This is a genomic window from Citrobacter sp. Marseille-Q5395 (assembly GCF_947057495.1).
GTDB lineage: Bacteria > Pseudomonadota > Gammaproteobacteria > Enterobacterales > Enterobacteriaceae > Citrobacter > Citrobacter murliniae.
On sequence record NZ_CAMSEL010000017.1, the window covers coordinates 1 to 115343 of the forward strand.

The 115343-nt window shown below is 50.3% G+C and carries 118 protein-coding genes, 3 tRNA genes and 3 pseudogenes (1 of these 124 running past the window's edge); 67 read left to right on the forward strand and 57 right to left on the reverse strand.

All coding sequences use genetic code 11. From position 1 onward, the window contains the following. Window positions 1-3 precede the first annotated feature (3 nt). Window positions 4-91: transfer RNA gene (locus tag OH663_RS18170), tRNA-Ser, on the reverse strand. 236 nt (window positions 92-327) lie between these two features. On the opposite strand from OH663_RS18170, the gene ghrA reads away from it, so the two are divergent. The 4 genes from ghrA to OH663_RS18190 all read left to right on the forward strand — a co-directional run bounded on the left by ghrA (window position 328) and on the right by OH663_RS18190 (window position 3446). Beyond that, window positions 328-1266, forward strand: coding sequence for a glyoxylate/hydroxypyruvate reductase GhrA (ghrA, locus tag OH663_RS18175; RefSeq protein WP_200011911.1), 939 nt, complete (start codon window positions 328-330; stop codon window positions 1264-1266). 281 nt (window positions 1267-1547) lie between these two features. Then, window positions 1548-2285, forward strand: a complete 738-nt coding sequence (locus OH663_RS18180; RefSeq protein ID WP_045441550.1) for a phosphatase — start codon at window positions 1548-1550, stop codon at window positions 2283-2285. 22 nt (window positions 2286-2307) lie between these two features. Continuing rightward, window positions 2308-2862 (forward strand): TorD/DmsD family molecular chaperone, encoded by a 555-nt coding sequence (locus OH663_RS18185; RefSeq protein WP_045441562.1) that lies wholly within the window; start codon window positions 2308-2310, stop codon window positions 2860-2862. A gap of 101 nt (window positions 2863-2963) precedes the next feature. Beyond that, window positions 2964-3446 (forward strand): DUF1097 domain-containing protein, encoded by a 483-nt coding sequence (locus tag OH663_RS18190; RefSeq protein WP_045441564.1) that lies wholly within the window; start codon window positions 2964-2966, stop codon window positions 3444-3446. Between the two features lie 45 nt (window positions 3447-3491). Here the strand turns inward: OH663_RS18190 and csgG are convergent, their stop codons facing one another. The 4 genes from csgG to csgD are packed head-to-tail and all read right to left on the reverse strand — an operon-like array spanning window position 3492 to window position 5837. Continuing rightward, window positions 3492-4325 carry a curli production assembly/transport protein CsgG gene (gene csgG, locus OH663_RS18195; RefSeq protein ID WP_045441566.1) on the reverse strand — a complete coding sequence of 278 codons (834 nt, stop codon included), beginning with the start codon at window positions 4323-4325 and terminating at the stop codon, window positions 3492-3494. Between the two features lie 25 nt (window positions 4326-4350). After that, entirely contained in the window at window positions 4351-4764 is a 414-nt protein-coding gene (csgF, locus tag OH663_RS18200) for a curli production assembly/transport protein CsgF (RefSeq protein WP_048221671.1), read from the reverse strand. A 25-nt stretch (window positions 4765-4789) separates the two neighbouring features. Further along, window positions 4790-5182 (reverse strand): curli production assembly/transport protein CsgE, encoded by a 393-nt coding sequence (csgE, locus tag OH663_RS18205; protein WP_045441570.1) that lies wholly within the window; start codon window positions 5180-5182, stop codon window positions 4790-4792. Window positions 5183-5186: 4 nt separating this feature from the next. Then, a complete protein-coding gene (gene csgD / locus OH663_RS18210) occupies window positions 5187-5837 on the reverse strand; it encodes a biofilm master transcriptional regulator CsgD (protein ID WP_045441572.1) in 651 nt (216 codons plus the stop codon). A gap of 761 nt (window positions 5838-6598) precedes the next feature. Here csgD and csgB point away from each other — a divergent pair. The 6 genes from csgB (at window position 6599) to OH663_RS18240 (ending at window position 10477) form a co-directional block, all read left to right on the forward strand. Next, window positions 6599-7054, forward strand: a complete 456-nt coding sequence (csgB, locus tag OH663_RS18215) for a curli minor subunit CsgB (protein ID WP_045441574.1) — start codon at window positions 6599-6601, stop codon at window positions 7052-7054. 40 nt (window positions 7055-7094) lie between these two features. Beyond that, a complete protein-coding gene (csgA, locus tag OH663_RS18220) occupies window positions 7095-7547 on the forward strand; it encodes a curli major subunit CsgA (protein ID WP_045441577.1) in 453 nt (150 codons plus the stop codon). Between the two features lie 60 nt (window positions 7548-7607). Then, a complete protein-coding gene (gene csgC / locus OH663_RS18225; RefSeq protein ID WP_075261783.1) occupies window positions 7608-7940 on the forward strand; it encodes a curli assembly chaperone CsgC in 333 nt (110 codons plus the stop codon). Window positions 7941-8090: 150 nt separating this feature from the next. Beyond that, a complete protein-coding gene (locus OH663_RS18230) occupies window positions 8091-8411 on the forward strand; it encodes a fimbrial protein (RefSeq protein WP_045441579.1) in 321 nt (106 codons plus the stop codon). A gap of 100 nt (window positions 8412-8511) precedes the next feature. Continuing rightward, window positions 8512-9054: an O-acetyl-ADP-ribose deacetylase gene (gene ymdB / locus OH663_RS18235; RefSeq protein WP_200011908.1), complete on the forward strand. Its 543-nt coding sequence runs from the start codon at window positions 8512-8514 to the stop codon at window positions 9052-9054. Next, entirely contained in the window at window positions 8987-10477 is a 1491-nt protein-coding gene (locus OH663_RS18240) for a phospholipase D family protein (RefSeq protein WP_413814566.1), read from the forward strand. The genes ymdB and OH663_RS18240 overlap by 68 nt, the downstream gene beginning before the upstream one ends. 15 nt (window positions 10478-10492) lie before the next feature. Here the strand turns inward: OH663_RS18240 and mdoC are convergent, their stop codons facing one another. Beyond that, window positions 10493-11653 carry a glucans biosynthesis protein MdoC gene (mdoC, locus tag OH663_RS18245; protein ID WP_200011903.1) on the reverse strand — a complete coding sequence of 387 codons (1161 nt, stop codon included), beginning with the start codon at window positions 11651-11653 and terminating at the stop codon, window positions 10493-10495. A gap of 271 nt (window positions 11654-11924) precedes the next feature. Between mdoC and mdoG the strand changes: the two genes are divergently transcribed. The 3 genes from mdoG (at window position 11925) to OH663_RS18260 (ending at window position 16283) form a co-directional block, all read left to right on the forward strand. Continuing rightward, complete coding sequence (gene mdoG / locus OH663_RS18250; protein ID WP_136345533.1) at window positions 11925-13460, forward strand: glucans biosynthesis protein MdoG; 1536 nt, start codon at window positions 11925-11927, stop codon at window positions 13458-13460. Beyond that, window positions 13453-15981, forward strand: a complete 2529-nt coding sequence (mdoH, locus tag OH663_RS18255) for a glucans biosynthesis glucosyltransferase MdoH (protein ID WP_045441593.1) — start codon at window positions 13453-13455, stop codon at window positions 15979-15981. The genes mdoG and mdoH overlap by 8 nt, the downstream gene beginning before the upstream one ends. 74 nt (window positions 15982-16055) lie before the next feature. Next, on the forward strand, window positions 16056-16283 hold the full coding sequence (locus tag OH663_RS18260) for a YceK/YidQ family lipoprotein (protein WP_045449561.1): 228 nt from the start codon (window positions 16056-16058) through the stop codon (window positions 16281-16283). Here OH663_RS18260 and OH663_RS18265 read toward each other — a convergent pair whose 3' ends face one another. From OH663_RS18265 to OH663_RS18275, 3 genes are all read right to left on the reverse strand, one after another. After that, window positions 16284-16661 carry a MysB family protein gene (locus OH663_RS18265; RefSeq protein WP_048221668.1) on the reverse strand — a complete coding sequence of 126 codons (378 nt, stop codon included), beginning with the start codon at window positions 16659-16661 and terminating at the stop codon, window positions 16284-16286. Window positions 16662-16742: 81 nt separating this feature from the next. After that, entirely contained in the window at window positions 16743-17963 is a 1221-nt protein-coding gene (gene mdtG, locus OH663_RS18270) for a multidrug efflux MFS transporter MdtG (protein ID WP_045441598.1), read from the reverse strand. Between the two features lie 155 nt (window positions 17964-18118). After that, complete coding sequence (locus OH663_RS18275; protein ID WP_045441601.1) at window positions 18119-19039, reverse strand: Kdo(2)-lipid IV(A) acyltransferase; 921 nt, start codon at window positions 19037-19039, stop codon at window positions 18119-18121. Window positions 19040-19259: 220 nt separating this feature from the next. Here OH663_RS18275 and trhO point away from each other — a divergent pair, with 220 nt between their 5' ends. After that, a complete protein-coding gene (gene trhO / locus OH663_RS18280; RefSeq protein WP_045441604.1) occupies window positions 19260-20312 on the forward strand; it encodes an oxygen-dependent tRNA uridine(34) hydroxylase TrhO in 1053 nt (350 codons plus the stop codon). Window positions 20313-20389: 77 nt separating this feature from the next. Here the strand turns inward: trhO and OH663_RS18285 are convergent, their stop codons facing one another. The 9 genes from OH663_RS18285 to mdtH all read right to left on the reverse strand — a co-directional run bounded on the left by OH663_RS18285 (window position 20390) and on the right by mdtH (window position 27144). Beyond that, window positions 20390-20965, reverse strand: coding sequence for a YceI family protein (locus tag OH663_RS18285; RefSeq protein ID WP_045441607.1), 576 nt, complete (start codon window positions 20963-20965; stop codon window positions 20390-20392). A 1-nt stretch (window position 20966) separates the two neighbouring features. Further along, window positions 20967-21533 (reverse strand): cytochrome b, encoded by a 567-nt coding sequence (locus tag OH663_RS18290; RefSeq protein ID WP_048221666.1) that lies wholly within the window; start codon window positions 21531-21533, stop codon window positions 20967-20969. Between the two features lie 262 nt (window positions 21534-21795). Next, window positions 21796-21909 (reverse strand): YceO family protein, encoded by a 114-nt coding sequence (locus tag OH663_RS18295; RefSeq protein WP_003846814.1) that lies wholly within the window; start codon window positions 21907-21909, stop codon window positions 21796-21798. Between the two features lie 50 nt (window positions 21910-21959). Continuing rightward, complete coding sequence (gene solA, locus OH663_RS18300; protein WP_200011901.1) at window positions 21960-23078, reverse strand: N-methyl-L-tryptophan oxidase; 1119 nt, start codon at window positions 23076-23078, stop codon at window positions 21960-21962. 114 nt (window positions 23079-23192) lie between these two features. Further along, window positions 23193-23447 carry a biofilm formation regulator BssS gene (gene bssS / locus OH663_RS18305; protein WP_003036154.1) on the reverse strand — a complete coding sequence of 85 codons (255 nt, stop codon included), beginning with the start codon at window positions 23445-23447 and terminating at the stop codon, window positions 23193-23195. Between the two features lie 340 nt (window positions 23448-23787). Continuing rightward, the gene (gene dinI / locus OH663_RS18310) at window positions 23788-24033 is read right to left on the reverse strand and encodes a DNA damage-inducible protein I (RefSeq protein WP_045441628.1); all 246 of its coding nucleotides are present in this window, start codon (window positions 24031-24033) and stop codon (window positions 23788-23790) included. 75 nt (window positions 24034-24108) lie between these two features. Beyond that, the gene (pyrC, locus tag OH663_RS18315) at window positions 24109-25155 is read right to left on the reverse strand and encodes a dihydroorotase (protein ID WP_200011899.1); all 1047 of its coding nucleotides are present in this window, start codon (window positions 25153-25155) and stop codon (window positions 24109-24111) included. 104 nt (window positions 25156-25259) lie between these two features. After that, window positions 25260-25820 (reverse strand): lipoprotein, encoded by a 561-nt coding sequence (locus tag OH663_RS18320; RefSeq protein ID WP_263525787.1) that lies wholly within the window; start codon window positions 25818-25820, stop codon window positions 25260-25262. A gap of 115 nt (window positions 25821-25935) precedes the next feature. Then, window positions 25936-27144, reverse strand: a complete 1209-nt coding sequence (gene mdtH / locus OH663_RS18325) for a multidrug efflux MFS transporter MdtH (protein WP_045441637.1) — start codon at window positions 27142-27144, stop codon at window positions 25936-25938. 259 nt (window positions 27145-27403) lie between these two features. Here mdtH and rimJ point away from each other — a divergent pair, with 259 nt between their 5' ends. From rimJ to murJ, 4 genes are all read left to right on the forward strand, one after another. Continuing rightward, a complete protein-coding gene (gene rimJ / locus OH663_RS18330) occupies window positions 27404-27988 on the forward strand; it encodes a ribosomal protein S5-alanine N-acetyltransferase (protein ID WP_045441640.1) in 585 nt (194 codons plus the stop codon). A gap of 35 nt (window positions 27989-28023) precedes the next feature. Then, window positions 28024-28671 (forward strand): YceH family protein, encoded by a 648-nt coding sequence (locus OH663_RS18335; protein WP_200011897.1) that lies wholly within the window; start codon window positions 28024-28026, stop codon window positions 28669-28671. A 1-nt stretch (window position 28672) separates the two neighbouring features. Further along, entirely contained in the window at window positions 28673-29596 is a 924-nt protein-coding gene (locus tag OH663_RS18340; RefSeq protein ID WP_200011895.1) for a Gfo/Idh/MocA family protein, read from the forward strand. 239 nt (window positions 29597-29835) lie between these two features. Then, entirely contained in the window at window positions 29836-31371 is a 1536-nt protein-coding gene (murJ, locus tag OH663_RS18345; RefSeq protein WP_048221661.1) for a murein biosynthesis integral membrane protein MurJ, read from the forward strand. Window positions 31372-31415: 44 nt separating this feature from the next. Here murJ and flgN read toward each other — a convergent pair whose 3' ends face one another. From flgN to flgA, 3 genes are all read right to left on the reverse strand, one after another. After that, on the reverse strand, window positions 31416-31838 hold the full coding sequence (gene flgN, locus OH663_RS18350; RefSeq protein WP_045441649.1) for a flagella biosynthesis chaperone FlgN: 423 nt from the start codon (window positions 31836-31838) through the stop codon (window positions 31416-31418). A gap of 3 nt (window positions 31839-31841) precedes the next feature. Continuing rightward, window positions 31842-32135: a flagellar biosynthesis anti-sigma factor FlgM gene (gene flgM / locus OH663_RS18355; RefSeq protein WP_045441651.1), complete on the reverse strand. Its 294-nt coding sequence runs from the start codon at window positions 32133-32135 to the stop codon at window positions 31842-31844. Window positions 32136-32227: 92 nt separating this feature from the next. Next, window positions 32228-32887 (reverse strand): flagellar basal body P-ring formation chaperone FlgA, encoded by a 660-nt coding sequence (gene flgA / locus OH663_RS18360; protein WP_045449563.1) that lies wholly within the window; start codon window positions 32885-32887, stop codon window positions 32228-32230. A 157-nt stretch (window positions 32888-33044) separates the two neighbouring features. On the opposite strand from flgA, the gene flgB reads away from it, so the two are divergent. From flgB to flgL, 11 genes are all read left to right on the forward strand, one after another. Next, window positions 33045-33461: a flagellar basal body rod protein FlgB gene (gene flgB / locus OH663_RS18365; protein ID WP_048221659.1), complete on the forward strand. Its 417-nt coding sequence runs from the start codon at window positions 33045-33047 to the stop codon at window positions 33459-33461. Window positions 33462-33464: 3 nt separating this feature from the next. Further along, entirely contained in the window at window positions 33465-33869 is a 405-nt protein-coding gene (gene flgC / locus OH663_RS18370; RefSeq protein WP_045441655.1) for a flagellar basal body rod protein FlgC, read from the forward strand. A gap of 11 nt (window positions 33870-33880) precedes the next feature. Further along, entirely contained in the window at window positions 33881-34579 is a 699-nt protein-coding gene (gene flgD, locus OH663_RS18375) for a flagellar hook assembly protein FlgD (RefSeq protein WP_045441657.1), read from the forward strand. Window positions 34580-34605: 26 nt separating this feature from the next. Then, complete coding sequence (gene flgE / locus OH663_RS18380) at window positions 34606-35892, forward strand: flagellar hook protein FlgE (RefSeq protein WP_045441659.1); 1287 nt, start codon at window positions 34606-34608, stop codon at window positions 35890-35892. 20 nt (window positions 35893-35912) lie between these two features. Beyond that, window positions 35913-36668: a flagellar basal body rod protein FlgF gene (locus tag OH663_RS18385; RefSeq protein WP_048211227.1), complete on the forward strand. Its 756-nt coding sequence runs from the start codon at window positions 35913-35915 to the stop codon at window positions 36666-36668. A 13-nt stretch (window positions 36669-36681) separates the two neighbouring features. Further along, complete coding sequence (flgG, locus tag OH663_RS18390) at window positions 36682-37464, forward strand: flagellar basal-body rod protein FlgG (RefSeq protein WP_045441663.1); 783 nt, start codon at window positions 36682-36684, stop codon at window positions 37462-37464. A 57-nt stretch (window positions 37465-37521) separates the two neighbouring features. Continuing rightward, the gene (gene flgH, locus OH663_RS18395; protein ID WP_032939885.1) at window positions 37522-38220 is read left to right on the forward strand and encodes a flagellar basal body L-ring protein FlgH; all 699 of its coding nucleotides are present in this window, start codon (window positions 37522-37524) and stop codon (window positions 38218-38220) included. Between the two features lie 33 nt (window positions 38221-38253). After that, window positions 38254-39330 carry a flagellar basal body P-ring protein FlgI gene (locus OH663_RS18400; RefSeq protein ID WP_233617170.1) on the forward strand — a complete coding sequence of 359 codons (1077 nt, stop codon included), beginning with the start codon at window positions 38254-38256 and terminating at the stop codon, window positions 39328-39330. Then, on the forward strand, window positions 39330-40280 hold the full coding sequence (gene flgJ / locus OH663_RS18405) for a flagellar assembly peptidoglycan hydrolase FlgJ (RefSeq protein ID WP_263525788.1): 951 nt from the start codon (window positions 39330-39332) through the stop codon (window positions 40278-40280). The genes OH663_RS18400 and flgJ overlap by 1 nt, the downstream gene beginning before the upstream one ends. 64 nt (window positions 40281-40344) lie before the next feature. After that, window positions 40345-42003 carry a flagellar hook-associated protein FlgK gene (flgK, locus tag OH663_RS18410; protein WP_048221657.1) on the forward strand — a complete coding sequence of 553 codons (1659 nt, stop codon included), beginning with the start codon at window positions 40345-40347 and terminating at the stop codon, window positions 42001-42003. Window positions 42004-42017: 14 nt separating this feature from the next. Next, window positions 42018-42971 carry a flagellar hook-associated protein FlgL gene (flgL, locus tag OH663_RS18415; RefSeq protein WP_200011892.1) on the forward strand — a complete coding sequence of 318 codons (954 nt, stop codon included), beginning with the start codon at window positions 42018-42020 and terminating at the stop codon, window positions 42969-42971. Window positions 42972-43049: 78 nt separating this feature from the next. Here flgL and OH663_RS18420 read toward each other — a convergent pair whose 3' ends face one another. Further along, entirely contained in the window at window positions 43050-44249 is a 1200-nt protein-coding gene (locus OH663_RS18420) for an MFS transporter (RefSeq protein WP_200011887.1), read from the reverse strand. 21 nt (window positions 44250-44270) lie between these two features. Between OH663_RS18420 and OH663_RS18425 the strand changes: the two genes are divergently transcribed. Further along, the gene (locus OH663_RS18425) at window positions 44271-45296 is read left to right on the forward strand and encodes a LysR family transcriptional regulator (RefSeq protein WP_200011885.1); all 1026 of its coding nucleotides are present in this window, start codon (window positions 44271-44273) and stop codon (window positions 45294-45296) included. A gap of 40 nt (window positions 45297-45336) precedes the next feature. On the opposite strand, the gene rne is transcribed toward OH663_RS18425, so the two are convergent. Beyond that, window positions 45337-48585, reverse strand: a complete 3249-nt coding sequence (gene rne, locus OH663_RS18430) for a ribonuclease E (RefSeq protein ID WP_200011882.1) — start codon at window positions 48583-48585, stop codon at window positions 45337-45339. Between the two features lie 572 nt (window positions 48586-49157). Between rne and rluC the strand changes: the two genes are divergently transcribed. Then, window positions 49158-50111 (forward strand): 23S rRNA pseudouridine(955/2504/2580) synthase RluC, encoded by a 954-nt coding sequence (rluC, locus tag OH663_RS18435; protein ID WP_167493963.1) that lies wholly within the window; start codon window positions 49158-49160, stop codon window positions 50109-50111. 80 nt (window positions 50112-50191) lie between these two features. Here rluC and OH663_RS18440 read toward each other — a convergent pair whose 3' ends face one another. After that, window positions 50192-50776, reverse strand: coding sequence for a Maf family protein (locus OH663_RS18440; RefSeq protein WP_200011879.1), 585 nt, complete (start codon window positions 50774-50776; stop codon window positions 50192-50194). A gap of 197 nt (window positions 50777-50973) precedes the next feature. Between OH663_RS18440 and yceD the strand changes: the two genes are divergently transcribed. From yceD to ptsG, 14 genes are all read left to right on the forward strand, one after another. Beyond that, a complete protein-coding gene (gene yceD, locus OH663_RS18445; RefSeq protein WP_003036239.1) occupies window positions 50974-51495 on the forward strand; it encodes a 23S rRNA accumulation protein YceD in 522 nt (173 codons plus the stop codon). Between the two features lie 16 nt (window positions 51496-51511). Next, a complete protein-coding gene (gene rpmF / locus OH663_RS18450; RefSeq protein WP_003036242.1) occupies window positions 51512-51685 on the forward strand; it encodes a 50S ribosomal protein L32 in 174 nt (57 codons plus the stop codon). 123 nt (window positions 51686-51808) lie between these two features. Continuing rightward, on the forward strand, window positions 51809-52888 hold the full coding sequence (gene plsX / locus OH663_RS18455) for a phosphate acyltransferase PlsX (protein WP_071828916.1): 1080 nt from the start codon (window positions 51809-51811) through the stop codon (window positions 52886-52888). Window positions 52889-52965: 77 nt separating this feature from the next. Then, on the forward strand, window positions 52966-53919 hold the full coding sequence (gene fabH / locus OH663_RS18460; RefSeq protein ID WP_045441710.1) for a beta-ketoacyl-ACP synthase III: 954 nt from the start codon (window positions 52966-52968) through the stop codon (window positions 53917-53919). A gap of 15 nt (window positions 53920-53934) precedes the next feature. Beyond that, window positions 53935-54864, forward strand: a complete 930-nt coding sequence (gene fabD / locus OH663_RS18465; RefSeq protein WP_200011877.1) for an ACP S-malonyltransferase — start codon at window positions 53935-53937, stop codon at window positions 54862-54864. Between the two features lie 12 nt (window positions 54865-54876). Then, window positions 54877-55611, forward strand: a complete 735-nt coding sequence (gene fabG / locus OH663_RS18470) for a 3-oxoacyl-ACP reductase FabG (RefSeq protein WP_005129017.1) — start codon at window positions 54877-54879, stop codon at window positions 55609-55611. A gap of 154 nt (window positions 55612-55765) precedes the next feature. Continuing rightward, window positions 55766-56002, forward strand: coding sequence for an acyl carrier protein (gene acpP / locus OH663_RS18475; RefSeq protein WP_000103754.1), 237 nt, complete (start codon window positions 55766-55768; stop codon window positions 56000-56002). A gap of 86 nt (window positions 56003-56088) precedes the next feature. Continuing rightward, on the forward strand, window positions 56089-57330 hold the full coding sequence (gene fabF, locus OH663_RS18480) for a beta-ketoacyl-ACP synthase II (protein WP_045441718.1): 1242 nt from the start codon (window positions 56089-56091) through the stop codon (window positions 57328-57330). Between the two features lie 138 nt (window positions 57331-57468). Beyond that, window positions 57469-58278, forward strand: coding sequence for an aminodeoxychorismate lyase (pabC, locus tag OH663_RS18485; RefSeq protein WP_048221653.1), 810 nt, complete (start codon window positions 57469-57471; stop codon window positions 58276-58278). Window positions 58279-58280: 2 nt separating this feature from the next. After that, window positions 58281-59303 (forward strand): cell division protein YceG, encoded by a 1023-nt coding sequence (yceG, locus tag OH663_RS18490; protein WP_048221652.1) that lies wholly within the window; start codon window positions 58281-58283, stop codon window positions 59301-59303. Further along, window positions 59293-59934, forward strand: a complete 642-nt coding sequence (gene tmk / locus OH663_RS18495; protein ID WP_045441726.1) for a dTMP kinase — start codon at window positions 59293-59295, stop codon at window positions 59932-59934. Before yceG ends, tmk begins: the two co-directional genes overlap by 11 nt. Then, window positions 59931-60935 (forward strand): DNA polymerase III subunit delta', encoded by a 1005-nt coding sequence (gene holB, locus OH663_RS18500; RefSeq protein WP_045441728.1) that lies wholly within the window; start codon window positions 59931-59933, stop codon window positions 60933-60935. Before tmk ends, holB begins: the two co-directional genes overlap by 4 nt. A 10-nt stretch (window positions 60936-60945) precedes the next feature. Then, a complete protein-coding gene (locus OH663_RS18505; RefSeq protein ID WP_045441730.1) occupies window positions 60946-61743 on the forward strand; it encodes a metal-dependent hydrolase in 798 nt (265 codons plus the stop codon). Window positions 61744-62036: 293 nt separating this feature from the next. Then, window positions 62037-63470, forward strand: coding sequence for a PTS glucose transporter subunit IIBC (gene ptsG / locus OH663_RS18510; RefSeq protein WP_045441733.1), 1434 nt, complete (start codon window positions 62037-62039; stop codon window positions 63468-63470). Window positions 63471-63522: 52 nt separating this feature from the next. Here the strand turns inward: ptsG and OH663_RS18515 are convergent, their stop codons facing one another. The 5 genes from OH663_RS18515 to OH663_RS18535 all read right to left on the reverse strand — a co-directional run bounded on the left by OH663_RS18515 (window position 63523) and on the right by OH663_RS18535 (window position 70086). Then, window positions 63523-65301, reverse strand: coding sequence for an aminopeptidase P family protein (locus OH663_RS18515; RefSeq protein ID WP_263525789.1), 1779 nt, complete (start codon window positions 65299-65301; stop codon window positions 63523-63525). Between the two features lie 15 nt (window positions 65302-65316). Next, the gene (locus OH663_RS18520; RefSeq protein WP_045441737.1) at window positions 65317-66771 is read right to left on the reverse strand and encodes an AMP nucleosidase; all 1455 of its coding nucleotides are present in this window, start codon (window positions 66769-66771) and stop codon (window positions 65317-65319) included. Between the two features lie 118 nt (window positions 66772-66889). Beyond that, window positions 66890-68206 (reverse strand): shikimate transporter, encoded by a 1317-nt coding sequence (gene shiA, locus OH663_RS18525; protein WP_200011873.1) that lies wholly within the window; start codon window positions 68204-68206, stop codon window positions 66890-66892. Window positions 68207-68423: 217 nt separating this feature from the next. Further along, window positions 68424-68499, reverse strand: a tRNA-Asn gene (locus OH663_RS18530). 141 nt (window positions 68500-68640) lie between these two features. Next, a complete protein-coding gene (locus OH663_RS18535; protein ID WP_320338207.1) occupies window positions 68641-70086 on the reverse strand; it encodes an EmmdR/YeeO family multidrug/toxin efflux MATE transporter in 1446 nt (481 codons plus the stop codon). A gap of 160 nt (window positions 70087-70246) precedes the next feature. Between OH663_RS18535 and OH663_RS18540 the strand changes: the two genes are divergently transcribed. From OH663_RS18540 to OH663_RS18585, 10 genes are all read left to right on the forward strand, one after another. Further along, window positions 70247-70322: transfer RNA gene (locus tag OH663_RS18540), tRNA-Asn, on the forward strand. Window positions 70323-70676: 354 nt separating this feature from the next. Continuing rightward, window positions 70677-71036, forward strand: a complete 360-nt coding sequence (gene hinT / locus OH663_RS18545) for a purine nucleoside phosphoramidase (protein WP_045449566.1) — start codon at window positions 70677-70679, stop codon at window positions 71034-71036. 2 nt (window positions 71037-71038) lie between these two features. After that, window positions 71039-71413: a YcfL family putative periplasmic lipoprotein gene (locus OH663_RS18550; RefSeq protein ID WP_045441772.1), complete on the forward strand. Its 375-nt coding sequence runs from the start codon at window positions 71039-71041 to the stop codon at window positions 71411-71413. Window positions 71414-71426: 13 nt separating this feature from the next. After that, on the forward strand, window positions 71427-72068 hold the full coding sequence (gene lpoB / locus OH663_RS18555; protein ID WP_045441778.1) for a penicillin-binding protein activator LpoB: 642 nt from the start codon (window positions 71427-71429) through the stop codon (window positions 72066-72068). After that, window positions 72049-72873: a thiamine kinase gene (gene thiK / locus OH663_RS18560; protein ID WP_200011871.1), complete on the forward strand. Its 825-nt coding sequence runs from the start codon at window positions 72049-72051 to the stop codon at window positions 72871-72873. Before lpoB ends, thiK begins: the two co-directional genes overlap by 20 nt. A 10-nt stretch (window positions 72874-72883) precedes the next feature. Next, complete coding sequence (gene nagZ / locus OH663_RS18565) at window positions 72884-73909, forward strand: beta-N-acetylhexosaminidase (protein WP_045441780.1); 1026 nt, start codon at window positions 72884-72886, stop codon at window positions 73907-73909. Between the two features lie 21 nt (window positions 73910-73930). Further along, entirely contained in the window at window positions 73931-74473 is a 543-nt protein-coding gene (ycfP, locus tag OH663_RS18570) for an alpha/beta hydrolase YcfP (protein WP_003030817.1), read from the forward strand. Between the two features lie 237 nt (window positions 74474-74710). Beyond that, a complete protein-coding gene (gene ndh / locus OH663_RS18575) occupies window positions 74711-76015 on the forward strand; it encodes an NADH-quinone dehydrogenase (RefSeq protein WP_045441784.1) in 1305 nt (434 codons plus the stop codon). A 96-nt stretch (window positions 76016-76111) separates the two neighbouring features. Next, a complete protein-coding gene (locus OH663_RS18580; protein WP_190284556.1) occupies window positions 76112-76267 on the forward strand; it encodes a hypothetical protein in 156 nt (51 codons plus the stop codon). A gap of 140 nt (window positions 76268-76407) precedes the next feature. Further along, complete coding sequence (locus OH663_RS18585; protein WP_045441787.1) at window positions 76408-76947, forward strand: glycine zipper 2TM domain-containing protein; 540 nt, start codon at window positions 76408-76410, stop codon at window positions 76945-76947. A gap of 61 nt (window positions 76948-77008) precedes the next feature. On the opposite strand, the gene OH663_RS18590 is transcribed toward OH663_RS18585, so the two are convergent. After that, window positions 77009-79201 (reverse strand): TonB-dependent siderophore receptor, encoded by a 2193-nt coding sequence (locus OH663_RS18590; protein ID WP_200011867.1) that lies wholly within the window; start codon window positions 79199-79201, stop codon window positions 77009-77011. A gap of 249 nt (window positions 79202-79450) precedes the next feature. Then, window positions 79451-80086, reverse strand: a complete 636-nt coding sequence (gene comR / locus OH663_RS18595) for a TetR family copper-responsive transcriptional repressor ComR (protein WP_200012086.1) — start codon at window positions 80084-80086, stop codon at window positions 79451-79453. Window positions 80087-80328: 242 nt separating this feature from the next. On the opposite strand from comR, the gene bhsA reads away from it, so the two are divergent. Continuing rightward, a complete protein-coding gene (bhsA, locus tag OH663_RS18600; RefSeq protein ID WP_045449568.1) occupies window positions 80329-80586 on the forward strand; it encodes a multiple stress resistance protein BhsA in 258 nt (85 codons plus the stop codon). Between the two features lie 85 nt (window positions 80587-80671). Here bhsA and ldtC read toward each other — a convergent pair whose 3' ends face one another. The 3 genes from ldtC to OH663_RS18615 all read right to left on the reverse strand — a co-directional run bounded on the left by ldtC (window position 80672) and on the right by OH663_RS18615 (window position 86413). Further along, complete coding sequence (gene ldtC / locus OH663_RS18605; protein WP_200011863.1) at window positions 80672-81637, reverse strand: L,D-transpeptidase LdtC; 966 nt, start codon at window positions 81635-81637, stop codon at window positions 80672-80674. 147 nt (window positions 81638-81784) lie between these two features. After that, window positions 81785-85231 carry a transcription-repair coupling factor gene (mfd, locus tag OH663_RS18610; RefSeq protein WP_200011842.1) on the reverse strand — a complete coding sequence of 1149 codons (3447 nt, stop codon included), beginning with the start codon at window positions 85229-85231 and terminating at the stop codon, window positions 81785-81787. A gap of 117 nt (window positions 85232-85348) precedes the next feature. Beyond that, window positions 85349-86413 carry an acyltransferase family protein gene (locus tag OH663_RS18615; protein WP_200011840.1) on the reverse strand — a complete coding sequence of 355 codons (1065 nt, stop codon included), beginning with the start codon at window positions 86411-86413 and terminating at the stop codon, window positions 85349-85351. A gap of 260 nt (window positions 86414-86673) precedes the next feature. Between OH663_RS18615 and lolC the strand changes: the two genes are divergently transcribed. From lolC to cobB, 5 genes are read left to right on the forward strand one after another with little or no spacing between them, the layout of a single operon-like run. Continuing rightward, window positions 86674-87873, forward strand: a complete 1200-nt coding sequence (gene lolC, locus OH663_RS18620; protein WP_200011838.1) for a lipoprotein-releasing ABC transporter permease subunit LolC — start codon at window positions 86674-86676, stop codon at window positions 87871-87873. Further along, window positions 87866-88567: a lipoprotein-releasing ABC transporter ATP-binding protein LolD gene (lolD, locus tag OH663_RS18625; RefSeq protein WP_045441805.1), complete on the forward strand. Its 702-nt coding sequence runs from the start codon at window positions 87866-87868 to the stop codon at window positions 88565-88567. Before lolC ends, lolD begins: the two co-directional genes overlap by 8 nt. Further along, the gene (lolE, locus tag OH663_RS18630; RefSeq protein WP_045441808.1) at window positions 88567-89811 is read left to right on the forward strand and encodes a lipoprotein-releasing ABC transporter permease subunit LolE; all 1245 of its coding nucleotides are present in this window, start codon (window positions 88567-88569) and stop codon (window positions 89809-89811) included. Before lolD ends, lolE begins: the two co-directional genes overlap by 1 nt. A gap of 18 nt (window positions 89812-89829) precedes the next feature. Beyond that, the gene (nagK, locus tag OH663_RS18635) at window positions 89830-90741 is read left to right on the forward strand and encodes an N-acetylglucosamine kinase (RefSeq protein ID WP_045441811.1); all 912 of its coding nucleotides are present in this window, start codon (window positions 89830-89832) and stop codon (window positions 90739-90741) included. A gap of 15 nt (window positions 90742-90756) precedes the next feature. Beyond that, window positions 90757-91578, forward strand: a complete 822-nt coding sequence (cobB, locus tag OH663_RS18640; protein ID WP_045441822.1) for a Sir2 family NAD+-dependent deacetylase — start codon at window positions 90757-90759, stop codon at window positions 91576-91578. 37 nt (window positions 91579-91615) lie between these two features. Here cobB and OH663_RS18645 read toward each other — a convergent pair whose 3' ends face one another. The 5 genes from OH663_RS18645 to potA all read right to left on the reverse strand — a co-directional run bounded on the left by OH663_RS18645 (window position 91616) and on the right by potA (window position 96085). Continuing rightward, the gene (locus OH663_RS18645) at window positions 91616-92122 is read right to left on the reverse strand and encodes a methyltransferase (RefSeq protein ID WP_200011837.1); all 507 of its coding nucleotides are present in this window, start codon (window positions 92120-92122) and stop codon (window positions 91616-91618) included. A 139-nt stretch (window positions 92123-92261) separates the two neighbouring features. Further along, a complete protein-coding gene (potD, locus tag OH663_RS18650; protein ID WP_045441827.1) occupies window positions 92262-93308 on the reverse strand; it encodes a spermidine/putrescine ABC transporter substrate-binding protein PotD in 1047 nt (348 codons plus the stop codon). A 23-nt stretch (window positions 93309-93331) separates the two neighbouring features. Then, entirely contained in the window at window positions 93332-94111 is a 780-nt protein-coding gene (gene potC, locus OH663_RS18655) for a spermidine/putrescine ABC transporter permease PotC (protein WP_003030794.1), read from the reverse strand. Then, a complete protein-coding gene (gene potB, locus OH663_RS18660; RefSeq protein ID WP_045441829.1) occupies window positions 94108-94965 on the reverse strand; it encodes a spermidine/putrescine ABC transporter permease PotB in 858 nt (285 codons plus the stop codon). The genes potC and potB overlap by 4 nt, the downstream gene beginning before the upstream one ends. Beyond that, window positions 94949-96085, reverse strand: coding sequence for a spermidine/putrescine ABC transporter ATP-binding protein PotA (gene potA / locus OH663_RS18665; RefSeq protein ID WP_045441837.1), 1137 nt, complete (start codon window positions 96083-96085; stop codon window positions 94949-94951). Before potA ends, potB begins: the two co-directional genes overlap by 17 nt. A 249-nt stretch (window positions 96086-96334) precedes the next feature. Here potA and pepT point away from each other — a divergent pair, with 249 nt between their 5' ends. Further along, window positions 96335-97561: a peptidase T gene (gene pepT / locus OH663_RS18670; RefSeq protein WP_045441840.1), complete on the forward strand. Its 1227-nt coding sequence runs from the start codon at window positions 96335-96337 to the stop codon at window positions 97559-97561. 56 nt (window positions 97562-97617) lie between these two features. Here pepT and roxA read toward each other — a convergent pair whose 3' ends face one another. The 9 genes from roxA to rluE form a co-directional block, all read right to left on the reverse strand. Continuing rightward, complete coding sequence (gene roxA / locus OH663_RS18675; protein ID WP_045441843.1) at window positions 97618-98739, reverse strand: [50S ribosomal protein L16]-arginine 3-hydroxylase; 1122 nt, start codon at window positions 98737-98739, stop codon at window positions 97618-97620. Window positions 98740-98826: 87 nt separating this feature from the next. Then, the gene (gene phoQ, locus OH663_RS18680; protein WP_045441845.1) at window positions 98827-100290 is read right to left on the reverse strand and encodes a two-component system sensor histidine kinase PhoQ; all 1464 of its coding nucleotides are present in this window, start codon (window positions 100288-100290) and stop codon (window positions 98827-98829) included. Further along, window positions 100290-100961, reverse strand: coding sequence for a two-component system response regulator PhoP (gene phoP / locus OH663_RS18685; protein ID WP_045449570.1), 672 nt, complete (start codon window positions 100959-100961; stop codon window positions 100290-100292). The genes phoQ and phoP overlap by 1 nt, the downstream gene beginning before the upstream one ends. A gap of 181 nt (window positions 100962-101142) precedes the next feature. Then, window positions 101143-102513, reverse strand: coding sequence for an adenylosuccinate lyase (purB, locus tag OH663_RS18690; RefSeq protein WP_200011836.1), 1371 nt, complete (start codon window positions 102511-102513; stop codon window positions 101143-101145). Between the two features lie 3 nt (window positions 102514-102516). Then, window positions 102517-103158 (reverse strand): high frequency lysogenization protein HflD, encoded by a 642-nt coding sequence (hflD, locus tag OH663_RS18695; RefSeq protein ID WP_045449571.1) that lies wholly within the window; start codon window positions 103156-103158, stop codon window positions 102517-102519. A gap of 35 nt (window positions 103159-103193) precedes the next feature. After that, a complete protein-coding gene (gene mnmA / locus OH663_RS18700) occupies window positions 103194-104300 on the reverse strand; it encodes a tRNA 2-thiouridine(34) synthase MnmA (RefSeq protein WP_200011835.1) in 1107 nt (368 codons plus the stop codon). Between the two features lie 53 nt (window positions 104301-104353). Continuing rightward, on the reverse strand, window positions 104354-104815 hold the full coding sequence (locus OH663_RS18705; RefSeq protein ID WP_045441852.1) for an NUDIX hydrolase: 462 nt from the start codon (window positions 104813-104815) through the stop codon (window positions 104354-104356). A gap of 10 nt (window positions 104816-104825) precedes the next feature. Next, complete coding sequence (locus tag OH663_RS18710) at window positions 104826-105755, reverse strand: lysozyme family protein (RefSeq protein WP_200011834.1); 930 nt, start codon at window positions 105753-105755, stop codon at window positions 104826-104828. A 43-nt stretch (window positions 105756-105798) separates the two neighbouring features. Then, a complete protein-coding gene (gene rluE / locus OH663_RS18715; protein ID WP_045441858.1) occupies window positions 105799-106422 on the reverse strand; it encodes a 23S rRNA pseudouridine(2457) synthase RluE in 624 nt (207 codons plus the stop codon). A gap of 201 nt (window positions 106423-106623) precedes the next feature. Between rluE and icd the strand changes: the two genes are divergently transcribed. Then, window positions 106624-107874, forward strand: a complete 1251-nt coding sequence (gene icd, locus OH663_RS18720) for an NADP-dependent isocitrate dehydrogenase (RefSeq protein ID WP_198904455.1) — start codon at window positions 106624-106626, stop codon at window positions 107872-107874. Between the two features lie 101 nt (window positions 107875-107975). Here the strand turns inward: icd and OH663_RS18725 are convergent. The 9 genes and pseudogenes from OH663_RS18725 to OH663_RS18765 all read right to left on the reverse strand — a co-directional run bounded on the left by OH663_RS18725 (window position 107976) and on the right by OH663_RS18765 (window position 113838). Beyond that, window positions 107976-109118: pseudogene (locus OH663_RS18725) on the reverse strand (phage integrase Arm DNA-binding domain-containing protein). After that, window positions 109108-109344, reverse strand: a complete 237-nt coding sequence (locus OH663_RS18730; protein WP_087878718.1) for an excisionase — start codon at window positions 109342-109344, stop codon at window positions 109108-109110. The pseudogene OH663_RS18725 and the gene OH663_RS18730 overlap by 11 nt, the downstream one beginning before the upstream one ends. A 41-nt stretch (window positions 109345-109385) precedes the next feature. After that, window positions 109386-109688 carry a hypothetical protein gene (locus OH663_RS18735; RefSeq protein WP_200011832.1) on the reverse strand — a complete coding sequence of 101 codons (303 nt, stop codon included), beginning with the start codon at window positions 109686-109688 and terminating at the stop codon, window positions 109386-109388. Window positions 109689-109698: 10 nt separating this feature from the next. After that, window positions 109699-110454, reverse strand: coding sequence for a hypothetical protein (locus OH663_RS18740; protein ID WP_200011830.1), 756 nt, complete (start codon window positions 110452-110454; stop codon window positions 109699-109701). A gap of 1 nt (window position 110455) precedes the next feature. Further along, a pseudogene (locus OH663_RS26120) lies at window positions 110456-110620 on the reverse strand (ead/Ea22-like family protein); the annotation flags it as partial. Between the two features lie 146 nt (window positions 110621-110766). Further along, complete coding sequence (locus OH663_RS18750) at window positions 110767-110943, reverse strand: hypothetical protein (protein WP_200011826.1); 177 nt, start codon at window positions 110941-110943, stop codon at window positions 110767-110769. Then, window positions 110931-111468: pseudogene (locus tag OH663_RS18755) on the reverse strand (HD family hydrolase). The gene OH663_RS18750 and the pseudogene OH663_RS18755 overlap by 13 nt, the downstream one beginning before the upstream one ends. Window positions 111469-111886: 418 nt before the next feature. Beyond that, a complete protein-coding gene (locus tag OH663_RS18760) occupies window positions 111887-112489 on the reverse strand; it encodes a hypothetical protein (protein WP_233617151.1) in 603 nt (200 codons plus the stop codon). A 656-nt stretch (window positions 112490-113145) separates the two neighbouring features. Then, a complete protein-coding gene (locus OH663_RS18765; RefSeq protein ID WP_060854491.1) occupies window positions 113146-113838 on the reverse strand; it encodes an XRE family transcriptional regulator in 693 nt (230 codons plus the stop codon). Window positions 113839-113935: 97 nt separating this feature from the next. Here OH663_RS18765 and OH663_RS18770 point away from each other — a divergent pair, with 97 nt between their 5' ends. The 4 genes from OH663_RS18770 to OH663_RS18785 form a co-directional block, all read left to right on the forward strand. Further along, on the forward strand, window positions 113936-114181 hold the full coding sequence (locus OH663_RS18770; RefSeq protein WP_061381731.1) for a helix-turn-helix domain-containing protein: 246 nt from the start codon (window positions 113936-113938) through the stop codon (window positions 114179-114181). A 10-nt stretch (window positions 114182-114191) separates the two neighbouring features. Next, window positions 114192-114743: a YmfL family putative regulatory protein gene (locus tag OH663_RS18775; protein ID WP_079905865.1), complete on the forward strand. Its 552-nt coding sequence runs from the start codon at window positions 114192-114194 to the stop codon at window positions 114741-114743. A gap of 172 nt (window positions 114744-114915) precedes the next feature. Further along, on the forward strand, window positions 114916-115143 hold the full coding sequence (locus OH663_RS18780; protein WP_223306644.1) for a DUF4222 domain-containing protein: 228 nt from the start codon (window positions 114916-114918) through the stop codon (window positions 115141-115143). Next, a protein-coding gene (locus tag OH663_RS18785; RefSeq protein WP_047411977.1) for a hypothetical protein crosses the window boundary here: on the forward strand, window positions 115136-115343 show its 5' portion. Its footprint extends 89 nt past the window's final position; the window shows 208 of its 297 coding nt (coding positions 1-208); its start codon is at window positions 115136-115138; the stop codon falls past the right edge of the window. Before OH663_RS18780 ends, OH663_RS18785 begins: the two co-directional genes overlap by 8 nt.

A 115343-nucleotide genomic window follows, 5' to 3' on the forward strand; every position in this document is an offset into this window, starting at 1 on the left:
ATATGGCGGTGAGGCGGGGATTCGAACCCCGGATACGTTGCCGTATACACACTTTCCAGGCGTGCTCCTTCAGCCACTCGGACACCTCACCATATTGTTGTTCCTGCGTTACCGGAACGGGCGCTAATGTAGGGGAAATGCCTCCCCGACGTCAATCTTCTTTTTGAAAAAAACGTTCATTTACACAAACTTCAATCAACATGAAGCTTAAGTGAGCGGGAATTGCTTTTTTTGCCAGCACACTAAAATTTGTTATTCTGATGTTTCCTTAAGAAATGATGATAATAAGTGCGAGAAAGTTCCGCACAACAATATTCAGGAGGCAATATGGAAATAATTTTCTATCACCCGACATTTGATACAGCCTGGTGGCTGAACGCGCTGGCTAAGGCTATCCCTGGCGCTAATGTCCGTGAGTGGAAATCGGGTGATCATGCGCATGCAGACTATGCGCTTGTCTGGCATCCACCGGTTGAAATGTTAGCCGGAAGAAAGTTAAAAGCCGTATTTGCGTTGGGTGCGGGGGTGGATTCCATTCTAAGCAAGTTGAAAGCCCATCCGGAAATGCTGGACGAGTCGATCCCGTTGTTCCGTCTGGAAGATACCGGCATGGGGCTGCAAATGCAGGAATACGCCGTTAGCCAGGTGTTGCACTGGTTTCGCCGCTTTGATGATTATCAGGCTCTCAAAACTCAGGCAAAATGGCAGCCGTTGCAGGAATATACCCGTGAGGAGTTTTCGATCGGGATTATGGGAGCAGGGGTGCTAGGGGCGAAAGTCGCTGAGAGTCTGCAATCATGGGGGTTCCCACTGCGTTGCTGGAGTCGTACCCGTAAATCCTGGCCTGGCGTGGAAAGCTTCGCCGGCACTGAAGAGTTAGGCGCATTTTTAAGTCAAACGCGGGTGCTGATTAACCTACTGCCTAATACGGCTGAAACGGTGGGAATTATTAACGCCGGGCTGCTGGATCAATTGCAGGATGGCGCGTATGTACTGAACCTGGCGCGCGGAGTTCATCTTAATGAAGACGATCTTCTGGCGTCGCTGAATAGCGGAAAACTCAAGGGCGCCATGCTTGATGTCTATAGCCGCGAACCACTGCCGGAGAATAGCCCATTGTGGAAACATCCACGTGTGGCGATGACGCCGCATATTGCTGCGGTAACACGTCCGGCAGAAGCGGTGGATTATATTTCCCGCACGATTTTGAATCTGGAGAACGGTGAAGCCGTAACAGGTCAGGTCGATCGCGTTCGGGGGTACTGATAACAACCCGGCGCTGGCCGGGTTTCGATTTAAATACCCGTCATACTCCAGGCTGGATGTGCGTTAGCTACGGTTGCTCGCCCGAATTACTGACCACAGTATGTTTATTGGGATTAAAAGGGACATCTCTGTCCCTTACCGTAGGCCAGTCTCCGGCTGGCCAAATTCATTCCTGACGAATTTGTCACACCCTTGCCGCCTGCCTACAACTCGAATTATTTAGGGTATTAATGGCGTCGATTCCTGCTATCCTTGACCAAAAATGACTACAGGAGAGAGTTATGTATCCCGTTGACCTGCATATGCATACCGTCGCCAGTACCCACGCCTACAGCACCTTGAGTGACTACATCGCTGAAGCCAAACGCAAAGGCGTTAAGTTGTTTGCAATCACCGATCATGGGCCGGATATGGCAGATGCTCCACACCACTGGCACTTTATTAATATGCGTATCTGGCCGCGTATGGTGGACGGGGTGGGAATTCTCCGCGGTATTGAAGCGAACATTAAGAATATTGAGGGGGAGATCGACTGCTCCGGTCCGATGTTCGACTCCCTGGATCTGATTATTGCTGGTTTTCATGAGCCGGTTTTTGCCCCGCATGATAAAGACACCAATACTCAGGCCATGATTGCCGCGATGGCGAGCGGACATGTTCACATGATCAGCCATCCCGGAAACCCGAAATACCCGATTGATTTTACCGCAGTTGCGCAGGCAGCAGCGAAGTACCATGTTGCGCTGGAAATCAATAACTCCTCATTTCTGCATTCGCGTAAAGGCAGTGAAGCCAATTGTCGCTTGGTTGCTGCGGCTGTGCGTGATGCCGGGGGTTGGGTTGCATTAGGTTCGGATTCTCACACCGCTTTCACCCTTGGGGAGTTCGGCGAGTGTCGCAAGATTCTGGATGACGTAAACTTCCCCGAAGACCGAATCTTGAACGTATCGCCAAAACGCTTACTGGCGTTTCTGGAATCGCGAGGCATGGAGCCAATCGCGGAATTTGCTGATCTTTAATGTTACTAACTGGAATATATCGATGAACGAGTTTTCTATCCTGTGTCGTGTCCTGGGCTCGCTGTTTTACCGCCAACCGCAGGACCCTTTACTGGTTCCCCTGTATACCATGATCGGTGAAGGTAAACTGTCAGCAAACTGGCCGCTGGAGCAAGACGAGCTGCTGGCTCGTCTACAGAAAAGCTGCGACATGTCACAAGTGGCCGCAGATTATAACGCGTTGTTTGTTGGTGAAGAGTGTGCGGTACCACCTTATCGCAGCGCCTGGGTAGAAGGTGCAACTGAATCTGAGGTGCGCACATTCCTATCTGCGCGTGGTATGCCGCTGGCCGATACGCCAGCCGATCATATTGGCACACTGTTGCTGGCTGCTTCCTGGCTGGAAGACCAGTCTGCTGAAGATGAAAGTGAAGCGCTGGAAACACTGTTTGTTGAGTATCTGCTTCCGTGGTGCGGCACTTTCCTTGGTAAGGTTGAAGCACACGCGAGCTCGCCATTCTGGCGTACCATGGCACCTCTGACGCGCGATGCAATTGGCGCAATGTGGGATGAGTTGCAGGAAGATACAGAAGAATAAATGTGATTTAGATCACTATGCTATGCAACTTGATTTATCATCTTGCATAAATTGTGTGCACGATCTCATTAATATGCCGTTTTTCTGCTAAGATGCGCGGCATGAATATACTTATCTCTATTGCAATCACGACGGGCATTCTCTCCGGGATCTGGGGATGGGTGGCCGTTTCTCTTGGTTTACTCAGTTGGGCTGGCTTCCTCGGCTGCACGGCCTATTTCGCCTGTCCGCAGGGCGGGCTGAAAGGACTGGGGATTTCAGCGTGCACGCTACTAAGTGGTGTGGTGTGGGCGTTGGTGATTATTAATGGTAGTGCGCTTGCTCCGCATATGGACATCATCGGCTATGTCATTACCGGCATTGTCGCGTTTTTGATGTGCATTCAGGCAAAACAATGGTTGCTTTCATTTGTGCCAGGTACTTTTATCGGCGCATGTGCAACATTTGCAGGGCAGGGGAACTGGCAACTGGTTTTGCCTTCTCTGGCGTTAGGACTTGTATTCGGTTATGCAATGAAAAACAGTGGTCTGTGGCTGGCGTCACGTCGTGAAAATCGGATATCACAATCGCTGACCAGTAAATAATAGAAGCGTGAGGTTTCCCTCACGCTTCCTGTGTTATATCGATAATCAGGATTCCGGCGGTACGGACATATGGCGGTATTTAACCAGGATATCGTTATCAACTTGTTTCTTATCCTGCAAATCCCACAACCCGCGATCAATCCCGTCATTAATCAGGAAGATTACACCAGTTTCAATGGCTGACATCAGACAAAGCATAACCGGCTCGTTAGAGGTATAACCAATTTCTCCTTCCAGAAGACGCTGGTAGTCAATAAAGCGGAATACCCCAGCCTGAACTTCATAAGACAGAATAGTTTTGCTGGTATTGACCGAAGAAAGGATCTCACCAGTACTGACGTTAACTACACGCAGGTTTACCGCTATCTGATCGAGTTGATACTGAGTATCTGCACCAATACCGAAATAGCGCGCACCTACACCACCCGATTTAACGTTACTTTCATAACCGATAATTGACCCTTCTACCATAATATTCGCAGCGGTCAGCGACTGGAGTGGAATGCGGTTATTAATGGCAACAGTGCCATTCTCTTGTGCCGCACGTATGATTTTCCGTTCATTCAGTAAGTTCTGCAATCCCTGGCGTTCCAGCGGAATAAACCAGCGCGAATCTTTCAGTGCAGTAACCAACATTGCCGTGGCGCTTTGCGGGACGGCGGTTGAGAAGTTACTTGCCGGGTAAGGTTTAAACTGACCCGTCTCATCCTGAATATTGTAAACTGAGACAAAGATCTTACCTGTCGGCATTGGCAGATGCGTTAAATCTTTATAGCTTTGGGCCCGAGGCATTAATGTTGGTTTAGCGGCTTCCTGGGGTGGGGATGTTAAGCAACCGCTGAGTAAAAACATGGCAACCAAAATAAGTAAGCGCTGCATGATTTTTTCCTTTCGTGGCTAAGTCTTAGAAATCGGTTGACTGTGTTTGCAAACCCGACACTTCGATAGTCGAAGTTTTCCCCGTTTTTCTGTCCGTGACATTCAATTGCAGTTGTCCATCCCGGTTGGCGATATCGATGATAAAATCATTGGTTACCATCCTCCCCGGCTGACCAGTATTAATATTGGTCAGCAAGCCGCCGAGTATTTGTGACTGGATAGCCTGGGTAAAGTTATCCAGTGCTGAAGGGGTTTCAAACCCAAAATCATCACCACTCGGATCTTTATAAGAGTTTTGTGCCTGGGCGCTATTCAATAAAAAAGCACCGTTGTTAGGGTTGCCACCAAAGTTCGGGTTGCGGAACTGGAAAGTCATGTTTCCGGCCCAACTTAATGGTGAAATCAGCATGAGCAAAACGACTGCATGTTTGACACGCATGAAAGCCTCCGGACAAAATCATGTTTTAGAATTCATCGCGCGCTAAATCGCTCGTGCTTAATAGGGTCTGATCTATTTGCCGGCGACTTAATGCTTCCTCAGTTTGTGCCAATGCGAAGACCACTGTTTTTTCGAAGTCTCTTTTCGTTGGGAATAAAAAAGTCTGGAAGATAACGTCCTGATTAACCGTTATTGTGATCCAACTTCCCCAACGTGCACTGGGCCTTTCATTGATGGTTAAATTTCCTGTGTACTCGCTTTCCCACTTGTCACTAAATGCACGATAAAAATCATGCCCAATTGAGGAGACAGTGTGGTCAGTTAACAGTCCGGGTACCTCCACTTCTACAGCCGCGTGTAGATTCCCGGCAGCCAGGAATAAATTTGCTGCCACAATCCAGGTCAAATAGCGTTTCATGGCTTTATCGCCTGAGGTTATCATTGGCCCATGAGACCGCCTGCGTACGATTTTTGACAGCTATCTTTTTGAAAAGATTATAAAGATGCGTTTTTACCGTATTCTCACTGATAAACAGTGAGCGTGCGATCTCAATATTTGAGGCGCCGATACGCAGTTTATTAAGGATCTCTTTTTCACGATGAGTGAGTAGTGCCGACTCCGTGCTGTTATAACGGTAGTTTCCAGAATGAGTGATTAAGTAACTGGCCAATTTCTGCGAAAAGTAGCATTCGCCTCGCAAGACACCTTGCAACCCGCTAACGACACGCTGTTCATCTTCTGCTGCGTAAAACACACCATTGATATGCGGCCAGTTTTCGATATCCCGGTAAGGATAATCATCGGGTGTATTCAACAATAACGTCTTTATATTGTTGTTTTTACGGCTTAAATTATCTTGCCAGTAATGGATCAGTTTTTTATCTGCCTCCATCATATCCAGTAAAACAATGCAGCTAGCGGATATATCATCCAGAGAACGTTGAATATTATGTAGTTTTCCAGATAACGCCAACGATTGTTTTAAATGCTGTAATAATGCAGTTGCCTGCAGAGAGGGTTTAGTGATCAACAATAATGTATGACCATGAATACTATGGACTTCATTAAACATGATGAAACTCCACTTTTTAGTCGCACACCCGACAGCTGTCTCTACTAAAATAGAGGCACCAGAAGTACTGACAGATGTTGCACTGCTGTGTAGAAATAAAATATCGACCCACAGGGGTGAAAATATTAAAACAAATGGACTTCAACTGATTTCAATCTAGCTATTACAAATCTTAAAGCAAGTGTTAAACTTGTTACAGAATGTAAAATTATATATTAAAATGTGATTTTATGGTTTTTATTGAGTTTAGATTTGATAGTAAAGTTGTACATTTCACTGTTATTGCACAGATTTAAAAAATCATACAAATTATATTAATTGATTGATTTATATGGTTTTAATTTATACTTAGTAAGTTTTATCATTCTAATGAATTTCGATTATTTTGCCTCGCTTTACGTTGAACAATTTTAGATAGAAAAAAATGATGTTTGTCACGACTTGTACCAGCAGCTATCGCGAGGCCGCGCTGCGAGGCCCTGAAATCGTTGAATGCAGCGTTTTTCTACCATTGCATAGAAATGCATAATCAGCGATTGTCCAAAAATAAAATCGATACATATAACAGCGTTGTTGGCTCTTAATTAGTACTTTGGTGTGAATCTAAATATAAAAATACCACTCGCGGGTGAGTTATTTAAAATGTTTCAACGGACATACTCTTCATCGTAACGTGGCGTTAACAAAACAAAGTCATGTTAACAACAAAATTGAGTGGTAAATAATTTAACTTCATGTACGACCAGGTCCAGGGTGACAACATGAAAAACAAGTTGTTATTTATGATGTTTACAATGCTGGGTGTGCCTGGGATTGCATCCGCAACAAGTTATGATCTGGCTAATTCAGAATATAACTTTGCGGTAAATGAATTAAGCAAGTCTTCATTTAATCAGGCAGCCATTATTGGTCAAGTTGGCACTGCGAACAGTGCAAATACTCGACAGGGGGGCTCAAAGTTATTGTCGGTCATTTCTCAAGACGGTTCAGGTAACCGGGCTAAAATAGACCAGACAGGATCATATAATCTTTCTTATATTGATCAGGCGGGTAGTTCTAATGATGCGAGTATAAAACAAGGTTCTTACGGTAATACGGCTGTTATTATCCAGAAAGGTTCTGGTAATAAAGCAAATATTACCCAGTACGGTACACAAAAAACAGCAGTTGTGGTGCAGAGACAGTCGCAAATGGCCATTCGCGTGACTCAACGCTAATCCATTAACGACGTTTAAATCAATCCGATGGGGGTTTACCATGAAATTTTTAAAAGTGGCAGCATTCGCAGCAATCGTTGTTTCTGGTAGTGCTCTGGCTGGTGTTGTTCCGCAATGGGGCGGTAGTGGTCATCATAACGGTGGTAATAACAATGGTCCGGACTCATCAATGAGTATTTACCAGTATGGTTCTGGCAACATTGCGAATGCGCTGCAAAGTGATGCACGTAAGTCCGATGTGACCATCACCCAGCATGGTCGTGGTAACGGGGCAACCGTTGGACAAGGTGCTGATGACAGTACCATTAGTCTGAAACAAACAGGCTTCAGTAACAGCGCTGACATCAATCAGTGGAATGCTAAGCATGCTGATATCAGCGTGACCCAATACGGTGGCCGCAACGGTGCAGTGGTTAATCAGACAGCGTCTGACTCCAATGTTCTGGTTCGCCAGGTTGGTTACGGCAACAACGCCACCGCAAACCAACATTAATTCAGTCTTCTGACTGAGAATAAACAGGGCGAAAGCCCTGTTTTTTTTCGGGAGAATATTATGCATACGCTATTACTTATTGCCGCGCTCTCAAATCAAATTACGTTCAATACAACCCAGCAAGGCGAAATGTACACCATCGTTCCTCAGGTAACGCTATCGCAGCCGTGTGTGTGCCAGGTACAAGTTCTCGCTTTACGGGAAGGGAAAAGTGGACAAAGTCAAACTCAGCAGAAAACAACCCTTTCTATACCCGCTAATCAACCGATCGATTTAACAAAACTTAGTTTAAATATATCAACTGAGGATTCGGTTAAAATCGTTGTTACCGTTTCGGACGGACAATCTCTGCATCTCTCGCAACAGTGGCCTGACTCAACCAGTCACTCATGATTTTTGATGTATTTGCATAATGGGTGTGGCTGGTAATGCGCTGCTGTTCTATGAATATAGAAACGTTAATACGTTTTTATTTGTCCGTTAACCGCAGCGGTGAAGGACCACACCGATACCTCAAGGATGGTTAATCATTGAGGAACCCATATGCATACATTAGCAAAAAGTATTTTAGGTACCAGCTTGTGTGTTTTTTCTCTTTATACGGTCTCCGCAATCGCCCAGCAAATCACATCTGGCGGGGTTATTCACTTCCGTGGTGAAATAGTTGAACCGCCTTGTGAGGTAAACACCCATCAACAGCAGATTGAATTGTCATGCATACGTGACGGCGAAATGTACAATAGTCGCTTTAGCGGACAGCAGGTGACGATGGCTCCTCAGAGTTTTAAGCAACTAGCCTCGGTGAAAATGCATTACCTCAATACGCAGAAAAGTCTGGCTATTCTTAGCATTGAATATAAATGAACCGTTCTGGCGTAGATATGCAGCCGTTTTGTTAAAAAGTAAGATTTCATGGAAAACCCTGCTGTACACTTAGTAGAGAGTGTTTTGTCAGGGGAATCTTATGCAATCGCGTGTTCATGTGTTACATGGCGACATTACGACTATAGCTGTTGATGTGATCGTCAATGCCGCCAACTCTTCTCTGCTGGGTGGTGGAGGCGTGGATGGGGCAATTCATCGCGCAGCCGGGCCTGCATTGTTGGAAGCCTGCAAACAAGTAATACAGCAACAGGGAGAATGTCCAACCGGACATGCAGTGATTACCCTGGCCGGATCTCTGCCCGCAAAGGCGGTGATCCATACTGTGGGACCTGTCTGGCAAGGGGGCGGTCATCACGAAGCCGAACGCCTTGAAGAGGCCTATTTAAATACCCTTCAACTGGCATTGGCCAATGGGTATCAGTCCATTGCTTTTCCGGCAATCAGCACGGGAGCGTATGGTTATCCGCGCGCAGCAGCGGCGGAGATAGCGGTGAATACGATACTGAAATTTATCACTCGTCGGGCGTTACCTGAGCAAATTTACTTTGTTTGCTTTGACGATGAAAACACCCGGCTTTATAACAGATTACTCACCCAACAAGGCGATGATCACACGGCCTGATATGACGCGACTAGAGCGTGCCATTACCCCTCTTTGTGCAAACCATCCTGAACGATGCGGTATTCTTACGCTGGATGATAGCCTGGATGCTTTCGCGGCTCGCTATCGGTTAACTGAAATGGCGGAACGCTCACTGGATGTACAGTATTACATCTGGGAAAACGACATGTCCGGGCTATTGCTGTTTTCGGTTCTGTTAGCTGCGGCGAAAAGAGGTGTGCGCGTTCGTTTGCTGCTGGATGACAACAACACGCCGGGTCTGGATGATACGCTGCGCCTGCTTGATAACCATCCTAATATTGAAGTTCGCCTGTTTAATCCCTTTTCGTTTCGGATACTGCGCGCTCTGGGGTATTTAACCGACTTTGCCCGACTTAATCGCCGCATGCACAATAAAAGCTATACCGCTGACGGCGTCGTGACTCTCGTCGGGGGGCGCAATATTGGTGATGCTTATTTTGGCGCAGGCGAACAACCGCTGTTTTCCGATCTCGACGTGATGGCCATCGGCCCCGTAGTTAAAGAGGTCGCGGATGATTTTGAGCGTTACTGGCAGTGCCGTTCTGTTTCAACGTTACAGAAAGTACTGGAGCTGTCTGAACCTGAGCCGACCCAGCGTATTGAATTGCCTGAATCCTGGTACAATGATGATATTACTCGTCGCTACCTGCATAAGCTGGAAACCAGCCAGTTTATGACCAGTCTGGACCAGGGGGCCTTGCCGCTGATTTGGGCAAAAACGCGCCTGCTCAGTGATGACCCGGTAAAAGGTGAAGGGAAGGCGCCGCGTCATTCGTTGTTGCCCCAGCGTTTATTTGATGTCATGGGATCGCCTACTGAGCGCATTGATATTATTTCCGCCTATTTTGTGCCGACCCGGGCTGGCGTGGCGCAGCTTCTGCGTCTGGTCAGGAAAGGGGTCAGGATTGCTATTTTAACGAATTCACTGGCGGCGAATGATGTTGCTGTCGTCCATGCTGGTTATGCGCGCTGGCGAAAGAAACTGTTGCGCTATGGTGTGGAGTTGTACGAACTTAAACCAACCCGCGATCGGGCCACTGTGTTACACGATCGCGGGTTAACTGGTAACTCAGGCTCAAGCCTGCATGCGAAAACCTTCAGTATTGATGGTCGAAAAGTCTTTATCGGCTCGCTAAATTTTGATCCACGTTCAACGTTACTCAATACCGAAATGGGGTTTGTCATTGAGAGCGAAGTGCTGGCCGCACTGATTCATAAGCGTTTTATGCAAAGCCAGCGTGATGTCGCCTGGCAATTGCGCCTTGATCGCTGGGGCCGGATTAACTGGGTCGATCGCCAGCACGACACGGAAGTGGTGCTAAAAAAAGAACCCGCCACAGGATTCTGGAAGCGGGTTCTGGTGAGACTTGCGTCACTGCTACCTATTGAGTGGTTACTTTGAACCACGCAATGTCAGCTAACCGGCAACGGCTTTGCTTTTATCCTGCTTAACAGGCGGTTTACCCGAGAAGAGAAATTTCAGAACCGGAATACGTAAATGGATTTCGTACAGTATCAGCGCAATTCCGACCACAAATAGTAGCCCACACAAAAAGCCCAGAATATTCGATGAGATATGCGGCGTGATATAGGCGCCGAAAAACAGCGTTAACGGATGGTGTACCAGGTAGATAAACAACGACGCGTTTACGAAATAGGTGACGCGGGCTGACTGGAAATTCAACAAACGGTAGCCGAGTGAAAAGACAACGTTAACCATCCACAGGCCCATGACCATGGTTATCACATATTCGGTTTCATACATCCAGGCATCGCCGTTTCCGTAACGCTGATTAAGCAGATAGGCGACGAACGCGGATCCTGCGGCTAACGTGCAGCCACGCGATGGCGTAGTAAACAGCGCCTTTAACCTGGGATTGATAAACGCCAGGGCGCCAAGCATAAAGAAAGGCACATAAAACAGCGTTTGCATGATGATGAAATTAAACATGCCGTCACTGAGAATAGAAGGATAGAGGATAAAAATTGTCCGTCTGATAACGGCATATCCCACGCCAAGCAACAAAAAAACTAGTGTTAGCTTAGTCATTGAAGCAGGTGCTGAGCTCGAGTCATCTGCGCTTGTCAGCCGTTTTTTCATTTGGCTGAATACCCACATGCTTACGGTCGTTAAAACGACAAGGACCAGTAAAAACCACAGATGTGAAATAAGCTCCCACGCAAGCGCGTTGTATTTATCGTACCCGCTGAGAGTATGCCAGCTGTCTGCTTTTCCCTTCACAAATTGCAGCATGATAAATTGCGGCAGCGTAAGCAACGGAATCGCGGTTAACATAGGGATCCCCACACGTTCAACACGTACTTTCCACCAGCGTTTTAATGGGTAACGCAAAAAAAGCATGTATGAAAAATAACCCGAAATAACGAAGAAAACCTGCATGCGAAACGCATGGATGAAGTCGTTAAAAAGGGTTAGCCACCACGATGGCTCTGCACTGTTCACATGCCAGGTATGTGTGGAGTAGATCAATGAGATATGGAAGGGGATACCCAACAACATCAGCCAGGCGCGGATGGAGTCAAGAAAGTATTCACGCGGTGGAGATACAGAGCTCATAGACAGTTACGTATTCTCAGACTTTTCGTCTTATCCCTAAGGCGAATAATGGTTACATTCGAGGCCAACCCTACACGAAGTCTTACAACCTGTCTCCAGGATAAGCACGCAAAGTGAAAACAGGCATACGAACCTGATTAAACCATGAGCCAGCGCGCGAACAATACAGGGATTCAGTTGTCGGATTACCCGATTATCCATTAAAATGGATCGGATCAATATAAGCACACAAAGGGGGAAGTGCTTACTAATTATGAAACATAAACTACAAATGATGAAAATGCGTTGGTTGGGTGCAGCAGTCATGTTAACGCTGTACACATCATCGAGCTGGGCATTCAGCATTGATGATGTTGCTAAACAAGCTCAATCCTTAGCCGATAAAGGCTATGAGGCGCCAAAAAGTAACTTGCCCTCCGTTTTCCGCGATATGAAATATGCGGATTATCAGCAGATCCAGTTTAATCGCGATAAAGCCTACTGGAGTAACCTTAAGACCCCATTTAAGCTCGAATTCTACCACCAGGGTATGTATTTCGACACGCCGGTCAGAATCAATGAAGTTACCGCCACAGCGGTAAAAAAAATCAAATACAGCCCGGATTATTTTAATTTTGGCGATGTCCAGCATGATAAAGACACGGTAAAAGATCTCGGTTTCGCCGGGTTCAAAGTGCTGTATCCGATCAACAGCAAAGATAAAAACGATGAAATCGTCAGCATGCTCGGTGCCAGCTATTTCCGCGTCCTGGGTGCAGGTCAGGTTTATGGCCTGTCTGCGCGAGGTCTCGCTATTGATACCGCTCTGCCTTCGGGCGAAGAGTTTCCCCGCTTTCGTGAGTTTTGGATCGAACGTCCAAAACCAACTGATAAACGTTTAACCATTTATGCCTTGCTGGACTCCCCGCGTGCGACCGGAGCGTATCGCTTTGTGATTATTCCTGGGCGTGACACGGTTGTGGATGTTCAGTCCAAAGTTTACCTGCGCGATAAAGTGGGCAAGCTGGGCGTAGCACCGCTAACCAGTATGTTCCTGTTCGGGCCGAACCAGCCGTCTCCGACGACTAACTATCGTCCGGAACTGCATGACTCTAACGGTTTGTCTATCCATGCTGGCAATGGCGAGTGGATTTGGCGTCCGCTGAATAACCCGAAACACCTCGCAGTGAGTAGCTTTGCGATGGAAAATCCGCAAGGATTCGGTCTGCTGCAGCGTGGTCGTCAGTTCTCCCGTTTTGAAGATATCGACGACCGCTACGACTTGCGTCCGAGCGCCTGGATCACGCCAAAAGGCGACTGGGGTAAGGGTAAAATTGAGTTAGTTGAAATTCCAACCAACGATGAAACGAACGATAACATCGTTGCCTACTGGACGCCGGATCAACTGCCTGAAGCAGGCAAAGAGATGAACTTCAAGTACACCCTGACGTTCACTCGCGATGAAGATAAGCTTCATGCCCCGGAAAGTGCCTGGGTACAGCAGACTCGCCGCTCAACAGGTGATGTCAAACAGTCAAATCTTATTCGCCAGCCTGACGGCACCATTGCATTTGTGGTGGATTTCGCCGGTGCAGATATGAAAAAACTGCCGCAGGACACCCCTGTCACCGCGCAAACCAGCATTGGCGACAACGGTGAGATCGTTGAAAGCACAGTGCGTTATAACCCGGTCACTAAGGGTTGGCGTTTGATGCTGCGCGTGAAAGTGAAAGATGCGAAGAAACCCACTGAAATGCGTGCTGCGTTGGCCAATGCCGATCAGACGTTGAGTGAAACCTGGAGCTACCAGTTACCTGCCAATGAATAAGACAACTGAGTATATTGACGCAATGCCGCTTTCGGATACCGAGAAAGCGGCACTGCCGAAAACTGACATCCGCGCCGTTCATCAGGCGCTGGATGCCGAGCACCGTACTTACGCGCGCGAAGATGATTCACCGCAGGGGTCTGTTAAAGCTCGCCTTGAGCAAGCCTGGCCGGACTCTCTGGCCAAAGAGCAGTTGATTAAGGACGATGAAGGGCGTGACCAGTTGCAGGCCATGCCAAAGGCAACACGCACTTCGATGTTTCCCGACCCCTGGCGTACTAACCCGGTAGGCCGTTTTTGGGATCGTCTGCGTGGACGGGATGTGACACCGCGTTATCTTTCACGTCTGACGAAAGAAGAACAAGAGAATGAACAGAAATGGCGTACCGTTGGGACGATCCGCCGTTACATTCTGCTGATCTTAACATTGGCGCAAACGGTCGTTGCGACCTGGTATATGAAGACAATTCTTCCGTATCAGGGCTGGGCGTTCATTAATCCTGCAGACATGATGGGGCAGAATCTGTGGGTTTCCTTTATGCAGTTGCTGCCCTATGTGCTCCAGAGCGGGATACTTATTCTGTTTGCCGTCCTTTTCTGCTGGGTATCTGCGGGGTTCTGGACTGCTTTGATGGGCTTCCTGCAACTGTTGATTGGGCGTGATAAGTACAGTATTTCAGCCTCAACGGTAGGGGATGAACCTCTTAATCCTGAGCATCGTACTGCGCTGATTATGCCTATCTGTAACGAGGACGTTGACCGTGTATTTGCGGGTCTGCGTGCCACGTGGGAGTCGGTTAAAGCCACGGGCAATGCCGAGCATTTCGATGTCTACATTCTGAGTGACAGCTATAACCCTGATATCTGCGTAGCGGAACAAAAAGCGTGGATGGAGTTGATTGCTGAAGTGCAGGGTGAAGGGCAGATTTTCTATCGCCGTCGTCGGCGTCGTGTGAAGCGTAAAAGCGGTAACATTGATGACTTCTGTCGTCGTTGGGGGAATCAGTACAGTTACATGGTGGTGCTGGATGCGGACTCAGTGATGAGTGGCGACTGCCTGACCGGCCTGGTGCGTCTGATGGAGGCGAATCCAAACGCCGGGATTATCCAGTCTTCACCAAAAGCATCCGGGATGGATACGCTGTATGCGCGCTGCCAACAGTTTGCTACTCGCGTGTATGGCCCGCTGTTTACCGCCGGACTTCACTTCTGGCAGTTGGGTGAGTCGCACTACTGGGGTCACAACGCGATTATTCGCGTGAAGCCGTTTATCGAGCACTGTGCGCTTGCACCGTTACCGGGTGAAGGCTCGTTTGCAGGATCGATCCTCTCCCATGACTTCGTGGAAGCTGCATTGATGCGTCGTGCAGGGTGGGGCGTGTGGATTGCTTACGATCTGCCGGGTTCTTATGAAGAGCTGCCACCGAACCTGCTGGATGAACTCAAGCGTGACCGACGCTGGTGTCACGGTAACCTGATGAACTTCCGTTTGTTCCTGGTTAAAGGGATGCACCCGGTTCACCGTGCGGTATTCCTGACCGGCGTCATGTCCTATCTGTCGGCTCCGCTGTGGTTTATGTTCCTCGCGCTCTCAACTGCACTGCAGGTGGTTCATGCGCTGACGGAACCACAATACTTCCTGCAACCGCGCCAACTGTTCCCGGTCTGGCCGCAGTGGCGTCCGGAGCTGGCGATCGCGCTGTTTGCCTCAACGATGGTGCTGTTATTCCTGCCGAAGCTGCTGAGTATTTTACTCATCTGGTGTAAAGGGACGAAAGAGTACGGCGGATTTATCCGTGTAACACTGTCATTGCTGCTGGAGGTTCTGTTCTCCGTGCTGCTGGCGCCGGTGCGTATGCTGTTCCACACGGTCTTCGTAGTGAGCGCATTTCTTGGCTGGGAAGTGGTCTGGAACTCACCGCAGCGCGATGACGACTCCACCCCGTGGGGCGAAGCGTTTATGCGTCACGGATCTCAATTGTTGCTGGGTCTGGTATGGGCTGTGGGTATGGCGTGGCTGGATCTGCGCTTCCTGTTCTGGCTGGCACCGATTGTCTTTTCGCTGATCCTGTCGCCGTTTGTTTCCGTAATATCCAGCCGTTCAACGGTGGGGTTACGAACTAAACGCTGGAAGCTTTTCCTGATCCCGGAAGAGTATTCTCCGCCTAAAGTGCTGGTGGATACTGACAATTATCTGGTGATGAATCGTAATCGTTCGCTGGATGACGGCTTTATGCATGCAGTGTTTAACCCGTCATTTAACGCGCTGGCAACGGCGATGGCCACCGCACGCCATCGTGCCAGTAATGTGCTTGAAATTGCACGAGACCGTCACGTGGAGCAAGCGCTGAACGAAACGCCAGAGAAACTGAATCGCGATCGCCGCCTTGTGCTGTTGAGCGATCCGGTGACCATGGCACGTTTGCATTATCGTGTCTGGAACTCACCGGACAGGTATTCTTCGTGGGTCAATTATTACCAGGGGATCACCCTGAACCCGCTGGCGCTCAGGAAAAAATAAACGTTCTGACGTGAAAATACCGGCCCCGGGCCGGTATTTTTTTATACTGAATACAAAAGGTCATGAGGTATCAGGTGCGAATACTGGTTGTTGGAATAATGGTCTTACTCCTGAGCGGATGTGGCAGCATTATTAGCCGGACGATCCCGGGGCAGGGGCACGGCAATCAATACTATCCTGGCGTCCAGTGGGATGTCCGGGACTCGGCGTGGCGTTACGTCACCATCCTCGACCTGCCATTTTCGCTGGTGTTTGATACGCTGCTGCTGCCACTCGATATCCACCATGGGCCTTATGAGTAATTATCGCTCATCCCATTCATCTGCTGCTGTCTGACCTTCTTCTGTATCAAGGGGCGGTTCAAGCTGGAATTCCCCCTCATCCCATTCGTGGAGGGTGTTTTCTTCCTGCCATTCCTGGCGAATTTCAATCTCATCATAATCGCCATCAAAAACGCTTTGCGCCGCTTCGCCGCTCAGCATTGGCAGACATTCGCCACCTTCGTCATCTTCGTCAGCGAAAAATTCGGCCTGCCACATGATGTCGCCATCCTGTAGTACGTATTTTTGTACGTTCAGTTGCTGAACACTGGCTTCGTCAGGTTCAAGATCGGGGTTATCAGCCAGAAACTCTTCACGGGCTGCATCAATGGCTTCTTCCAGCGTGGCATACATAGTCATCAGAGTCTCCCTTTGATTTAATGAGGTATTCAGGGAAATAATAGTTGATTCTCTGATATAGCAAGTATTAATGCGTAAAAATCATCCTGGGACCTGAGCATCTCGGCGGCGGCGCAGACTGTTCCACGAATAGATAGCGTTGAATAATACGATGCCCGCAGTCACACAGAAAACGGCACGGAAACCATAGTTTGCCGATATGGCGGCCCCCATCAGTGGCCCTGTCACGTTGCCAATATCCCGAAATGACTGGTTATAGCTGAATATTCGCCCGGCTATCTGGTTAGTTGAGTTATAGACCAGCAGGGTTTGTACGGCAGGTAGCAGAGCACCGTCGGCAGCGCCGAGTAAAAAGCGCAGAACGCCAAGCTGCCACGGCGTCTGTACTAATGACATTGGGATCAGTAGCAGCACTGAAATAACCAATGCGACAATCAGGATTTTCTCCGGGCCAATTCTGTCGCCTAACTTGCCGAGCCTGGGTGCACTAAGCAGGGCCGCCACGCCAGGAACTGAGGCAATCATCCCGCTGATAAAGGCGATGTTGCTGACGTTACCGGCAAGTTCGCGTACATACAACGTCAGAATAGGTGCAATAGAGCCAGTCGCTACCTGAATGATCAACGTCGTGACAAACAGGCTCAATACCAGCTTAGGATTCTTTAATGAAGCGACGACCTCCCGCATATGCAGCATTTCTTTCTTACTCACCGGCCGGAAATTCTCACGGATAAAAAATAACGTCAGAATAAAACAAAGCAGTAGTACGCTGGCGGTAATGAAGAAAACTGGACGCAGCCCAAAATGGTCGGCGAGTAACCCGCCAGCCAGTGGGCCAAGCAGGGCGCCACTGACGCCCCCGGTGGAAAGTGTACCCAGCGCCCAGCCGCTTTTATTGCGCGGAACCTGCGTGGCGATCAGGGCATTGGCGTTGGGAATGAATCCCCCCAGAAGTCCGAGCAGGGCGCGCAGGACCAGGAACTGCCAGATATTTTGCGCCAGCCCCATTAACAGCATCACGATCGCCATGCCCAGCGCTGAACGCAATAGCATTATTTTTCTGCCCTTTCTGTCAGCAAGCCCCCCCCAGAAAGGTGAGGCGATAGCAGAAAAGAGAAAAGTAATGCTAAAGACCAGGCCTGACCACATATTTAAGGCGCTATGACCCGTCACGCCCAGATTTTCGACATAGAGCGGTAAGAAGGGCATGACCAGGCTAAATGCCGCGCCGGTCAGGAAACAACCCAGCCAGGCAACAGTGAGATTGCGTTTCCAGTTTATGGGGACATCAGAGGGTGACATAGCGATCCGCAGTGTGGCGCGCTGTTTGCGCTATTGTTTGAATATTAAGTAAGCAGGCTAATTATGCGCCTGGTTTATAGGCGCTGCAATGCGGATAGCAGTTAAACCTAAAGAGGTTATCTGAGGTGTTGCAGCCCGGCGGGCTGCAAGGCGTTTCAGTAAAGGGAAGGGGCACCTTCAGGACGTGTTTTAAAGCGACGGTGTAGCCACATATATTGCTCCGGTGCCATCATGATGCACTTCTCAACAATTGTATTCATCCAGGCAGCAGTGGTCTCTGCGTCGTCCAGAGGTGGGGAACATTCCGGAGGCAGCATAATCAGTTGGTACCCTTTGCCGTCGGGTTTACGGCGGGGAACAAACGGTACCAGACATGCATTGGACAGACGTGAAAGCATCCAGGTCCCGGAGGTCGTTGCGGCTTGTTCAACGGCAAACAGGGGAACAAATACGCTGGATCGCGGACCGTAGTCATGATCCGGCGCATACCAGACCACTTCACCTTTTTTCAGCGCTTTGATCATCCCTTTCAGGTCTTTGCGATCGAGCATTGATTTATTGGAGCGCATACGCCCCCAGGTTTGTAGCCAGTCGAGAAGCGGGTTGTCATTGGGGCGATAAACGCCGATCCCTGGTTCCTGTAAGCCAAACTGACGAGCACCCAGCTCAAGCGTCAGAAAGTGCAGTCCGACAAGCAGGATCCCTCGCTTCTGCGCCTGAACGTCACGGATATGTTCCATTCCGATAACTTCAGTCCAGCGTGAAATTCGGCGATCGGACCAAAACCAGGCCATTCCGGTTTCTATCACGCCCATACCTACAGATTCGAAGTTTTTTACCACCATCTGCTGGCGTTCCTGTTCACTCATCTGCGGGAAGCACAGCTCGAGATTCCGGGAAACAATCTTTGCCCGACGCTTCATTACACGTAATGCCAGGTGACCTAATGCACAGCCTAACTTATAGAGGAGCGGATAGGGTAACTGCACGATCAACCAAAGGATGCCAATACCTGCCCAGGTTAACCAATAACGTGGATGCAATAATGCAGTCGAGAACTTGGGTAAATTCGTCATGTCTATCCTGTCTTTAAACGACCAATTCCCTGTATTGTCGCATTTTTTCGCGCGTATCAAAAATTTGTGACGCAGGAACGGTCATTAAATCATCATTTGTTGTTGTGTTTTTATCGTGAAGTATGAAATGTAGCGTAAAATGTGTGGATGTAAATTGGCGATGTTTGCTTTATGATGCCGGCCGATTTTCAATTTTTACTTCCTGCAGGATACGTACACCATGCCAGTGTTACACAACCGCATTTCGAATGACGCGCTCAAAGCCAGGATGCTGGCAGAGTCTGAGCCGCGAACGACAATCTCGTTCTATAAATACTTCAACATCGTCGAGCCTCAGCACACGCGTGATGCGCTGTACCAGATGTTCACCGCGTTAAATGTCTTCGGACGGGTTTATCTTGCGCATGAAGGGATTAACGCACAAATCAGCGTGCCGCAAAGTAATGTTGAGAGATTCCGCGATCAACTTTACGCTTTTGATCCTGCATTTGCCGGACTTCGTCTGAATATTGCACTGGATGATGACGGAAAATCATTCTGGGTACTGCGCATGAAGGTCCGTGATCGAATTGTGGCTGATGGTATCGATGATCCTGGCTTTGACGCCAGCAATGTTGGTGATTACCTGAAAGCTGCAGAAGTGAACGCCATGCTCGACGATCCAGACGCGGTATTTATTGATATGCGCAACCACTATGAATACGAGGTTGGCCACTTCGATAATGCGCTGGAAATTCCTGCAGACACTTTCCGCGATCAACTGCCGAAAGCCGTCGAAATGATGCAGGAACATAAAGATAAAAAAATAGTGATGTACTGCACAGGTGGAATTCGTTGTGAGAAGGCCAGTGCCTGGATGAAACACAACGGATTCAGCAAAGTATGGCACATTGAGGGGGGCATTATTGAATATGCGCGTAAAGCGCGTGAGCAGGGGCTACCCGTGCGTTTTATCGGCAAAAATTTTGTATTTGATGAACGTATGGGAGAGCGAATCTCTGAAGATGTGATCGCGCATTGTCATCAATGTGGTGTGGCATGCGACAGCCATACTAATTGTAAAAATGATGGCTGCCATTTGCTGTTTATTCAGTGCCCGGCATGTGCAGGCAAGTATAAAGGCTGCTGCAGCGAACTGTGCTGTGAAGAAAGTGAATTGCCAGAAGAAGAACAACGCCGCCGTCGTGCTGGTCGCGAAAATGGCAATAAAATCTTCAATAAATCTCGTGGTCGCCTGAATACGAAACTGGGTATTCCGGATCCAGCGTCATAACATTGTGCCGCATGGGACATAAAGTCTTATCCGGCATGCAAAACTCACTTTGCAGGCCGGATAAGACGCGCGAACAATTACTTCTGCTGTACGCCTTCCACCGAAATGATTAAATCGACTTCCTGCGAAGCAGGGCCGAGATCGGTGGTGATGTTGAAATCTTTCAGCTTAATTTTTCCTTGTGCTTCAAAGCCTGCGCGCGTACCCCCCCACGGATCGCCACCTTGTCCTATCAGCTTCGCATCCAGCGTTACCGGTTTGGTCACGCCGTTAAGGGTCAGATTCCCGGTGATATCAAGCTCGTTACCCTCTTTCTTCACGCTGGTAGAGGTGAAGGTCGCCTGTGGAAATTTAGCGACATTGAGGAAATCTGCGCTTCGCAGGTGTTTATCACGTTCAGCGTGATTGGTGTCAACGCTGTTGGTGTTAATGGTGACATTTACTTTATCGGCGGCAGGATTTTTCTCGTCGAAGGTAAACGAGCCATCGAAGTCTTTAAATGTGCCGTACAGCCAGCTGTATCCCAGATGCTGAATACGGAAATTAACAAAGGCATGTTGTCCCTCTTTGTCGATTTTGTAATCTGCCGCGATTGCAGAACCGGTGGTGAATAACAGAGAGGTGAGGGCGAGCCCCAGCAGGCTTTTCTTCATTTTATGCTCCAGAGTCAGATGACGATCTTCCCAACATGCGATTAAGGGTATCGTCGTTATCGATAAAGTGATGTTTCAGGGCCATCAGGCCATGCAGAAGGGATAAAACCACTACGCTCCAGGCCAGCCAAAGATGCAGACTACCGGCAAGATCGGCCTGTGCTCCCGCGTTAGCGAGCGTGGCGGGAATTTCAAACCAGCCAAAAACACTGATAGCTTTACCGTCAGCGGTAGAAATCAGATAACCGCTGATCACAATAGAAAACAGCAGGATATATAACGCGAGGTGGCCCAGTGCCGCAGCGAGGCGAGTTAAACGGGAATAGCTTTTCAGCGCCGGGGGCGGAGGGGAGAAAATCCGCCAGGCAATGCGGATGACCAACCCCATCATGAGCAGTACTCCGATGCTTTTATGCAGTTCCGGGGCCTGGTGGTACCAGCCATCGTAATAGCTGAGTGTTACCATCCATAAACCCAAACCAAACATGCCATACACGGCAATAGCAATCACCCAGTGTAATGTCGCAGATACGACGCCATAGCGCTGTGGACTATTATTGAATTGCATAAACACACCGATAGATATTACAGGAGTGAATGAAAATGGCGTGAAAAAGACATTAATGCAACTAATAAATAACAATGGTGATGATATTTATTTTTAATTCAATAAATTTGATTTATTTACAAGGTAAACATCAGCGGATTAGTGTGAGTGGGCAGATTATGGCTTAATTTAAGGGTGTTTGTTGGTTTGTTTGTTATTCAGTTTATTGCAATGAAAATTAAGAAATTCTAAATTTTTGTCAATTACTGTCAGTATTCTTTGGTCAGAAAAACATAATATATATAACGTCCATAATGGCCAGCAGTGACCATAAAATAATGTAGAGCATAAAATGCTCGCGAATATTATTAACCAGGTAATGAAAGATGCGACGCATCAAAAGTATTCCTTAAATAGAAATGGCCTCACAGAGAGGCCATTTAGTGATTATTGTTTAAAACGGGTAAGTTTGAACGGGGACAGGTCAAAGGCTGACGGTTTGTCCTGGGCGAAATCCGCAGCGATCTCCCCCAACACGGAGGCAAATTTGAAGCCATGACCGCTCAACCCGGTAATGATTAGCGTATCGTCATGCTCTGGCAGCGTATCGATAATAAAGTCTTCGTCCGGAGAGTTATCGTAAGTGCAGGACGCACCATGCAGGCAACATCCAACACCGGGCAGAATAGTACGCAGGAATGGGAAAGCTTCGGAACCATCGCTGGCAACTGCGGCAAACGGTTTACGCTCTTCGGCGGAATGGATGATCTGCCCGCCGTTATGTTTACCAATCTTCAGCTCGTCATTTTCAGCCGGGAAACCGTAATACTGATCGCCATTCGGCAACTCACCGGTAAATGCCGGGAATTTGTTTTTAATGCTGTAGCGCCCGTCTGCCTGGTACCATGCAAACACTTTGCGCACCGGTTGTATTGGCAGTTCAGGCACCAGTGCCTGAACCCAGGTTCCGGTGCTAATCAGCGCTTTTTTAGCATGGTAGTCTCCGTCCGCTGTTTCAACCGTGACGCCATCATCATGATGATGAATTGCGGTGACAGGACATTTAAATAGCTGTGCACAGCCTGCTTCCTCAGCCAGACGGATCCAGGTTTTAATGGCTAGCTCACTGCGTAAAAAACCTGACTCTGCTTCAAACAAGCCAATATAGTTTTCAGGTACACGGATTTCGGGCCAGCGCGCCATAATCGCGGCTGCGTCCAGTTGCTCAACGTTTAGCTGCCACTGTTTTGCGCTTTGCGCCACGTTAGATAAGAAGGTTGAATCTGCCGGGCCGAGGTTGATAACACCTGAACGGACAAACACGGGTTCTTCATTTTGCGTGGAGAGTTCATCCCACAATGTCTGCGCACGCAGTACCAGCGGAACGTATTTTTCGCCTTCGCCATACGCATGACGAATTAATCGTGTGTCGCCGTGGTGGCTGCCCTGTTGATGTGGTGGCATATGTGCATCGATCATCAGAACATTCAGACCGGCGCGAGTGGCATAGTATCCAGCTGCGGCACCCACGGAACCGCTGCCAATAATGATTAAGTCGTATTTCATTCGCTTCTCTCTGCAATCGCGATAGTTGCAGGGTAAATAACTGACCAGCATTATTCAACCAGGAAATAAGAAAGGCACCGTTAAGGTGCCTTTTGATGGTTGGGTGCATCAGATTTAATGACGCTGATACTCATTCACCTGGTAATCGCCTGATTCAATTTTGGCGATTCCTGCTTCTAATATCGAAATAAATTGCCTGGCAACATCAGTGGTTAACCAGAGCGTTTGACCAACTTCAGTCCCATCCGGGTCCGGACGATTCGGGGTCTGGTAGTGCAAACGCAGCATCAGCGCATCATAGCTATCAACGGTGCTGATGTCCCATCCTACAAGCGGATGAGTCTGAATGACTTCATTATTCTTTTCCATCATGCCCCCTAATTCGTGTTACTAGACAACGGTTTTCGAGGTTCAATGCGTTTTTTCTGAAGCAACTTCAGTATATCAATAAATATGGGTATTCACTGGAAATTTAAAGAGGGAGACGCATAAATTTTATGTTTTAAGTGTTATCCGAACAATAAATCGGCACCTTATTCATATTTTTTTGGCATGTTATGCAGTTATTTTGATGCTCAGGCTAAAAGATAATCAGTTGCGTAAATAAACGTTACCCGTTTTGGTAGCAGGATTACGCTATTGATTAAAAGGCAATGTGTGTAAAAAAGCCGGGGCGACCCGGCAAATAAACATCACTGCATATCATTTATTATTCATTGATGAACCAGTCATCTGCGCTTTCCCATGTTTCCTGCAGGATCTCGCTGATGCGTTCTTTGTCCTCTTTGGTCGCGCCAATGACCGACAGATTGTTTGCGGTGGCATAACGAACGGTGACATTACCTTCGTTATCCGGGAAATGATGGTTAATACGGCGGGAGAGTTCACCTGCCAGGGCGTCAATCGCACCGGCAGGCAAAGGTGAAGTTTTAGCAATAGTGACTTCAATACGCATAATAGCCCCCTGTTGAATATACTGGTTATTTATACAGTTAACTTCAGTAATTGACAACAGTTGGCTATATTTTTTTTAGCTTTTTACAGACCAGCGTACCGTTTCTCCGCCGAGGAAGGGGACCAGTGTGTCATCTTCAAGCGCGATGCTCTCCGGTACCTGCTGTTCAATTCTAACCAGTTCAATAAAGGTTTCGTTAACCGGCAGCCCGTAGAATCGAGGGCCATTAAGCGAGCAGAAGGCTTCAAAATGGGCCAGAGCATTCATCTCTTCGAATACGGTGGCATAACTGCCCAGCGCGGTAGGTGCGTTAAAACAACCCGCGCAGCCGCAACTGGACTCTTTGCGATGACGTGCATGTGGTGCCGAGTCAGTGCCAAGGAATGCGCGGGTAAAACCGCTGGCGACCAGTTCACGCAGCGCCTGCTGGTGGATGTTACGCTTGAGGATCGGTAAGCAATACAGATGCGGGCGAATTCCGCCTACCAGCATATGGTTGCGGTTAAACATTAAATGCTGTGGCGTTATCGTTGCTGCGAGGAATTCATTCCCGTCACGCACGTACTCTGCTGCATCTTTGGTGGTGATATGTTCAAACACGACTTTCAGCGTGGTCAGGCGCTGACGCAATGGCTCCATCACAGTTTCAATAAAGCGCGCTTCGCGATCAAAAATATCGATGTCCGCATGGGTCACTTCGCCATGTACCAGCAATGGCATGCCGAGTTTTTCCATCCGCTCCAGCACTGGCATGATGGCATCAATAGATGTCACGCCGTGTGTGGAGTTGGTGGTGGCATTCGCCGGATAGAGTTTGGCTGCAGTGAATACACCTTCTTTGAATCCGCGCTCCAGCTCATTGGGATCCAGCGTATCCGTTAAGTAGCAGGTCATTAATGGGGTGAAATCGTGACCGGCAGGCACCGCGTCAAGAATGCGCTGACGGTACGCGATAGCGGCGTCAACCGTAGTGACAGGCGGTGCCAGGTTGGGCATGACAATCGCGCGCCCATAAATTTCACTGGTATAGGGCACGACAGTTTTTAACATGTCGCCATCGCGAAAGTGAAGATGCCAGTCGTCTGGGCGGCGGATCTTTAAAACCTGGGATGGTGCAGTCATCAATATGCTCCGGCTGAGGATAGTCATTTTTGCCGGAAACAAAGGATAAGCGGAAACGTTTTCGTTTGCACGAAAAAAAGGGTGCTGATGCACCCTCTTTTTTATTAATCGGTAAACGGAATGATTATTTCTCCCGGTTTCACCTCAATACCTTTGGCCAGCTTTTTCGCCAGCGCTTCGCCGTTACTGCTGTCTTCTCGCAGAATATAAGCCGGTTGCTGATTGAAATAATTCCGCAGCGACTGGTTTAAATAAGGCATCAGGGTTTGCAGAACCGATTGCATTTTTTCCGGTGTGACGGTTGCATCAACAACTTCCATCTCTTGCAGATAGATAGCGCCTTTTTCTTTGTTGAAGACCGGCAATGCTTTTAACTTCAGCTTCATGGTCGCTTTCTGACTGCCAAACAGGGAGTTCATATCCAGATTGGCATCACCGGTCAGGGTCACTTTATTCGGCTCTTCACGACCGATCTGACTGGCGAGATTGCGCAGAACAATATGTGCTTCAGCAACACCGGGCAAGCCAATGTCTTTAGAAAAGTTATTGTGTTTCGCCAGCGCCTGATTAATTTCTTGCTCGCTAACCGTGTATTGCGTGAGTTGATTACAACCAACCAACAGGCCGCCGACAATTAGTGCAGCGGCAAAAAAAAACTTTTTCATGGGGTTCCTCAACATGATGCTTGTGGCGTAATCGTGACACAAAGCAGCATCTAGTACCAGCACGCCGGACACCAGCAGAAAAAACTGAAAATGTGTCCATGCGGCTGGCTAAATATCAGGCACCTGGCTCCAGCATACCGCGTGATGTGCGTTTGTGGCTGAACTGCCAGCCCAGAGCCAGAAAAGTGATAAGGCCGATAACCCCGAGCATCATCCATGGCAGTTCGGGTTGCGACAACGCTTTGCCCATGTCAAACAACCAGCCGCCGCCGATGTAACCTATTGCGCCGCCGATAGCTAATCCCAGCCGACTAAAGCCCATGTAACTCCCCCGAGCCCGCGCATTCGCCAGCGATGCGCTGAGCGTTTCCCGCGCTGGTTCCGCAATAATGGAACCGATATAGAACGTACAGATCAGAGTGAAAAGCTGCTGTAAATTACCGACCAGACCAATGGGCATCATACTGAGAGACATCACCAACAAACCGGCCATCAGGCGGTGTTCCAGGCGAAAACGCTTTTCACTCCAGCGAGCAATCGGGTAGAGCAGCGTTAAGGAGAGGCATGCTTCAATGGCATACATCCATTTCACGGCGGACGGTGAACCCGCAATATCGTTAACCATAATCGGTAGCATCAGCATGACCTGCACCGCCAGCATGTAATAACCCGCTAATGTCAGGACATAGGTGACAAATCGCTTGTCATGCATCACGTGACTCATCCCTTCGCGTACCGGAATTTTCACCGTCGACAGTTTCCACGCGGGGAGAAGCCAGGCATTAAAGGCTGCGCACAGGACAAACAAAATCGCGCCCGTGGCGCATACCAGTCGGAAGTCGTACTGTAGCAGCCAGCTTCCGAGTAACGCACCAACGACCGCGCCGGCACTATCCTGCATCATCAGGATAGAGAAGAAACGCCCACGTTTTTCCGGGCGGATCAGTTTGACCACCAGCGCGGAGCGGGGAGGATCGAACAGTGTGCCGCCTAATCCGGAGAGAAAACAGGAAAACCACAGCAGCCAGGGTTCATGGGCAATACCCATAGTGGCGAATCCGGCGGCGCGCATCAGCATGCCGGTGACAATCATCGGTTTTGCACCAAAACGGTCTGCAATCGCTCCGCCAAAAATACCCAGCCCTTGCTGAATAAATTGGCGTAATCCAAGTGCAATACCAACCATTACGGCAGCCCAGCCCATTTGGTCGACGAAACGAATAGAGATCAACGGGAATACGACGAAGAAACCCAGTACGACCAACATATTATCGATGAGCAGGAAATATTTACCCAGGTTCCTCGCCTGCGAAACTTGCGACATTTCCCCTCCAGGGAAAAACTCGTCACTCTGATTAGAGTTTAAAAGATAAGCACCTCCTATTCTGCGGTGTCGTCTGATCTTTTCCCACCCCTGGGGAAACAATATTTTTTTATCAAAAGCCAGTCTTGATAGAGAGTTTTCATCAAAATGTGTGAATAATTCAAAAAATGATGTTTTGCTCTTTTCACAGGGTGTATTTGCACAGGTATAGTATTGCAAATAGCGTATTGAAGACGTTACGGGAAGGAGTAGGTATAGAATGTTTGGCTATCGCAGTAACGTGCCAAAAGTGCGCTTAACCACGGACCGCCTGGTCGTGCGTTTAGTGCATGAGCGTGATGCCTGGCGTCTGGCAGATTATTACGCAGAAAATCGTCATTTCTTAAAACCCTGGGAACCTGTTCGCGATGAAAGCCACTGTTATCCTTCTGGCTGGCAGGCGCGTCTGAGTATGATCTCTGAATTTCATAAACAAGGGTCTGCTTATTATTTTGCGTTGCTCGATCCAGAAGAGAAAGAGATCATCGGCGTCGCGAACTTCTCTAACGTCGTGCGTGGATCTTTTCATGCATGTTATCTCGGTTATTCCATTGCGCAGAAGTGGCAGGGACAGGGGCTGATGTATGAAGCCTTAACCGCGGCCATTCGTTATATGCAACGCTCACAGCATATTCACCGCATTATGGCGAATTACATGCCACATAATAAACGTAGCGGCGATTTGCTGGCGCGGCTTGGTTTTGAAAAAGAAGGGTATGCCAAAGACTACCTGCTGATTGACGGGCAGTGGCGCGATCACGTGCTAACGGCGTTGACAACATCAGAATGGACCCCGGGTCGCTAAGTTTCAGCTGTATTGGCTGATTAATGGAGAAGACGATGAAATACGAATTAACCGCCACCGAAGCCCGCGTGATTGGCTGTCTGCTGGAAAAGCAGGTAACAACGCCAGAACAATATCCGCTCTCCGTGAATGGCGTTGTGACCGCCTGCAATCAAAAAACCAATCGTGAACCGGTGATGAACCTGTCGGAATCGGAAGTGCAGGACCAACTGGATAACCTGGTTAAACGGCATTTTCTGCGTACTGTAAGCGGGTTTGGTAATCGCGTAACCAAATACGAGCAACGCTTTTGTAACTCAGAGTTTGGCAATCTGAAGCTCAGTGCAGGAGAAGTGGCGTTAATTACGACGTTGTTATTGCGCGGCGCACAAACGCCCGGAGAGTTGCGTAGTCGTGCATCCCGCATGTATGAATTCAGTGACATGGCAGAAGTTGAATCGACTCTGGAGACGCTGGCCACCCGTGAAGATGGTCCTTATGTTGTCCGTCTGGCACGTGAACCCGGTAAGCGCGAAAGCCGTTATATGCACCTGTTTTGCGGTGAAGTTGATGAGCCGATCGCAACGGCAGATGAATCTCCGGCTGCTTCTGGTGGTTTGCAGGCGCGCGTCGAGGCGCTGGAAACTGAAGTGGCAGAGCTAAAACAGCGGCTCGATTCGCTACTGGCGCATCTGGGAGACTAATGTGAAAAAATTACGTATCGGTGTTGTCGGGCTGGGCGGCATTGCGCAAAAAGCCTGGTTACCCGTCCTTGGCGCGGCTCCGGAGTGGACACTACAGGGAGCCTGGTCACCTTCGCGGGAAAAAGCAGAGCGTATTTGCGAAACCTGGCGGATGCCATACGTTGATTCACTGGCGAATCTGGCGGCAACCTGCGATGCCGTTTTTGTCCATTCCAGTACCGCAACACATTATGCTGTGGTGAGTGAATTGCTTAATGCCGGGATCCATGTTTGCGTGGATAAACCCCTGGCGGAAAATTTGCGCGATGCTGAACAACTGGTGGCACTCGCGGCGCGGAAAAAACTGACGCTGATGGTGGGTTTCAATCGCCGGTTTGCGCCGCTTTACCGGGATTTAAAAGCGCAGTTAGGTGATGCTGCTTCTGTCAGAATGGACAAGCATCGTACGGATAGTGTTGGGCCGCACGATCTGCGTTTTACGCTGTTGGATGATTATCTGCACGTCGTGGACACCGCGCTGTGGCTGTCCGGGGGAGAGGCTTTGATAAATAGCGGTACGCTGTTGACCAACGAATCCGGGGCGATGCTTTATGCCGAACACCATTTTTCTGCGGGTCAGGTGCAAGTAACCACCAGTATGCATCGTCGGGCGGGCAGCCAACGAGAAAGTGTACAGGTGGTGATGAACGGAGGATTAATAGACGTTACTGATATGCGGGAATGGCGTGAGGAGCTTGGACAGGGCGTAGTACACAAGCCGGTTCCAGGCTGGCAAACAACCCTGGAACAACGTGGCTTTGCCGGATGCGCGCGTCACTTTATTGAATGCGTGCAAAATCAGACGGTTCCTGAGACGGCGGGTGAACAGGCGATTCTGGCTCAGCGCGTGGTCGAAAAGCTGTGGCGGGATGCCATGGCTGAATAACCCCCTGTAACATCTGGCGGTAGTAATTCATCGTAATCCAGGTACTATATGCCCACTCAAAATAACTCCTCTTTCTAACAGTGAATGATGGCAACCTGTGGGGTGAACTGTTTGCCTGATAAGACTTTTATGCGTCTCCATCGGGTGCGGTGATGTTGCCGGATGACCGCTTAAATGCGTTATCTGGTCTACGGTTTCGCCATGCGGGGTTTTGCTCCAGGGTCTGGAATATAAAATAGATGAATTTATTAAAGTCGCTGGCGGCCGTCAGCTCGATGACGATGTTTTCACGCGTGCTGGGTTTTGCGCGTGATGCGATTGTCGCCAGAATTTTTGGCGCAGGGATGGCGACAGATGCCTTTTTTGTGGCATTCAAACTTCCTAACCTGCTGCGTCGAATTTTTGCTGAAGGCGCGTTTTCTCAGGCGTTCGTGCCAATTCTTGCAGAGTACAAAAGTAAGCAGGGTGAAGATGCCACCCGTGTGTTCGTCGCCTACGTTTCTGGGCTGTTGACGCTGGCGTTGGCGGTGGTCACGGTTGTCGGGATGCTCGCAGCGCCGTGGGTGATTATGGTCACCGCGCCTGGCTTTGCCGATACGGCCGACAAGTTTGCGCTTACCACTCAACTGCTGCGGATAACCTTTCCCTATATTCTGTTAATTTCGCTGGCCTCGCTGGTGGGCGCTATTCTTAACACCTGGAACCGTTTCTCCATTCCGGCGTTTGCACCGACGTTTCTGAACATCAGCATGATCGGTTTTGCGCTGTTTGCTGCACCTTATTTTAACCCGCCGGTACTGGCGCTGGCCTGGGCCGTCACCGTAGGTGGGGTATTACAACTGGTTTACCAGCTCCCGCATTTGAAAAAAATTGGTATGCTGGTGCTGCCGCGCGTGAACTTTCACGATGCCGGTGCGATGCGCGTCGTAAAGCAGATGGGCCCGGCAATCCTGGGCGTATCTGTCAGCCAGATTTCCCTGATCATCAACACAATTTTCGCCTCATTCCTGGCTTCAGGATCGGTTTCATGGATGTACTATGCTGACCGCCTGATGGAGTTCCCGTCAGGCGTCCTGGGCGTTGCTCTGGGGACCATTCTGCTGCCATCCCTGTCCAAGAGTTTTTCCAGCGGAAATCATGATGAATATTGCCGACTGATGGACTGGGGGCTGCGCCTGTGCTTTCTGTTGGCACTACCCAGTGCTGTGGCGTTGGGGATCCTGGCAAAGCCGCTGACGGTTTCCCTGTTCCAGTACGGTAAATTTACTGCATTTGATGCTTTGATGACCCAGCGTGCTCTGGTGGCGTACTCGGTTGGTCTCATTGGATTGATCGTAGTGAAAGTGCTTGCGCCCGGGTTTTACTCGCGTCAGGACATTAAAACTCCGGTGAAAATCGCCATTGTAACGCTGATTATGACTCAGGTGATGAACCTGGCGTTTATCGGTCCGTTAAAGCATGCCGGACTGTCGCTCTCGATTGGTCTGGCGGCATGTCTGAACGCCTCACTGCTGTACTGGCAACTGCGTAAACAGAAAATTTTCACCCCTCAACCTGGCTGGGGCTGGTTCCTGGCGCGTCTGGTGATTTCTGTGCTGGTCATGTCTGCGGCGCTGGTAGGCATGCTTTACATCATGCCGGAGTGGTCGCAGGGAACGATGCTGTGGCGTCTGCTGCGTCTGATGGCTGTTGTCGTTGTTGGTATTACAGCCTACTTTGCTGCGCTGGCCGTTCTGGGCTTTAAAGTGAAAGAGTTTGTACGCCGGACGGCGTAACAGAAAGGGGGAGTTGCCGTCAGGTGGCTCCCCTTATCGCAATATCAGATAGAGATTTTTTTCCCGCCGCGATGCGTCGCAGAGGTTTGGCCATTAGCGCCATACAAAGTCGGTTCCTGGTGCGGTTTCAGCACCTTGATCGCCTGTTGATTACGCTCGATCTGCCCTTCCAGGAGCCAACCATTATGTTGGTTGAGATCGCGTAAATGCTGTGTTTTGTTCGTGATGGTCTGCCAGCGCTCGGCTATCTCATCGTTGGCGCTGCGCGTCGAGTCGTGCTCGAGACGTCGCTGCTGTTCCAGATAATCCAGGGTCGCCAGTAAAGAGCTTTTTTCTTCTGTAATACGCTGTAGCTGGCTACCGTTGATATGGCCCGCGGAAAGCTGCTGCTGTTCAGCATCCATCACTGTTTTCAGGTCATTGAGGACGGTCGTCATCTGATCAAGTATTTCTGACAAGCGAGTCATACTTTATTTACTCTGTAGGTAGCTCTGTGCCTCGCGGATCAGCGAGTCTGCAATTTTCCCAGTGTCCATTTTCAGCTCACCGTTACGGATCGCGATTTTCAATGCTTCAACACGCTCCATATTGATGTCATTGGTACCGGGTTGCATCAGCTTGGCCTGAGCGTCGCTTAACATCACACTGGTGCTGTTGGTCGCTGATGTTTTTTCCTTCCGCGCTTTTTGTACCGGCGTGTCGCTGGTTTCGCGTGGTTGGACAGTGCTTACTGGCTTCAATGGTGAGGTACGATCAATGCTCATTTTTTTATCCTCATCGAGGGGTTACGCTATAGCGACCCGCTTTAATCATTGGTTGATTATCTATCGGCATCCGCTAAAAAATCTTTAACCTATTATAGGTTAATAAGAATATTCCCATCAGAATCGACGACTCCGCTCACCACCTGTCCTGAAAGCATCCGCACTCTCGCGTTTTGCGCGACGGCCGCATTATTCAGCGCTTTACCTTCTGCATTCACGCGAAAGCCCTCGCCGTTTGCGATAACCAGAACGCGCTGGCCGGCTTTTATCCGCCATGCCTGACGCAACATCGTCAGCTGTAGCGGCTGGCCAGAGACCAGGTCGCGTAGGCTTACGGCATCCTGGACCTGATTAATATCCAGAACGGTTCGTGGCGGAAGTTGGTCCAGCCGACCGCGTTTTAAGGTCACGCTGGATGCGTTAAGCGCGCTGCCTCGTGCAATGGGAGCGGCGGCGACAACGTAGTTGCCCGTGGCTTGTACATTCACCTGCAGGTAGCGTTTTTCATTGGGACACCTGGCCAGGACGTTCACATTGCCCCATAACTTCGCGCTTCCAGCTACGCTCAACGTCGGCTGCTCACAGCCAGGTCGCAGGTTAGGTGGTGTGCGAACAGTGACAACCACTTCATCACTGAACCCCGACAGCCGTTCTGAAAACCATGCCGTTAACTGCGAATTGAGGTCTTGCGCCAGCGTCAGGGGACTGAACAGCAGCGCTGCCACGGCTATTCCTCGTTTAAACGTTTGCATCAAAACCTCATGCTTTTTCAGGTAGTGACTGGATTTTACCTGTGTGACGCAGTCATCAACGCAACAAATAGCGACGCATTTTGCGTTTATTCCGACGATAACGCGCGCGTGATGGGATTTAAGCTGTCGGCTGAATTTTGTCATTTGCGGAGGAGATATGCTCGATAAGCTCGACGCCGCCTTACGTTTTCAACAAGAAGCGCTGAATCTGCGCGCCCAACGCCAGGAAGTATTAGCGGCCAACATTGCCAATGCCGACACGCCAGGGTACCAGGCGCGTGACCTGGATTTCGCCAGTGAGTTAAAAAAAGTCATGGTGCGAGGACGGGAAGAAACCGGCGGTGTCTCGTTGACGCTGACCTCTGCACAACATATTCCGGCCCAGACCACCTCGGCTCCCTCCACGGAGTTGCTCTATCGCATCCCAGACCAACCGTCCCTGGATGGCAACACGGTTGATATGGATCGGGAACGCACACAGTTTGCGGACAACAGTCTGAAGTATCAGATGGGGCTTACCGCATTGGGTGGACAAATCAAAGGCATGATGAACGTGCTGCAAGGAGGGAACTAATTCGTGGCGCTGTTAAATATTTTTGATATCGCAGGCTCCGCGCTGACGGCGCAATCCCAGCGCCTGAACGTCGCGGCCAGCAACATGGCGAATGCGGACAGCGTGACCGGACCCGATGGTCAGCCGTATCGCGCGAAGCAGGTTGTTTTTCAGGTCGATGCTGCGCCAGGCGCGGCTACCGGCGGCGTAAAAGTCGCTGACGTCATTGAAAGTCAGGCGCCAGATAAGCTGGTTTATGAACCTGGCAATCCGCTGGCCGATGCAAATGGTTACGTAAAAATGCCGAATGTGGACGTGGTCGGGGAGATGGTCAACACCATGTCAGCCTCGCGTAGCTATCAGGCAAACGTTGAAGTGCTCAACACAGTGAAAAGCTTGATGCTTAAAACGCTGACGCTAGGCCAGTAAAGGAGGCGCACATGTCAATTGCTGTAAAAATGAATGACCCGAGCAGTACGGGCGTTAATGCTGCCAGTAGCAAAAGTTCGCTGACAGGCAGCAATGCTGCCGATCTGCAAAGCAGCTTTCTGACGCTCCTGGTGGCACAGCTGAAAAACCAGGATCCGACCAATCCTATGCAAAACAATGAGCTGACCACCCAGCTGGCGCAGATTAGCACCGTGAGCGGTATTGAGAAGCTGAACACCACGCTGGGCTCGATCTCCGGACAAATCGACAACAGTCAGTCGCTGCAGGCCAGTACCCTTATCGGCCACGGTGTCATGATCCCGGGGACCACTATCCTTACCGGCAAAGGAACGGAAGAGGGAGCAACGACCACCACTACGCCGTTTGGCGTTGAACTGCAGCAGCCAGCAGATAAGGTCACCGCGACCATTACCGATAAGGACGGTAAGGTCATTCGCACCATTGAGATCGGTGGGTTGAAGGCGGGTGTGCATACCTTTAGCTGGGACGGCACCATGACAGATGGCACGGCTGCGCCGAACGGCTCTTACAACGTCGCGATTTCCGCCAGCAATGGTGGTACGCAACTCGTGGCGCAGCCTCTTCAGTTTGCGCTGGTGCAGGGGGTTATTCGCAGTAATGGCGGTAATACGCTGGACCTGGGCACCTATGGAACCACCACCCTCGACGAAGTACGGCAAATAATCTAAGCCTTCACACTTATCAGGAGTAAGTCATGGCCTTTTCTCAAGCGGTCAGCGGTCTGAACGCTGCAGCGACCAACCTCGATGTCATTGGTAATAACATCGCCAACTCCGCCACTTATGGTTTTAAATCCGGTACGGCCTCATTTGCGGATATGTTTGCCGGCTCTAAAGTGGGTCTGGGTGTTAAAGTTGCGGGTATAACCCAGGACTTTACCGATGGCACTACGACTAATACCGGACGTGGTCTGGATGTTGCCATCAGCCAAAACGGTTTCTTCCGCATGGTCGACAGCAACGGTTCAGTGTTTTACAGCCGTAACGGCCAGTTCAAGCTCGATGAAAACCGCAATATCGTCAACATGCAGGGGTTGCAATTGACAGGTTATCCGGCCACCGGGACACCGCCAACGGTTCAACAGGGCGCTAACCCGGCACCGATCACCATCCCGAATACCCTGATGGCGGCAAAAGCCACGACCACTGCGTCAATGCAGATCAACCTGAACTCAACTGACAAGGTCCCGTCAAAAGCACCATTCAACCCGAGTGATGCGGATTCGTACAACAAAAAAGGCACCGTTACCGTTTTCGATAGCCAGGGTAATGCCCATGACATGAATATTTTTTATGTCAAAACTACGGATAACAAATGGGATGTCTATACCCAGGATGCCAGCGTTGCCGGGTCAGTCGCCACTAAAAATGCTGTGATGAATTTTAGTGCTAACGGCACGCTGGCCTCAGTGAATAACTATGTTGAAGAACCAGTAGACCCGCTAGATCCAACTGGACCTAAACACCTGGTTGAAGGTCCTGCTAACGCTCAACCGCAGATTCAGATCACTACCGGTGCCATCAATGGCGCGGTTCCGGCTGGGTTCTCTCTCAGCTTCCTGAACTCCATGCAGCAAAACACGGGCGCCAACAACATCGTTGCCACCAACCAGAATGGTTACAAACCGGGCGATCTGGTGAGCTATCAGATTAACAACGACGGTACCGTGGTGGGTAACTACTCCAACGAACAGAAACAGGTTCTGGGGCAGATCGTGCTGGCTAACTTTGCCAACAATGAAGGTCTGGCTTCTCAGGGCGATAACGTCTGGGCCGCGACACAGTCCTCTGGCGTGGCACTGCTCGGTACTGCAGGTACTGGTAACTTCGGCAAACTGACTAACGGTGCGCTGGAATCATCAAACGTAGATTTGAGTAAAGAACTGGTGAACATGATCGTCGCGCAGCGCAACTATCAGTCGAATGCGCAGACTATCAAAACCCAGGATCAGATCCTCAACACGCTGGTCAACCTGCGCTAAGCGCCTGACGGGATGGCTTAATGGATCACGCAATATATACCGCCATGGGCGCAGCCAGTCAGACGCTAAATCAGCAGGCGGTGACGGCCAGCAACCTGGCAAATGCCTCCACGCCGGGTTTCCGCGCGCAGCTTAACGCGCTGCGTGCGGTACCTGTTGAAGGACTCTCTTTGCCAACGCGTACGCTGGTGGTGGCTTCAACGCCGGGGGCCGATATGACGCCTGGCCAGATGGACTACACCTCTCGTCCACTGGACGTGGCGTTGCAACAGGATGGCTGGCTGGCGGTGCAGACCGCTGACGGTAGCGAAGGGTATACCCGCAATGGCGCAATTCAGGTGAGCCCGACCGGTGAACTGACGATTCAGGGACATCCGGTGATTGGCGAAGCCGGGCCAATAGCGGTTCCGGAAGGGTCGGAAGTGACCATCGCTGCTGATGGGACGATTTCCGCACTCAACCCAGGCGATCCGGCGAATACGGTAGCACCAGTGGGGCGTTTGAAGCTGGTGAAGGCAACAGGGAGTGAAGTGCAACGTGGTGATGACGGTATGTTTCGTCTGAGCGCGGCTGCACAGGCGACCCGTGGACCGACGTTGCAGGCTGACCCAAGCATCCGCGTAATGTCGGGTGTGCTGGAAGGCAGTAACGTCAAACCGGTTGCCGCGATGAGCGACATGATCGCCAGCGCTCGTCGCTTCGAAATGCAGATGAAGATTATCAGTAGCGTGGATGATAACGCGGGTCGTGCCAACCAACTGCTGTCGATGAGTTAATACAGGACATTTTATGATCAGTTCATTATGGATCGCCAAAACCGGCCTGGATGCGCAGCAAACCAACATGGATGTGATTGCCAACAACCTGGCAAACGTCAGTACCAATGGTTTTAAACGTCAACGTGCGGTGTTTGAAGATCTGCTGTACCAGACGATTCGTCAACCTGGCGCGCAGTCTTCGGAACAGACCGTACTGCCTTCAGGCCTGCAAATCGGTACCGGTGTGCGTCCGGTTGCGACTGAGCGTTTACACAGCCAGGGCAACCTGTCACAGACCAACAACAGCAAAGACGTTGCTATTAAAGGTCAGGGATTTTTCCAGGTCATGCTGCCGGATGGTACCTCAGCTTATACCCGTGATGGTTCTTTCCAGGTAGATCAGAATGGTCAGCTGGTGACTGCGGGTGGTTTTCAGGTTCAGCCTGCTATCACCATCCCTGCAAACTCGCTGAGCATTACCATTGGGCGAGACGGCATCGTCAGCGTTACGCAGCAGGGGCAAGCTGCACCTGTTCAGGTAGGACAGCTCAACCTGACCACTTTTATGAACGATACCGGTCTGGAAAGCATTGGTGAGAATCTGTACACCGAAACGCAATCCTCCGGCGCGCCGAATGAGAGTACACCGGGGCTTAACGGCGCGGGGCTACTTTATCAGGGCTATGTTGAAACCTCTAACGTGAATGTGGCGGAAGAGCTGGTGAATATGATCCAGGTTCAGCGCGCTTATGAAATCAACAGTAAAGCGGTATCTACCACCGATCAGATGCTGCAGAAACTGACGCAACTCTAAAGTGTTGTCCGGCGGGGCGGGTGTCTCGCCGGCACACTGATTTTGAAGATGAAGGCAATGCGAAAATACGCGCTTCACCCTTACCCGATTTTAGCCCTGTTGGTGGTTTCGCTGACAGGATGCGCCTGGATCCCGGCCACTCCGCTCGTGCAAGGCGCGACGTCTGCCCAACCGATCCCTGGCCCGACGCCGGTCGCGAACGGCTCTATATTCCAGTCGGCACAGCCGATTAACTATGGCTATCAACCGCTATTTGAAGACCGCCGTCCACGTAATATTGGCGATACGCTGACCATCGTATTGCAGGAAAATGTCAGCGCGAGCAAAAGCTCTTCCGCTAACGCCAGCCGTGATGGCAAGACTAACTTCGGCTTTGACACGGTGCCACGTTATCTGCAGGGATTGTTTGGCAACGAGCGTGCCGACGTGGAAGCTTCTGGCGGCAATACCTTCAATGGTAAAGGTGGCGCGAACGCCAGTAACACCTTTAGCGGCACATTGACGGTGACCGTTGACCAGGTTCTGGTGAATGGCAATTTACACGTTGTGGGTGAAAAACAGATCGCCATCAATCAGGGCACTGAATTTATCCGTTTCTCCGGGGTCGTTAACCCGCGCACCATCAGTGGCAGCAACTCCGTTCCGTCAACTCAGGTTGCGGATGCGCGTATTGAATATGTCGGTAACGGCTATATCAACGAAGCGCAGAATATGGGCTGGTTGCAGCGTTTCTTCCTTAATTTGTCGCCGATGTAAGCGGGGTATCCAGTGATTAAAGCTCTTGTTGGAATGGTACTGGTGCTGTCAGCCACGTTTGCTCATGCCGATCGTATACGTGATCTGACCAGCGTTCAGGGTGTACGTGAAAACTCACTGATTGGCTATGGGCTGGTGGTGGGGCTGGACGGTACGGGTGACCAGACAACTCAGACGCCATTCACCACGCAAACGCTCAATAACATGCTCTCCCAATTGGGGATCACCGTTCCGACCGGAACTAACATGCAATTGAAAAACGTGGCGGCGGTGATGGTTACGGCATCATTCCCGGCATTTGGACGTCAGGGACAAACCATTGATGTAGTGGTCTCTTCAATGGGTAACGCCAAAAGCCTGCGCGGTGGCACGCTGCTGATGACCCCTTTGAAAGGAGTCGATAGTCAGGTCTATGCGCTGGCGCAGGGGAATATTCTGGTTGGTGGCGCGGGGGCTTCAGCAGGAGGCAGTAGCGTACAGGTTAACCAGCTTAATGGTGGGCGTATTACCAACGGGGCCATCATTGAACGTGAATTGCCCAGCCAGTTTGGTGGCGGCAACACCATCAATCTGCAGCTCAATAATGAAGATTTCACTATGGCGCAACAGATTACCGACACCATCAACCGCTCTCGTGGTTTTGGTAGCGCCACCGCGCTGGATGCGCGGACGATTCAGGTGCGTGTGCCCAGCGGTAATAGTTCACAGGTACGCTTCCTGGCCGACATTCAGAATATTGAGGTAAACGTTACGCCGCAGGATGCGAAAGTGATTATTAACTCGCGTACGGGGTCCGTGGTGATGAACCGCGAAGTCACGCTGGACAGCTGTGCTGTTGCGCAGGGTAATCTGTCGATTACAGTTAATCGACAGGCTAACGTCAGCCAGCCAGATACGCCGTTTGGCGGTGGCCAAACCGTGGTGACGCCGCAAACCCAGATCGATCTGCGCCAGAGCAGTGGTTCGTTGCAAAGTGTGCGTTCCAGCGCCAATCTGAACAACGTTGTACGCGCGCTTAATGCCCTTGGCGCAACGCCAATGGATCTGATGTCCATTCTGCAGTCAATGCAGAGCGCAGGTTGCCTGCGTGCCAAACTGGAAATCATCTGATGATTGGCGATAGCAAACTGCTCACCAGTGCTGCCTGGGATGCACAGTCGCTGAACGAACTGAAAGCGAAAGCGGGCCAGGATCCGGCGGCGAATATCCGTCCGGTTGCTCGCCAGGTGGAAGGGATGTTCGTGCAGATGATGCTGAAAAGTATGCGTGAGGCGCTGCCGAAAGACGGTGTGTTTAGCAGCGACTCCACGCGTTTGTACACCAGCATGTATGACCAGCAAATTGCCCAGCAGATGACTGCAGGTAAAGGACTGGGGCTGGCGGAAATGATGGTTAAGCAAATGACAGAGGGTCAGGCGCAGCCTGCTGATGATGCGCCGCAGGTGCCAATGAAGTTCTCACTGGAAACGGTGACCAGCTATCAAAATCAGGCACTGACCCAACTGGTCCGTAAAGCGATCCCCAGAACGACAGAAAGCAACGATGAGCCGCTGTCGGGCGACAGCAAAGACTTCATGGCCCAGCTTTCGCTGCCGGCAAAACTGGCAAGTCAGCAGAGCGGTGTACCCCATCATCTGATTCTGGCGCAGGCCGCGCTGGAATCCGGATGGGGACAGCGACAAATTCGTCGTGAGAACGGTGAGCCAAGCTTTAACATTTTTGGTGTGAAGGCCTCGGGAAGCTGGAAAGGACCGACAACCGAAATCACCACTACCGAATATGAAAACGGTGAGGCGAAAAAGGTGAAAGCCAGATTCCGCGTCTATAGCTCTTATCTTGAGGCGTTGTCGGATTATGTCGGGTTAATCTCGCGTAATCCGCGCTACGCGGCGGTGACCGTTGCCGCAACCGCAGAGCAGGGGGCACAGGCGCTGCAGAACGCAGGTTACGCCACCGACCCTAATTATGCGCGTAAATTAACCAGTATGATCCAGCAGCTGAAATCAATGAGCGAGAAAGTGAGTAAAACCTACAGTACGAATCTCGACAATCTCTTTTAAATAGCTCAAGTCTACAAAACCGCTGCCGATAATAACGAGTATTGAAGGATTACAAGGAACCTCCATGTCCAGCTTGATCAATAACGCCATGAGTGGACTCAGCGCAGCGCAGGCCGCGTTGAACACGACCAGTAATAACATCAACAGCTATAACGTCGCCGGTTACACTCGGCAAACGACAATTATGGCGCAATTGAACAGCACGCTGGGGGCGGGGGGCTGGGTTGGCAATGGTGTTTATGTTTCTGGCGTGCAGCGCGAGTATGATTCATTCATCACTAATCAGTTACGTGCAGCGCAGAATCAGAGTAGCGGTCTGACGACACGTTATGAACAAATGTCGAAAATTGACAATCTGCTTTCCAGTAAAACCAGCTCAATTTCGACTTCAATGCAGGGTTTTTTCACCAGCCTGCAAACACTGGTCAGTAACGCAGAAGATCCGGCGGCACGCCAGGCGCTGATTGGCAAAGCCGATGGTTTAGTCAATCAGTTTAAAACGACTGACCAGTACCTGCGCGATCAGGATAAACAGGTAAATATCGCTATCAACGCCAGCGTTGACCAGATCAATAACTATTCGAAGCAAATCGCCAGTCTCAACGATCAAATCTCCCGTTTGACCGGCGTTGGCGCAGGTGCATCACCTAACGACCTGCTTGATCAGCGTGATCAGCTCGTGAGCGAGTTGAACAAGATTGTGGGTGTGGAAGTCAGCGTTCAGGACGGTGGCACTTACAACGTGAACATGGCGAATGGTTATTCGCTGGTGCAGGGTAGCAATGCCCGTCAGCTCGCGGCGGTACCTTCCAGCGCCGATCCTTCCCGTACCACTGTGGCGTATGTTGACAGCGTTGCCGGAAATATTGAAATTCCAGAGAAACTATTGAATACCGGTTCGCTGGGTGGACTGTTGACGTTTCGCTCTGAGGAGCTGGACCAGACGCGTAATACCCTGGGCCAACTGGCACTCGCCTTTGCAGATGCGTTTAATACGCAGCACAAAGAGGGATTTGATGCCAACGGTGATGCGGGCAAAGATTTCTTTGCCATCGGCAGCCCGTCTACATTCAGTAATGCCAAAAATACCGGTACAGGCTCGTTAACGGCAAAAATTACTGACAGCTCCGCTGTTCAGGCTACTGATTATAAAATCGTTTTTGATGGTACAGACTGGCAGGTCACCCGTCTGGCAGACAATACCAGCTTTAAAGCTACTGTTACCGGCGGGAAAATGTCCTTTGACGGGATGGAGATAACGGTAGGTGCTGGCGCGAAAGCGAATGATAGCTTTACTCTGAAACCTGTGAGCAATGCCATCGTTGATATGAAAGTTATGGTGACCGATGAGTCGAAAATCGCCATGGCCGAAGTCTCCAAAAATGACCTGGATCCAGATAAGGACAAGGGAAAAAGCGATAACCGCAACGGTCAGAAACTGTTGGATTTGCAAACTAAATCCACCGTTGGGAATAAAACCTTTAACGACGCGTACGCTACGCTGGTGAGCGATGTTGGCAACAAAACTGCCACGCTTAAAACCAGCAGCACCACACAGAACAATGTGGTTACGCAGCTCTCTAATCAGCAGCAGTCTATTTCCGGGGTTAACCTCGACGAAGAGTACGGTAACTTGCAGCGCTTTCAGCAGTATTATCTGGCTAACGCCCAGGTCCTGCAAACTGCGAACTCACTCTTTGATGCACTTCTGAATATTCGCTAAGGGAGAGGGATTCAATGCGTATCAGTACCCAGATGATGTACCAGCAGAACATGCGTGGCATCACTAACTCTCAGGCCGAATGGATGAAGTTCGGCGAGCAGATGTCGACAGGCAAACGCGTAATTAATCCGTCTGACGATCCAATTGCTGCGTCACAGGCTATCGTGTTGTCTCAGGCACAAGCGCAGAACAGCCAGTATACGCTGGCGCGTACTTTCGCGACGCAGAAAGTATCGCTGGAAGAGAACGTGCTGGGGCAGGTAACGACGGCAATTCAGACTGCGCAGGAAAAAATTGTCCATGCAGGTAACGGCACGCTAAGCGATGATGATCGCGCATCGCTGGCAACCGATTTGCAGGGGATTCGCGATCAGCTAATGAACCTGGCGAACAGCACAGATGGCAATGGCCGTTACATTTTCGGCGGATATAAAACAGAGTCCGCACCATTTACTCAGGCTGATGGTACATATACAGGCGGAACCCAAAATGTGACTCAGCAGGTGGATGCGGCCCGTACCATGGTAATTGGCCATACAGGCGATAAAATTTTTGCCAATGTGACCAGCAATGCCGTACCGGAGCCGGCGGGTAGCACTCAGGAAAAGAACCTGTTCAAAATGCTGGATACCGCTATTGATGCCCTCAAAACACCTATCGCAGGCGATGATGTAGCCAAAGCAAAGGCTGCTGAAGCGATTGATAAAACCAACCGTGGCCTGAAAAACTCGCTCAATAACGTCCTGTCCGTTCGCGCAGAATTAGGTACCCAACTCAGTGAACTGAGTTCACTGGATTCGCTGGGAGCAGATCGTGCATTAGGGCAAACCCAGCAGATGAGTAACCTGGTAGATGTTGACTGGAATGCGGCAATCTCTTCCTATGTAATGCAGCAGGCGGCATTACAGGCTTCTTACAAAGCGTTTACTGATATGCAGGGCATGTCGCTATTCCAGATAAATCGGTAACAACCATTTTTGAAACATATCATGAAACTGGATATGTTTGTCTGCCCGCTCCATTCACACCCCGGTGCGGGCATTTTTTTAGGCTGTTTCCGTCCGACTAACCGGCGCTTTACCAGTCATTCTTATCACCAGCGCAATAGCGCTACTGAGGGTCGCTAGCCCCACCACGCCTTGCCAGTTCGCCAGCGCGTAGACTTGACTTCCGAGAACTGAGCCCAGCGCCATACCGATAAACACTATAGTAAACAGCAGAGCATTCAGGCGACCCCGGGCCTGTGGTTCCAGGCTATAAACCAGATTCTGATGGGCCACCAGACTTGACTGTAATCCGAGATCAAAGCCTACCGCAGAAAAGGCAATCAGCAACCACTGACCTGGCACAGGTAAGACAGGTAAAAAGAACATAAGCGCAAAAGATAACATAACTAACAAAGCACCAAGTTGAGTGACTTTTTCGGCGCTGACTTTATCTGCGAGGTGACCGGCCACTGGTGCTGCAAGCGCACCAGCGGCGCCAGCGACGCCAAAAGCCCCTGCTACTGCACTGCCCATTTGGTAATGTTCGGATAACATGACCGCCAGTGTCGACCAGAAAGTGCTGAAGGCTATCGACAGGAAACCTTGTGCCAGCGCAGCACGGCGCAGTGCGGGGTAACGTTGCCAGAGCTGTGCCATTGAAAGCATTAATGATGGATAGTTCAGTGTGGAATGCACCGTAAAGCGGGGCAGCATTCTCCACATGATTGCGGTAATTACTGCAATACTGACGGCTGAGAGTTGATACATTTCTCTCCAGCCAAATGCCTCGCCCACCAGGCCACTGACGGTACGCGAAAGCAGAATACCCAACAGAAGACCGGTCATAACGGTACCCACTGTTTTGCCCTGTTTTCCTTCAGACGCAAGGATAGCCGCAGCGGGAACAATATCCTGGGCCATTGTGGCCGCCATCCCCATCAGCAGACTGATCGGTAGCAGCGAATGAAGCTGTCCGGCAAAGCTGCATGCCAAAAGAAGTACGGCCAGAGAGACACTTTTCAGCAGGATTAATGTCCGCCGGTCATAGCGATCGCCCAGTGGTAATAAAAATAGAATGCCGAGTGCATATCCCGCCTGGGTCAGCGTCGGAATCAGTCCCATCCCGGTGATACTCAAGGCCAGATCCTGGCCCATCAATGGCAATAGAGGCTGGGCATAGTAGATAGCAGCAACGCTGAACCCAGCGCCCAATGCCATAACAAAAATGATCCAACGGGAGAGTGCGGTATGTGTGTTCACGAATGATTCCTCAATCACAAGATGTACGGCTATTTTTATCTTTCAGTGGGTGGTTCGGTAGCGAGTGTGGTGGTAAAACAGTTATACGTTTGGCGTATGGTGACTGCGGGAATGATTAAAACAGAACGTATAGACAGGGTTGAGCTGATGCGGACATTTGTACGTATCGTTGAAGCGGGATCGCTATCTTCGGCGGCAAAACAGATGGGTACAACCCAGGCGACTATAAGCCGGAGGCTGCAGTCTCTTGAAACATTGCTGGGCGTTAAACTGATTTTACGCACCACTCATGCGATGAAATTAACTGATGACGGTGAGCGAGGATATCATCACGCCAGGCATATTATTGATGCATGGCTGGCGCTGGAAGATGGTCTCAATGTTAAGGAAGACGACCCGGTAGGTACGCTTCGGGTACGGGCACCACATGCGTTCGGCCAGCAGCAGCTCCTTGAGCCGCTATTACAGTTTCTTTCACGCTACCCGCAGCTCTCGGTGGAGTGGATGCTCAATGACAAAACGGTTGATTTTCTCAGCGATAATATAGATTGCGCCATCAGAGTCGGGGCCGAGGTCGATCCGGCAACGGTCTCGGTATTACTGGCTGAAGTTCCCCGTAGCATGGTGATCAGTCCGAAACTGCTGATGCAGTATCACGAGATTACGCATCCTGAGCAGTTATCATCGCTGCCCTGGATCGCGCTAAGCACATTTTATCAACGTAGCGTGTCGTTGCTTCACCAACAGAACAATGAACCCTTTACGGTAAATATTTCTCCGAGGTTAAGCACGGACAGTATTTATGTTGCAAGAAATGCAGCCCTTGCAGGGCTGGGAGTGGCGATTGTTTCAAGTTGGATGGTAGAAGAGGATATTGTTCATGGGCGCCTGGTAGAGCTGTTACCAGACTGGCATGCAGCGTCACTGCCGGTTCATTTGGTATACCCCTGGGCGCGCTATTATCCTACCCGATTGCGTAAATTTTTGGCGCTGATGAAGGATGTAATGCCACGACTGGCGGGAATGAAGCGCGTAGACGAGATATAAAAAAGCCGACCCGAAGGTCGGCTTTTGTGACGATTATGTCTTACTCAACAGGCTGTGGGCGCGTTGCTGGCGCTGTGGCCTGATGTGTGGCGCTATGCCCGCCTGCTGCACCTTTACCATCAAAGGCGAAAGCAGGGCGCTGCCAGTCGCTTTGACGCGGCGCTTCCGGCACATATTCCGGCGCAGGTGCGCGGGTCATTGGTGCGGTTGCATGGCTGTGGGCCGCCAGGATTTCCACAGTAGCAGGAGCGCTTGCTGTAGCGGTTTCTTCAGCCACCACGACGGGGGCAATAACGTCAACGTCATCTTTTGGTGCTTGAGCAACCGGTGTTTCATCAACAGTCTCTTCAACCACTTCTGGCTGGGAGACCGCGACTTCAACAGGCTCTTCGACAACTGGCGTTTCAGCCACTTCAGCGACTTCTGTAACAGGTTCGGCTTCTGAAGCAATTTTTTCAGCAACAGGTTCGTCGGATTCAGCGATGATCTGCGGTTGTTCCTCGACCGGCGCAGCAATAACTTCAGGATGCGTAGTTTCAACAACGGTAGCCTGAGGTTCAGCAACAATGGCTTCAGTCACAACCGGTGCTTCCGCTACTGCTTCAACCACAGGTTCAGCTACGGTTTCAACGACAGCAGCAATGGCTTGCTGTTCAGCGACAACCGGTTGGACAGGTGTAACTTCCTGCTCGCGCTGCTCTTCAACATGCATATCCTGAGGACGCGCGACAGGGTAGCTGATCCACACTTTACCGGACGCTAATTCCGGAGAAGCACATGCAACAGTTAACGGCATCGGTGACTGAACCGGATAACGCTCGTCACGATAACGACGGCGACGTTGTCCGCTTACACGCAGATGGCGAGGAGAACGGCGGGAACGACGCGGCATACCGTTGGAATCGCGTGCTTCGCTGTTGTCTTCCTGCTCCGGTGCAACGACAGCTGGCAAATCAACTTTCGCCAGTTCGGTACGTTGGGCTGGTACAACTGGCGCAACCTGCTGAACAACTGGGGCTTCAGCAGCTATCGCTGCGGCAACCACTTCAGCTTCGACCGGCGCACTATCAGTGAAACGGACTTTCTGGTTTAACTGACGCTGTTTACGGCGGGTCTGAGGCTGGCGTACACGCTCTTCCTGTTCCGTATCCTGTGCCGGTTGTTCAGCCAGATTCAGTTCTTTAACTTCCTGCTGAGCCTGACGTTTATCGTCGTTACGACGGCGATTGCGTTCACGGCGCGGAGCCTGCTGCTCATCACCTGATTTTGCTTTGTCAGCGGTATCGTTAGACTGCTGGCGGTTATCACGTGTTTCAGCATTTTGCTGCTGCGCCTGGCGACGGTTACGGCGATTTTCATCACGGTTCTCGCTGCTTTCAGAGCGCTCATTGCGGTTATCACGATCGCCACGGTTATCGCGATTATCACGGCGATCGTTACGGTCGCGACGATTGTTTTGACGTGGTTTGCGACGATCCTGCTGGCGTTCGGATTTCTCTTCAGCTTTCGGAGCTGGTTGCTCAACAGGTTTCACTTCGTCATTGCCACCGAAGATAGACTTCAGCGCGCCGAGGAAACGGCTAAACAAACCAGGCTGTGCAGATTCAGTTGCGGTTGCCGTGGCTTTTGGTGCGGTAGCCGCTTTAACGGCTGGCTCCTGCAGAGCAGGCGCAGGCGGAACATCTGGCATTGCGAAGGTCGCAAGTGCCGGTTGTTCAGGCTGTTTACGCTCGACATATTCTTCTTCTGTCGGCAATGCCATCGCTTCTTCGTGCAGTTTCGGCAGCAGGTAACTCAGGGTTGGAGTCTCTTCCCCTTTACGCACGCGCAGTACGGAATAGTGCGGGGTTTCCATCTGATCGTTTGGCACGATCACACAGCGCACGCCGTTCTGGCGGGTTTCAATGGCATTGACCGCAGTGCGTTTTTCGTTGAGCAGGTAAGACGCAATTGGCACAGGAACAATTGCGTGAACTTCCTGAGTATTCTCTTTCAGCGCTTCTTCTTCAATCAGACGCAAAATAGAGAGTGACAGCGATTCGTTATCACGCACGGTGCCAGTGCCGCTACAGCGCGGGCATACGTGATGACTGGATTCACCCAGTGACGGACTCAGACGCTGGCGAGACATCTCCAGCAGGCCGAAACGGGAAATATGGCTGATCTGAATACGAGCTCTATCCTGACGTACGGCTTCACGCAGACGGTTTTCTACCGCACGCTGGTGACGAACCGGAGTCATATCGATGAAGTCGATGACGATCAGACCGCCCAGGTCGCGCAGACGTAACTGACGAGCAATCTCATCGGCGGCTTCGAGGTTGGTGTTAAATGCGGTCTCTTCGATATCGCCACCGCGTGTTGCGCGTGCGGAGTTGATGTCGATGGCGGTCAGTGCTTCGGTGCTATCAATAACGATAGAACCACCGGAAGGCAGGCGGACTTCACGCTGGAATGCAGATTCAATCTGAGACTCGATTTGATAATGGCTGAACAGCGGAATTTCACCGGTGTAGAGCTTAATCTTGCTGCTGAAATCCGGACGACCTAACGCAGCGATATGCTGACGTGCCATCTCCATCACTTTCGGGTTATCGATGAGAATTTCACCAATATCCTGACGTAAATAGTCGCGGAATGCGCGAACAATTACGTTGCTTTCCTGGTGGATCAGGAACGGAGCAGGGCGGCTTTCAGCGGCTTTTTGAATCGCTTCCCAGTGTTTCAGGCGGAAACTCAGGTCCCACTGCAGCGCTTCGGCGGATTTGCCGACGCCTGCGGTACGCACGATAAGCCCCATACCATCAGGTAGTTCCAGGCTTGCCAGCGCTTCTTTTAATTCGGTACGGTCATCGCCTTCAATGCGACGAGAGATACCACCCGCGCGTGGGTTATTCGGCATCAGAACCAGATAGCTGCCAGCCAGACTGATAAAAGTGGTCAGCGCAGCACCTTTATTGCCGCGTTCTTCTTTATCAATCTGAACAATTACTTCCTGGCCTTCGCGCAACACATCTTTAATGTTTGGACGACCATGGGAGTTGTAGTTTGCGGGAAAGTATTCGCGGGCAATTTCTTTTAACGGGAGGAAACCGTGACGTTCAGCGCCGTAATCAACAAAAGCAGCTTCCAGGCTCGGTTCAATACGGGTAATTTTGCCTTTATAGATGTTTGCTTTTTTCTGCTCGTGTCCAGGACTTTCGATATCCAGATCGTACAGACGCTGCCCATCTACAAGGGCGACACGCAACTCTTCCTGCTGAGTTGCGTTAATTAACATTCTTTTCATCGTAACTTACTCATTATTCTTACATTGACGACTAAGCTGCGGGCAGAGTAATGCCTTTCCGGGTGTGAACCGATGGCCTCGTGTCTATTCGCGTCGCCAACCTCACGGTTATCGTCAGCTCAAAGAGGCGCAGAGTGTCGGTTGCCTGTATTTCATACGGAAACACAGCGCAATTATCAGGGGAACAGTCTGGGAAAACTCTCCAGAGAAGCTTCCTTTTACCGGTAAGGACTGCAACCCGCAGCCCGCTAACTGCCTGAAAGATCAATACGTCTTACGCCATTGCTGCGTTGATGATCGGTCGGGCAAAATTGGGTCATTCCGGAAAAGTTCTTGTTTTAACAAGATTCAACACGGAGACGACCACATTATTCCACTGCTAACCTTGTTATAGCAAGATGACTTTTGCCATTTATCACCCGGTTACTCACAGTTTTTACACTTCCGCAGAGTGATTGGTTTAATAACCATCAAATTGGAACTGTCAAACTTAAGTAATAGGGTATAGCAGTTAATATAAGCATAGAAAAATGTGTGGCGCGAATCTTGATGGCTATTTAAAATCGGCCCCCATGAAAACAGAGACTCCAGCCGTAAAAATAGTTGCCATTACTGCCGATGAAGCAGGGCAACGCATCGACAACTTTTTACGCACCCAGCTCAAAGGTGTGCCGAAAAGTATGATTTATCGCATTTTGCGTAAAGGCGAAGTGCGGGTGAACAAAAAACGCATCAAACCCGAATATAAGCTCGAAGACGGGGATATTGTGCGTATACCACCTGTGCGCGTGGCTGAGCGTGAAGAAGAAGCTATTTCACCGCATCTGCAAAAAGTTGCGGCGCTTACTGATGTCATTTTATATGAAGATGACCATATTCTGGTGCTCAACAAGCCCTCAGGCACTGCTGTGCATGGCGGCAGTGGGTTAAGTTTTGGCGTGATTGAAGGCTTACGTGCGCTACGTCCCGAAGCGCGTTTCCTCGAGCTGGTGCATCGCCTCGACCGTGATACCTCAGGCGTGCTGTTAGTTGCCAAAAAGCGTTCAGCGTTGCGTTCGCTGCATGAGCAACTGCGGGAAAAAGGGATGCAAAAAGACTACCTGGCGCTGGTAAGAGGTCAGTGGCAGTCGCATGTCAAAGCCGTGCAGGCACCGTTGTTAAAGAATATTTTACAAAGCGGTGAGCGTATTGTGCGAGTTAATCAGGAAGGCAAGCCATCGGAAACGCGCTTTAAAGTAGAGGAGCGCTATGCATTTGCTACTCTTGTACGCTGTAGCCCTGTGACCGGGCGTACGCACCAGATTCGTGTACATACACAGCATGCAGGGCATCCGATTGCGTTTGACGATCGCTATGGCGACCGTGAGTTCGATAAACAATTGGCTGGTACGGGGTTGTCCCGACTCTTTCTGCACGCTGCAGCATTGAAATTTACCCATCCAGGCACTGGTGAAGTTATGAGAATTGAAGCGCCGATGGATAAACAGCTGAAACGCTGCCTTGAGGTGTTACGTAATAAAGCCTGATAGAGCTTTGCTTATCAGGCCTGTGGGGAGTGTTTCGTTGTGGGCCTGATAAGACGCTTTAGCGTCATCCGGCCCGTCAACTAGGCCTTCAGTGGGTTCATTTCTTCCCGGCGCAACATCTGGCACAGCGCTATCAGAGGCAGACCAATCAGCGTGTTAGGGTCGCGACCTTCCAGACGCTCGAAGAGAGCAATACCTAGCCCTTCACTTTTAAAACTTCCGGCACAATGTAGCGGACGCTCTTTGCGCACATAATCTTCTATTTCTGTTTCGCTTAAATGACGAAAGTGGACATCAAACGGTTCGACTTCGGTTTGTAAATGTCCGTTCGCGGAATTATAAAGTGCCAGCCCGGTATAAAAAGTGACAATATTGCCACTGGCTTTAGCTAATTGTTGTCTCGCTTTTTCTTCTGTTAACGGCTTTCCGGTTATTTCTCCATCAAGCACACAAATCTGATCTGAACCAATAATCAGGTGCGAAGAAAAACGGTGGGCAAGGGATTGCGCTTTCTCCTGTGCCAGACGTAATACCAGATGTCGAGGTGTTTCGCCGGGTAACGGTGTTTCATCAACCTCAGGTGCTGCACATTCGAATGGGATAGCCAGTTTTTCGAGCAATGCGCGACGCCAGGGAGAGGTAGACGCAAGAATCAGTTGAGGCATATTTTTTCCCCCGCATATAGCGTAATGATGAGAGCCATTTTAAACTATGGACTTCGTCCTTCAAGCTGGCTGCGATGGCTTGTCTTGATCGATTTTAAGTCGATGACCCGCAATGTGTGCGAATTATTGGCAAAAGGCAACCTCAGGCTGCCTTTTTCTTTGACTATATGACGTTACAAAGTTAATATGCGCGCCCTATGCAAAAGGTAAAATTACCCCTGACTCTTGATCCGGTTCGTACGGCTCAAAAACGCCTCGATTATGAAGGTATCTATACTTCTGATCTGGTTGAGCGCGTCGCCGATTCTGTAGTCAGTGTGGACAGTGATGTGGAATGCTCCATGTCGTTCGCGATCGACAACCAACGCCTTGCGGTTATAACCGGCGATGCAAAGGTATCGGTTACGCTCGAATGTCAGCGTTGCGGGAAACCGTTCCCACTTCATGTTCACACAACATATTGTTTTAGTCCTGTCCGTTCAGACGAGCAGGCTGAAGCACTCCCGGAAGCGTATGAGCCGATTGAGGTTAACGAATTCGGTGAAATCGATCTGCTTGCAATGGTTGAAGATGAGATTATCCTCTCCTTGCCGGTAGTTCCGGTGCATGATTCTGAACACTGTGAAGTGTCCGAGGCGGACATGGTCTTTGGCGAATTGCCTGATGAAGCGCAAAAACCAAACCCATTTGCCGTATTAGCCAGCTTAAAGCGTAAGTAATTGAGGAGTAAGGTCCATGGCCGTACAACAGAATAAACCAACCCGTTCCAAACGTGGCATGCGTCGTTCTCATGACGCTCTGACCGCAGTCACCAGCCTGTCTGTAGACAAAACTTCTGGTGAACAACACCTGCGTCACCACATCACTGCCGACGGTTTCTACCGTGGCCGTAAGGTAATCGCTAAGTAATCACGCTATTGCTCGACGGACTTCGCACTTCTGTGAGAAAGATGAAGAGTACAAGCGTGATGAAGCTTAGTGAGGCTTTCCCCGGGTAACTGGGGAAACACCTAACCGGGCAGCGACGATACCTTGACACGTCTAACCCTGGCGTTAGATGTCATGGGGGGAGATTTTGGCCCTACCGTGACAGTGCCTGCAGCACTGCAGGCACTGAATTCTAATTCGCAACTCACACTTCTTTTAGTCGGGGATCCCGATACAATCACGCCATTACTTGCCAAAGCTGACTTCGAACAACGTTCACGTCTGCAGATGATTCCTGCTCAGTCAGTTATTGCCAGTGATGCCCGGCCCTCGCAGGCTATCCGCGCCAGTCGTGGAAGCTCAATGCGTGTTGCCCTGGAGCTCGTGAAAGAAGGTCGAGCACAAGCCTGTGTGAGCGCCGGTAATACGGGCGCACTTATGGGACTTGCGAAGTTATTACTCAAACCCCTTGAGGGGATTGAGCGTCCTGCGCTGGTGACGGTATTACCTCATCAGCAAAAGGGCAAAACGGTGGTACTGGATTTAGGTGCCAACGTGGATTGCGACAGTAATATGTTGGTGCAATTTGCCGTCATGGGTTCCGTGTTGGCAGAAGAGGTGGTTGGGATTGCCAATCCTCGGGTCGCATTGCTCAACATTGGCGAAGAAGAAACCAAGGGTCTCGATAGCATTCGGGATGCTTCTGCTGTGCTAAAAACAATCCCTTCTATCAACTATATCGGCTATCTTGAAGCCAATGAGTTGCTGACCGGCAAAACTGATGTGCTGGTTTGTGACGGCTTTACAGGTAATGTCACATTAAAGACGATGGAAGGTGTTGTAAGAATGTTCCTTTCACTGCTGAAGTCTCAGGGTGAGGGTAAAAAACGGTCGTGGTGGCTGCTGTTATTAAAACGTTGGTTACAAAAAAGCCTGACGAGGCGATTCAGTCACCTCAACCCCGACCAGTATAATGGCGCCTGTCTGTTAGGATTACGCGGCACGGTGATTAAAAGTCATGGTGCGGCCAATCAGCGAGCATTTGAAGTCGCGATAGAACAGGCAGTGCAGGCGGTGCAGCGACAAGTTCCTCAGCGAATTGCCGCTCGCCTGGAATCGGTATACCCAGCTGGATTCGAACTGCTGGACGGTGACGAAAGCACAAATTCGCGGGTGCACAGATAACAGTGTGGTCGTGAATGAAGTCAACGTACCAGTGATTTGCTCGTGGCGGTATATAACCAAAAAGTGACTGAGCGTACATGTATACGAAGATTATTGGTACCGGCAGCTATCTGCCTGAACAAGTGCGTACTAACGCCGATTTGGAAAAAATGGTCGAGACATCTGATGAGTGGATCGTCACTCGTACAGGTATCCGTGAACGCCATATTGCAGGGCCAAACGAAACAGTTGCGACGATGGGCTTTGCCGCCGCAAACCGCGCTATTGAAATGGCCGGCATCGATAAAGAACAAATTGGTTTGATCGTGGTAGCTACCACGTCATCAACGCACGCATTTCCAAGTGCAGCGTGCCAGATTCAAAGTATGCTGGGAATTAAAGGCTGCCCGGCGTTTGATGTCGCTGCGGCATGCGCTGGCTTTACCTACGCGCTGAGCGTTGCCGATCAATATGTTAAGTCAGGCGCGGTGAAACACGCTCTGGTAGTCGGTTCTGATGTGCTGGCGCGTACTTGCGATCCAACCGATCGTGGGACGATCATCATTTTTGGTGATGGTGCGGGCGCAGTGGTACTGAGCGCCTCAGAAGAGCCAGGCATCCTCTCTACACATCTGCATGCTGATGGGCGTTACGGAGAACTGCTGACGCTGCCTAATGCCGATCGTGTGAACCCGGAAAACTCGATTCATCTGACGATGGCGGGTAACGAAGTATTTAAAGTCGCAGTTACCGAGCTTGCTCACATCGTTGATGAAACGCTGGAAGCAAATAATCTTGACCGTTCTGCGCTGGACTGGTTGGTACCACATCAGGCAAACCTCCGCATTATCAGCGCAACAGCGAAAAAGCTGGGTATGTCGATGGATAATGTCGTGGTAACGCTGGACAGACATGGCAATACGTCCGCTGCTTCCGTACCGTGCGCACTGGACGAAGCTGTCCGTGACGGGCGCATTAAAGCAGGGCAACTGATATTGCTTGAGGCCTTTGGTGGTGGATTCACCTGGGGCTCCGCGCTGGTTCGTTTCTAGTATAAGGATTTAATCATGACGCAATTTGCATTTGTGTTCCCGGGACAGGGTTCTCAAACCGTTGGGATGTTGTCTGAAATGGCAGCAGCTTACCCATGCGTAGAAGAAACTTTCGCTGAAGCTTCAGCAGCGCTGGGCTATGATTTATGGGCACTGACTCAACAGGGGCCGGCGGAAGAACTGAATAAAACCTGGCAGACACAGCCGGCACTGTTAACCGCCTCTGTCGCGCTGTATCGCGTTTGGCAGCAGCAGGGCGGTAAAACGCCTGCACTGATGGCAGGGCATAGCCTGGGTGAATACTCTGCACTGGTGTGTGCGGGTGTCATCAATTTTGCTGATGCCGTACGTCTGGTTGAACTTCGTGGTAAATTCATGCAGGAAGCTGTACCGGAAGGCACTGGCGGCATGTCTGCTATCATCGGTCTGGATGACGCATCCATTGCGAAAGCGTGTGAAGAGTCAGCCGACGGTCAGGTCGTTTCTCCGGTAAACTTTAACTCACCGGGTCAGGTGGTTATTGCCGGGCATAAAGAAGCTGTTGAACGTGCAGGTGCCGCCTGTAAAGCTGCTGGCGCTAAGCGTGCACTGCCGTTGCCTGTTAGCGTGCCATCTCACTGTGCGCTAATGAAGCCTGCGGCTGATAAACTGGCCGTTGAGCTGCAGAAAATCACTTTCAACGCACCGACTGTACCGGTTGTTAACAACGTTGACGTGAAATGCGAAACAACAGCAGATGCCATCCGCGACGCGCTTGTTCGTCAGTTATATAGCCCAGTTCAGTGGACCAAAACAGTTGAGTTTATGGCATCCCAGGGCGTAGAACACCTGTATGAAGTTGGCCCGGGTAAAGTCCTCACCGGCCTGACGAAACGTATTGTTGACCCCCTGACGGCTTCGGCACTGAATGAGCCGGCGGCGCTGTCTGCGGCACTTTCGCAATAAAAGAGGAATATCATGAGTTTTGAAGGAAAAATCGCGCTGGTAACCGGTGCAAGCCGTGGCATTGGCCGCGCAATTGCTGAAACACTTGTTGCCCGTGGCGCGAAAGTTATCGGTACTGCAACCAGCGAAAGTGGTGCGCAGGCCATTAGCGATTACTTAGGTGCAAACGGTAAGGGTCTGATGTTGAATGTGACCGATCCTGCATCTATCGAATCTGTTCTGGGAAATATCCGCGCAGAATTTGGTGAAGTCGATATTCTGGTCAATAATGCCGGGATTACTCGTGATAACCTGTTAATGCGCATGAAAGATGACGAGTGGAACGATATCATCGAAACCAACCTGTCATCTGTTTTCCGTCTGTCAAAAGCGGTAATGCGCGCTATGATGAAAAAGCGTCATGGTCGTATTATCACTATCGGTTCTGTGGTTGGTACCATGGGAAATGCGGGTCAGGCTAACTACGCTGCGGCGAAAGCGGGTCTGATCGGCTTCAGTAAATCATTGGCGCGTGAAGTTGCGTCCCGTGGTATTACTGTAAACGTTGTTGCTCCGGGCTTTATTGAAACGGACATGACGCGTGCGCTGTCTGATGATCAGCGTGCGGGTATTCTGGCACAGGTTCCTGCGGGTCGCCTTGGTGGCGCTCAGGAAATTGCCAGTGCGGTTGCATTTTTAGCTTCTGACGAAGCAAGTTACATCACTGGTGAGACTTTGCACGTCAACGGCGGGATGTACATGGTTTAACCACGATGAAAAAGATTTGCGTTATTCTAGGGATTAGCCTCAAAATAACGTAAAATCGTGGTAAGAACTGCCGGGATTTAGTTGCAAATTTTTCAACATTTTATACACTACGAAAACCATCGCGAAAGCGAGTTTTGATAGGAAATTTAAGAGTATGAGCACTATCGAAGAACGCGTTAAGAAAATTATCGGCGAACAGCTGGGCGTTAAGCAGGAAGAAGTTACCAACAATGCTTCCTTCGTTGAAGACCTGGGCGCGGATTCTCTTGACACCGTTGAGCTGGTAATGGCCCTGGAAGAAGAGTTTGATACTGAGATTCCGGACGAAGAAGCTGAGAAAATCACTACCGTTCAGGCTGCCATTGATTACATCAACGGCCACCAGGCGTAAGTGAACATCTCCAGGCGGTCATTCGACCGCCTGAGTTTTATCTTTTTATCCCACTTGAATCATTTTTCCCTCCCTGGAGGACAACCGTGTCTAAGCGTCGTGTAGTTGTGACCGGACTGGGCATGTTGTCTCCTGTCGGCAATACCGTAGAGTCTACCTGGAAAGCTCTCCTTGCCGGTCAGAGTGGCATCAGCCTGATCGACCATTTCGATACTAGCGCCTATGCAACGAAATTTGCTGGCTTAGTAAAGGATTTTAACTGTGATGACATTATCTCGCGCAAAGAACAGCGCAAGATGGATGCCTTCATTCAATATGGAATTGTCGCTGGCGTTCAGGCCATGCAGGATTCTGGCCTCGAGATTACGGAAGAGAACGCTCACCGTATTGGCGCCGCTATCGGCTCCGGTATTGGCGGTCTCGGTCTTATCGAAGAAAACCATACCTCACTGGTAAACGGTGGACCGCGTAAGATTAGCCCGTTCTTCGTTCCGTCGACGATTGTTAACATGGTGGCTGGTCATCTGACCATCATGTATGGTCTGCAAGGACCAAGCATCTCTATCGCGACCGCCTGTACTTCAGGCGTGCATAACATCGGTCATGCTGCACGTATCATTGCATACGGCGACGCAGACGCGATGGTCGCGGGTGGTGCAGAAAAAGCCAGTACGCCGCTGGGTGTCGGTGGTTTTGGCGCAGCACGTGCGCTGTCTACGCGTAATGATAACCCGCAAGCGGCGAGCCGTCCGTGGGACAAAGAGCGTGACGGATTTGTGCTGGGTGACGGTGCGGGCATGGTTGTACTCGAAGAGTACGAGCATGCAAAAGCGCGCGGCGCAAAAATTTATGCTGAAGTGGTCGGCTTTGGGATGAGCAGCGATGCTTACCATATGACGTCACCACCGGAAAACGGTGCAGGTGCTGCACTGGCGATGGTTAACGCATTGCGTGATGCGGCTATTGAACCTGGTCAGATTGCCTATGTTAACGCACATGGCACATCCACACCGGCAGGCGATAAAGCTGAAACCCAGGCAGTAAAATCTGTCTTTGGCGATGCTGCACGTAGCGTAATGGTCAGTTCGACCAAATCCATGACCGGACACCTGTTAGGTGCGGCGGGTGCTGTAGAGTCAATTTTCTCTATTCTGGCGCTGCGCGATCAGGTTGTTCCACCAACCATCAACCTGGATAACCCGGATGAAGGTTGTGACCTGGACTTCGTGCCGCACGAAGCGCGTCAGGTTAGCGGTATGGAATATGCGCTGTGTAACTCCTTTGGTTTCGGTGGTACCAACGGTTCCTTGATCTTTAAAAAGATCTAAGTGCCTGCAGGTGATGCGTTAGCGTCCTTGCCAGATGAAAAAAAGGTCCGCTTGTCGGACCTTTTTTTATTCGATTTTCTGCCCTTGTCCTGGGTTACTCATCCTGCCAAACTAGCGGACCACGAATAAGGAGCCACCATGTTCTTAATTAATGGCTGTCAGCAGGATATGCTGGCTGCGAGCGATCGGGCGACGCAGTTTGGTGATGGCTGTTTCACCACGGCGCGAATTATCGACGGTAAAGTTAGCCTCCTTGCGGCGCATCTCCAGCGTTTACAAGACACCTGCCAAAAATTGCTGATCTCCTTCGAAAAATGGCCCGAACTGCAACGGGAAATGGAAATGTTAGCAGTGGCCCATGCCCGTGGTGTACTGAAGGTGATCATCAGTCGTGGCAGCGGAGGTCGGGGCTACAGTGGCGCCAACTGCCATAGTGCCAGCCGTATCCTCTCTGTTTCTGCCTGGCCTGCACATTATGATTGCTGGCGAGAGCAAGGAATCACCCTCGCGTTAAGCCCCGTCCGTCTGGGGCGCAATCCAATGCTTGCCGGACTGAAGCACCTAAACCGTCTGGAACAGGTGCTGATTAGGTCTCATCTTGAGCAGACAAACGCCGATGAGGCTCTGGTCCTTGACAGCGAGGGATGGGTTACGGAATGCTGTGCGGCTAATTTATTCTGGCGTAAAGATAATGTGGTTTACACTCCCCGCCTGGATCAGGCAGGTGTAGATGGCATTATGCGACAATTCTGTATGCGAGTGCTGGCACAATCTCCTTTCCAGATTGTCGAAGTAAATGCCCGGAAGGAGGAGGTTATGCAGGCTGATGAGATGATCATTTGCAATGCGTTAATGCCTGTTATTCCCGTGCGTGCATGTGGCGACATACAGTTGTCTTCACGTTTATTATTCGATTTTTTAGCCCCACTTTGTGAGCACCCAAATTAGTCATGAAAAAATTGTTACTCGTTGTCGTTTTATTGCTGGTTGTGCTGGGCATTGCCGCGGGAGTGGGAATGTGGAAAGTTCGCCATCTGGCGGATAGTAAATTATTGATCAAAGAAGAAACGATTTTTACGCTTAAAGCCGGCACTGGTCGACTGGCGTTAGGCGAACAGTTGTATGCAGATAAGGTTATCAATCGCCCGCGCGTGTTTCAGTGGTTGTTGCGTATTGAGCCGGATCTTTCGCATTTTAAAGCGGGAACCTATCGCTTTACACCTGACATGACCGTGCGGGATATGCTGAAACTGCTGGAAAGCGGTAAAGAAGCGCAGTTCCCGCTACGTCTGGTAGAGGGGATGCGCCTGAGCGATTACCTCAAACAACTGCGTGATGCGCCATTTATTAAACATACGCTCAGCGATGATAACTACGAGACCGTTGCTAAGGCGTTGAAACTGGAAAACCCTGAGTGGGTGGAAGGTTGGTTCTGGCCTGATACCTGGATGTATACCGCCAATACCACAGATGTCGCGCTGTTGAAACGCGCGTATCAAAAAATGGTTAAGGCTGTGGATACCGTCTGGGAAGGTCGTGCTGAAGGTCTGCCTTACAAAGATAAAAATCAACTGGTGACGATGGCCTCTATCATTGAAAAAGAAACGGCGGTTGCCAGTGAGCGCGACCAGGTAGCCTCGGTATTTATAAACCGGTTACGTATTGGCATGCGTCTGCAGACCGATCCAACCGTGATTTACGGGATGGGGACACGTTATAATGGCAAATTGTCGCGTGTGGATTTAGAAACCCCGACCGCCTATAACACCTATACCATTACGGGGCTGCCACCGGGTCCGATTGCCATGCCTGGAGAAGCCTCGTTGCAGGCTGCTGCACATCCGGCAAAAACGCCGTATCTCTATTTTGTGGCTGATGGAAAAGGTGGTCACACGTTTAACACTAATCTTGCCAGCCACAACCGGTCGGTACAGGATTATCTGAAAGTGCTTAAGGAAAAAAATGGGCAGTAATTACATCGTCATTGAGGGCCTGGAAGGCGCCGGAAAAACCACTGCGCGCGATGTGGTAGTGGAGACACTTGAGCAACTCGGTATTCGCGACATGGTTTTTACCCGCGAGCCTGGCGGCACCCAGCTCGCAGAGAAATTAAGAAGTCTGGTGCTGGACATCAAATCGGTCGGTGATGAGATTATTACCGATAAAGCGGAAGTCCTGATGTTTTACGCCGCACGCGTACAACTGGTGGAAACCGTTATTAAACCTGCGCTGGCAAAAGGCAGTTGGGTGATTGGCGATCGTCATGATCTGTCGACCCAGGCTTATCAGGGCGGCGGACGCGGAATTGACCAGACTATGCTGGCAACGTTGCGTGATGCGGTACTGGGGGATTTTCGCCCTGACCTGACAATTTATCTGGATGTGACACCCGAGGTAGGTTTAAAACGTGCCCGCGCTCGTGGCGAACTGGATCGCATTGAACAGGAATCGTTTGATTTCTTCAATCGCACGCGTGCCCGCTACCTTGAACTGGCCGCTAAAGATTCCAGTATTCGGACTATTGATGCGACGCAACCCCTTGAGGCTGTGATGAGTGATATCCGTAATACCATCACCCACTGGGTGCAGGAGCAGGGCGCATGAAATGGTATCCATGGTTACGACCGGATTTTGAAAAACTGGTAGCCAGTTATCAGGCGGGTCGTGGTCACCATGCGTTACTGATTCAGGCGTTACCAGGCATGGGGGATGACGCGCTGATTTACGCCCTCAGCCGCTATCTGATGTGCCAGCAACCTGAAGGTCATAAAAGCTGTGGACACTGTCGCGGATGCCAGTTGATGCAGGCGGGAACACATCCTGACTACTATTCGCTGCTCCCGGAAAAAGGCAAAAGTACACTGGGCGTTGATGCGGTTCGCGAAGTCAGTGAGAAACTGTATGAGCATTCTCGTTTGAGTGGTGCGAAGGTGGTGTGGATCCCTGATGCAGCCCAGTTGACCGATGCCGCTGCCAACGCTCTGTTGAAGACTCTGGAAGAACCACCGGCACAGACCTGGTTTTTCCTCGCCAGTACGGAACCTGCACGTTTATTGGCTACATTACGTAGCCGTTGTCGCTTGCATCACCTTGCTCCCCCGGCAGAATCGTACGCAATTTCCTGGCTTGCCCGTGAGGTGACGGCCTCACAGGATGCACTTCTTAGCGCATTACGCTTGAGCGCAGGCTCGCCTGGTGCGGCATTAGCGCTGTTACAGGCAGAAAGCTGGACGCACCGTACTGATTTCTGTGCGGCACTGGCCAATACATTGCACTCTGGCGACTGGTATATGCTGATGGCCGTGCTAAATCATGAGCAGGCTGCTGTCCGCTTACACTGGCTGGCGACGCTGCTTACGGATGCTCTTAAACGTCCATATGGTGTTTCCCATCTGACCAATCCCGATGCTCTGGCATTGATATCATCAATCGCTGAACGCTTCACTGCCGCACAGATACAGGCAATACTTGGTGATGTTTGTCATTGCCGTCAGCAGTTGCTAAATGTGACGGGCGTAAACCGTGAGCTGGTATTAACCGATCTTATCCTCCGCATAGAGCATTATCTGCAACCAGGCACTGTGCTGCCTGTTCCCCATATTTGAGAGAGACATTATGTTTTTAGTCGACTCACACTGCCATCTTGATGGCCTGGATTATCAATCTTTGCATAAGAACGTGGATGACGTGCTGGAGAAAGCGGCCGCGCGTGATGTGAAGTTCTGTCTTGCCGTTGCGACCACGTTACCAGGATACCGCAGCATGCGTGAACTGGTTGGTGTGCGTGACAATGTGGTTTTTTCCTGTGGCGTGCATCCGTTAAATCAGGATGAGCCATATGATGTTGAAGAGCTGCGTCGTTTTGCCGCCGAGGAGGGCGTGGTGGCGATGGGCGAAACCGGGCTGGACTATTTTTATACGCCAGAAACGAAGGTTCGCCAGCAGGAATCATTCATTCACCACATCCAGATTGGTCGCGAGTTACAGAAACCGGTGATTGTTCATACCCGCGATGCGCGAGCGGATACGCTGTCGATTCTGCGCGAAGAAAAAGTGACGGATTGTGGCGGCGTACTACACTGTTTTACAGAGGACAGGGAAACTGCGGGCAAATTGCTGGATCTCGGATTCTATATTTCCTTCTCTGGCATCGTCACGTTCCGTAACGCCGAACAACTACGCGATGCTGCACGCTATGTACCTCTGGACCGTTTGTTAGTTGAGACCGATTCTCCCTACCTTGCGCCTGTGCCGCATCGTGGAAAAGAGAACCAACCGGCAATGGTTCGTGATGTTGCAGAGTACATGGCTGTCTTGAAAGGTGTTGCCGTTGAAGAACTGGCGCAGATCACCACCGATAACTTTGCCCGCCTGTTTCACATCGACGCATCTCGCCTGCAATCTGCCTGTTAACTAAGTTTTTTTAAAGCTCGTAATTAATAAGTAAAGCGAGTAAAGTTCACCGCCCCAGAATGGGCGGTGAGTAACCAGTTGGAAACATTCAGATACTCATTTTATCGGAATGTGCGAATTTTGCGGCCACCCACAACTGAATTGTGATAGCCGTCAAACAAAAACGAACTGAATTATTTTACTCTGTGTAATAAATAAAGGGTACTTAGATGCCCTGTCCACGGCGAGGTTCTCCCCCCTCGCCAATGCGTGAGAACGTAGAAAAGCACAAATACTCAGGAGCACTCCTAATTATGTTTAAGAATGCATTTGCTAACCTGCAAAAGGTCGGTAAATCGCTGATGCTGCCGGTATCCGTACTCCCTATTGCAGGTATCCTGCTGGGTGTCGGTTCCGCTAACTTCAGCTGGCTGCCAGCCGTTGTATCGCATGTAATGGCAGAAGCAGGCGGATCTGTTTTTGCAAACATGCCGCTGATTTTCGCCATCGGTGTTGCGTTAGGCTTCACCAACAATGACGGTGTATCCGCCCTGGCTTCAGTCGTCGCCTATGGCATCATGGTTAAGACCATGGCTGTGGTTGCGCCGCTGGTTCTGCATTTACCTGCAGAAGAAATCGCCGCTAAACACCTGGCTGATACCGGTGTTCTCGGGGGGATTATCTCCGGTGCGATCGCAGCGTATATGTTCAACCGCTTCTACCGTATCAAACTGCCTGAGTATCTGGGCTTCTTTGCCGGTAAGCGCTTTGTTCCTATCATTTCTGGTCTGGCTGCCATCTTCACGGGTGTGGTTCTGTCCTTCATTTGGCCGCCAATCGGTACTGCTATTCAGACGTTCTCCCAGTGGGCTGCGTATCAGAACCCGGTAGTGGCATTCGGTATCTACGGCTTCGTTGAACGCTGCCTGGTACCGTTTGGTCTGCACCATATCTGGAACGTTCCTTTCCAGATGCAGATCGGTGAGTACACCAATGCTGCAGGCCAGGTGTTCCACGGTGATATTCCTCGTTATATGGCAGGTGACCCGACTGCGGGCAAACTGTCCGGTGGCTTCCTGTTTAAAATGTACGGTCTGCCGGCTGCTGCTATTGCAATCTGGCACTCTGCAAAACCGGAAAACCGCGCGAAAGTGGGCGGTATCATGATCTCCGCGGCGCTGACCTCGTTCCTGACCGGTATTACCGAGCCGATCGAGTTCTCCTTCATGTTCGTGGCGCCGATCCTGTACATCATCCACGCGATTCTGGCAGGTCTGGCATTCCCAATCTGTATCCTGCTGGGTATGCGTGACGGTACATCGTTCTCCCACGGTCTGATCGACTTTATCGTACTGTCTGGTAACAGCAGCAAACTGTGGCTGTTCCCGATTGTCGGCCTCGGCTATGCAATCGTCTACTACACCATTTTCCGTGTACTGATCAAAGCGCTGGACCTGAAAACTCCGGGTCGTGAAGACGCCACCGAAGACAGCAAAGCTGGCGCGACAGGTGAAATGGCTCCGGCTCTGGTTGCTGCGTTTGGTGGTAAAGAAAACATCACTAACCTGGATGCGTGCATCACTCGTCTGCGTGTCAGCGTTGCTGACGTTGCCAAAGTTGATCAGGCTGGCCTGAAGAAACTGGGTGCTGCGGGCGTCGTGGTTGCTGGTTCCGGTGTTCAGGCTATCTTCGGGACTAAGTCCGATAACCTGAAAACTGAAATGGATGAATACATCCGTAACAGCTAAGCAGTAAGACGTTGGGGAGAACTAAGGCAGCCTGAGGGCTGCCTTTTTTACGTTAATTGGCCTGAACACGAATCGGTGCTGTGGCTGCAAATAGCCATGGACGTGCGTCACTGTCCACGCGTGGCGACAGTGTTTCTCTTACCTGCTGGTGGTAGTCATCAATCCACTGCTTTTCTGTTTCGCTCAACAGATGTAACTCAACCAGGTTCAAATCGATAGGGACCTGCGTCAGTGAGGCGAACCGGCAAAAGCCTGGACGACTCTCGATAATCTCTACCTGATTCTCGATGCGGATCCCATATTGACCTGCCAGATAATATCCCGGCTCGATAGTAATAATATTGCCTGCGACCAGAGGCCAAGGATTTACTTTTTTGGCAATACGGTGGGGCTGCTCATGAATCAGTAGCTGGTGGCCCACGCCATGTCCGGTGCCATGATCGTAATCCAGCCCCAGCTCCCAAAGAGCCCGACGACTAAACGCATCCAGTTGATGACCCTGAGTGCCGCTGGGGAATTGTAGCGTGATCAGCGATATAAAGCCTTTCAGTACTGCCGTATAGTGCAGTCGGCGCTGCGGATCCTGTGGGCCAAAGGCGAGGGTACGCGTCGTATCTGTGGTACCGTTTTGATACTGACCACCGGAGTCATTCAGATACATGGCCTGTGAGGTAATCGGCGTATCTGTCTTTTCACTGGAATGATAATGACACATCGCCGCATTACTGGCTGAAGCTGAAATAGTGCCAAAACTTTGCTCAATAAACCCGGGTTGTTGCTGGCGAAACGCCAACTGTTTGGCTTGTGCTTCCAGCTCGGTTACCGGATTACCGGCCGCCTCACGTAGTGGTACCTCATGCGCCAGCCAGGCGAGGAAGTTAACCCATGCAGCACCATCCTGTTCATGGCATTCACGATAGCCTGCCAGTTCAGTGTCATTCTCATGAGCTTTAATCAATGTGATTGGATCCGGGGCCCAAAGAACTTCACCTCCGTTCTGTTCAATCGCAAAACGCAAAGCAACCGGGGCATAGTCCTTATCAACCAGAAAACGTTTTCCCTGTGCCAGTTGCTGGCAGCGAGAGAGAAAACCCTCTTGTGGTGCAAGGGTCAACGTGCTCAGCAGGGCTTCGGGTAACTGCTTTGTTTTGTTGGTATCAACAAACCACTCCAGTTCGCCGGTGCGGTGCAGCAGGGCAAATGAAAAAGGGACGGGGACCATATCAAGATCTGAACCACGCACATTGAGCAGCCAGGCAATATTATCAGGAAGGGTAATAGCCAGAGTATCAGCCTGATGCCGGGCAAGTTGGTCTACGATCCGTGCACGTTTTTGTGTACTGCTTTCACCGCTGATTTCAACAGGCATTTCCCGGATGATGCCGCACGGTGCCGCAGGACGATCGAGCCATACCTGGTCGAAAGGATCGGTTTCCAGAGCCACCAGTTCGCAATGGGTGGCCGACAGGGATTCAAACTGGCTGTTAACCATCAACAGGGGTTCAAAGCCAATACGAGTGCCTGGTGCGACGTGTGCCTGTAAATAGTCCGCCAGCGGCTCATCGTGCAGATGATGAATTTCAAAATCATCAAGGGAGACTTCGTTACGTACCTGAACCTGATAGCGTCCATCGACAAACATTAAGGCGCGATCGCGAAGGACTAACGCCAGGCCTGCTGAGCCGCTAAAGCCTGTGAGCCAGGCCAGTTTATTGTCGTGTGGCGTGCAATCCTCGCTCTGGTGCGCATCAGCGCGTGGAACAATCATACCGTCAAGCCCCAGGGCCAACAGTAGATTGCGCAGAGCGGAAAGGGGAGTTGAGTTGTGCATAGTTACCTTCAGGCCTTAACGGAACGGCGGTTCGTTGAACGTACGTAATTTGCGGGAGTGCAGTCGGTCACCTTCAGCACGAAGGCGGTCGATAGCCCGGATGCCAATCTGCAGGTGCTCAGAAATCGCACCTTCATAAAATCGGTTAGCCTGACCAGGAAGCTTAATTTCACCGTGCAGCGGTTTGTCGGAAACACAAAGCAGAGTGCCGTAAGGGACGCGGAATCTGTAGCCCTGAGCAGCGATAGTGGCGCTTTCCATATCGATAGCTACGGCGCGGCTGAGGTTAAAGCGCAGCGCAGAAGCGGAGTAGCGTAATTCCCAGTTGCGATCGTCGGTCGTAACGACAGTGCCGGTACGCAACCGTTGCTTCACCTCTTCACCGGGCATACCGCTGACCTCTTTGGTGGCGTCATACAGTGCGCGCTGAACTTCCGCTATGCTCGGAATAGGAATGTCAGGAGGCAGTACGGCATCAAGCACATGGTCGTCACGCAGATAGGCGTGGGCAAGAACATAATCACCAATTGCCTGGCTTTCGCGCAGACCACCACAGTGCCCAATCATCAACCAGACATCAGGGCGAAGGACCGCCAGATGATCACAAATGGTTTTAGCGTTAGACGGGCCTACGCCAATATTTACCAGCGTGATCCCCTGGCCGTCGGCGGTGATTAAATGCCAGGCAGGCATCTGGTGTTTTTTCCAGGCAAGGTCGGAGATAGCCTCTTCCGGGGCTTCTGTTTCAGCGGTGATCCAAATCCCTCCCGCACAGGAGAGCGCGATATATGGACTGTCAGGATCGAGGATCTGGCTGCATCCCCAGCGTACGAATTCATCAACATAACGGGTGTAATTGGTGAACAGTACAAAGGGTTGGAAATGTTCAACCGGCGTGCCCGTGTAGTGACGCAGTCGTGCCAGTGAAAAATCTACCCGTCGGGCGTCGAAATGTGACAGTGGGGAGAATTCCGCCGGATGATAAGTCCCGTCTGCGGTTTCATCGCCAATCTGTGACAGCTCGGTGGTAGGGAAATGACGCGTTAATCCGGCACTCATAGATCGATCAAGTGTCAGTTCAGAACCGTCAATCACATAGGGATAGGGGATTTCGTGCTGCGATGGCTCGACGGAGATGTGAGCATCATAATCTTGATACAGCAGCGTCAGCTGTTCTTCAAGATAAGGGCGAAAGAGCGACGGGCGGGTAATGGTCGTGGTATAGCAACCAGCATGAGTAAAACGTCCGTAAGCGCGAGTTTTTGGTGGATTGGTGGCGCTGCCATCCCAGGTTACAGAAAGTGAAGGGTAAACAAAAAGACCTTTATCTCGGGCGATTACATCAGGAAGTGTCCCGGTATCAATGTACTTGCCAATGGCGCTACGCAGAGCCTTAACTGATTGCTCATACAATGCGTCCAGTTTATCCAGCGCCTGAGCCGGGGTCAGGCTGGAGCCCTTATTGTTCATGTCTGTCTCCTTGTTCCACAGATGTGCTGCTCTCCCGATAGTATGTCACAGGAATGTGAAACAAAAGTCAGACGTTGAGGAAGAAAATGCGAAGACCAGATGGTCTTCGCGAAAAGACTTAACCGTGCTGCTTATCTCTCATCATTATTGCTGTGGCAGCAGAAATCAGACAACCCGCCATCAGGTAAATGGCTACACTGTGCCAGTCTCCGCCGGAGAACGTGACCAGTGCTGCAGCAATAAACGGGGTAAAGCCGCCGCCAACGACGCTGGCGACCTGATAGCCAACTCCTGCGCCACTGTAGCGGTAGCTTGCGCCAAACAAGCCGGTAAACATGGGTTGCTGGACACAGACCACCATGTCGTGGGCGATGTTTGCCAGCATAATCGCGAAAAATACGATCCAGAAGATTGACTGTGCTTCCAGGGCCATAAAGAACGGGAAGGCGCTGAGTGTGCCGACCAGCGCCCCGGTAATGTAGACCCGGCGACGACCAAAGCGGTCGGCAAGCCAGGCAAAGCAGGGGATAGTCAGACAACTTAGCCCACCTACCAGCAGCCCGATATTGAGAAACAATTCGCGTGGTAGTCCCAGATTTTGGGTGGAGTAGTTGAGTGCAAAAGCGGTGACTATATACATCGTCAGCAGTTCACAAAGGCGCAGGGCAATAATTTTTAAAAATGCCCCCGGGTGGCGGGTTAGCGCTTCGATGACCGGCAGTCGTTTTTTCGCCTGCGGTGGTTCCTGTTTTTGCAGCTCGAACTCTGCGGACTCTTCCATTCTGTTACGCATCCACAATGCGCCCAGAACTAATACGATGCTGAACAGGAACGGAATACGCCAGCCCCAGCTCAGGAACTGTTCATCAGTCGTTTGCGAGCTAATCAGCGAGACTAACCCTGTAGAGAGCAGCAAGCCGACACCGTAACCCACCTGAACGCCGCTGCTGTAGAACGCTTTTTTATTTTTTGGGGCACTTTCGACGGAAAGTAATGCCGCGCCGCCCCATTCACCGCCGACGGCGAATCCCTGAACGGCGCGCAGTGTCACCAGTAAGATGGGGGCCCACCAGCCGATGGTGTCAAAAGAGGGGATAATGCCAATCAACGCAGTGGCAATCCCCATCATCCAGACGGTGAGCATCAGCATGCGCTTACGGCCAAGGCGATCGCCGAAGTGCCCGAATATTATTCCACCCAATGGGCGGAACAGAAATCCGACACCAAAGGTGGCGAACGCGGCGAGCGTACCCATCGCGGGACTTATCTGCGGAAAAAACTCGCGATTGAAGACCAGTGCGGCAGTGATGCCATAAAGCAGAAAATCATACCAGTCGACCACGGCACCAGCGAAGCTACCGAGTGCTGCGCGTCGGGCGCGGCTAAGCGAAGATGTGTCCTCCTGGGGACCCGTGGAGATGAGGGTGGAATCCATAGTTATCCTGTCTGTACTGATTTCTAATTATTAGTATTGGAATAAGGTTACGCACATTGCAGTCGATATATTAACGACTGTTATGAGACTACCGCGACAGACGGGAAGAGAAAACGATTTTATCCCTTATAACGGGGCAAGATGAAAAATAAGACGAAAGGAAAAACAGAAAAACAAAAAACCCGCTTAAGTTTCCTTAAGCGGGCTTTTCTAAATATGGCTCCTCTGACTGGACTCGAACCAGTGACATACGGATTAACAGTCCGCCGTTCTACCGACTGAACTACAGAGGAATCGTGTGAACGGGGCGAATATTAGCGATGCCGGTCAGCGTTGTCAAAGCCTGAATGTAGAAACGCGATCGTTTGCTGAAATATTCTTCATTTCGCCGTTTATTCAGACGCAACGGGTTGTTTTATACACTTTTCACGTTCCTAGCGTGGATATTTCCACAGCCATCGACCGGTGACCATTCGCCAGTAAAATAGCGCGGCGCGGACCGCCCAGTCGAAGAACATCCCCATCCAGACGCCGACCACTCCCCATCCTAATACGATCCCTAGGGTATAACCTGCTACAACACGGCAGCCCCACATACCCAGCATGGAAACCCACATAGCAAAACGTGCATCACGCGCTCCCTTAAAACCAGCGGGAAGGACCCAGGATGCTGCCCATATCGGCATAAATGCCGCATTGAGCCAAATCAGTATGACTATGACCTCTTTTACGTCCTGATCGTGGGTATAAAACGAGGCCATGACACCGGCAAACGGTGCAGTCAGCCAGGCGATGGCAGTTAAACCGATTGTGGATAACCAAAATACGTGTCGCAACTGAATTTCTGCCTGGGCAATCTGCCCATTACCCAGGCGTCTGCCGGTAATGATGGTGGATGCGGATCCTAATGCGTTTCCCGGCAGGTTAATCAGAGCCGCAATAGAAAATGCGATGAAGTTACCGGCAATAACGCTGGTACCCATACCCGAGACAAACATCTGAGTTAATAGCTTGCCACCGTTAAACAAAACGGATTCGATACTTGCAGGAATACCTATCCCCATCACCTCCCAGATAATGGCGAGATTTAACGGCTTAAAATAACTTTTCAGTGAAATACGCAGCGCTGGGTTAAAACCAATCATCAGCACCCAGATAATGGCGATAGCACCAATGTAGCGGGAAATCGTTAACCCAAGACCTGCGCCTACAAATCCCAGCCCTTGCCAGGAAAAAATGCCGTAGATCAGGATGCTACTGATGATGATATTCAGTATATTCATGCCGCCGTTAATCAACAGCGGTATCTTGGTATTCCCGGCCCCACGCAGTGCTCCGCTACCGATCAATGCAATGGCTGCTGCCGGATAACTGAGCACCGTTAATTCCAGATAGGTCAGCGCCAGTGCCTTTACTTCGGGAGTCGCTTCACCGGCGACAACATTAATAATCTGCTCGCCAAAATAGTGAATCACCGCTGCCAGCACGATGGCAAAAATCGTCATGATTACCAGTGACTGTCTGGCGGCAGCTCTGGCCCGTCGGCGATCGCGTTTCCCAAGGCTAAAAGCAACGACCACCGTCGTGCCAAGATCGATAGCGGCGAAAAACGCCATGATAACCATATTGAAACTGTCGGCGAGTCCGACACCCGCCATTGCTTCCTTACCCAACCAGCTAACAAGGAAAGTACTCAGTACTCCCATCAATAATACGCAGGTATTTTCCAGAAAAATGGGAATGGCTAAAGGAGTGATTTCACGCCAAAAGAGTACTTTGTAACTCTTGCGTTTGGCATACCAGGGCGTACGGGAAACGACCTGACGTAAGGCAGCGGACACGTTCAAAGTGGACCTTAATGAAGAAAGTTGAAACCTCATTTCAAATGATGAGGGAGAATCAAAAAAGCTGCAAAGTTTTTTCCATATAAAATGTCTGTAAATGCAACAAACTGTCGAGAGAAGCACCAATTGATACTCAATGAAGGAAATGGGGTTTGACAAAAGATTTTTCGCCGCTAAGATAAGCCTCCACAACGATTCCTCTGTAGTTCAGTCGGTAGAACGGCGGACTGTTAATCCGTATGTCACTGGTTCGAGTCCAGTCAGAGGAGCCATATTTAAGAAGCCTGCTTAGGAAACTAAGCAGGCTTTTTGTTTTTTTAGCGTTTACATTTCTCTGCCTGGGTAAGCGTTAACGTCAGCTTTAGTCCCCCGTATTTTGGCTATGAGTGCAAAATCCACCCGATGAGCAGGTGGAATTTTTGCCAGTATGAAATATTGTTTCAGTACTATGTCTGAGCAATAGCAACGGGAAATGGTTATAAGAGCAGCATAAGGAAAACTTTTTGCTTAAAAAATCGAGGGTTAAAGTTGAAAGAGCGTGAGTAACTCACTCATACTCTATACTCGCAGAGTAGCTCGGCGTAGCATGGCACAACGAAGGGCTCTTAATGAAAAAGGAAAACGTCGTGGCAGAAGAAACTATATTCAGCAAAATTATTCGTCGTGAAATCCCCTCAGATATCGTGTACCAGGACGAACTGGTCACAGCGTTTCGCGATATTGCACCTCAGGCGCCTACGCATATCCTGATTATTCCAAATGTCCTGATCCCAACCGTTAATGATGTTACGGCTGAACATGAGCAGGCGTTGGGGAGAATGATCACGGTCGCGGCGAAGATCGCTGAGCAGGAAGGCATTGCCGAAGATGGATATCGTTTGATCATGAATACCAACCGCCACGGGGGTCAGGAGGTGTATCACATTCATATGCATCTACTGGGTGGGCGTACTCTTGGTCCAATGCTTGCGCATAAAGGTCTTTAATAATGACCAGAGGATGCTTAGTGCTGTCACTGGGGGTGCTGTTACTGGCAGGCTGTCGTTCACATCCTGAAATTCCGGTGAGTGATGAACAGTCGCTGGTGATGGAATCAACGATACTGGCTGCAGGTATAACAGCAGAACAGCCTGCGTTAACCACGTCTGATATTCAGCCCTCTGCATCCTCACGACTCTATAACGAAAGACAAGAACCCGTTACCGTTCATTATCGGTTTTACTGGTATGACGCCAGAGGGCTGGAGATGCACCCTCTGGAAGCGCCACGCAGCGTCACTATCCCGGCACGTTCGTCGGTGACTCTGTACGGCAGCGCCAATTTTCTGGGGGCGCACAAGGTTAGACTTTATCTTTATTTGTAAGGGGTGAATCTTGATGATCAAAATGAATCGCTACGCATTGATTGCCGCGCTGGCGATATTTCTCTCTGGTTGTGTGGCGCAACGAGAGCCAGCGCCGGTAGATGAAGTCAAACCGGTGCCGGAGCAGCCCGAGCAACCGCAACAGCCGGTACCGGTTGTCCCAACGGTGCCAACCATACCGCAGCAGCCTGGTCCGATTGAACATGAGGATCAAACGGCGCAGCCGACGCCCCGGGAACGTCATTATGACTGGAATGGCGCAATGCAACCGATGGTGGCGAAAATGCTGCAGGCTGATGGCGTCAAAGCTGGAGGTGTCTTGCTGGTCGACAGCGTGAATAATCGCACCAATGGTTCTCTCAACTCTGGTGACGCAACCGAAACATTGCGTAATGCGCTGGCGAATAACGGCAAATTTACCCTGGTCTCGGCACAACAATTGTCGCTGGCGAAGCAACAATTAGGTTTATCACCACACGACAGCCTGGGTACGCGCAGTAAAGCCATTGGTATTGCCCGTAATGTAGGAGCGCAGTATGTGCTGTATTCCAGCGCTTCCGGCAACGTCAATACGCCGGCACTGCAAATGCAATTAATGCTGGTACAAACTGGCGAGATAATCTGGTCAGGTAAAGGTGCTGTTCAGCAACAATAACAGACTGACGCGCGACGAGGTTTTGTCGCGCTATTTCCCGCAGTATCATCCCGTCGCGGGCAGCCAAAGCGGCTTGAGCGGCGGGAGCTGTATCATCGAAAATCATCCCCATCGTTTAGTGCTGCGCTGCCATCATGATCCTCACGCGCCCAAGTCCCATTTTTTACGGCACTATCATGCGCTGAAAAAACTGCCCGAAAGTCTTGCTCCCAAACCCTGTTTTTATACACAAGGGTGGATGGCAGTAGACTATTTTCACGGTAAGGTAGAATCCAGATTACCGGAAGCCGACGAACTTGCAGGCTTACTGTATCATCTTCACCAACAACCCCGTCTGGGCTGGCAAATCAGAGTGCTGCCATTACTTGAACAGTACTGGCAGTGTTGTGATCCGGCGCGCCGGACGCCTGGTTGGTTGCGCGTGCTAAAGCGGTTAAGAAAACAACGCGAACCTCGCCCGATACGTCTCGGGCCGTTACATATGGATGTCCACGGCGACAACATAGTGCGCACAGCGTCGGGGCTGCGGTTGATTGACTGGGAATATGCCGGAGACGGTGATATTGCGCTGGAGCTGGCTGCGGTGTGGACCGTTGATGAATCTCAGCACCGGCAACTGGTGAACGCCTATGCTCAGCATGCGCACATTGATCCGGATGCCCTCTGGCGGCAGGTCAGACAGTGGCAACCCTGGGTGATGGTGCTGAAGGCGGGGTGGTTCGAGTATCGCTGGCAGCAAACCAGCGATCGACAATTTATCAGGCTGGCCGATGAAACCTGGCGGCAGCTAACAATGAAAGGATAAGGAGAGCAGTGTGGGTCCAGTAATGTTGGATGTCGAAGGGTATGAGCTGGACGCTGAAGAGCGTGAGATTCTGGCGCATCCGCTGGTGGGTGGGTTGATCCTCTTTACCCGAAATTACCACGACCCGGAACAGTTGCGTGAACTTGTTCGCCAAATCCGTGAGGCATCACGTAATCATCTGGTGGTGGCAGTGGATCAGGAAGGGGGGCGTGTACAGCGTTTTCGTGAAGGGTTTACCCGCCTGCCGGCGGCACAATCTTTTGCTGCACTGCACGGACTGGAAGAGGGAGGCAAGCTGGCTCAGGATGCCGGATGGCTCATGGCCAGCGAAATGATTGCGATGGACATCGACATCAGCTTTGCCCCCGTCCTGGATGTGGGCCATATTAGCGCGGCGATTGGCGAGCGTTCTTACCATGCCGATCCAATAAAGGCGCTGGCAATGGCAACCCGCTTTATTGATGGCATGCATGCCGCGGGCATGAAAACCACCGGTAAACATTTCCCCGGGCATGGGGCGGTGACGGCGGATTCGCACAAAGAGACACCAACCGATCCGCGACCGGAAGCGGAAATTCGCGCCAAAGACATGTCGGTGTTTAAGACGTTAATTACGGAAAATAAACTTGATGCCATTATGCCGGCACACGTGATCTATAGTGAAGTCGATCCGCGTCCGGCGAGTGGTTCCCCCCACTGGTTAAAAACGGTGCTGCGTCAGGAGCTTGGTTTTGATGGGGTGATCTTCTCCGACGATCTGTCGATGGAAGGCGCAGCTATCATGGGGAGCTACGCAGAGCGTGGGCAGGCATCGCTTGATGCAGGTTGCGATATGATCCTGGTCTGCAATAATCGTAAGGGAGCGGTCAGTGTGTTAGATAATCTGTCGCCGATCAATGCGGAACGTGTTACACGTTTGTATCATAAAGGTTCATTTTCGCGTCAGGAACTGATGGATTCGGCACGCTGGAAAACGATTAGCGCCCAGCTCAACCAGCTTCATGAGCGCTGGCAGGAAGAAAAAGCAGGTCATTAACGCACGTTTGGTGAGGATGCGATGATTATCTATTTACACGGTTTTGACTCTAACAGTCCGGGAAATCACGAGAAAGTGTTACAACTGCAGTTCATTGACCCGGATGTCAGACTGATCAGCTACAGTACACGGCATCCTAAGCATGATATGCAGCATCTGCTGAAAGAAGTGGACAAAATGTTGCAGCTTAATGTGGACGATCGCCCGTTGATTTGCGGCGTGGGGTTGGGTGGTTACTGGGCTGAACGAATTGGTTTTCTGTGTGATATTCGGCAGGTCGTGTTTAATCCCAACTTGTTTCCGTATGAGAATATGGAAGGGAAAATCGACAGGCCCGAAGAGTATGCGGACATCGCCACAAAATGCGTGACTAATTTCCGTGAAAAGAATCGCGATCGGTGCTTGGTTATCCTTTCACGCCATGACGAAGCACTGAACAGTCAACGTTCCTCTGAGGAGCTGCACCACTTCTATGAAATTGTATGGGATGAAGAACAAACCCATAAATTCAAAAATATCTCTCCTCATTTGCAGCGAATCAAAGCGTTCAAGACGTTAGGTTAGTCGCCGATTTACGTTGAACAAAGCCAGCCTTCGGGCTGGTTTTTTTGTTGTTAAAGCTAGGGTTGTCTATCTTTTCAGCATCAAAACTTGATACATATCAATTTTGGTATGACCAATGCACCGTTCGTGTTATTCTCAGTCTCGAAGAAGATTTTCATTATCGTAACTTGTTGTTAATTAAAGGCTATGTTAATAACTTTTAATTAACAATTGGTTAATAAATTTAAGGGGGTCACGTTGACTACACCATTAAAAAGAATCGTTATTGTCGGCGGTGGTGCTGGCGGACTGGAAATGGCGACGCAACTGGGAAAAAAACTGGGGCGTAAGAAAAAGGCAAAAATCACGCTGGTAGACAGAAACCACAGCCATTTGTGGAAACCCTTACTACACGAAGTGGCGACGGGATCCCTGGATGAAGGCGTTGATGCGCTGAGCTATCTGGCACATGCGCGTAACCACGGCTTCCAGTTTCAGCTTGGCTCGGTTGTAGATATCGATCGTGAAGCGAAGACCATCACTATTGCTGAGCTGCGCGATGAGAAGGGTGATCTACTGGTTCCTGAGCGTAAAGTGCCTTACGACACGTTGGTGATGGCGCTCGGCAGTACGTCCAACGATTTCAACACGCCGGGTGTCAAAGATAATTGCATCTTCCTCGATAACCCGCATCAGGCGCGTCGTTTCCACCAGGAAATGTTGAATCTGTTCCTGAAATACTCTGCGAATCTGGGCGCGAATGGCAAAGTGAATATCGCCATTGTGGGCGGTGGTGCAACAGGTGTAGAACTCTCCGCCGAGTTGCACAATGCGGTAAAACAACTGCATAGCTATGGGTACAAGGGACTGACTAACGAAGCGCTGAATGTGACTCTGGTGGAGGCCGGTGAAAGAATTCTGCCAGCATTGCCGCCGCGGATTTCTAGTGCTGCGCATAATGAACTGACCAAGCTGGGCGTGCGTGTATTGACCCAGACGATGGTGACCAGCGCTGATGAGGGCGGGTTACATACTAAAGATGGCGAGTACATTGAAGCCGATCTGATGGTGTGGGCGGCAGGTATCAAAGCACCAGACTTTATGAAAGACATTGGTGGTCTGGAAACTAACCGCATCAACCAACTGGTGGTGGAGCCTACTCTGCAAACCACACGCGATCCGGATGTTTATGCTATTGGTGACTGTGCTTCCTGCGCACGCCCGGAAGGTGGCTTTGTTCCACCGCGCGCTCAGGCTGCTCATCAGATGGCTTCCTGCGCGATGAACAATATTCTGGCGCAGATGAATGGCAAGCCGCTGAAAGCGTATCAATATAAAGACCACGGCTCTCTGGTTTCCCTCTCCAACTTCTCTACCGTGGGTAGCCTGATGGGGAACCTGACGCGCGGTTCGATGATGGTGGAAGGGCGTATTGCGCGCTTTGTGTATATCTCACTGTACCGTATGCACCAGATTGCGTTGCATGGTTACTTCAAAACCGGTCTGATGATGCTGGTTGGCAGTATTAACCGTGTGATTCGTCCGCGCCTGAAACTGCATTAAAATATCAAATAACCGGGCCACATAGTGGCCCGGTAGACGTTTTTCAGCTCCTGCCCTCCTACTATATTGCAACTTGGCCTTCCTTGAGATCCAATAGTGAACCTGACCGATGAGCCGCGCGAGTCGATGAGTCTCTCCACTGAAGTGCTAAGTATGCAGTTTGTATTCTGGCAGATACCGATCACCGGGTTAACCAATGTACCAACCGGAATGGTAGTGGCTGCAGGTTTTTATTCGAACAGCATTATATGACATCCTGTTCTGCGTGATTCAGAACCGTCTGAATCACGCTGCTTTCGCGCTTACCCTCGCTATTTTCATCCCCATTCTGATTGGCATTCCTTACATCCTGTTGCAAAGTTGTTGTTAATAGCAAAAAAGGAGGATGTCCCGTGAATAAATCAATGTTGGCGGGTATAGGGATTGGCGTGGCGGCTGCGCTGGGCGTGGCGGCGGTAGCCAGTCTGAACGTTTTTGAACGTGGCCCACAATATGCACACGTCGTCTCTGCGACGCCGATAAAAGAAACGGTAAAAACGCCGCGTCAGGAGTGCCGTAACGTTACCGTTACCCATCGTAAACCTGTGCAGGATGAGAATCGTATTGCCGGTTCGGTACTGGGCGCTGTTGCGGGTGGTGTTATCGGTCATCAGTTTGGTGGTGGACGAGGTAAAGACATTGCGACCGTCGCTGGTGCTTTAGGTGGCGGTTATGCTGGTAACCAGATCCAGGGTTCAATGCAGGAAAACGATACATACACCACCACACAGCAACGTTGTAAAACGGTGTATGACAAGTCGGAAAAAATGCTTGGTTACGACGTAACGTACAAAATTGGCGATCAGCAGGGCAAAATCCGGATGGATAAAGATCCTGGTTCGCAAATTCCACTGGATAACAATGGCCAGTTGGTTCTGAATAACAAAGCGTAAAAAAGCTTTACTCTGCACATCAATTAGCCCCCCAATCGCTCAGGCTGGGGGGCTTTTTTTATCAGAAGGTTAAGGCATAGTTCAGACCAAAGGTGCGACCGCGGCCTTTGTATTCATAGAGTGAAGGGCTACCGTAGGTTGGGCTGTAAAGTAACGGTGCACGTTGTCCCCAAAGTGTGGTGTATTCTTCATTCAGCAGGTTTTCAACGCTGAAGGTCAGTTTACCCAGCGGGAGCTGATAGCTGCCTATGAAATCCATGGTGTTATACCCGTCCAGCTTGTTGCCGCTGGCGTCGCTCAGGTCAAATGTCTGCTGACTCTGTATACGTAACGACCACGGTTCAGGCGCCCAGCCGACCCAGGCGGTTGCTTTTGATGGCGAGGCCAGTGTGACGTCCCACTTCTGCCATTTGCCGTTCTGTTTGACTTCCGATTTGATGATATTGAAGTTACTTCCCAGGCTCCAGTCAGTGTCAGCAATGAAATAATCCACGGCACCTTCGAGGCCATATATCCGGCGATCATCTGGTTGCACGTTAATGGTCATATCGCTGCGGTTAATGACAATCGACTTATCCGAGGTAGAGTAGTAGGCCGCCAGTTGAGTGCGCAGGCTATCACCGGTGTAGCGCCAACCCAGTTCGAAAGAGTTTACCTTTATGCCTTCCAGCCGAGAATCTGCCACATTGACACTACGCTGGAGTTGATAATGGTCACCGACAAGTGAGTAAGTACCGTTCCCGTAGTATTTTCCCGGATCGGGAAGCTCCACACCCTGAGAGAAATTAAACCACGTCTGCTGACGGTCAGTCAGATGTGCAAGAATGCCCGCATTAAACAGGAAATTATCGTAATCAGTTTTCCCGCCAGGAATCACATCTGCAGAGCGTGCCAGTCCATTAGCAATCCCTTGTTGCTGCGCATAGCCGACAAAATCATCAACCCGGTTTTCGGTCCATTGATAGCGAACGCCGGCACTTAACGTGAAGATGTCGTTTATGTCATAGCTGTTTTGCAGGAAAGGCGCGAAGTTGGTAATGCTGTAACCAGGATAACGCCCGGTGGTATAGGCGGTGCGGTTATCCATGCCGCCAGAGGGCAGGGACCAGGCAAGATCAAAGAATTTCTGGTTGGAGTCGAAGGTTTCATGGTCCGCATCGATACCCCATGTCAGCTCCCAGTTCTCCATCAGTTGGCTATTAAGGGTAATTTTTGCGCCAAATTGATCGGTATCCTGCTGTGATGCGGAGAAACTGGTGACTTTGCCTTTGCTCAGTGTAGGGAAGGGGTAGAATGTCAGAGATTCATCACGGTAGTAAACCTGACTGACCAAATTCTGGCCGAAGAAGTCAGCATCGGAATATTGCAGGCTGATAAGATGACGCTCCGTGCCGGGAATACGGTCGGAACTCAGACCGCTGCTGGTGTAGGCTTTCCCCGTTCCCGTTCCCGTCACCGCCGACATATTCTCGCCCAGATATAATCCGTAATCATCATCCCCCTGGCTTTTATAGTACTGGGTAACCAGTTGTAGTTGACGGTTGTCATCAATCTCTATTGTGCCGGTGCCCATGATGTCTAGACGATCGGAATGCTGAAGGCCGGTTTGAGTGTTATCCAGCATTAAGGCATCGTTGTTGCCGTCATACCAGCCGCCAAATCGTTGATAAGCGACGGACATGCGTCCGGAAGCGTGATCGGTTCCTCCGCTGACAGCTGCGGCGACACGTTCGTCATGATCGTTACTGTTGTTGAAGCCGCTTTTGCTTCCCAGTTCGAGTTCAACTTCGCGTTCTGGCTGGCCTTTTTTGGTGACAATATTGATCAATCCACCGGTACTTCCACCGCCATACAACGATGTTGCACCAGAGATAACCTCGATATGCGCAATATTAAAGGGGTCAATGGAATCCAGTTGGCGGCTGTCGGTACGGGAGGAGTTCAGGCGAACACCGTCAATCAACACAACGATGGCGCGTCCACGCATGTTCATCCCGTAGTTCGTCCGTCCCTGACTGCTGACGTCAATTCCAGGGATTAACTGAGCCAGCACATCTTTGAACTCTTTACCACCCTGAACCTGCTGTTCAATCTCGCTGCCTTCAATGACCCAGGTGGTTTGCGCCATTTCAGCCACAGTTCGCTGGCTACGGTTGGCGCTGACGATGAGATTTTCTTCTTCATTCTGTGCCGCCAGTACCGGCAGGGTTAAAGATAATAAGATTGGATTGAGCACCCAAAGACGCTTATTCATTCGCATTCCTTTTAAAAAAGAGTCGGTCTGTTTTTTTTATTGCGGCGTAGAAACCGATAGTTACATTGGGAAATAGATGTTAAAACAAATGCGAATATTGCTGATATTGATTGTGATTATCAATTGTTTTTACAAAAATGTAGCATTAATGTTATGAAAACAATGATAAAAGTAGGGTGATTCAGAGGGGATCGGGAGCGAGATAAACTCCCGATAATCTTAGAAATGAAAAGTTGTCACGGTAAAGCATTACTCTTTGAGTAATTCAGGCCACAGCCGCAAGGTTGTATGGGTTATCTGCATCAGTTTTTCGAACGTTGCGCCTTCACGGGCACTGATCGACATTCCTTGTAAAATACAGTTCAGAAATTCGGCCATTTTCTGCGGATCGCAGTGGGCAGGAATTTCACCATGTTCCTGGCGTTGGCAAAGAAACCGGGCAAGCGTCTGTTCCTGCATAGCGTGGCGGGTTTTAACCGTGTGTGCAATGTCACGGGAGGAGGCAGCAAGCGTTGCGGAGGTATTAATCATAAAACATCCCGCAGGTGTGTCCTTGCTGGTGAAACAGGTGGCTATGGCTGTGAAATAGTCTTCCAGTGCAGACTCAAGACTTTTTTCTTCGCAAAAAAGCTGAGCTTCATGTTTTGCCGCAAAACGGCTGATGTAGCGGTCCAGCACGGCGCGAAATAATCCTTCTTTATTGGTAAATTCCGCATACAGCGTGGGCGCTTTAGCACCGGTTGCTTCCACGAGATCGGAGAGCGATGTCGCTTCATACCCGTGCTGCCAGAAGAGTGTCATGGCCTTATCAAGCGCGGCTTCCCTGTCGAACACTTTTGGTCGGCCACGGCTTTTCTTTGTACAACTCGTTGTTTCAGTTGTCATGGTGCCGTCGTACCTGATTGGGTTTGTTGAATAACCATTATAAAAATATTCGACCACACTCTCCAGCAGATTCACGATAAAAATAATTCATGGCTATTAGCATGAAAGATAAGGCCTTTATGATTTGTATAACGATCATTATAAAAAATTGTTGACGTGTGACCTGGATCACATCTATGATTTACCTATCGATCGTTAAGTTAATCTTTGCGGCGCACATTCATCTGCTAAAGGTCACAATTATGAAAAACGTACAAACACTCCTTCTTGCTACCGTTCTGAGCTCACTTTCATTCGCCAGCTTTGCTGCTGTTGAGGTTCAGGCAACGCCTGCAGACCAACAGAAAGTTGGGACTATTTCTGCTAATGCAGGTACCAACTTAGGTTCTCTGGAAGATCAACTGGCACAGAAAGCGGATGAAATGGGCGCGAAGTCGTTCCGCATTACTTCCGTTACCGGTCCTAACACCCTCCACGGGACTGCGGTTATTTATAAATAAGTTTTAACCCATCGTAATGCCACTGCGATTTAAATAAAAAACCCCGCTGAACAACGTCCAGCGGGGTTTTTTCATGGGTTGTGTTTTACAGTGTCTGCTGAGTAACGTCGTGATGGCGTGTCACGTCGACCGGCATCCCTGAGCGTAGCTCCATCGCATGCTCCATGGCGGTCTGGTCCGTTTGCACTGCATTTTTAAAGTTCTGCATTGACGTATTCAGTACGATCGGCAGTACCTGCGGGTCGTCATCTATATTTTTCGACAGCGGTTGGTGCACTTCAACCAGACGCATACCGTTTGGTTCAACAGACGCTTTAATTGGCGTGTTAATGATATTGACCTTTGTTCCAGGAGTTACCTGGCGGAATAAGGTCTCAATATCGCCATCGCGCAGGCGAATACAACCAGAGCTGACGCGCATACCGATACCAAAATCAGCGTTTGTGCCATGCAGCAGATAAACACCACCGTATGCCGCTAAGCGAATGGCATGGTGGCCCATGGGGTTGTCCGGGCCAGCAGGTACCACAGCCGGTAGGTCGATCCCCTGCGCTTTATAACGTGCGCGAATATTAGTGGTTGGCGTCCAGGTTGGGTTGGCTCGTTTATCTGAAATGGTGGTAACCATTGTTGGTGTCAGTGTGTCTCCGCCCAACTGACCGATGCCAATGGGATACACGGTCACCGAATTTTTACCCGGATGATAGTAATAAAGACGCAGCTCAGCGAGGTTAATCACAATGCCTTCGCGCGGTGCATCCGGCAGCAAGGTCTGCAACGGAATAGTCAGCACACTGCCCGCCCGAGGTACGAAAGGATCAACGCCAGGATTCGCCTGTAGCAGAGCTAAAAAACCAACGTTGTATTTTTTCGCAATAGCTTCCAGTGAACCGCCATTATTTTCGACAACGTGAACGGCGTTTTTACCAACCACCTTGCTTCCGGGAGGAGGTAGCGGCCAGGTATTTGCCTGAGCCGGAAGGGCCAAAACCATGGTTGCGGCGAGCGTAACAAATGTGAACCAGCGAGAGATAGATATATTGTTTAACATCACCATAAATCCATTGTTTTTACGTGGTTATTGTTATGTAAAAGTAAACAGGAATTATGGCGGTTTGCTCTGTCGGGAAGTGCAGGGAAGTGCAAAGAGTTTGTAAATACCGGGTCGGGTGAGCGTTGTACTCACCCGACCCGCCGTTTACGCTACCGCGTTCTCTTCAAGCTGGCGCATAAACTGACGCACCCATTCGATGCGTTTTTTTCGCTCGCTCAGTTCCTGCATGAATTTCAGACGGGTAGGGCCATCCAGACGGAAATGTTGCGGCTGTTTTTGCAATAGTCCAATCAACCAGACCGGGTTGACGTGGTTTTTCTCTGCAAACTCAATCGTGCCACCTTTTTCATTTCCCTCGAGCTTTCTGATGCCCAGTTTCTGTGCCTGCTGGCGTAAACGGGCGACATCCAGCAACGTCCTGGCCGGATCGGGCAGCAGACCGAAACGGTCGATCAGCTCGACCTTGATCTCTTCCAGCTCATTTTCGTTCTTCGCACTGGCGATGCGTTTATAGAACGACAGTCGTGTATTAACATCGGGAATGTAGTCATCCGGTAGCAGCGACGGTACCCGTAATTCCACTTCAGTTTGCTGACTGGTGAGATCTTCCAGCGACGGTTCCCGGCCTTCTTTCAGAGCATCGACAGCGTTTTCCAGTAGTTCCATGTACAGCGAGAAGCCGATGGTTTCCATTGAGCCACTCTGGTCTTCACCCAGCAGTTCACCCGCACCGCGAATTTCGAGGTCGTGAGTTGCCAGCGCAAATCCGGCACCCAGATCTTCCAGCGAGGCGATAGCTTCAAGGCGTTTTTGGGCATCAGTCGTCATTGCTTTCGGATGCGGTGTCAACAGCCAGGCGTAAGCCTGGTGGTGCGAACGCCCGACGCGACCGCGTAACTGGTGTAACTGTGCCAGCCCAAAATGGTCTGCGCGCTCGATAATAATGGTGTTGGCGGTTGGGATGTCGATTCCGGTTTCAATAATGGTGGTGCACACCAGCACGTTAAAGCGCTGGTGATGGAAATCGTTCATCACGCGTTCCAGTTCCCGTTCGCGCATTTGTCCGTGTCCAATGGCAATGCGCGCTTCAGGCACCAGCTCCGCCAGCCGATCGGCAGTTTTCTGGATATTCTCGACATCGTTGAACAAATAATAGACCTGACCACCGCGCAGAACCTCACGCAGGATTGCTTCACGCACCACCAGATTGTCGTACTCACGAACAAAGGTTTTAACCGCCAGGCGACGGGCAGGAGGTGTAGCGATAATCGACAGATCGCGCATGCCGCTCATTGCCATATTGAGGGTTCGCGGGATGGGTGTTGCCGTCAGCGTCAGAATATCTACGTCAGCGCGCATCGCTTTAATGCGCTCTTTATGTCGTACGCCGAACCGGTGCTCTTCATCGACGATAAGCAGGCCCAAATCTTTTAGCTTCACATCACTTTGCAGCAGTTTGTGAGTACCAATCAGGATATCGATTTTCCCCTCAGCGACCTGTTCGAGAATTTGCGCCTGCTCTTTGGCACTGCGGAAACGGGATAGCATCTCAATGCGTACTGGCCAGTTGGCAAAGCGGTCGCGGAAGTTGTCAAAGTGCTGCTGGGCGAGCAGGGTGGTCGGTACCAGCACGGCGACCTGTTTGTGGTTCTCTACGGCAAGGAATGCAGCACGCATCGCCACTTCGGTTTTACCAAAGCCCACATCGCCACAGACCAGTCTGTCCATTGCCAGTGGCTGACACATGTCGCTGAGTACAGCGTTAATGGCCTGGGCCTGATCCGGTGTGGTCTCAAACGGGAAGCTGTCACAGAACAACTGATACTGTTCACGATCATGCTTAAAGGCAAAACCTTCTTTTGCGGCGCGTTGGGCGTAGATATCCAGCAGTTCTGCTGCAACATCGCGAACTTTCTCGGCGGCTTTCTGACGGGCACGCGACCAGGCATCGCCGCCAAGTTTATGCAGTGGCGCATTCTCTTCCGCACCACCGGCGTAGCGGCTAATAAGATGTAACGACGACACCGGCACATACAGTTTAGCGTCATTGGCGTAGGTGAGCATCAGATACTCACCAGTGATACCGCCGGCTTCCAGGGTGGTCATACCGGCATAGCGTCCCACGCCGTGTTCAAGATGCACCACCGGCTGACCTGGGTGCAGTTCAGCGAGGTTACGGATTAATGTGTCCGGGTTGATGGTGCGGCGCGAGTCCTGACGGCGACGCGCCACTCGCTCACCGAGAAGATCGCTTTCGCAGATCAGCGCCAGATTCCGGTTGCTGTCGATGAACCCGTGTTCCGCTGAGCCAATCATCAGATAGCGACCGGCATCGACCGCTTCATCGAGGCGTAAAATACGTTTCGGAGCAATCTTGATGCGGGCGAGAAGGTCGCCAAGCGCTTCACGGCGTCCTTCACTTTCAACCGAGAAAATCACCGGGCCATCAAATGATTCGAGAAATTTACGTAACGCATCCAGTGGTGCTTTTTGCTGCGCTTGTACCGCCAGGTCCGGGAGCTTCTTGAATCCCAGGTTGATATTTGCAGCTTTTTTCGGCAGGCTCTCAGTTTTGAGCTGAACGCGTGGCCAGCGTTTAAGCTCAGAGAACAGCTCATCCACGCGTAACCACAATGATTCCGGCGGTAGAAGAGGGCGCATCGGATCGACGCCCCGGTTTTCGAAGCGCGATAGCGTATCGACCTGAAAGCGTTCTGCGCTGGTCTCTAAATCGCCAGTATTCACCAGCAGCGTATTTGCGGGGAAGTAGCTGAAAAGCGGCGGCAGCGGTTCGCTGAAAAACAGCGGCTGCCAGTATTCGATCCCGGCAGGCAGCGTACCTTTACTGACCTGCTGGTAAATATGCTCCGCGTCGCGTTTAACTTCAAAAGTATCGCGCCACTGGCTACGGAACAGCTCGATGGCCGTTTTATCCGTAGGGAATTCGTGTGCGGGTAATAAGTTAATAGCGTCGACTTCTTCCAGTGTGCGTTGAGTATCTGTATCAAACAGACGCAAACTGTCAATTTCATCATCAAAGAAATCAAGGCGGTAAGGCAGTTCACTGCCCATCGGAAACAGGTCCAGTAACGCGCCGCGTGTGGCATATTCGCCGTGTTCCATGACCTGGTCAACGTGGCGATAACCGGCGCTGTCCAGTTGCTCACGCAGGGCATCGCGCGACAGGCGTTGGCCTTTTTTCATCACCAGTGCATGACCGTGCAGATAGCTGTGTGGGCACACGCGCTGCATCAGAGTGTTTACCGGCACAATCAGTACACCGCGCTGCATGGAAGGCAGTTGATACAATGTAGAGAGCCGTGAGGAGATGATTTCCTGATGAGGGGAAAAACTGTCGTATGGGAGTGTTTCCCAGTCTGCAAGGTTCATCACCATCTGGTCGGTGAACTGACGAATTTCATCATGCAGGCGCAGGGCATTTTGCATGTCCGGCGCGATGAGCACCACCGGACCAGCGTGGTGCTCGGCGATTTCTGCCACCAGCGTAGCGCAGGCGGCACCGGTAAGTTCACCTAACTGGCGCTGATCGCCAGCTTTCGCTGGGAGCGTATAACGATGTTGTTCAGGCATAACGGTTGTCAGGATCTCGTTTAGATATACGTCTGATAAGCAATGTTCTTTATTATCCGTGATCGTTTCTCATAAGCAAATTGAATCGCCCCCAAATGGGGGCAAAAAACGGTGAGGTTAGCGGGTGACGGTCGCCAAAGTCGGCGGGGAAAAAAGCAGATCGGCCACGGCTTTCTGCGAAAACTTTCGCACTATAAGTCCGGCGAGGGTGCACAATAACAAACTGGCAAACGGATAAATGAGTAACACAGCCAGTTCCACTTTTGCAGGCCATGCGGCGTGATTCAGTTTGGGGATTAGCGTTAAGCTGAATGCCTCGACCAGGATACGGTGCGTGGTGTAGATAGCGATGGTGTTCGCGCCAATCACACTTAATAGACTGTTGGCCCGCATGCCAAAGCGCTGCTCGAACTGATAAAACATTTTCATAATAAGCACAATGGAGAGTAGTGAAAGTAGCAGCGAAACATTTGCCAGCCAGGCCATGACGGACAGTAAGGCGGTAAATGTAAATATCAGAGCGTGGCGGCCCAGGGGAACTTCTTTAATCCACGCCATCAGCGTTGCGCCAGACCAGGCACCGAGGCCGTAATACGGCAGATTGCGTAATACGCTGTTCATTCCCCACCACGGCGTTGGGAAGAAGTTTATCGCTATACTGAGCAACATCAACAGCGGCAGCAGCGGAAATGCCCAGCGGTTGAAAGTTTTACACAGGATAAAGTAGACCACCAGTGCGTACAGATACCACAGGCTGGTGCTGGCAGTAAGCATGCCACGCGTAAAGTCACGCGCGGAATCGGCATAAGCGGCATTGGCTGCATGGGCCAGGTCGCGTTCCGGGGCCAGCCAGCCATTGAGCGTCGTTAATGCCAGCCATTGCACTATTCCCCACAGTACCAGTACCCAGACAATATTCCAGATCCGCTTATCCACACAGGTGGTCCAGGAGACGCTGTCGATATAACGACGAATGAGATAACCCGAAATAAAGAAAAATACTGGCATCCGAAACGGTGCCAGATACAGGTTGAGGTAAATCCAGCTTTTGGCCAGCATTTCTGCAAGAGGATGCTGAAAAGTGGTGAGATGAGGGTAAAAGGTAATAACTGAGTGGTAAATAACCACCAGACATATACATAACCCTTTGATTTGATTAATCCATAATTCTTTTTGATTCATTGCGACAGCGTATCCATATTGAGTGAGATAGTCTGTCATCCTGCGGATACCGGGGAACGCTGTAATGCGTAACCGTCTGCTTTTTATTTTTTTCAGATTAAGATCAGGGACAAAGAACGATGCGAGGAGAGATAACTATAGTGAATTGATTTGTTTATGCTTTTCAGATTAAAGCTGACGAACACTTACGGTTCAGTCATTTACCCATTCCGCTTTCGCTTATATACTCGTGGCTTTGCTACAGCAACCAGACGGATTTCATGTATCAACCTGTCGCTCTATTCATCGGCCTGCGTTATATGCGTGGGCGTGCAGCTGATCGCTTCGGTCGCTTCGTTTCCTGGCTCTCAACCATAGGCATTACTCTCGGGGTAATGGCACTGGTCACGGTATTGTCGGTAATGAACGGTTTCGAGCGCGAGCTGCAAAATAACATTCTTGGTCTGATGCCTCAGGCCATTCTCTCTTCTGAACAGGGCTCCGTTAACCCGCAACAACTGTCTGAAAAAGCCGTGGTATTGAATGGCGTCAATCGTGTTGCACCGCTGACGACGGGAGATGTCGTCCTGCAAAGTGCGCGCAGCGTTGCTGTTGGCGTTATGCTGGGCATCGACCCGGCGCAAAAAGATCCGCTGACGCCGTATCTGGTCAATGTGAAGCAAACAGATCTCGCACCGGGCAAGTATAATGTCATCCTCGGTGAACAGCTTGCCGGGCAGTTGGGCGTGAACCGGGGTGATCAAATCCGCGTTATGGTGCCGTCAGCCAGCCAGTTCACGCCAATGGGACGTCTGCCAAGTCAGCGTTTGTTCAATGTGATTGGCACTTTTGCCGCCAACAGCGAAGTCGATGGCTACCAGATGCTGACCAATATCCAGGACGCATCACGTCTGATGCGCTATCCAGCGGGCAATATCACAGGCTGGCGTCTGTGGCTGAACGAGCCATTGAAGGTCGATACACTGAGTCAGCAAACGCTGCCGCAGGGGACTAAGTGGCAGGACTGGCGTGAGCGCAAAGGCGAGCTGTTCCAGGCTGTGCGGATGGAAAAAAACATGATGGGACTGCTGTTGAGCCTGATCGTGGCTGTCGCGGCGTTCAATATTATTACTTCGCTGGGCCTGATGGTGATGGAGAAGCAAGGGGAAGTGGCAATTTTACAAACCCAGGGGCTAACGCCGCGACAAATAATGATGGTGTTTATGGTTCAGGGGGCCAGCGCAGGTATTATTGGCGCGCTGCTGGGCGCTGTGCTGGGAGCGTTGCTTGCCAGCCAGTTGAATAACCTGATGCCAATTATCGGGACGCTCCTGGATGGCGCAGCGTTGCCGGTCGCTATTGAACCACTACAGGTTATCGTCATTGCGCTGGTGGCAATGGCCATCGCGCTGCTGTCTACGCTTTATCCTTCCTGGCGCGCTGCCGCCACTCAACCCGCTGAGGCTTTACGTTATGAATAAGATCCTGTTGCAATGCGACAACCTGTGCAAACGCTATCAGGAAGGCTCCGTACAAACTGATGTGTTGCACGATGTCAGTTTTTGCGTCGGCGAGGGTGAAATGATGGCGATTGTCGGCAGCTCAGGCTCCGGCAAAAGTACCTTGCTGCATCTGCTGGGTGGCTTGGATACGCCGACGTCAGGCGATGTGATTTTTAGCGGCCAGCCAATGAGCAAACTTTCGTCTGCGGCAAAAGCGGAGTTACGTAATCAGAAGCTCGGTTTTATTTACCAGTTCCACCATCTGTTACCGGATTTTACCGCGCTGGAAAACGTGGCGATGCCTTTGTTAATCGGTAAGAAAAAACCGGCTGAAATTACCGAGCGTGCGCGCGATATGCTGAAAGCGGTTGGGCTGGATCACCGTGCCAGCCACCGTCCTTCTGAACTTTCGGGCGGCGAGCGCCAGCGTGTGGCTATTGCTCGCGCATTGGTGAATAACCCGCGTCTGGTCCTCGCGGATGAGCCGACGGGTAACCTTGATGCGCGCAACGCGGACAGTATTTTCGAGCTTCTGGGAGAACTGAATCGTTCTCAGGGCACGGCATTTCTGGTGGTGACGCACGATCTGCAACTGGCGAAGCGAATGAGTCGTCAGCTTGAAATGCGCGATGGTCGTCTGACGGCTGAACTGAGCCTGATGGGAGCAGAGTAATGGCTTCGCCTTTATCGTTATTGATTGGGCTGCGCTTTAGCCGTGGTCGGCGGCGCGGTGGCATGGTCTCGCTGATTTCCGTTATTTCTACCATTGGTATCGCATTAGGTGTAGCGGTATTGATCGTTGGTTTGAGCGCCATGAACGGCTTTGAGCGCGAGCTGAATAACCGCATTCTGGCGGTTGTTCCGCACGGTGAGATTGAAGCGGTTAATCAGCCCTGGAACAACTGGCAGGAAGCACTGGACAACGTGCAGAAAGTGCCGGGTATTGCGGCAGCAGCACCCTACATCAACTTTACCGGACTGGTGGAGAGTGGGGCGAATTTACGCGCCGTACAAGTGAAAGGTGTTGATCCCAAACAGGAACAGCGTCTGAGTGCGCTGCCTTCGTTTGTGCAAAACCACGCCTGGGACAATTTCAAAGCCGGTGAGCAACAGGTCATTATTGGCAAAGGTATTGCCGATGCGTTGAAGGTGAAACAGGGTGACTGGGTGTCGATTATGATCCCTAACGCCAGTGCCGATCACAAGTTACAGCAACCTAAGCGCGTGCGATTACATGTCACAGGCATTCTGCAACTGAGTGGTCAGCTCGATCACAGCTTCGCTATGATCCCAATGGAAGATGCGCAGCAGTATCTGGATATGGGATCCAGCGTTTCCGGGATCGCCCTCAAGGTTAACGATGTCTTTAATGCCAATAAACTGGTCAGAGATGCCGGTGAAGTAACCAATAACTATGTCTACATTAAGAGTTGGATTGGCACCTACGGCTATATGTATCGCGACATACAGATGATCCGCGCCATTATGTATCTGGCAATGGTTCTGGTGATAGGCGTCGCCTGTTTTAATATCGTTTCGACGTTAGTGATGGCGGTAAAAGACAAGAGTGGCGATATTGCGGTATTAAGAACGCTGGGCGCTAAAGATGGATTGATTCGCGCCATTTTTGTCTGGTATGGATTGCTGGCGGGTCTGTTTGGTAGCCTGACAGGCGTCGTTATCGGGGTTGTTGTCTCGCTGCAGCTGACGCCGATTATTAACGGGATTGAAGCAATTATCGGTCATCAGTTCCTCTCTGGTGATATCTATTTTATTGACTTCCTGCCATCCGAATTACACTGGCTGGATGTTATTTACGTGCTGGTTACAGCATTATTGCTGAGTCTTTTAGCGAGTTGGTATCCGGCGCGGCGCGCCAGTAATATTGATCCTGCGAGAGTACTTAGCGGCCAGTAAAAATAATAAGGAGCGGTGATGTATTACGGATTTGACATCGGCGGGACTAAAATTGCGCTAGGCGTGTTTGATAACCAACGTCGTTTGCAGTGGGAAATTCGTGTCCCTACGCCACGCGACAGCTATGAGGCTTTCCTGGATGCAGTTTGTAATCTGGTGACGGAAGCCGATCAGCGATTTGGTGTCAAAGGTTCGGTGGGTATTGGTATCCCCGGTATGCCGGAAACTGAAGACGGTACGCTGTACGCGGCTAACGTTCCTGCCGCCAGCGGCAAACCACTCCGCGCCGACCTCAGTGCTCGGCTGGATCGTGATGTTCGCCTGGATAATGATGCCAACTGTTTTGCACTCTCCGAAGCCTGGGACGATGAGTTCACCCAGTATCCCTTAGTGATGGGATTAATCCTCGGCACGGGCGTTGGTGGAGGCCTGATCCTTAATGGGAAATCCATCACCGGACGCAGTTATATCACCGGTGAGTTCGGTCATATCCGTTTACCAGTAGATGCGCTGACGCTGATGGGGTTTGACTTCCCGTTGCGTCGCTGTGGTTGTGGTCAACTGGGATGTATCGAGAGCTATCTATCCGGTGGCGGATTTGCGTGGCTGTATCAGCATTACTACCATCAATCGCTGGATGCCCGCGAAATTATCTCGCTCTGGGAGCAGGGTGATGAGCATGCGCGCGCGCACGTCGAACGCTATCTGGATTTGCTGGCGGTTTGCCTGGGGAATATCCTGACTATCGTCGATCCTGATTTAGTGGTGATTGGTGGTGGTTTGTCGAATTTTACCGCGATAACAACGCAACTGGCAGACCGACTGCCACGCCATCTGCTGCCGGTTGCCCGTGTGCCACGTATTGAACGGGCACGACACGGTGATGCGGGTGGGATGCGCGGGGCCGCTTTCCTACATCTTACCGATTAATACAAAGAGGTTGTTATGCTGTCGCGTCGGGGTCATCGGTTAAGCCGTTTTCGTAAAAATAAACGCCATATGCGCGATCGCCTGCGTCAACGGATCTTTTTCAGAGACGGAGTGGTGCCTGAATTGATGGAAAAACCAAGAGTATTAGTCCTGACGGGAGCGGGGATTTCTGCCGAGTCAGGTATTCGTACCTTCCGCGCTGCGGATGGCCTTTGGGAAGAACATCGGGTTGAGGATGTTGCGACCCCGGAAGGATTTAGTCGTAATCCAGGGCTTGTTCAGTCGTTTTATAACGCTCGCCGCCAACAACTTCAGCAGCCCGAGATCCAACCAAATGCTGCGCATATCGCGCTGGCGAAACTCGAAGAAGAGCTTGGCGACCGTTTTTTGCTGGTGACGCAGAACATCGATAATCTGCATGAACGTGCGGGTAGCCGGAATGTTATCCATATGCATGGCGAGCTGCTCAAGGTACGCTGTTCGCAAAGCGGGCAGATTTTAGACTGGACGGAGGATGTCACTCCGGAAGATAAATGTCATTGCTGCCAGTTTCCGGCACAGCTTCGCCCACATGTCGTGTGGTTTGGTGAAATGCCTCTGGGTATGGATGAAATCTATATGGCGCTGGCAATGGCGGATGTTTTCATTGCCATTGGCACATCGGGCCATGTCTATCCGGCTGCGGGTTTTGTGCACGAAGCCCGACTGCATGGGGCTCATACGGTGGAGTTAAATCTTGAACCGAGCCAGGTGGGAAGCGAGTTTGAAGAGAAGTATTACGGTCCGGCAAGTCAGGTAGTACCTGAGTTTGTTGAGAAGTTACTGAAAGGACTGTAAGCGTCTTTTGTGCCAAAGCCCTTACCGGCAACGTTCTTTAAGCCTGTACAAGCTGGCGACTCTCGCGCAGGGCCGCCAGAATCAAAAATCCTGTAATGTAAAAACAACAGATCAGTGCCAACACGCTCAGCCATATGGGCAGCCGGGTAATATAAACCAGGCTGCACGAGATAATCACTAAAATAATCCCGGTGTACATAGGGTGCGCAATCCAGGCAAAAATGCCGCGTGTAACTCGTTTAGCGTTGGGTAAATAATATCCTGTCCAGGTGTGGCTGCCGCCAAGATCCCATTTCCCCTTGATAACCAGCGCGTTACCGATGATCGCTATCGCCAGGTACCCCCAGTCCGCTGGATTAATCAGATGATCAAAAAACAGACTGTAACCAAAAGCCAGAATCGGTAGTAAAAAGGTCAGGCGCAATAGTCGGGTTGCTGCTATCGGCAGCAAAGGACGAGCGCCAGCCGGTTGAGGGCGAGGGAGAATAAAAAGAGTGAAAACAATCAGGTTAGCCAGCTCAAGTAGCATCCATAGCGTTGCCATTGGGAGCCTCACAGCAGAGTCGGAATAGAGTAAGCGTAGCTGGTGGCGGGGGTAAATAAATCAGTCGAAAGACGTAATCAACTTCGGGAATTGCAGCTAGCAACCCGGCGTTGCCATGTTTCGCCGGGTTGCAAGAGTATTAGCGTCCTGCTTTCAGCTTCTGATAATACTCTTCATAAATAGCGCTGGCTGAACCGACATCGTTTTGCCATTCGCCTTTGCTGATAGTTTCCGCGTCAGGGTAGAGCGTTTTATCATTCGCCACGGCCGGGCTTAGCAACTTACGCGCCGCCAGGTTAGGTGTCGGATAACCAATGGTTTCTGCTACTTCTTTCGCCACGTCCGGGCGCAGCAGGAAATTAATCAGTTTCAGCGCACCTTCTTTATTTTTGGCGTTCGCCGGAATAGACAAGCTGTCCATCCAGAAAATACCTCCTTCTTTCGGCCACACGACTTCCAGTGGTGTGCCAGCCTGACGCGCGACAAATGCGGATCCGTTCCACACCATGCCCAGGTTCACTTCACCTTCCATATAGGGGTTCGCCGGGTTATCGGAGTTAAATGCGGCTACGTTGGGCATTAGCTTTTTCAACTCGTTATAGGCGGCTTCAATCTCTTTCGGATCGGTGGTATTGCCGGAATAGCCCAGTTTACGTAGTGCCATCTGGAATACTTCACGGGCATCATCAGTTAACAGCAGACTGCCTTTGTATTCAGGTTTCCACAGGTCTGCCCAGCTGGTTACGGTTTTCGGATCAATGGCATCACTATTGACGCCAATCGCCGTTGCCCCCCAGATGTACGGAATTGAGAAGTCATTGTTCGGGTCAAACGGCTTGTTGAGCATTTCCGGATCGAGGTTGTTGAAGTTGGTTAACTTCGACTTGTCAATTTTCTGGATCATGCCCTCTTTGCGCATCTTATCCACGTAATAGGTGGAAGGTACCACCAGGTCGTAGGCGCCTTCTTTATAGGTTTTGAGCTTGGCATACATGGTTTCATTCGACTCGTAGGTTGAATAAATAACCTTAATACCAGTCTCTTTTGTAAACTGTTCCAGCAGTCCTGGTGGAACGTACTCGGTCCAGTTATAGAAATAGAGTGTATTGCTATCGGAAGCTGTGGCAGTGTTCATGCCCAGTGCCAGAGCACCCGCCGCGAGCAGGTGGCGTGACCATTTTTTCATTTAACGTCCCCTGAGTATCGGCCTTAGCGGCCCTTGGTTTTATCACGTGCAATAAGCTGGCTGGCGATAACCATAACCAGCGACAGAACCAACAAAATGGTAGCCAGCGCGTTAACTTCCGGTGAAACGCCTACTTTAACCATTGAGTAGATTTTTAGTGGCAGAATTTCATAGCCAGGTCCGGTAACGAATGATGAGACAACGACATCATCCATCGACAGGGTAAAGCTCAGTAACCAGCCTGCAGCTACCGCAGGCATGGCCAGTGGTAGAATAATTTTGCGCAAAATAGTCACTTCACTGGCCCCCAGATCCTTCGCTGCCTCAAGCATACGCACGTCAAATCCTTTCAGGCGCGAGTAAACTGTCACTACCACAAAAGGCAGGCAGAAGGTGATATGCGAGAACAGCAGTGACCAGAAGCCGAGTTGGATCCCGATCAGCATAAACAGCACCAGCAGCGAAATCGCCATTACGATATCTGGTGACATCATCACCACAAACAGCATGCCGCTGACAAACGGTTTGCCGCGAAAACGATAGCGATAAAGTGCAACTGCCGTCAGTGAACCAATCAGGGTCGCAAATGTTGCAGATAACACGGCCATGGTCAGTGAATGCTGCGCTGCCTGCAACAGGCTGTCATTATTCATCAACAGGCCATACCATTTGGTGGTAAAACCTTGCCAGTTGATGCCAAAGCGCGAGCTGTTGAAAGAGTTCACAATCAAAATAATGATTGGAATGTACAGATACGCGTAGATTGCGGTCATAAAACCGCCGCGAAGCAGTCGACCGATCATTCGAGTTCCACCTTCTTGTTCAGCAGGCGGGAAGCACGCCAGTATATCAATAGCATCAGCCCCATCACGATGGTCAGAGTAATGCTGGTAGCTGCACCAAATGGCCAGTCGCGGATATTCAGGAACTGAACTTTAATCACGTTACCAATTAACAGGTTTTTCGCACCGCCCATCAGATCGGAAACGTAAAACAGTCCCATCGCGGGCAGCATAACCAGCAGACAACCAGCGATAATCCCCGGCATGGTCAGCGGAATAATGATGCGGGTAAAGGTCTGAAATTTGCTTGCTCCCAGATCGCGTGCCGCTTCCAGTAGTGGCTTGTCCAGCTTCTCGATGCTGGAGTAGAGCGGCATCACCATAAACGGCAGCAGGATGTAAACCAGACCGATAATTACTGCACTGGGGGTAAACATGATGCGAATTGGCGTGTCAATCACACCGAGCCATAGAAGAAACTCGTTGAGATAGCCTTTGGTGCTGAGAAAAATTTTGAGTCCATAGATGCGAATTAACGAGTTGGTCCAGAATGGAACAATCAGCAGGAACAGTAGCAGTGGACGAACTTTTTCTGGCAGCTTTACTAAAAACCAGGCAAAAGGATAGCCGAGCACAAGACAAGCAAGTGTGGCAATTAGCGCCATATTGAGGGAGTGAACCAGTACCTCAAAATAGAGCGGATCGAGTAGACGAGCGTAGTTTTCCAGCGTAAAGACCATTTTGACGAAATTTGCATCGTCGCGGGTCAAAAAGCTGGTGCCAATGATCATCAGGTTGGGCAGAAAGACAAATAACACAAGCCAACCGACAATGGTGACGATCACCACACTCTGGAATTTACTTGTGTTCTTCATCAGCCAGTACGACCTCCCAGCTTTCTACCCAGTTAATGGCCATTTTCTGGTCGAGAGAGTGATCGAAGTCAGGGTCGTCTTCATTGAAGAATTCACTGACCATCACCATCTTGCCATTTTCCAGTTCGACAACTGACTCCAGCGTCATGCCTTTGTAGTTGCGCTCGCGCACGTAGCCGATAAGTCCTTCGATATGATTATCATCATTGATCTCATCAACGCGCAAATCTTCCGGACGCAGCAGGACGTTTAATTTCTGTCCTGGAACAACCGCGAAATTCACATAAATGTTGCACTCGCGACCTTCAACGTTAGCGCGAACGCGCTGTTCGTCCAGACGTTCAATAACGGTCGCATTAAACATATTGATCTCACCGATGAATCCGGCAACGAACAGATTTTTTGGCTCTTCGTAGATTTCACGCGGCGTACCGTCCTGTTCAATACGGCCATCACGCATCACTACGATGCGGTCTGACATCGTCAGAGCTTCTTCCTGGTCGTGAGTGACAAAAACAAAAGTAATGCCGAGCTTACGTTGCAGTGCTTTCAGTTCGTTCTGCATCTGCTTGCGCAGTTTGTAGTCCAGCGCAGAGAGTGATTCATCCAACAACAGCAAACGAGGTTTGTTGACTACCGCACGGGCAATCGCCACACGCTGTTGCTGCCCACCGGAGAGTTGATGTGGTTTGCGCTGGGCAAACTCTTCCAGTTGCACCATACGTAAGGCTTCGGTGACGCGAGGAGGAATGTCAGCTGCGGGGGTCTTCTGCATGCGTAAACCGAAAGCCACATTTTCGAAAACGGTCATGTGGGGGAATAACGCATAGCTTTGGAATACGGTGTTCACGTAGCGGTTTTCCGCAGGAACGTGAGTGATGTCCTGGTTGTCCAGCATGATATGACCGGAATCAACCGTTTCCAGACCCGCAATCAGGCGAAGAACGGTCGTTTTACCGCAGCCAGAGGGGCCAAGCAGCGTGAGGAATTCGCCATTGTTGATGGTCAAATCAAGGTTAGAAATCACCTCTTTACCATCGAAACTTTTGCGAATTCCCGCTAATTGCACCAGTGGAGAAAGCGAACGCGGTTGTTTATTCAATTTTTTACTCTGTCCCATGTAAACGCAACGGATTTCTGACCATTGCGGGGTTTGTGGTTGACCACCTTGATGTCTCTTAATGAGGGCCGTTATTCTACGGCAAACCATTGTAATCGCCAATCCTTGTTGCGAATTACTGACTTAGCTTTATATTCAGAAGGATGTCATGGCGAAATATTCTCATTTGCGGGGATAAAAGTGACCTGACGCAATATTTGTCTTTTGTTGCTTATTGATAATGTTGTCACAAAAAGTGAGGGTGACTGCATGGATAAACTACTTGAGCGTTTTTTACACTACGTGTCGCTGGACACCCAATCAAAATCGGGCGTGCGGCAGGTTCCCAGCACCGAAGGACAGTGGAAGTTATTGCAGTTGCTTAAGCAGCAACTCGAAGAGATGGGGCTGATTAACGTTGCATTGAGCGACAAGGGAACGTTGATGGCAACGTTGCCCGCTAACGTGGCAGGTAATATTCCCGCTATCGGTTTCATTTCTCATGTGGATACCTCACCGGATTTCAGTGGCAAAAACGTCAATCCGCAAATCGTTGAAAACTACCGTGGCGGCGATATTGCGCTAGGTATTGGTGATGAGGTTCTGTCGCCGGTGATGTTCCCGGTGCTGCATCAACTTCTTGGGCAGACGTTGATTACCACAGACGGCAAAACGTTACTGGGAGCTGATGACAAAGCGGGCGTGGCAGAAATCATGACCGCGCTGGCCGTACTGATACAGAAAAACATTCCGCATGGTGATATTCGCGTGGCCTTTACGCCTGACGAAGAGGTTGGCAAAGGGGCAAAGCATTTTGATGTTGCAGCCTTTGATGCGAAATGGGCTTATACCGTTGACGGTGGTGGCGTGGGTGAGCTGGAGTTTGAAAACTTCAATGCGGCATCGGTCAATATCAAGATCGTCGGCAATAATGTGCATCCTGGCACGGCAAAAGGGGTAATGGTGAATGCGCTGTCGTTGGCAGCCCGCATTCATGCTGAAGTTCCAGCCGATGAAAGCCCGGAAACCACTGAGGGTTATGAAGGTTTTTATCACCTGGCAAGCATGAAAGGTACGGTTGATCGGGCGGATATGCACTACATCATCCGTGATTTCGACCGCAAACAGTTTGAAGCACGTAAACGTAAAATTATGGATATCGCCAAAAAAGTCGGCAAGGGGTTACACCCGGATTGCTATATTGAACTGGTGATAGAAGACAGTTACTACAATATGCGCGAAAAAGTCGTTGAACATCCACATGTCCTGGATATTGCACAGCAGGCGATGCGTGATTGTGATATTCAGCCGGTGTTGAAACCCATTCGTGGCGGCACCGACGGCGCGCAGCTGTCGTTTATGGGATTACCATGTCCGAATTTGTTTACTGGCGGCTACAACTATCATGGTAAGCATGAGTTTGTGACGCTGGAGGGAATGGAAAAAGCAGTGCAGGTGATCGTGCGTATTGCGGAATTGACCGCAAAACAGAAGTAAGTTTATCTGTAGATGCCGGATGACGGCTGACGCCTCATCCGGCATGACGACAACAATTATCCTTCGAAGAACCAGTACCCGCTGTTTACCAGTGCGGCAAGCATTGCAAGGAAAGAGGGATCTTCCAGCGCATCATCGAAGTTTTCGGCTGTCAGCACAATATGGTTGGCCAGCGCCTCAAGGGCAGGTCGATGCGGAGAGTCAATTTTTTCACCGTTAGCGTAGACATCATCACCTACACGTAATACGCGCAATCCACCGAGACGCACCAGCACATCACCCTGTTTCAGGGCATCATAGATTTCGTCTGGCTGATAAGGCGGCTCTGGTGGGGCGATATCCAGCTCGTGACGAGACTGGGAAATAAACTCGCCAAACCACTGTTTAAAATGTTCAGGCTGGTTAATCAGCCCAAGCATCATTTCGCGCAGTTTGTCCATTTCCTGCGGCAGAACATCCGCCGGATGATCACGGGCTGGCAGATCCGGGTCGCTGTAGTAAGTGCTACCCAGCTCGCGTTGCAGAACGTAATCAGCAAATCCGCTGATAAGCTCCCGGGTATTGGGCGCGCGAAAACCTACCGAATAATTCATCGCGTTTTCCAGCGCATAACCTTCGTGCGGGAATCCTGGTGGAATATACAGAATATCGCCAGGCTCCAGCTCTTCATCAATAATGGCTTCAAACGGGTCGACCTGTAGCAGGTCCGGGTGCGGACAATGTTGCTTGAGCTGGAGTTTTTCACCCACACGCCAGCGACGGCGACCGGTACCCTGAATAATAAATACATCATACTGATCCAGGTGCGGGCCCACGCCGCCACCAGGTACCGAAAAGGAGATCATCAGATCGTCGATACGCCAGTCCGGTAACTCCCGGAAAGGGCGCATTAGCGCAGCGGTGGGTTCGTGCCAGTGATTGACAGCCTGCACCAGTAGCGACCAGTTGTTTTCGCCAAGGTGGTCATAGCTCTCAAAAGGACCGTGGCTAACCTGCCATTTACCATCCTGATGGCTGACAAGTCGACTGTCTACTTCGCTTTCCATTGCCAGGCCAGCCAGTTCGTCAGGGGAGAGCGGATCAATAAAATTGTTAAAACCACGCTTTAAGACCACAGGGCGCTTTTGCCAGTGGCGTTCAAGAAAATCGGGCCAGTTGAGGTTTAATTGGTATTCCATAATGAGCATCCGCAGGCTGTTAGTTGCTCCGATTATAACGGATGCTTAACCAGATAAGTGATGTCTGCACATAAATATTACAAACAGCTACTCGTCGTTTTGCCCCGGATGCTGACGGCCAAAAATAACTTCCATTCGTGCACCGCCTAACAGGCTGTCTCCGGCGATAATTTGTCCGTCATATTGTTCGGTAATTTCACGGGCTACCGCCAACCCCACGCCCTGACCTGGTCGTAACGTATCAACACGCTGACCGCGATCAAATACGATTTCACGCTTGCTTTGTGGTATTCCTGGACCGTCGTCTTCAACCAGAATATGCAGGCGGTCTTCCGACAGTTGCGCTGAAATTTCGACGAACTCCAGGCAGTATTTACAGGCGTTATCCAGGACGTTACCCATCACTTCGACAAAATCATTCTGCTCGCCAACAAAGCTGATTTCGGGTGAGATATCGAGACTGATATTGACGCCTTTGCGCTGATACACCTTATTGAGGGCGGATGTCAGTTTATCCAGTAAAGGGGCAACAGGGTGCAGTTCGCGGCTGAGGAGAGCGCTACTGCCTCGCATACTGGCGCGATGCAGGTAATAGCCAATTTGCTGAGAAATACGGCTGATCTGTTCCAGCATAAGGGGTTCCGCATCACTCATGCTCATCTTTTCACTGCGCATAGAGCGCAATGTACTTTGCAATACGGCCAGCGGTGTTTTCAGACTATGCGTGAGGTCGGTTAAGGTAGTGCGGTACTTATCGTAACGTTCACGTTCGCTTTTCAGCAACCGATTGAGGTTGCGTACCAGACTGGTAAGCTCGCGCGTGGTTGCGGGGTTAAGCATCTCACGATGGTGCTCTTCGAGTTCACGGACCTCGCGGGCCAGTGATTCAATGGGACGTAAGCTCCACCAGGCGGCGACCCATAATAGCGGTATGACTAATAACAGGTTGGCTACCAGTACGTAGATAAACCAACTCCAGACCATATACGAGCGCTTCAGCTCAATAGGGATGGTATCGACAACGACAATAGTAAGCTGGGGCATTCTGGCCGTGGCAGGGTAAACGTTTACTGCGACGGAGTGGGTCATTTCGGCGTCGTCGTCATCTTCCCGGACTTCTTTAAGCTGCTGCTGTGCTGAATGATCCTCGCTGAGTAACGTGCTTGTCGCATTGACGTTGGCTTCAATCTCATGGAAGCCATTGGTTTTTAACCAGTCCGGACGAATGCTTTGTATCAGCCAGGGGACATCGCGTTGCGCCCATAGCAACTTGCCATTTTCATTATAAATCAGCGACATTGTGGGGCTTTGCATATCGAGATTTTCAGGCAGTTCGACGTTTATCTTACCGTTTTCCCATTTCGCAAGGGTGTAGAACAGATTACTTTCACCGCGCAACAGGCGGAAGGTTGTCTTATCAAAGCTCAGGCTGTAACCAACTAAAGCGACCATGCCATAGGCCAGAGAGAGCACCAGTACCACGCCTGCAGTAGCCAGCAAAAAGCGTACACGCAGCGATAGCGGGAAAAAATGTCGCAAGAATTTATTCATTAGCGCAGTTCGAAAAGGTATCCCTGACCACGTACGGTGGTGATCACTTCATTCGGATATTGAGCCTGAATTTTTTTGCGCAGACGTCCCATCAGAACATCGATGGTGTGGCTCTCGCGCAGCTCGGCATCCGGATAAAGCTGCAACATCAGCGAATCTTTACTGACCACTTTGCCGTTATTACGGATCAGCGTTTCCATAATGGTGTATTCGAAAGCTGTGAGCTTAATGACTTCGTCATTGACAGACAATTCACGACGTGAGAGATCAACCTGAAAAGGCGGAAGGGAGATAATTTGTGACGCCAGACCGCTGTTGCGGCGCATCAACGCCTGCATTCGCGCCATTACCTCTTCAATGTGAAATGGCTTGGTCACATAGTCGTCAGCGCCTGCGCTGAGCACTTCCACTTTGTCCTGCCAGCCTTCCCGGGCGGTTAATACGAGAATGGGAAGGGAGACTTCACTGCTGCGCCAGCGGCGGATCAGCGACAAGCCATCTTCATCAGGAAGTCCTAAATCGACGATCGCAATATCTGGCAGGTGTTCGTTAAGATAATAGTCTGCTTCCTTTGCATCCTCTGCGTCATCAACCTGGTGGCCTAAATCCTGTAACTGAACTTTCAGGTGGTGACGTAATAATGCATTATCCTCAACAACCAGTACGCGCATCATCGTTGCTCCATTAATTAACGGTATGAATAGTTTAACGCTGATTATGGTGCTGTGGGGATAAACATTTAATAAACCAGAAGGGATGTGAAGCGCCGGATGGCGGCAGGGAAAGCTTATCCGGCATCCGGGGGAGGCAGACAGGCCGGATAAACATAAGCGTCATCCGGCGCAGGAGAGATTATTTCAGCTCATCAACCATGGTGATAGCTCGACCAATATAGTTGGCAGGCGTCATCGCTTTCAGACGAGTTTTCTCTTCTTCTGGGAGTGCCAGACCATCAATAAACTGTTTCATGCCTTCGGCGTCAACACGCTTGCCTCGGGTCAATTCTTTCAGTTTTTCGTATGGTTTTTCAATACCGTAGCGGCGCATTACGGTCTGAATTGGCTCTGCCAGTACTTCCCAGTTATGATCCAGTTCGTCCAGCAGGTGGTCACGGTTCACTTCGAGTTTACTCACACCCTTCAGCGTGGACTGATAAGCGATGAGCGCATAGCCAATACCCACACCCAGATTACGCAGGACGGTTGAGTCCGTCAGGTCACGCTGCCAGCGGGAAACCGGCAGTTTGCTGGCCAGATGCTGTAGCACCGCATTAGACAGGCCCAGATTTCCTTCGGAGTTTTCGAAGTCGATTGGGTTAACCTTGTGTGGCATGGTGGATGAACCAATTTCGCCAGCGATGGTTTTCTGTTTGAAGTGGTTCAGCGCGACATAGCCCCAGACGTCACGATCAAAATCGATCAGGATGGTGTTAAAACGCGCCACGCAATCGAACAGTTCGGCAATGTAGTCGTGCGGTTCAATCTGTGTGGTATACGGGTTCCACTGAATGCCCAGAGAGGTGACAAATTCTTCACTGAACTGATGCCAGTCAACTTCCGGGTAGGCGGCGATGTGGGCGTTATAGTTGCCGACTGCACCGTTGATTTTACCGAGAATTTCCACCTGATTTAACTGGCGATACTGGCGTTCCATACGGTAGACCACGTTAGCCATTTCTTTGCCCAGCGTAGATGGTGTGGCGGGCTGACCGTGGGTACGGGAGAGCAGGGGAATGTCGCGATACTGCACTGCGAGATCTTTCACTGCGTCGATAAGTTTGCGCCAGTAAGGCAGGATCACTTCGTCGCGAGCGGTTTTTAGCATCAGCGCATGAGACAGGTTATTGATGTCTTCAGAAGTACAGGCGAAGTGGATAAATTCGGCAACTGCGTGCAGTTCCGGGATATCAGCCACTTTTTCTTTCAGGAAATACTCAACTGCCTTCACATCGTGATTGGTCGTACGCTCAATGGTTTTGATACGCGCAGCATCTTCTTCATTGAAGTTAGCGACGATCGTATCAAGGAAACCGATTGCGTCGGCAGCAAAAGCAGGAACTTCCTTGATCGCTGCGTGCGCGGCCAGTTTTTGCAGCCAGCGTACTTCAACTTGTACACGGAATTTCAGCAAACCGTATTCGCTGAAAATCCCGCGCAGCGCGCTGACTTTATCGCCGTAGCGTCCATCGACAGGGGAAACGGCGGTCAGTGAGGATAATTCCATAGATCACAACTCCGGGGTTAAATGAGCAAGAATTTGTTTTGCCTGAGTGGTCAGGCGATTACGAGAAAACATGAGTTGCAGACGGCCTCCACCAACCTGATGCCAGAGCACAGCGGCACGAATGCCAGCCAGAAGCGAAGCGCGTACTTTTGCCTGTACCTGCGGGCTCTGGAGGATGGCTGGCGAACCTGTTACCTGAATACGCGGACCGAGTGGGCTGATGACGTCAACGTAGATACCCGCCATTGCACTCATTAACGTTTCTGACTGCAAATCAAAATGGTCTAACTGGCGTTGCAAGCCGTTGATACGGTCTCCCAGCGTGTCCATTGCGCCTTTGGCTGCTGACAGCTTACGCTCCAGCACCATCAGGCTTAGTGTGTAGCGAGTGAGTTCCGCATTCAGCCCCTGACGGCTGCTGGCATTAAGTACGCCAAGCAGTGTTTCCAGTCCGAGACGTAAATTGGCTTCGCTACCACCAAATACGCCCAGCGTAGAGCTGGGGTTCATATCGATAACACTGTTCAGTGAAACGTGTAGGGCATCGGCATCACAGTGCCCCTGGTGTGCCAGTTGTTGCACCAGGCGTGCTGACTGGCAAATGCCTGCCAGGGCGAGGGTGATGTCATAATAATTCTTTGCCACGTTCACTGCTTCCTTGTATTAAACCAATAAAATAATTATACCGGCAGAGGCAAGCGCTGCTCGATAATACCGCCGCCGAGGCACACTTCACCGTTGTAAAAGACGGCTGACTGACCCGGGGTTACCGCTGCTACCGGCTCATCAAAAATAACTTCAATACGTTCGTCATCCAGTGCTTTAACGGTGCACGGAATGTCTGTCTGGCGATAGCGGGTTTTCACCGTACAGCGCATTGTGCCGGTAAACGGTTCGCGGTCGACCCAGTGTAATTGCTGTGCGATAAGTCCAATGGACATCAGACGTGGGTGTTCATGGCCCTGCGCGACAATGAGGATATTGTTCTCAACGTCTTTGTCGACCACATACCATGGATCTTCGGTACCTTCTTTCGTACCGCCGATGCCGAGACCTTTACGCTGACCCAGGGTGTGGTACATCAGCCCCTGGTGCTGGCCAATTTCTTCACCATCAACGGTGATAATTTTTCCTGGCTGAGCAGGAAGGTAACGACCGAGAAATTCGCGGAATTTACGTTCGCCAATAAAACAGATACCAGTAGAGTCTTTTTTCTTCGCGGTAATCAAACCGAGATCTTCGGCAATTTTACGCACCTGCGGCTTGGACAGTTCACCAACCGGGAACAGGCTTTGTGCAATTTGCTCATAACCGAGAGTATAGAGGAAATAGCTCTGGTCTTTATTACCGTCGAGGCCACGCAGCAGGCGGCTTTTGCCGTCCACATCCGCGCGGCGAACGTAGTGACCGGTGGCGATGTAGTCAGCACCTAAATCTTCAGCGGCAAATTCCAGGAAGGCTTTAAACTTAATTTCTTTGTTGCACAGAATATCCGGATTCGGTGTACGACCCGCTTTGTACTCCTCAAGAAACAACTCAAAGACGTTGTCCCAATATTCTGCAGCAAAGTTTACGGTATGCAGCTCAATGCCGAGTTTGTCACAGACAGCCTGTGCATCCGCAAGATCGGCGGCCGCTGTACAGTATTCCTCACCATCGTCCTCTTCCCAGTTCTTCATGAACAGGCCTTCTACCTGATAACCCTGTTGTTGCAACAGCCAGGCAGAAACGGAGGAGTCGACACCGCCGGACATGCCGACGATCACTTTTTTTGGGCTTTCAGACATAGGAATACTCACGACATTGAACTTCAAGGCGGCATATTCTAGCACGCAGCCCTTTACTTGACACCCTCTGTAAACGGCCAGTTAAATTCACCGATCATTGTTAGTGGGTACCGTTGTCCGCTCTGATAACAGCGGATACTCTCAGCAACCAACGGAGACCGCAGGTTTGGCGCAGCGATGATCTCTTCCGCACTCACCCAGCGACAGCAGTCTATATCGCTGTCATGAGGTTCAGTAGCGCACATATTGGCAAGCTCAATAGCGAACAGAAAACGCAAAAAGGGTGTTTTGTCAGGCGCGATCCACTGATGCATGCGAATGAAGTGTTGCGGCTGTGCCTGAATGCCGGTTTCCTCCCACAGCTCGCGCGCGGCAGCTTGTACCAGGGTTTCATCCGCCTCCAGATGTCCGGCTGGTTGGTTCCACAACGCTTTACCGTTGATGGTCTCCTCAACGACTAAAAATTTATCTTCTGCATGCACAATACAGGCTACGGTGACGTGCGGTTTAAACATGGTTCACCTCTTATTCTTCTTTAAAGCCTTCAGCTACATCTGGCCAGCTAATTTCGCCAGTGGCTTTATCGATACTGATATAGGCCATCGGAGGGGATGTTTGTGGATCGGCTGCACCTCGGCATAACTCCGTTTGATGGTCTTCGCGAACGATAATCTCAATTGCGTTCTTAGCATTCCAGCTCTCATAAAAAACACATTGATAGTCATGGCGCAAATCGAGGGTAGCGACTCGTGTCGCTTTATCCGTAGATAATGGATTAATGTCGTCACGATAGCGGTCACCCTTGTTTAAAGGTTGCAGCTGTGATTTTTTTAACCAGCCGCGTACGATATGGCGATCGGCGGTGTAGTAGACTACTTCAATAAAATCATCTTTTGACTCTTCCTGAGCAGAAACGATATCGCCGGGAACCAGGAAGGTGGAGCGGCTCCGACACTGCTCATCCGGCATCGAATAGAATCCTGCGCGCGTGCTGCCGTTTATCTGATAAAGGTTACTTGCGGCTGGGGGCATCTTTTCGCGCTGTGACATCGCTTTATTTGCCCACGCCTCACATGCTGGGCTCACAGGTAGCGGATTAGTTAACGGTGCGAGCCCATCTACTGTGACCCAACCGGTAGCGAAGGTGCCGTTTGTGTCCCGATAACGGACATAACGAAAGGGTTCGTCTTTGGAAAGCATGCCTGTGCTTTCATAACGCTGCGAACTTCTCAGCACCTCTACTGTGTCGCTATTGACCAAAAAAGCGGGAAGCTGGCATTTGCTGGCTGGAGCGGAGTAGAAATGCAGCCTGGACCCAGTGTCCACTTTAGCAGAGGCGTAAAGATAATTTGCCTCTCCTGCCACGATTCCGGCTATTCCTTCACAATCCTGCTTTGCATAGCAAAATGGTGATATGCCGCACAGCATCAACGTTGCAATGATCCGTTTATCCATGATGTTGTTTCTTCCCTGTTAATGGTTGCATTAAGAGACGATGCTATGGCTGCACTTCCCGCCATTCACCGTTAGCAAGGCTTTCCAGGGTGTAGTTGCCCATCGCATAACGGATCAGACGCAGCGTAGGGAAACCAACGTGCGCCGTCATCCGCCTCACCTGGCGGTTACGACCTTCATACAAAGTGATTTTCAACCAACTGGTGGGAATATTTTTCCGCTCGCGTATAGGCGGATTTCTTGGCCACAACCACTCTGGTTCTTCAACAATCTCAATGCCCGCAGGTAGCGTTGGGCCATCGTTGAGCGTCACACCATTGCGCAGGGCCTCCAGGGCTTCCGGTGTTGGTTCACCTTCTACCTGGACGTAATAGATTTTTCCGGTGCGCTTGCCCGGTTGTGTCAGACGGGCCTGTAGTGCTCCATCATTAGTTAGCACTAAAAGTCCTTCGCTGTCCCGATCTAAACGGCCAGCGGCATAGACACCCTGTACAGGAATAAAATCTTTTAACGTTCTTCGGCCCGCTTCGTCAGTAAATTGCGGCAAAACATCGTAGGGTTTATTGAACAAAACCACGCGTTTTGGCTGGTTTTCTTTACGCTGTTTAGTGACTTGTCGTGAGCTGAATCGCTCAACCCGGTGATTTCTAAAAGAAGTTTTTTGCATGGTATTTTCAGATTATATCAATTGCCGCATTATAGCCTAAGAACGAGTGTCTTTCATGGCGGCGAACAATAGGGTAGTATTGACACGCTCATTACAAATCATTAACAAAAGTTGCTCTAACGCATCCGTGTAGCAGGACGCAAACGCACATGCAGCGTGATGACAGACGAGCAGAACCAGAAGCGCTCGAAGGAGAGGTGAATGGAAAGCAAAGTAGTTGTTCCGGCGGAAGGTAAGAAGATCACCCTGCAAAACGGCAAACTCAACGTTCCTGAAAATCCGATTATCCCGTTCATTGAAGGCGACGGTATCGGCGTTGATGTAACCCCACCGATGATTAAAGTAGTCGATGCTGCTGTCGAGAAAGCCTATAAAGGCGAGCGTAAAATCTCGTGGATGGAAATCTACACCGGCGAGAAATCCACCCAAGTCTACGGCCAGGATGTCTGGCTGCCTGCTGAAACCCTTGATCTGATTCGTGACTACCGTGTTGCCATCAAAGGCCCACTGACTACGCCAGTTGGCGGCGGTATTCGCTCTCTGAACGTAGCACTGCGCCAGGAACTTGACCTGTACGTTTGCCTGCGCCCGGTACGTTACTACCAGGGCACCCCAAGCCCAGTTAAGCATCCTGAACTGACCGATATGGTCATTTTCCGTGAAAACTCTGAAGACATCTACGCAGGTATCGAGTGGAAAGCTGACTCGGCTGATGCTGAGAAAGTGATTAAATTCCTGCGCGAAGAGATGGGCGTGAAGAAAATTCGCTTCCCGGAACATTGCGGCATTGGTATCAAGCCGTGTTCTGAAGAAGGAACCAAACGTCTGGTTCGTGCAGCGATTGAATACGCCATCGCTAACGACCGTGATTCTGTTACCCTGGTACACAAAGGTAACATTATGAAGTTCACCGAGGGCGCGTTCAAAGACTGGGGTTACCAGTTAGCGCGTGAAGAGTTCGGTGGTGAACTGATCGACGGTGGCCCGTGGGTTAAAATTAAGAACCCGAAAACTGGTAAAGAGATCGTGGTTAAGGACGTTATCGCAGATGCGTTCCTGCAACAAATCCTGCTGCGTCCGGCCGAGTATGACGTTATCGCCTGTATGAACCTGAATGGTGACTATATCTCCGATGCACTGGCTGCACAGGTTGGTGGTATCGGTATCGCTCCGGGTGCAAACATCGGTGACGAATGCGCACTGTTCGAAGCAACCCATGGTACCGCTCCGAAGTATGCAGGCCAGGATAAAGTGAACCCAGGTTCAATCATCCTGTCTGCTGAAATGATGCTGCGCCACATGGGTTGGGTTGAAGCGGCTGACCTGATCGTTAAAGGTATGGAAGGCGCGATTAACGCCAAGACCGTAACTTACGATTTCGAACGTCTGATGGACGGCGCTAAGCTGCTGAAATGTTCAGAGTTTGGTGATGCGATCATCGAAAACATGTAATCCACATTCTGGGTTGTATGAGAACGGGAGCCAAGTGGTTCCCGTTTTTTTGGGCCTTCAAAATTCTTTCCCCAAAACGTTTCCCCAAAAACCAGGCATGCTCACCCTGTTTTTACTTCTACAACTATCCAATCCTTACCTCTGTCGTCGTTATATTTGTCTGTCATTTTTCTTGATTTATGTCCCAATAATTTCTGTGTATCAATTCCTTGTTCTCTATATATTCTTTCTGAAAGCGATCGTTGCTCATGAAAGGTTGGGGCGGTTCCTGCCTCCCATTCAATGCCGCATTTATCTCTGGCTTTCTTAAATGTTGTAGTCAGGCTATTTGATGAAACGCCATCACCTCTGGTTGCTTGTGAGGTAGTATGTCGGTAGTGAACAAGATATTTGCTTACTACGGCATCACGACATTTTGAGATTACCTCGCGTAAAGTTAATCCCAGAATTTCACATTTTAGACTCAGTGGTAATGCAAGCCGGGATCCTGTCTTTTCTTGCTCTATATGCAGCATATCATCCCAGACGTCGGAAAATTTCATTTTGCAAATATCTCCCAGTCTCTGGCCGGTGACTAATGCCAGTAACATCCCACATTGTAAATACGGTTGCTGATTTTCGGCTGCTTCGTAGATTTTGGTCCATTCATCAAATGACAGTCTCTGCCTGGTAACTTTATATCTTGGCTGCTTGCTGGCTATTGCTGGGTTATATCCCGGTGGAACGTGACCTGAATGTTGAGCTTCTTTGAAAACATCGATCAACACCATACGAACGACCTGAGCCATTCAGTTATGCCCTTCGGCCTTTATCGCATCAGTTATCTCCGCAATGTCCAGAGTCGAAATATCCTTGAGGTGTTGCATTCCGCAATGCTCCCTGAATAATCTCAGGGGCTTATTCTTCTGCATATATGAGTTTGGGCGAAGCTCATTATTCTTCAGTCGCTCGTCCTGAATTGCTATGTATTTATCAATCCACTCTGTAACGGTGATATCAGTTCTTTTGCCTTTCATGCGGGCTAATCGGTCATTCACGCTCAGTATCTGCCGCGTACGTTGTTCAGCAATAATGGTATTTGCTTCTGTAGCGACCTGCTTTGCTTCCACTTCGTCAGTTCCGAGGCTGTGAAAGCGTCCTGAAACAGGGTGCTTGTATTGCCAATACACTTTCCCAGTACGCTTATCGAGCTTGCAATACAGGTTGGGTATTGAGATTTTATGAGTGCGTGGTCTAGCAGCCATCAGCAATTATCCGTTGTAATCTTGGGCTAGCCGAAGTCGGAATTTTCGGTTCTACAAGCATCCCTACAAATCGGGCATTACGATCAACCATCCAGCAGCGACCAACCTTAATTGCTGGAGGTACCATCATTTTTCCCTTTGCATATTTTTTCAATATGCGTTCACTTGGTGCTTGTTCTCCAAATTCCTCTTTTGCCCAGTCAAGTAAGGGGATCATTCGCGACATTATTTTCTCCATACAACCCGGCTGCACCCGGGCTTACAAAATTATAATTTACTGCTGGCTGGCATAGGTGGGACAGCATAGAGCGGTCCTGGCGCAACATCGTGACGACGCCATCGGATATCGCAGGTTCTTTCTTCACCTTCTTTGTGCCAGGCAACGACATCTGCCACTGGCTCGGCGTTCCTACCTGCCAACACCTCATCTACCACCTTCAACATATCAGCGAGAATGTAAGCTCTGTTCCCTCCGTTTGAGTACTGGGTATCATGCTGCAGGTGTTCGCGTATCTGGTGCAGGCGATCGAGTGATACAGGACCTTGCGCCGGGTGGTTGTTAGTTGTCATGGGTTATTCCTTAAACTGCTAATTGCAGTTGCATGTCGAACCGGTCACGCTGCTCGCAGTACGCGAGAGAGCCGGGGCTGTTATGCGATTCAATGCGCTCTACCATTAACGCGGCGCGGGTTTCTTTTGAAGCTGGCGCGTAAGCACCAGACCATGCTTTATCGATGCCGATGTTACGGGCGACATTTGTACTATCAGCGCTGGCTAACGGTAACTTTGTGAATATCAGCGGGTTTAACATGCGCAAACCGTGCAACTTCGTGACAGGCTGGCTGTGAGCATCAACAACATGACGAATCAGGTCTTTCATTCTGGCTACAGCAAGGTTGGGGCGCTTAACGTCATAGTCACCACATGAACCGATTGCAACGCGGGGATACTCATTGCAGAGCCTGATAAAACGCTCGTCGCTTTCATTCATGTGCCAGACAGGAACGCCGAAAAACTCCCCATGCGGCCACTCATCAAGAAGCGCTTCGTTCTCTTCCTCGCCGCCGTCGATAACATCCGGGATGATGGCGAAATCAAAGCTAGGATGATTTTTCCAGCGGGCCACAAACTCGTAGTAATCGCTCCAGTCGATTTTGTTTTTGCCAGCTGCTTTCCACGCAGTGAATGCACCGTTGTCCAGCGCGAATGACTGGCAGTATTCAGCCGCGAGGTTAATTTGCCCGGAGTGCGCGAAACTGATAAACGCATGGCGTCCTTTCCACGCTTTTATGGCGCACGTATCCGGCGTTATTGGTCCGCCGTGATAGTGAATCATCTCACTCTCCCTTCACGCCAATGCCAGCGGCGCGGATTTCGTGAATAGCGTTGTCATTACCGGCACACCATCCCTCGGCATAATCCCGGCTGAATCCGCTCATGTGCATGACTTCGTCAACACTGCGTTTTGGCAAAATGACTGCCCGCACCTCAAGTTCAGCTTTCTGAGATTGCAACTCTGCGACCCCCACATTCACAATATCGCTGGCTTTTCCCACTACATTCATCAGTTCATTCATTGCAGCCAGTTTTGATTGCAATAATGCGCATTTTTTCTCTAATTCTTCGTAAGTTGGTTTTCCAATGGCGGTCATGGTGCTTTACCTTTACGTTCCTGTTCCAGTTGCACAAGAGACTCTTTTAATGCTGCGAACGTAGCTTCCAGTCTGGTGGCGACTTCGCGCATAAGCGGTGCATGCTTTGGTGGCAGTTCAGCAACGGAGGCAAAAGCCTCCGCAACGAGTTCTTTTACCTTCATGCGGCGCATTGGCGCAGCTCCACCAGTTCGTTAAAGCGGTTCATGAACAGGCCATAGGCTTGACCAGGACGGAGAGGGATAACCCGAACGAGATCAGAACAGGGAATACCTTCGAGAATTTCCCACTTCGAACCGTCATCGATTTCCAGATCACGGCGCTCGGTAGCTAACATGGTTAGATCGGCATATTTCACGACAGCAGCTTGTTCAAGAGAGATACCGAATTTAAAGCGAATAAGACCATCAATATAAGTTTCCATGCGGTGGTAGTCAGGCAGCAAGGCTTTGAGCGGGGCTGGAATATCCTGGCTATGCCTCCGCAGCGTCGTGCATCAGCGCTTCAAAGGCGAACTCTGGCGGCACAATCTGGCTTACAAGCACAGAGTGCTGGGCCACGCTGTAGAACTCTGGGAGATGCCCAGCGAATCGACAGATGTTGGAAAGAGCAGTCGCGATATCCTCAACATCGATATCGTCGATTGTGGCGGTCAGGTAGTTAAATTTTTTACCGGATAATGTCTGAATGTAGCTCATGTCTTTCTCCATATTGGCGCGCTGCACCGCGCAGATTTTGGTTGCACGAATCCCTTACCCGAAGGTGAATAAAAGTTTTGGGTTTCGTTTAACTAAGCACCCTAGTAGGGCACATAATTAAACGGGCGATCGCTATCGCCTGTCAGGCCCTCCAGCTAACAGAAGCGCATTTCCGTTTACTGAAAAAATGACTGACATACATGGCGAATGGACATAGTGCTTTTTCAGTTGGGTAAAGAAACTGCTATTCGTGACAAGTTCGTCGTCCTCTCCAAATAATTAATCTGGAGAACAGAGAATAGTTTGAAAATGAGTGGGTGCAATATTTTGTAAAAAGGATGGTGTTATAATTTTGTTTGTTGAAGAATAGATATAAGTATTAGTTTGTAAAACCCGCATAGCGGGTTTGGAAATGGGTTTAATGATTGTCATAATAATTAATTGGCCAACCGTCTTTTTTGTCTGGATTGATTATTGGCCACTTTATATTTTTTAGTTTCTCATATTTTCCATTAACCTTGAGTTCTCTCTTGGCTTCAATGATAATGTCGTCTAATAATACTTTAAGTTTATCAAGTCTGGATTTTTGTGCAGACATAAGGTCTATGTCGTCAAACTCCCATTGAATAAAAAGATTTTCTTCATTTTCTATGAATGAACGGATTTTATTTCCACACTCTTCTGTCAAAAATAATGAAGATAGTTCACCTATTCTACTTAGCTTTTCAAGCTCACTTGAGAAAGATTTGTTAAGGTTTTCATCTTCTTCTTTTGATTTATAACTAAAGTAGGTTGGGAATTGTGAATTGCGATGTAATTCATATTGATACCAATAGTCAGCTGCGTTTTTCAGAAGATATACACAGTCAACTAATTGCGTATACAATTCTATTCTTTTGTCCCACCATTTCTCTTTATAATAACGGCCGAGTGCATACCGTGCAGTTAAGTAAGCTGCTACCGAGCCTGTTACAAGTCCTATAATTACCTTTGATATAAGGTCATACCATTCCATTGTCATTCTGCCTACGTAAGATTATATATCGATAATATCATACAATTGTTAAGTATAGATGTCTTGTTATTTATTAACATTTACCCATATTAAATCATGCGGGAAGTATTGAGATAAATCCATTTCAGCCTCCCTAAAAGTTTGGATAAACTAGCGGCAAAAACACTATCAGTTCTGCCTGTTCTCACGCCGCTCTTGCTCTCAAGTGGGTATAGACTTAACTCCAACGCGATTGTTGGTGCTACATTACGTTTACGCGTAGGTGATTAAACAGATCATTGACGCTGTAAATATTCAAATTGTTAAAGAGCGAAGCATCCGGAAGAGGCTTTTTGTTGTCATAAATATCTTCAGTGATGGCCAGTGACTGACTGATATTCCTACGTTATTGTTCTCCGACAACAGTAGGTAAGACGGTTCCTTTTCATCGTATAAAGCTGTCGATGACTGGTAGTCACTCCAGCCCGTAATCCTTCCCTAAGATACATGTCAGCGAATCATCCGGTGCCACCGGCGGCTACTTCGTGGGCGTCCTGCCTGTTCGCTATGGAGTAGACAATAAAATTAAATTGCGAATAACGCAAGTAAATAATTGCGAATTGCGCAATGTTAGGTGCATAAAAAAACCGCCATAAAGGCGGTTTCAACATTGATATGTAGCGTCAGGCGTGACGTTTGAATGATTGAGATTGGCTTATCATTACTTTCCCAAAAATGTAAAAACGGTGTTCGTTAGTCTTGTCCACGGACCATTCTCTATATTTTGGGTTATCCGATATCACCAACAACTTATCAGGTATCATCTGTAATCGTTTGACGTAAATTTTATCATCAAAACCAAATACATAGATTCCATCACCATCGAACTCATGAATAGAGATATCAACGAAGAGAAGATCACCAGGCTCAATTGTCTCAGCCATACTGTCGCCTCGAACGTTGATTACCTTTACTTGATCTGCCGTTCTTCCGCCGAACATCGCTAGCGCACGTTCATTGTTGTATTCGATTGACCTGATGACATCAATGATGTCGCTGCCTTGAATAAAGCCGCCACCAGCACTGGCACTAACATCAAGAATCTCCACTCTAAACACAGATCCATCTCCAGAATGTGGATTACTACCACTGTATTCACATACAGTAGTTTTGTTTCCACCTGGAGTAAATAGATCAGCAACGCTAACGCCTAAAGCTTGAGCATATTTGCTAAGTGATTGTTCAGTAAATGACTTCTGCTTGCCAGTTTCTACACGCGAGATGTTAGCTCCGTCGACACCAACAGCTTCAGCAAGATCAGCGATTTTTAGACCCTTCGCAGTGCGAAGTTCTCTTATGCGGTTTCCTATGTTCATGCGTCTATTACATGTTTTTTTTGCGTGATGTGCAAAGCAACTTGCGCAAGTCGTATGTTCCAATTAATATGCGTTTTACGCAATTAAAGGAGGGTATATGCAATCACCGTTACGAATCTTGCGTAAATCGCAAGGTATGACTCTTTCCTATGTAGCAAAAGGGGTTGATATCGACCCGGGAAATCTAAGTCGGATAGAGCGAGGGCAGCAAATTGCTTCCCTAGATATTGCTGAACGTCTAGTCCGTTTCTTCTCGGGAAAAATCAATGAGCTAGAAATCCTTTATCCACATCGCTATTCGAACTGTACAGGCGCGAGTACAGACATAAAACCACAGGAATAAGGGGTTAACCGTGGGTAACGAACCAATCTGGAAAGTCGAACGTCAGCCTAGTTGGCTGGTGGTAGCGATTAAAAAAACGATTACCGATCTGCCTGGTGGATATGCTGAGGCTGCGGAATGGTTGGGCGTGACAGAGAACGCATTGTTCAACCGCCTTCGTGTTGACGGCGACCAAATCTTCCCGCTGGGCTGGGCAATGGTTTTACAACGTGCTGGTGGTTCAACTCATATTGCTGATGCCGTTGCGCGCCATTCTCAGGGCGTATTTGTACCGCTGGCAGACGTTGATGATCTGGATAACGCCGATATAAACCAGCGCCTGATGGAGTCGATTGAATGGATAGGTCGTCATTCTAATTTTGTACGTAAAGCCACGGCTGATGGGGTAATTGACGCAGATGAGCGTGCTCAGATTGAGGAAAACAGCTATCAGGTTATCGCGAAGTTCCAGGAGCACGTAACGCTTCTTTATCGAGTTTTTTGTGTCGCTGAAAAGAGTGACGCCCGCGAGTGTGCAGCTCCGGGCGCCTTGGCGAACAACTCTTCGAGTATGGAGAAATAATCCGCATGAGCAGTTTAACGGCTTTTAACCGTCTACCGCAACTCAGGATGATCCCGGTTTCGGGTACTCCGTTGTTTCGGTATGAACGCAGATTATCAAACCGCTGGATTCCGTGTAACCACAGTAGGGCGGTTTCAATTGTGGGGGTCTACAACCGGAGGGCAAAACGCCTGTGCGCGAACTTAACCGAAGGTTCAAAGACCACCGTGGAGTGCCAGTCCGTGTTATCCGCTGGGAGCCAGAAACACAGCGCGTTATCTATCTGCGTGATGGCTACCCGCACGAATGCTTCAGCCCACTTGAGCAGTTCCGACGGAAATTCAGGGAAATGAATAAATCGAGTAGTGTAAGCATTGAGAATCACTACCTAAATCAACCTGAAGGAAAAGACCATGACTGAAGCCGATATCGTATTTGATTACAAATTTAACAGCCCATTACATCGTTTAATCATGTTGTTTATCCAAGTAAGCGGAAGCGGTGATGGGGGTAAAGAAAAGCTTATTTCAGATAAGAGATTTACAGACATATGCTGTTGCAGCTCAGCAGATTTTATAAGCGCTATCAATTACCTGACCGAAAACGGCTTTCTTTTGAGGA

What these genes read in the sequence shown, in the direction of transcription:
- yceG (WP_048221652.1), top strand. Translation starts at nt 58,281, where the DNA reads ATGAAAAAATTGTTACTCGTTGTCGTTTTATTGCTGGTTGTGCTGGGC.
- flgB (WP_048221659.1), top strand. Translation starts at nt 33,045, where the DNA reads ATGCTCGATAAGCTCGACGCCGCCTTACGTTTTCAACAAGAAGCGCTG.
- lolC (WP_200011838.1), top strand. Translation starts at nt 86,674, where the DNA reads ATGTATCAACCTGTCGCTCTATTCATCGGCCTGCGTTATATGCGTGGG.
- solA (WP_200011901.1), bottom strand. Translation starts at nt 23,078, where the DNA reads ATGAAATACGACTTAATCATTATTGGCAGCGGTTCCGTGGGTGCCGCA.
- mdoC (WP_200011903.1), bottom strand. Translation starts at nt 11,653, where the DNA reads ATGAGCTCTGTATCTCCACCGCGTGAATACTTTCTTGACTCCATCCGC.
- potD (WP_045441827.1), bottom strand. Translation starts at nt 93,308, where the DNA reads ATGAAAAAATGGTCACGCCACCTGCTCGCGGCGGGTGCTCTGGCACTG.
- lpoB (WP_045441778.1), top strand. Translation starts at nt 71,427, where the DNA reads ATGATCAAAATGAATCGCTACGCATTGATTGCCGCGCTGGCGATATTT.
- cobB (WP_045441822.1), top strand. Translation starts at nt 90,757, where the DNA reads ATGCTGTCGCGTCGGGGTCATCGGTTAAGCCGTTTTCGTAAAAATAAA.
- mdtG (WP_045441598.1), bottom strand. Translation starts at nt 17,963, where the DNA reads ATGTCACCCTCTGATGTCCCCATAAACTGGAAACGCAATCTCACTGTT.
- OH663_RS18750 (WP_200011826.1), bottom strand. Translation starts at nt 110,943, where the DNA reads ATGCGCCGCATGAAGGTAAAAGAACTCGTTGCGGAGGCTTTTGCCTCC.
- rluE (WP_045441858.1), bottom strand. Translation starts at nt 106,422, where the DNA reads ATGCAAAAAACTTCTTTTAGAAATCACCGGGTTGAGCGATTCAGCTCA.
- shiA (WP_200011873.1), bottom strand. Translation starts at nt 68,206, where the DNA reads ATGGATTCCACCCTCATCTCCACGGGTCCCCAGGAGGACACATCTTCG.
- roxA (WP_045441843.1), bottom strand. Translation starts at nt 98,739, where the DNA reads ATGGAATACCAATTAAACCTCAACTGGCCCGATTTTCTTGAACGCCAC.
- flgM (WP_045441651.1), bottom strand. Translation starts at nt 32,135, where the DNA reads ATGAGCATTGATCGTACCTCACCATTGAAGCCAGTAAGCACTGTCCAA.
- flgE (WP_045441659.1), top strand. Translation starts at nt 34,606, where the DNA reads ATGGCCTTTTCTCAAGCGGTCAGCGGTCTGAACGCTGCAGCGACCAAC.
- rimJ (WP_045441640.1), top strand. Translation starts at nt 27,404, where the DNA reads ATGTTTGGCTATCGCAGTAACGTGCCAAAAGTGCGCTTAACCACGGAC.
- OH663_RS18615 (WP_200011840.1), bottom strand. Translation starts at nt 86,413, where the DNA reads ATGAATCAAAAAGAATTATGGATTAATCAAATCAAAGGGTTATGTATA.
- pabC (WP_048221653.1), top strand. Translation starts at nt 57,469, where the DNA reads ATGTTCTTAATTAATGGCTGTCAGCAGGATATGCTGGCTGCGAGCGAT.
- OH663_RS18425 (WP_200011885.1), top strand. Translation starts at nt 44,271, where the DNA reads ATGTACGGCTATTTTTATCTTTCAGTGGGTGGTTCGGTAGCGAGTGTG.
- flgL (WP_200011892.1), top strand. Translation starts at nt 42,018, where the DNA reads ATGCGTATCAGTACCCAGATGATGTACCAGCAGAACATGCGTGGCATC.
- OH663_RS18515 (WP_263525789.1), bottom strand. Translation starts at nt 65,301, where the DNA reads ATGCACAACTCAACTCCCCTTTCCGCTCTGCGCAATCTACTGTTGGCC.
- bssS (WP_003036154.1), bottom strand. Translation starts at nt 23,447, where the DNA reads ATGGAAAAGAATAATGAAGTCATTCAGACTCATCCGCTTGTAGGATGG.
- csgG (WP_045441566.1), bottom strand. Translation starts at nt 4,325, where the DNA reads ATGCAGCGCTTACTTATTTTGGTTGCCATGTTTTTACTCAGCGGTTGC.
- OH663_RS18760 (WP_233617151.1), bottom strand. Translation starts at nt 112,489, where the DNA reads ATGACAATGGAATGGTATGACCTTATATCAAAGGTAATTATAGGACTT.
- lolE (WP_045441808.1), top strand. Translation starts at nt 88,567, where the DNA reads ATGGCTTCGCCTTTATCGTTATTGATTGGGCTGCGCTTTAGCCGTGGT.
- flgA (WP_045449563.1), bottom strand. Translation starts at nt 32,887, where the DNA reads ATGCAAACGTTTAAACGAGGAATAGCCGTGGCAGCGCTGCTGTTCAGT.
- flgH (WP_032939885.1), top strand. Translation starts at nt 37,522, where the DNA reads ATGCGAAAATACGCGCTTCACCCTTACCCGATTTTAGCCCTGTTGGTG.
- bhsA (WP_045449568.1), top strand. Translation starts at nt 80,329, where the DNA reads ATGAAAAACGTACAAACACTCCTTCTTGCTACCGTTCTGAGCTCACTT.
- OH663_RS18740 (WP_200011830.1), bottom strand. Translation starts at nt 110,454, where the DNA reads ATGATTCACTATCACGGCGGACCAATAACGCCGGATACGTGCGCCATA.
- fabH (WP_045441710.1), top strand. Translation starts at nt 52,966, where the DNA reads ATGTATACGAAGATTATTGGTACCGGCAGCTATCTGCCTGAACAAGTG.
- phoQ (WP_045441845.1), bottom strand. Translation starts at nt 100,290, where the DNA reads ATGAATAAATTCTTGCGACATTTTTTCCCGCTATCGCTGCGTGTACGC.
- OH663_RS18505 (WP_045441730.1), top strand. Translation starts at nt 60,946, where the DNA reads ATGTTTTTAGTCGACTCACACTGCCATCTTGATGGCCTGGATTATCAA.
- OH663_RS18765 (WP_060854491.1), bottom strand. Translation starts at nt 113,838, where the DNA reads ATGAACATAGGAAACCGCATAAGAGAACTTCGCACTGCGAAGGGTCTA.
- flgD (WP_045441657.1), top strand. Translation starts at nt 33,881, where the DNA reads ATGTCAATTGCTGTAAAAATGAATGACCCGAGCAGTACGGGCGTTAAT.
- tmk (WP_045441726.1), top strand. Translation starts at nt 59,293, where the DNA reads ATGGGCAGTAATTACATCGTCATTGAGGGCCTGGAAGGCGCCGGAAAA.
- OH663_RS18645 (WP_200011837.1), bottom strand. Translation starts at nt 92,122, where the DNA reads ATGGCAACGCTATGGATGCTACTTGAGCTGGCTAACCTGATTGTTTTC.
- OH663_RS18285 (WP_045441607.1), bottom strand. Translation starts at nt 20,965, where the DNA reads ATGAAGAAAAGCCTGCTGGGGCTCGCCCTCACCTCTCTGTTATTCACC.
- OH663_RS18535 (WP_320338207.1), bottom strand. Translation starts at nt 70,086, where the DNA reads ATGAGGTTTCAACTTTCTTCATTAAGGTCCACTTTGAACGTGTCCGCT.
- OH663_RS18385 (WP_048211227.1), top strand. Translation starts at nt 35,913, where the DNA reads ATGGATCACGCAATATATACCGCCATGGGCGCAGCCAGTCAGACGCTA.
- pepT (WP_045441840.1), top strand. Translation starts at nt 96,335, where the DNA reads ATGGATAAACTACTTGAGCGTTTTTTACACTACGTGTCGCTGGACACC.
- csgF (WP_048221671.1), bottom strand. Translation starts at nt 4,764, where the DNA reads ATGCGTGTCAAACATGCAGTCGTTTTGCTCATGCTGATTTCACCATTA.
- lolD (WP_045441805.1), top strand. Translation starts at nt 87,866, where the DNA reads ATGAATAAGATCCTGTTGCAATGCGACAACCTGTGCAAACGCTATCAG.
- mnmA (WP_200011835.1), bottom strand. Translation starts at nt 104,300, where the DNA reads ATGTCTGAAAGCCCAAAAAAAGTGATCGTCGGCATGTCCGGCGGTGTC.
- OH663_RS18705 (WP_045441852.1), bottom strand. Translation starts at nt 104,815, where the DNA reads ATGTTTAAACCGCACGTCACCGTAGCCTGTATTGTGCATGCAGAAGAT.
- rne (WP_200011882.1), bottom strand. Translation starts at nt 48,585, where the DNA reads ATGAAAAGAATGTTAATTAACGCAACTCAGCAGGAAGAGTTGCGTGTC.
- flgK (WP_048221657.1), top strand. Translation starts at nt 40,345, where the DNA reads ATGTCCAGCTTGATCAATAACGCCATGAGTGGACTCAGCGCAGCGCAG.
- rpmF (WP_003036242.1), top strand. Translation starts at nt 51,512, where the DNA reads ATGGCCGTACAACAGAATAAACCAACCCGTTCCAAACGTGGCATGCGT.
- OH663_RS18275 (WP_045441601.1), bottom strand. Translation starts at nt 19,039, where the DNA reads ATGACGAATTTACCCAAGTTCTCGACTGCATTATTGCATCCACGTTAT.
- OH663_RS18295 (WP_003846814.1), bottom strand. Translation starts at nt 21,909, where the DNA reads ATGCGTCGCATCTTTCATTACCTGGTTAATAATATTCGCGAGCATTTT.
- OH663_RS18180 (WP_045441550.1), top strand. Translation starts at nt 1,548, where the DNA reads ATGTATCCCGTTGACCTGCATATGCATACCGTCGCCAGTACCCACGCC.
- mdtH (WP_045441637.1), bottom strand. Translation starts at nt 27,144, where the DNA reads ATGTCGCAAGTTTCGCAGGCGAGGAACCTGGGTAAATATTTCCTGCTC.
- trhO (WP_045441604.1), top strand. Translation starts at nt 19,260, where the DNA reads ATGCCAGTGTTACACAACCGCATTTCGAATGACGCGCTCAAAGCCAGG.
- OH663_RS18190 (WP_045441564.1), top strand. Translation starts at nt 2,964, where the DNA reads ATGAATATACTTATCTCTATTGCAATCACGACGGGCATTCTCTCCGGG.
- ycfP (WP_003030817.1), top strand. Translation starts at nt 73,931, where the DNA reads ATGATTATCTATTTACACGGTTTTGACTCTAACAGTCCGGGAAATCAC.
- OH663_RS18185 (WP_045441562.1), top strand. Translation starts at nt 2,308, where the DNA reads ATGAACGAGTTTTCTATCCTGTGTCGTGTCCTGGGCTCGCTGTTTTAC.
- purB (WP_200011836.1), bottom strand. Translation starts at nt 102,513, where the DNA reads ATGGAATTATCCTCACTGACCGCCGTTTCCCCTGTCGATGGACGCTAC.
- ldtC (WP_200011863.1), bottom strand. Translation starts at nt 81,637, where the DNA reads ATGTTAAACAATATATCTATCTCTCGCTGGTTCACATTTGTTACGCTC.
- potB (WP_045441829.1), bottom strand. Translation starts at nt 94,965, where the DNA reads ATGAAGAACACAAGTAAATTCCAGAGTGTGGTGATCGTCACCATTGTC.
- acpP (WP_000103754.1), top strand. Translation starts at nt 55,766, where the DNA reads ATGAGCACTATCGAAGAACGCGTTAAGAAAATTATCGGCGAACAGCTG.
- OH663_RS18400 (WP_233617170.1), top strand. Translation starts at nt 38,254, where the DNA reads ATGGTACTGGTGCTGTCAGCCACGTTTGCTCATGCCGATCGTATACGT.
- holB (WP_045441728.1), top strand. Translation starts at nt 59,931, where the DNA reads ATGAAATGGTATCCATGGTTACGACCGGATTTTGAAAAACTGGTAGCC.
- icd (WP_198904455.1), top strand. Translation starts at nt 106,624, where the DNA reads ATGGAAAGCAAAGTAGTTGTTCCGGCGGAAGGTAAGAAGATCACCCTG.
- OH663_RS18440 (WP_200011879.1), bottom strand. Translation starts at nt 50,776, where the DNA reads ATGCCTCAACTGATTCTTGCGTCTACCTCTCCCTGGCGTCGCGCATTG.
- OH663_RS18590 (WP_200011867.1), bottom strand. Translation starts at nt 79,201, where the DNA reads ATGAATAAGCGTCTTTGGGTGCTCAATCCAATCTTATTATCTTTAACC.
- csgB (WP_045441574.1), top strand. Translation starts at nt 6,599, where the DNA reads ATGAAAAACAAGTTGTTATTTATGATGTTTACAATGCTGGGTGTGCCT.
- OH663_RS18710 (WP_200011834.1), bottom strand. Translation starts at nt 105,755, where the DNA reads ATGGATAAACGGATCATTGCAACGTTGATGCTGTGCGGCATATCACCA.
- mdoG (WP_136345533.1), top strand. Translation starts at nt 11,925, where the DNA reads ATGATGAAAATGCGTTGGTTGGGTGCAGCAGTCATGTTAACGCTGTAC.
- OH663_RS18335 (WP_200011897.1), top strand. Translation starts at nt 28,024, where the DNA reads ATGAAATACGAATTAACCGCCACCGAAGCCCGCGTGATTGGCTGTCTG.
- csgD (WP_045441572.1), bottom strand. Translation starts at nt 5,837, where the DNA reads ATGTTTAATGAAGTCCATAGTATTCATGGTCATACATTATTGTTGATC.
- mdoH (WP_045441593.1), top strand. Translation starts at nt 13,453, where the DNA reads ATGAATAAGACAACTGAGTATATTGACGCAATGCCGCTTTCGGATACC.
- fabG (WP_005129017.1), top strand. Translation starts at nt 54,877, where the DNA reads ATGAGTTTTGAAGGAAAAATCGCGCTGGTAACCGGTGCAAGCCGTGGC.
- OH663_RS18290 (WP_048221666.1), bottom strand. Translation starts at nt 21,533, where the DNA reads ATGCAATTCAATAATAGTCCACAGCGCTATGGCGTCGTATCTGCGACA.
- ptsG (WP_045441733.1), top strand. Translation starts at nt 62,037, where the DNA reads ATGTTTAAGAATGCATTTGCTAACCTGCAAAAGGTCGGTAAATCGCTG.
- OH663_RS18520 (WP_045441737.1), bottom strand. Translation starts at nt 66,771, where the DNA reads ATGAACAATAAGGGCTCCAGCCTGACCCCGGCTCAGGCGCTGGATAAA.
- pyrC (WP_200011899.1), bottom strand. Translation starts at nt 25,155, where the DNA reads ATGACTGCACCATCCCAGGTTTTAAAGATCCGCCGCCCAGACGACTGG.
- mfd (WP_200011842.1), bottom strand. Translation starts at nt 85,231, where the DNA reads ATGCCTGAACAACATCGTTATACGCTCCCAGCGAAAGCTGGCGATCAG.
- flgN (WP_045441649.1), bottom strand. Translation starts at nt 31,838, where the DNA reads ATGACTCGCTTGTCAGAAATACTTGATCAGATGACGACCGTCCTCAAT.
- nagK (WP_045441811.1), top strand. Translation starts at nt 89,830, where the DNA reads ATGTATTACGGATTTGACATCGGCGGGACTAAAATTGCGCTAGGCGTG.
- yceD (WP_003036239.1), top strand. Translation starts at nt 50,974, where the DNA reads ATGCAAAAGGTAAAATTACCCCTGACTCTTGATCCGGTTCGTACGGCT.
- OH663_RS18230 (WP_045441579.1), top strand. Translation starts at nt 8,091, where the DNA reads ATGCATACATTAGCAAAAAGTATTTTAGGTACCAGCTTGTGTGTTTTT.
- rluC (WP_167493963.1), top strand. Translation starts at nt 49,158, where the DNA reads ATGAAAACAGAGACTCCAGCCGTAAAAATAGTTGCCATTACTGCCGAT.
- OH663_RS18320 (WP_263525787.1), bottom strand. Translation starts at nt 25,820, where the DNA reads ATGAAAAAGTTTTTTTTTGCCGCTGCACTAATTGTCGGCGGCCTGTTG.
- flgG (WP_045441663.1), top strand. Translation starts at nt 36,682, where the DNA reads ATGATCAGTTCATTATGGATCGCCAAAACCGGCCTGGATGCGCAGCAA.
- ymdB (WP_200011908.1), top strand. Translation starts at nt 8,512, where the DNA reads ATGCAATCGCGTGTTCATGTGTTACATGGCGACATTACGACTATAGCT.
- csgA (WP_045441577.1), top strand. Translation starts at nt 7,095, where the DNA reads ATGAAATTTTTAAAAGTGGCAGCATTCGCAGCAATCGTTGTTTCTGGT.
- phoP (WP_045449570.1), bottom strand. Translation starts at nt 100,961, where the DNA reads ATGCGCGTACTGGTTGTTGAGGATAATGCATTATTACGTCACCACCTG.
- comR (WP_200012086.1), bottom strand. Translation starts at nt 80,086, where the DNA reads ATGACAACTGAAACAACGAGTTGTACAAAGAAAAGCCGTGGCCGACCA.
- csgE (WP_045441570.1), bottom strand. Translation starts at nt 5,182, where the DNA reads ATGAAACGCTATTTGACCTGGATTGTGGCAGCAAATTTATTCCTGGCT.
- OH663_RS18265 (WP_048221668.1), bottom strand. Translation starts at nt 16,661, where the DNA reads ATGACTATGTATGCCACGCTGGAAGAAGCCATTGATGCAGCCCGTGAA.
- potC (WP_003030794.1), bottom strand. Translation starts at nt 94,111, where the DNA reads ATGATCGGTCGACTGCTTCGCGGCGGTTTTATGACCGCAATCTACGCG.
- OH663_RS18770 (WP_061381731.1), top strand. Translation starts at nt 113,936, where the DNA reads ATGCAATCACCGTTACGAATCTTGCGTAAATCGCAAGGTATGACTCTT.
- dinI (WP_045441628.1), bottom strand. Translation starts at nt 24,033, where the DNA reads ATGCGTATTGAAGTCACTATTGCTAAAACTTCACCTTTGCCTGCCGGT.
- csgC (WP_075261783.1), top strand. Translation starts at nt 7,608, where the DNA reads ATGCATACGCTATTACTTATTGCCGCGCTCTCAAATCAAATTACGTTC.
- potA (WP_045441837.1), bottom strand. Translation starts at nt 96,085, where the DNA reads ATGGGACAGAGTAAAAAATTGAATAAACAACCGCGTTCGCTTTCTCCA.
- fabD (WP_200011877.1), top strand. Translation starts at nt 53,935, where the DNA reads ATGACGCAATTTGCATTTGTGTTCCCGGGACAGGGTTCTCAAACCGTT.
- murJ (WP_048221661.1), top strand. Translation starts at nt 29,836, where the DNA reads ATGAATTTATTAAAGTCGCTGGCGGCCGTCAGCTCGATGACGATGTTT.
- ghrA (WP_200011911.1), top strand. Translation starts at nt 328, where the DNA reads ATGGAAATAATTTTCTATCACCCGACATTTGATACAGCCTGGTGGCTG.
- flgJ (WP_263525788.1), top strand. Translation starts at nt 39,330, where the DNA reads ATGATTGGCGATAGCAAACTGCTCACCAGTGCTGCCTGGGATGCACAG.
- OH663_RS18550 (WP_045441772.1), top strand. Translation starts at nt 71,039, where the DNA reads ATGACCAGAGGATGCTTAGTGCTGTCACTGGGGGTGCTGTTACTGGCA.
- OH663_RS18730 (WP_087878718.1), bottom strand. Translation starts at nt 109,344, where the DNA reads ATGTCGCGAATGATCCCCTTACTTGACTGGGCAAAAGAGGAATTTGGA.
- OH663_RS18735 (WP_200011832.1), bottom strand. Translation starts at nt 109,688, where the DNA reads ATGACAACTAACAACCACCCGGCGCAAGGTCCTGTATCACTCGATCGC.